General features: G+C 39.0%; 112 protein-coding genes, 4 tRNA genes and 5 pseudogenes (1 of these 121 running past the window's edge). 56 read left to right on the forward strand and 65 right to left on the reverse strand.

From position 1 onward, the window contains the following. Nucleotides 1-106: 106 nt before the first annotated feature. From GSF09_RS12240 to GSF09_RS12250, 3 genes and pseudogenes are all read left to right on the forward strand, one after another. Nucleotides 107-189 (forward strand) — tRNA-Leu (locus GSF09_RS12240). A gap of 354 nt (nt 190-543) precedes the next feature. Beyond that, a pseudogene (locus GSF09_RS12245) lies at nt 544-1,071 on the forward strand (TraM recognition domain-containing protein); the annotation flags it as partial. A 76-nt stretch (nt 1,072-1,147) separates the two neighbouring features. Further along, entirely contained in the window at nt 1,148-1,654 is a 507-nt protein-coding gene (locus GSF09_RS12250) for a nucleoside deaminase (RefSeq protein ID WP_159801847.1), read from the forward strand. A gap of 32 nt (nt 1,655-1,686) precedes the next feature. Here GSF09_RS12250 and GSF09_RS12255 read toward each other — a convergent pair whose 3' ends face one another. Further along, nucleotides 1,687-3,108: a PLP-dependent aminotransferase family protein gene (locus GSF09_RS12255; RefSeq protein ID WP_159801850.1), complete on the reverse strand. Its 1,422-nt coding sequence runs from the start codon at nt 3,106-3,108 to the stop codon at nt 1,687-1,689. A 99-nt stretch (nt 3,109-3,207) separates the two neighbouring features. Between GSF09_RS12255 and GSF09_RS12260 the strand changes: the two genes are divergently transcribed. The 6 genes from GSF09_RS12260 to GSF09_RS12285 all read left to right on the forward strand — a co-directional run bounded on the left by GSF09_RS12260 (nt 3,208) and on the right by GSF09_RS12285 (nt 6,984). After that, nucleotides 3,208-3,708 carry a cupin domain-containing protein gene (locus GSF09_RS12260; protein WP_159801853.1) on the forward strand — a complete coding sequence of 167 codons (501 nt, stop codon included), beginning with the start codon at nt 3,208-3,210 and terminating at the stop codon, nt 3,706-3,708. Between the two features lie 21 nt (nt 3,709-3,729). Next, nucleotides 3,730-4,629 carry a dihydrodipicolinate synthase family protein gene (locus tag GSF09_RS12265; RefSeq protein WP_159801855.1) on the forward strand — a complete coding sequence of 300 codons (900 nt, stop codon included), beginning with the start codon at nt 3,730-3,732 and terminating at the stop codon, nt 4,627-4,629. Nucleotides 4,630-4,649: 20 nt separating this feature from the next. After that, a complete protein-coding gene (locus tag GSF09_RS12270) occupies nt 4,650-4,880 on the forward strand; it encodes a thioredoxin family protein (protein ID WP_159801858.1) in 231 nt (76 codons plus the stop codon). Between the two features lie 77 nt (nt 4,881-4,957). After that, entirely contained in the window at nt 4,958-5,404 is a 447-nt protein-coding gene (locus GSF09_RS12275) for a GNAT family N-acetyltransferase (RefSeq protein WP_159801861.1), read from the forward strand. 138 nt (nt 5,405-5,542) lie between these two features. Continuing rightward, complete coding sequence (locus GSF09_RS12280; RefSeq protein WP_159801864.1) at nt 5,543-6,283, forward strand: YggS family pyridoxal phosphate-dependent enzyme; 741 nt, start codon at nt 5,543-5,545, stop codon at nt 6,281-6,283. Next, the gene (locus GSF09_RS12285; protein ID WP_159801867.1) at nt 6,280-6,984 is read left to right on the forward strand and encodes a type 1 glutamine amidotransferase; all 705 of its coding nucleotides are present in this window, start codon (nt 6,280-6,282) and stop codon (nt 6,982-6,984) included. Before GSF09_RS12280 ends, GSF09_RS12285 begins: the two co-directional genes overlap by 4 nt. On the opposite strand, the gene GSF09_RS12290 is transcribed toward GSF09_RS12285, so the two are convergent. After that, nucleotides 6,981-8,390, reverse strand: a complete 1,410-nt coding sequence (locus GSF09_RS12290) for a PLP-dependent aminotransferase family protein (protein WP_159801870.1) — start codon at nt 8,388-8,390, stop codon at nt 6,981-6,983. The genes GSF09_RS12285 and GSF09_RS12290 overlap by 4 nt on opposite strands. A 93-nt stretch (nt 8,391-8,483) precedes the next feature. Between GSF09_RS12290 and GSF09_RS12295 the strand changes: the two genes are divergently transcribed. The 8 genes and pseudogenes from GSF09_RS12295 to GSF09_RS12330 all read left to right on the forward strand — a co-directional run bounded on the left by GSF09_RS12295 (nt 8,484) and on the right by GSF09_RS12330 (nt 13,738). Further along, complete coding sequence (locus GSF09_RS12295; RefSeq protein ID WP_159801873.1) at nt 8,484-9,392, forward strand: EamA family transporter; 909 nt, start codon at nt 8,484-8,486, stop codon at nt 9,390-9,392. Then, nucleotides 9,389-10,894 carry a YfiT family bacillithiol transferase gene (locus GSF09_RS12300; protein WP_159801876.1) on the forward strand — a complete coding sequence of 502 codons (1,506 nt, stop codon included), beginning with the start codon at nt 9,389-9,391 and terminating at the stop codon, nt 10,892-10,894. The genes GSF09_RS12295 and GSF09_RS12300 overlap by 4 nt, the downstream gene beginning before the upstream one ends. Continuing rightward, complete coding sequence (locus GSF09_RS12305) at nt 10,885-11,325, forward strand: GNAT family N-acetyltransferase (protein ID WP_159801879.1); 441 nt, start codon at nt 10,885-10,887, stop codon at nt 11,323-11,325. Before GSF09_RS12300 ends, GSF09_RS12305 begins: the two co-directional genes overlap by 10 nt. Before the next feature lie 242 nt (nt 11,326-11,567). Next, nucleotides 11,568-11,669, forward strand: a pseudogene (locus GSF09_RS13855) (PaaI family thioesterase); the annotation flags it as partial. A gap of 113 nt (nt 11,670-11,782) precedes the next feature. Beyond that, nucleotides 11,783-12,286: a DinB family protein gene (locus GSF09_RS12315; RefSeq protein WP_159801883.1), complete on the forward strand. Its 504-nt coding sequence runs from the start codon at nt 11,783-11,785 to the stop codon at nt 12,284-12,286. Between the two features lie 6 nt (nt 12,287-12,292). Further along, complete coding sequence (locus GSF09_RS12320; protein ID WP_159801886.1) at nt 12,293-12,643, forward strand: nuclear transport factor 2 family protein; 351 nt, start codon at nt 12,293-12,295, stop codon at nt 12,641-12,643. Then, nucleotides 12,643-13,182 (forward strand): AAA family ATPase, encoded by a 540-nt coding sequence (locus tag GSF09_RS12325; protein WP_159801889.1) that lies wholly within the window; start codon nt 12,643-12,645, stop codon nt 13,180-13,182. Before GSF09_RS12320 ends, GSF09_RS12325 begins: the two co-directional genes overlap by 1 nt. 4 nt (nt 13,183-13,186) lie before the next feature. Continuing rightward, a pseudogene (locus GSF09_RS12330) lies at nt 13,187-13,738 on the forward strand (DUF1572 family protein). Here the strand turns inward: GSF09_RS12330 and GSF09_RS12335 are convergent. The 4 genes and pseudogenes from GSF09_RS12335 to GSF09_RS12350 all read right to left on the reverse strand — a co-directional run bounded on the left by GSF09_RS12335 (nt 13,720) and on the right by GSF09_RS12350 (nt 15,447). Then, the gene (locus GSF09_RS12335; RefSeq protein ID WP_236564885.1) at nt 13,720-14,031 is read right to left on the reverse strand and encodes a DNA-binding protein; all 312 of its coding nucleotides are present in this window, start codon (nt 14,029-14,031) and stop codon (nt 13,720-13,722) included. The pseudogene GSF09_RS12330 and the gene GSF09_RS12335 sit on opposite strands and share 19 nt — an antisense overlap. 12 nt (nt 14,032-14,043) lie before the next feature. Further along, nucleotides 14,044-14,396, reverse strand: a pseudogene (locus tag GSF09_RS12340) (helix-turn-helix domain-containing protein). Between the two features lie 240 nt (nt 14,397-14,636). Continuing rightward, nucleotides 14,637-15,042, reverse strand: a pseudogene (locus GSF09_RS12345) (RteC domain-containing protein). A gap of 141 nt (nt 15,043-15,183) precedes the next feature. Then, a complete protein-coding gene (locus GSF09_RS12350) occupies nt 15,184-15,447 on the reverse strand; it encodes a hypothetical protein (protein WP_159801892.1) in 264 nt (87 codons plus the stop codon). A gap of 168 nt (nt 15,448-15,615) precedes the next feature. On the opposite strand from GSF09_RS12350, the gene GSF09_RS12355 reads away from it, so the two are divergent. Together GSF09_RS12355 and GSF09_RS12360 are read left to right on the forward strand one after the other, a co-directional pair. After that, nucleotides 15,616-16,794, forward strand: a complete 1,179-nt coding sequence (locus GSF09_RS12355; RefSeq protein WP_159801895.1) for an AIR synthase related protein — start codon at nt 15,616-15,618, stop codon at nt 16,792-16,794. Between the two features lie 45 nt (nt 16,795-16,839). Next, nucleotides 16,840-17,679, forward strand: a complete 840-nt coding sequence (locus tag GSF09_RS12360) for a sulfurtransferase (protein ID WP_236564886.1) — start codon at nt 16,840-16,842, stop codon at nt 17,677-17,679. A gap of 218 nt (nt 17,680-17,897) precedes the next feature. Here GSF09_RS12360 and rpsT read toward each other — a convergent pair whose 3' ends face one another. The 4 genes from rpsT to proS all read right to left on the reverse strand — a co-directional run bounded on the left by rpsT (nt 17,898) and on the right by proS (nt 19,902). Beyond that, the gene (gene rpsT / locus GSF09_RS12365) at nt 17,898-18,149 is read right to left on the reverse strand and encodes a 30S ribosomal protein S20 (RefSeq protein ID WP_159801898.1); all 252 of its coding nucleotides are present in this window, start codon (nt 18,147-18,149) and stop codon (nt 17,898-17,900) included. Nucleotides 18,150-18,179: 30 nt separating this feature from the next. Further along, nucleotides 18,180-18,251 (reverse strand) — tRNA-Glu (locus tag GSF09_RS12370). 22 nt (nt 18,252-18,273) lie between these two features. Next, nucleotides 18,274-18,345: transfer RNA gene (locus tag GSF09_RS12375), tRNA-Glu, on the reverse strand. A gap of 81 nt (nt 18,346-18,426) precedes the next feature. Next, nucleotides 18,427-19,902 carry a proline--tRNA ligase gene (gene proS, locus GSF09_RS12380; RefSeq protein ID WP_159801901.1) on the reverse strand — a complete coding sequence of 492 codons (1,476 nt, stop codon included), beginning with the start codon at nt 19,900-19,902 and terminating at the stop codon, nt 18,427-18,429. Nucleotides 19,903-20,000: 98 nt separating this feature from the next. On the opposite strand from proS, the gene GSF09_RS12385 reads away from it, so the two are divergent. The 4 genes from GSF09_RS12385 to GSF09_RS12400 all read left to right on the forward strand — a co-directional run bounded on the left by GSF09_RS12385 (nt 20,001) and on the right by GSF09_RS12400 (nt 24,529). Continuing rightward, the gene (locus tag GSF09_RS12385; RefSeq protein ID WP_159801904.1) at nt 20,001-21,032 is read left to right on the forward strand and encodes a hypothetical protein; all 1,032 of its coding nucleotides are present in this window, start codon (nt 20,001-20,003) and stop codon (nt 21,030-21,032) included. Nucleotides 21,033-21,099: 67 nt separating this feature from the next. Beyond that, nucleotides 21,100-22,614, forward strand: a complete 1,515-nt coding sequence (locus GSF09_RS12390) for an outer membrane protein transport protein (RefSeq protein WP_159801907.1) — start codon at nt 21,100-21,102, stop codon at nt 22,612-22,614. Nucleotides 22,615-22,759: 145 nt separating this feature from the next. Continuing rightward, the gene (gene rimO, locus GSF09_RS12395) at nt 22,760-24,079 is read left to right on the forward strand and encodes a 30S ribosomal protein S12 methylthiotransferase RimO (RefSeq protein ID WP_159801910.1); all 1,320 of its coding nucleotides are present in this window, start codon (nt 22,760-22,762) and stop codon (nt 24,077-24,079) included. A gap of 60 nt (nt 24,080-24,139) precedes the next feature. Further along, nucleotides 24,140-24,529, forward strand: coding sequence for a hypothetical protein (locus GSF09_RS12400; RefSeq protein WP_159801913.1), 390 nt, complete (start codon nt 24,140-24,142; stop codon nt 24,527-24,529). On the opposite strand, the gene GSF09_RS12405 is transcribed toward GSF09_RS12400, so the two are convergent. Further along, complete coding sequence (locus GSF09_RS12405) at nt 24,524-26,722, reverse strand: radical SAM protein (protein ID WP_159801916.1); 2,199 nt, start codon at nt 26,720-26,722, stop codon at nt 24,524-24,526. The genes GSF09_RS12400 and GSF09_RS12405 overlap by 6 nt on opposite strands. Nucleotides 26,723-26,790: 68 nt before the next feature. On the opposite strand from GSF09_RS12405, the gene GSF09_RS12410 reads away from it, so the two are divergent. From GSF09_RS12410 to GSF09_RS12420, 3 genes are all read left to right on the forward strand, one after another. After that, nucleotides 26,791-27,321 carry a hypothetical protein gene (locus GSF09_RS12410; RefSeq protein WP_159801919.1) on the forward strand — a complete coding sequence of 177 codons (531 nt, stop codon included), beginning with the start codon at nt 26,791-26,793 and terminating at the stop codon, nt 27,319-27,321. A gap of 50 nt (nt 27,322-27,371) precedes the next feature. Then, nucleotides 27,372-28,961, forward strand: a complete 1,590-nt coding sequence (gene bshC / locus GSF09_RS12415) for a bacillithiol biosynthesis cysteine-adding enzyme BshC (RefSeq protein ID WP_159801923.1) — start codon at nt 27,372-27,374, stop codon at nt 28,959-28,961. 75 nt (nt 28,962-29,036) lie between these two features. Then, nucleotides 29,037-29,456, forward strand: coding sequence for a nucleoside-diphosphate kinase (locus GSF09_RS12420; RefSeq protein ID WP_159801926.1), 420 nt, complete (start codon nt 29,037-29,039; stop codon nt 29,454-29,456). A 50-nt stretch (nt 29,457-29,506) separates the two neighbouring features. Here GSF09_RS12420 and GSF09_RS12425 read toward each other — a convergent pair whose 3' ends face one another. The 14 genes from GSF09_RS12425 to GSF09_RS12490 all read right to left on the reverse strand — a co-directional run bounded on the left by GSF09_RS12425 (nt 29,507) and on the right by GSF09_RS12490 (nt 38,857). Beyond that, a complete protein-coding gene (locus GSF09_RS12425) occupies nt 29,507-29,803 on the reverse strand; it encodes a DUF721 domain-containing protein (RefSeq protein ID WP_159801929.1) in 297 nt (98 codons plus the stop codon). Beyond that, complete coding sequence (locus tag GSF09_RS12430) at nt 29,803-30,216, reverse strand: hypothetical protein (protein ID WP_159801932.1); 414 nt, start codon at nt 30,214-30,216, stop codon at nt 29,803-29,805. The genes GSF09_RS12425 and GSF09_RS12430 overlap by 1 nt, the downstream gene beginning before the upstream one ends. Nucleotides 30,217-30,223: 7 nt before the next feature. Continuing rightward, on the reverse strand, nt 30,224-31,177 hold the full coding sequence (gene ftsY / locus GSF09_RS12435; protein WP_159801935.1) for a signal recognition particle-docking protein FtsY: 954 nt from the start codon (nt 31,175-31,177) through the stop codon (nt 30,224-30,226). A gap of 99 nt (nt 31,178-31,276) precedes the next feature. Next, the gene (locus GSF09_RS12440) at nt 31,277-31,429 is read right to left on the reverse strand and encodes a DUF4295 domain-containing protein (RefSeq protein WP_159801937.1); all 153 of its coding nucleotides are present in this window, start codon (nt 31,427-31,429) and stop codon (nt 31,277-31,279) included. 11 nt (nt 31,430-31,440) lie between these two features. Further along, the gene (gene rpmG / locus GSF09_RS12445) at nt 31,441-31,623 is read right to left on the reverse strand and encodes a 50S ribosomal protein L33 (RefSeq protein ID WP_159801940.1); all 183 of its coding nucleotides are present in this window, start codon (nt 31,621-31,623) and stop codon (nt 31,441-31,443) included. 29 nt (nt 31,624-31,652) lie between these two features. Then, nucleotides 31,653-31,889, reverse strand: a complete 237-nt coding sequence (rpmB, locus tag GSF09_RS12450) for a 50S ribosomal protein L28 (protein WP_135218024.1) — start codon at nt 31,887-31,889, stop codon at nt 31,653-31,655. A gap of 83 nt (nt 31,890-31,972) precedes the next feature. Continuing rightward, nucleotides 31,973-33,220, reverse strand: coding sequence for a competence/damage-inducible protein A (locus GSF09_RS12455; protein ID WP_159801943.1), 1,248 nt, complete (start codon nt 33,218-33,220; stop codon nt 31,973-31,975). Nucleotides 33,221-33,225: 5 nt separating this feature from the next. Next, nucleotides 33,226-33,570 carry an Hpt domain-containing protein gene (locus tag GSF09_RS12460; protein ID WP_159801946.1) on the reverse strand — a complete coding sequence of 115 codons (345 nt, stop codon included), beginning with the start codon at nt 33,568-33,570 and terminating at the stop codon, nt 33,226-33,228. After that, nucleotides 33,570-34,181, reverse strand: coding sequence for a fumarylacetoacetate hydrolase family protein (locus GSF09_RS12465; RefSeq protein WP_159801949.1), 612 nt, complete (start codon nt 34,179-34,181; stop codon nt 33,570-33,572). Before GSF09_RS12465 ends, GSF09_RS12460 begins: the two co-directional genes overlap by 1 nt. An 8-nt stretch (nt 34,182-34,189) precedes the next feature. Beyond that, entirely contained in the window at nt 34,190-34,966 is a 777-nt protein-coding gene (locus GSF09_RS12470) for a 3'-5' exonuclease (protein ID WP_159801951.1), read from the reverse strand. Nucleotides 34,967-35,057: 91 nt separating this feature from the next. Further along, a complete protein-coding gene (locus tag GSF09_RS12475; RefSeq protein WP_159801954.1) occupies nt 35,058-35,699 on the reverse strand; it encodes a M15 family metallopeptidase in 642 nt (213 codons plus the stop codon). A gap of 64 nt (nt 35,700-35,763) precedes the next feature. After that, nucleotides 35,764-37,077 carry a dihydrolipoamide acetyltransferase family protein gene (locus tag GSF09_RS12480; RefSeq protein ID WP_159801957.1) on the reverse strand — a complete coding sequence of 438 codons (1,314 nt, stop codon included), beginning with the start codon at nt 37,075-37,077 and terminating at the stop codon, nt 35,764-35,766. Nucleotides 37,078-37,181: 104 nt separating this feature from the next. Beyond that, nucleotides 37,182-38,336 (reverse strand): glycosyltransferase family 2 protein, encoded by a 1,155-nt coding sequence (locus GSF09_RS12485; RefSeq protein ID WP_159801960.1) that lies wholly within the window; start codon nt 38,334-38,336, stop codon nt 37,182-37,184. An 83-nt stretch (nt 38,337-38,419) separates the two neighbouring features. Next, entirely contained in the window at nt 38,420-38,857 is a 438-nt protein-coding gene (locus GSF09_RS12490; protein WP_159801962.1) for an Hsp20/alpha crystallin family protein, read from the reverse strand. Between the two features lie 181 nt (nt 38,858-39,038). Here GSF09_RS12490 and GSF09_RS12495 point away from each other — a divergent pair, with 181 nt between their 5' ends. After that, a complete protein-coding gene (locus tag GSF09_RS12495) occupies nt 39,039-40,904 on the forward strand; it encodes an ABC-F family ATP-binding cassette domain-containing protein (RefSeq protein ID WP_159801965.1) in 1,866 nt (621 codons plus the stop codon). Then, entirely contained in the window at nt 40,904-41,536 is a 633-nt protein-coding gene (locus tag GSF09_RS12500) for a hypothetical protein (RefSeq protein WP_159801968.1), read from the forward strand. The genes GSF09_RS12495 and GSF09_RS12500 overlap by 1 nt, the downstream gene beginning before the upstream one ends. Here the strand turns inward: GSF09_RS12500 and GSF09_RS12505 are convergent. The 3 genes from GSF09_RS12505 to GSF09_RS12515 form a co-directional block, all read right to left on the reverse strand. Next, nucleotides 41,533-41,787 carry a Rho termination factor gene (locus GSF09_RS12505; RefSeq protein WP_159801971.1) on the reverse strand — a complete coding sequence of 85 codons (255 nt, stop codon included), beginning with the start codon at nt 41,785-41,787 and terminating at the stop codon, nt 41,533-41,535. The genes GSF09_RS12500 and GSF09_RS12505 overlap by 4 nt on opposite strands. A gap of 144 nt (nt 41,788-41,931) precedes the next feature. Beyond that, nucleotides 41,932-42,600 carry a hypothetical protein gene (locus GSF09_RS12510; protein WP_159801973.1) on the reverse strand — a complete coding sequence of 223 codons (669 nt, stop codon included), beginning with the start codon at nt 42,598-42,600 and terminating at the stop codon, nt 41,932-41,934. 150 nt (nt 42,601-42,750) lie between these two features. Continuing rightward, entirely contained in the window at nt 42,751-43,266 is a 516-nt protein-coding gene (locus tag GSF09_RS12515; RefSeq protein WP_159801976.1) for a DUF4833 domain-containing protein, read from the reverse strand. A gap of 137 nt (nt 43,267-43,403) precedes the next feature. Between GSF09_RS12515 and GSF09_RS12520 the strand changes: the two genes are divergently transcribed. From GSF09_RS12520 to GSF09_RS12550, 7 genes are all read left to right on the forward strand, one after another. Next, on the forward strand, nt 43,404-44,105 hold the full coding sequence (locus GSF09_RS12520; RefSeq protein WP_159801979.1) for an ABC transporter ATP-binding protein: 702 nt from the start codon (nt 43,404-43,406) through the stop codon (nt 44,103-44,105). A gap of 35 nt (nt 44,106-44,140) precedes the next feature. Then, the gene (locus GSF09_RS12525) at nt 44,141-44,713 is read left to right on the forward strand and encodes a cob(I)yrinic acid a,c-diamide adenosyltransferase (protein WP_159801982.1); all 573 of its coding nucleotides are present in this window, start codon (nt 44,141-44,143) and stop codon (nt 44,711-44,713) included. A 104-nt stretch (nt 44,714-44,817) separates the two neighbouring features. After that, entirely contained in the window at nt 44,818-45,039 is a 222-nt protein-coding gene (locus tag GSF09_RS12530; protein ID WP_002986941.1) for a DUF2795 domain-containing protein, read from the forward strand. A gap of 101 nt (nt 45,040-45,140) precedes the next feature. Further along, nucleotides 45,141-48,494, forward strand: coding sequence for a preprotein translocase subunit SecA (gene secA / locus GSF09_RS12535; protein ID WP_159801985.1), 3,354 nt, complete (start codon nt 45,141-45,143; stop codon nt 48,492-48,494). A gap of 126 nt (nt 48,495-48,620) precedes the next feature. Beyond that, a complete protein-coding gene (locus tag GSF09_RS12540) occupies nt 48,621-50,039 on the forward strand; it encodes an alkaline phosphatase (protein WP_159801988.1) in 1,419 nt (472 codons plus the stop codon). Between the two features lie 74 nt (nt 50,040-50,113). Continuing rightward, on the forward strand, nt 50,114-51,118 hold the full coding sequence (locus tag GSF09_RS12545; RefSeq protein ID WP_159801990.1) for a DUF2268 domain-containing putative Zn-dependent protease: 1,005 nt from the start codon (nt 50,114-50,116) through the stop codon (nt 51,116-51,118). Continuing rightward, complete coding sequence (locus GSF09_RS12550) at nt 51,093-51,707, forward strand: YiiX family permuted papain-like enzyme (RefSeq protein WP_201309359.1); 615 nt, start codon at nt 51,093-51,095, stop codon at nt 51,705-51,707. Before GSF09_RS12545 ends, GSF09_RS12550 begins: the two co-directional genes overlap by 26 nt. On the opposite strand, the gene GSF09_RS12555 is transcribed toward GSF09_RS12550, so the two are convergent. From GSF09_RS12555 to GSF09_RS12565, 3 genes are read right to left on the reverse strand one after another with little or no spacing between them, the layout of a single operon-like run. Continuing rightward, nucleotides 51,704-52,654 (reverse strand): nitronate monooxygenase family protein, encoded by a 951-nt coding sequence (locus GSF09_RS12555; protein ID WP_159801993.1) that lies wholly within the window; start codon nt 52,652-52,654, stop codon nt 51,704-51,706. The genes GSF09_RS12550 and GSF09_RS12555 overlap by 4 nt on opposite strands. A 10-nt stretch (nt 52,655-52,664) precedes the next feature. Further along, nucleotides 52,665-54,275 carry a S8 family serine peptidase gene (locus GSF09_RS12560; protein WP_159801995.1) on the reverse strand — a complete coding sequence of 537 codons (1,611 nt, stop codon included), beginning with the start codon at nt 54,273-54,275 and terminating at the stop codon, nt 52,665-52,667. Continuing rightward, nucleotides 54,276-54,632: a VOC family protein gene (locus GSF09_RS12565; protein WP_201309360.1), complete on the reverse strand. Its 357-nt coding sequence runs from the start codon at nt 54,630-54,632 to the stop codon at nt 54,276-54,278. It lies immediately after the preceding gene. Between the two features lie 96 nt (nt 54,633-54,728). Here GSF09_RS12565 and GSF09_RS12570 point away from each other — a divergent pair, with 96 nt between their 5' ends. The 5 genes from GSF09_RS12570 (at nt 54,729) to GSF09_RS12590 (ending at nt 59,576) form a co-directional block, all read left to right on the forward strand. After that, nucleotides 54,729-55,583 (forward strand): DMT family transporter, encoded by an 855-nt coding sequence (locus tag GSF09_RS12570; protein WP_159801997.1) that lies wholly within the window; start codon nt 54,729-54,731, stop codon nt 55,581-55,583. 76 nt (nt 55,584-55,659) lie between these two features. Then, nucleotides 55,660-56,880 carry an MFS transporter gene (locus GSF09_RS12575; RefSeq protein ID WP_159801999.1) on the forward strand — a complete coding sequence of 407 codons (1,221 nt, stop codon included), beginning with the start codon at nt 55,660-55,662 and terminating at the stop codon, nt 56,878-56,880. A gap of 77 nt (nt 56,881-56,957) precedes the next feature. After that, nucleotides 56,958-57,317 (forward strand): BlaI/MecI/CopY family transcriptional regulator, encoded by a 360-nt coding sequence (locus GSF09_RS12580; RefSeq protein ID WP_159802001.1) that lies wholly within the window; start codon nt 56,958-56,960, stop codon nt 57,315-57,317. A 1-nt stretch (nt 57,318) separates the two neighbouring features. Continuing rightward, nucleotides 57,319-59,334 carry a M56 family metallopeptidase gene (locus GSF09_RS12585; RefSeq protein ID WP_159802003.1) on the forward strand — a complete coding sequence of 672 codons (2,016 nt, stop codon included), beginning with the start codon at nt 57,319-57,321 and terminating at the stop codon, nt 59,332-59,334. Between the two features lie 101 nt (nt 59,335-59,435). Beyond that, nucleotides 59,436-59,576: an SsrA-binding protein gene (locus tag GSF09_RS12590; protein WP_159802006.1), complete on the forward strand. Its 141-nt coding sequence runs from the start codon at nt 59,436-59,438 to the stop codon at nt 59,574-59,576. On the opposite strand, the gene GSF09_RS12595 is transcribed toward GSF09_RS12590, so the two are convergent. Continuing rightward, the gene (locus GSF09_RS12595) at nt 59,573-60,085 is read right to left on the reverse strand and encodes an adenine phosphoribosyltransferase (protein ID WP_159802009.1); all 513 of its coding nucleotides are present in this window, start codon (nt 60,083-60,085) and stop codon (nt 59,573-59,575) included. The genes GSF09_RS12590 and GSF09_RS12595 overlap by 4 nt on opposite strands. A gap of 109 nt (nt 60,086-60,194) precedes the next feature. Here GSF09_RS12595 and GSF09_RS12600 point away from each other — a divergent pair. After that, a tRNA-Arg gene (locus tag GSF09_RS12600) sits at nt 60,195-60,268 on the forward strand. A 103-nt stretch (nt 60,269-60,371) separates the two neighbouring features. Here the strand turns inward: GSF09_RS12600 and GSF09_RS12605 are convergent. The 7 genes from GSF09_RS12605 to GSF09_RS12635 all read right to left on the reverse strand — a co-directional run bounded on the left by GSF09_RS12605 (nt 60,372) and on the right by GSF09_RS12635 (nt 66,497). Next, nucleotides 60,372-61,253: a cation diffusion facilitator family transporter gene (locus tag GSF09_RS12605; protein ID WP_159802012.1), complete on the reverse strand. Its 882-nt coding sequence runs from the start codon at nt 61,251-61,253 to the stop codon at nt 60,372-60,374. 65 nt (nt 61,254-61,318) lie between these two features. After that, complete coding sequence (locus GSF09_RS12610; RefSeq protein WP_236564887.1) at nt 61,319-62,761, reverse strand: sodium:solute symporter; 1,443 nt, start codon at nt 62,759-62,761, stop codon at nt 61,319-61,321. 383 nt (nt 62,762-63,144) lie between these two features. Further along, nucleotides 63,145-63,579: a hypothetical protein gene (locus GSF09_RS12615; RefSeq protein ID WP_159802015.1), complete on the reverse strand. Its 435-nt coding sequence runs from the start codon at nt 63,577-63,579 to the stop codon at nt 63,145-63,147. 100 nt (nt 63,580-63,679) lie between these two features. After that, nucleotides 63,680-64,075 carry a hypothetical protein gene (locus tag GSF09_RS12620; protein WP_159802018.1) on the reverse strand — a complete coding sequence of 132 codons (396 nt, stop codon included), beginning with the start codon at nt 64,073-64,075 and terminating at the stop codon, nt 63,680-63,682. A gap of 61 nt (nt 64,076-64,136) precedes the next feature. Continuing rightward, nucleotides 64,137-64,991 (reverse strand): aldose 1-epimerase family protein, encoded by an 855-nt coding sequence (locus GSF09_RS12625; RefSeq protein WP_159802021.1) that lies wholly within the window; start codon nt 64,989-64,991, stop codon nt 64,137-64,139. A 2-nt stretch (nt 64,992-64,993) separates the two neighbouring features. Then, the gene (locus GSF09_RS12630; RefSeq protein WP_159802024.1) at nt 64,994-65,431 is read right to left on the reverse strand and encodes an SRPBCC domain-containing protein; all 438 of its coding nucleotides are present in this window, start codon (nt 65,429-65,431) and stop codon (nt 64,994-64,996) included. Nucleotides 65,432-65,555: 124 nt separating this feature from the next. Further along, nucleotides 65,556-66,497, reverse strand: a complete 942-nt coding sequence (locus GSF09_RS12635) for a hypothetical protein (protein ID WP_159802027.1) — start codon at nt 66,495-66,497, stop codon at nt 65,556-65,558. 187 nt (nt 66,498-66,684) lie between these two features. On the opposite strand from GSF09_RS12635, the gene GSF09_RS12640 reads away from it, so the two are divergent. Then, nucleotides 66,685-66,927 carry a hypothetical protein gene (locus GSF09_RS12640; RefSeq protein WP_159802030.1) on the forward strand — a complete coding sequence of 81 codons (243 nt, stop codon included), beginning with the start codon at nt 66,685-66,687 and terminating at the stop codon, nt 66,925-66,927. Between the two features lie 45 nt (nt 66,928-66,972). Here GSF09_RS12640 and clpB read toward each other — a convergent pair whose 3' ends face one another. After that, complete coding sequence (gene clpB, locus GSF09_RS12645; protein WP_159802033.1) at nt 66,973-69,582, reverse strand: ATP-dependent chaperone ClpB; 2,610 nt, start codon at nt 69,580-69,582, stop codon at nt 66,973-66,975. Nucleotides 69,583-69,711: 129 nt separating this feature from the next. Between clpB and ytxJ the strand changes: the two genes are divergently transcribed. Then, the gene (ytxJ, locus tag GSF09_RS12650; RefSeq protein ID WP_159802036.1) at nt 69,712-70,104 is read left to right on the forward strand and encodes a bacillithiol system redox-active protein YtxJ; all 393 of its coding nucleotides are present in this window, start codon (nt 69,712-69,714) and stop codon (nt 70,102-70,104) included. A gap of 279 nt (nt 70,105-70,383) precedes the next feature. Here the strand turns inward: ytxJ and GSF09_RS12655 are convergent, their stop codons facing one another. The 3 genes from GSF09_RS12655 to fahA form a co-directional block, all read right to left on the reverse strand. After that, complete coding sequence (locus GSF09_RS12655; protein WP_159802039.1) at nt 70,384-70,821, reverse strand: hypothetical protein; 438 nt, start codon at nt 70,819-70,821, stop codon at nt 70,384-70,386. Then, the gene (locus tag GSF09_RS12660; protein WP_159802042.1) at nt 70,802-71,155 is read right to left on the reverse strand and encodes a PadR family transcriptional regulator; all 354 of its coding nucleotides are present in this window, start codon (nt 71,153-71,155) and stop codon (nt 70,802-70,804) included. Before GSF09_RS12660 ends, GSF09_RS12655 begins: the two co-directional genes overlap by 20 nt. A gap of 109 nt (nt 71,156-71,264) precedes the next feature. Next, nucleotides 71,265-72,548 (reverse strand): fumarylacetoacetase, encoded by a 1,284-nt coding sequence (gene fahA, locus GSF09_RS12665; RefSeq protein WP_159802044.1) that lies wholly within the window; start codon nt 72,546-72,548, stop codon nt 71,265-71,267. 108 nt (nt 72,549-72,656) lie between these two features. On the opposite strand from fahA, the gene glyA reads away from it, so the two are divergent. Both glyA and smpB read left to right on the forward strand, forming a co-directional pair. Then, nucleotides 72,657-73,931 carry a serine hydroxymethyltransferase gene (gene glyA / locus GSF09_RS12670; RefSeq protein ID WP_159802047.1) on the forward strand — a complete coding sequence of 425 codons (1,275 nt, stop codon included), beginning with the start codon at nt 72,657-72,659 and terminating at the stop codon, nt 73,929-73,931. Nucleotides 73,932-74,044: 113 nt separating this feature from the next. Then, the gene (gene smpB, locus GSF09_RS12675; RefSeq protein WP_159802050.1) at nt 74,045-74,500 is read left to right on the forward strand and encodes an SsrA-binding protein SmpB; all 456 of its coding nucleotides are present in this window, start codon (nt 74,045-74,047) and stop codon (nt 74,498-74,500) included. A gap of 8 nt (nt 74,501-74,508) precedes the next feature. On the opposite strand, the gene GSF09_RS12680 is transcribed toward smpB, so the two are convergent. Then, the gene (locus GSF09_RS12680; protein ID WP_159802366.1) at nt 74,509-75,156 is read right to left on the reverse strand and encodes a protein-L-isoaspartate(D-aspartate) O-methyltransferase; all 648 of its coding nucleotides are present in this window, start codon (nt 75,154-75,156) and stop codon (nt 74,509-74,511) included. A gap of 168 nt (nt 75,157-75,324) precedes the next feature. On the opposite strand from GSF09_RS12680, the gene GSF09_RS12685 reads away from it, so the two are divergent. The 8 genes from GSF09_RS12685 to GSF09_RS12720 all read left to right on the forward strand — a co-directional run bounded on the left by GSF09_RS12685 (nt 75,325) and on the right by GSF09_RS12720 (nt 83,160). Further along, nucleotides 75,325-76,290: a Gfo/Idh/MocA family protein gene (locus GSF09_RS12685; RefSeq protein WP_159802053.1), complete on the forward strand. Its 966-nt coding sequence runs from the start codon at nt 75,325-75,327 to the stop codon at nt 76,288-76,290. Nucleotides 76,291-76,315: 25 nt separating this feature from the next. Further along, nucleotides 76,316-77,200 carry a 3-hydroxyacyl-CoA dehydrogenase family protein gene (locus GSF09_RS12690; RefSeq protein WP_159802055.1) on the forward strand — a complete coding sequence of 295 codons (885 nt, stop codon included), beginning with the start codon at nt 76,316-76,318 and terminating at the stop codon, nt 77,198-77,200. Nucleotides 77,201-77,263: 63 nt separating this feature from the next. Further along, the gene (locus GSF09_RS12695) at nt 77,264-78,478 is read left to right on the forward strand and encodes a DUF1015 domain-containing protein (RefSeq protein ID WP_159802057.1); all 1,215 of its coding nucleotides are present in this window, start codon (nt 77,264-77,266) and stop codon (nt 78,476-78,478) included. Between the two features lie 56 nt (nt 78,479-78,534). After that, the gene (locus GSF09_RS12700; protein WP_159802059.1) at nt 78,535-79,194 is read left to right on the forward strand and encodes a YggS family pyridoxal phosphate-dependent enzyme; all 660 of its coding nucleotides are present in this window, start codon (nt 78,535-78,537) and stop codon (nt 79,192-79,194) included. A gap of 90 nt (nt 79,195-79,284) precedes the next feature. Continuing rightward, the gene (locus GSF09_RS12705) at nt 79,285-80,649 is read left to right on the forward strand and encodes an exonuclease domain-containing protein (protein WP_159802061.1); all 1,365 of its coding nucleotides are present in this window, start codon (nt 79,285-79,287) and stop codon (nt 80,647-80,649) included. A 45-nt stretch (nt 80,650-80,694) separates the two neighbouring features. Further along, the gene (locus GSF09_RS12710) at nt 80,695-81,504 is read left to right on the forward strand and encodes an ion transporter (RefSeq protein WP_159802063.1); all 810 of its coding nucleotides are present in this window, start codon (nt 80,695-80,697) and stop codon (nt 81,502-81,504) included. A gap of 1 nt (nt 81,505) precedes the next feature. Next, the gene (gene miaA, locus GSF09_RS12715) at nt 81,506-82,420 is read left to right on the forward strand and encodes a tRNA (adenosine(37)-N6)-dimethylallyltransferase MiaA (protein WP_159802065.1); all 915 of its coding nucleotides are present in this window, start codon (nt 81,506-81,508) and stop codon (nt 82,418-82,420) included. Continuing rightward, nucleotides 82,420-83,160, forward strand: coding sequence for an acyl-[acyl-carrier-protein] thioesterase (locus GSF09_RS12720; protein ID WP_159802067.1), 741 nt, complete (start codon nt 82,420-82,422; stop codon nt 83,158-83,160). Before miaA ends, GSF09_RS12720 begins: the two co-directional genes overlap by 1 nt. Before the next feature lie 84 nt (nt 83,161-83,244). On the opposite strand, the gene GSF09_RS12725 is transcribed toward GSF09_RS12720, so the two are convergent. The 15 genes from GSF09_RS12725 to GSF09_RS12795 all read right to left on the reverse strand — a co-directional run bounded on the left by GSF09_RS12725 (nt 83,245) and on the right by GSF09_RS12795 (nt 108,491). Beyond that, nucleotides 83,245-83,970 carry a response regulator transcription factor gene (locus GSF09_RS12725; protein ID WP_159802069.1) on the reverse strand — a complete coding sequence of 242 codons (726 nt, stop codon included), beginning with the start codon at nt 83,968-83,970 and terminating at the stop codon, nt 83,245-83,247. Nucleotides 83,971-83,974: 4 nt separating this feature from the next. Then, entirely contained in the window at nt 83,975-85,513 is a 1,539-nt protein-coding gene (locus GSF09_RS12730; RefSeq protein WP_159802368.1) for a sensor histidine kinase KdpD, read from the reverse strand. A 71-nt stretch (nt 85,514-85,584) separates the two neighbouring features. Further along, nucleotides 85,585-86,172 carry a dephospho-CoA kinase gene (coaE, locus tag GSF09_RS12735; RefSeq protein ID WP_159802071.1) on the reverse strand — a complete coding sequence of 196 codons (588 nt, stop codon included), beginning with the start codon at nt 86,170-86,172 and terminating at the stop codon, nt 85,585-85,587. After that, nucleotides 86,169-87,167 carry a glycosyltransferase family 2 protein gene (locus GSF09_RS12740; RefSeq protein WP_159802073.1) on the reverse strand — a complete coding sequence of 333 codons (999 nt, stop codon included), beginning with the start codon at nt 87,165-87,167 and terminating at the stop codon, nt 86,169-86,171. Before GSF09_RS12740 ends, coaE begins: the two co-directional genes overlap by 4 nt. Before the next feature lie 113 nt (nt 87,168-87,280). Beyond that, nucleotides 87,281-92,821, reverse strand: a complete 5,541-nt coding sequence (locus tag GSF09_RS12745) for a fibronectin type III domain-containing protein (protein ID WP_159802075.1) — start codon at nt 92,819-92,821, stop codon at nt 87,281-87,283. A gap of 215 nt (nt 92,822-93,036) precedes the next feature. After that, nucleotides 93,037-100,353 (reverse strand): fibronectin type III domain-containing protein, encoded by a 7,317-nt coding sequence (locus GSF09_RS12750; RefSeq protein ID WP_159802077.1) that lies wholly within the window; start codon nt 100,351-100,353, stop codon nt 93,037-93,039. 268 nt (nt 100,354-100,621) lie between these two features. Next, nucleotides 100,622-101,434, reverse strand: a complete 813-nt coding sequence (locus tag GSF09_RS12755) for an enoyl-ACP reductase (RefSeq protein WP_159802079.1) — start codon at nt 101,432-101,434, stop codon at nt 100,622-100,624. A 67-nt stretch (nt 101,435-101,501) separates the two neighbouring features. Further along, nucleotides 101,502-103,154 (reverse strand): DNA repair protein RecN, encoded by a 1,653-nt coding sequence (gene recN / locus GSF09_RS12760; protein WP_159802081.1) that lies wholly within the window; start codon nt 103,152-103,154, stop codon nt 101,502-101,504. A 36-nt stretch (nt 103,155-103,190) separates the two neighbouring features. Beyond that, nucleotides 103,191-104,075 (reverse strand): DUF4835 family protein, encoded by an 885-nt coding sequence (locus tag GSF09_RS12765; protein ID WP_159802083.1) that lies wholly within the window; start codon nt 104,073-104,075, stop codon nt 103,191-103,193. Next, a complete protein-coding gene (gene coaBC / locus GSF09_RS12770) occupies nt 104,068-105,279 on the reverse strand; it encodes a bifunctional phosphopantothenoylcysteine decarboxylase/phosphopantothenate--cysteine ligase CoaBC (RefSeq protein ID WP_159802085.1) in 1,212 nt (403 codons plus the stop codon). The genes GSF09_RS12765 and coaBC overlap by 8 nt, the downstream gene beginning before the upstream one ends. A gap of 8 nt (nt 105,280-105,287) precedes the next feature. Further along, nucleotides 105,288-105,605 carry a DNA-directed RNA polymerase subunit omega gene (locus GSF09_RS12775; RefSeq protein ID WP_159802087.1) on the reverse strand — a complete coding sequence of 106 codons (318 nt, stop codon included), beginning with the start codon at nt 105,603-105,605 and terminating at the stop codon, nt 105,288-105,290. A gap of 7 nt (nt 105,606-105,612) precedes the next feature. After that, nucleotides 105,613-106,407, reverse strand: a complete 795-nt coding sequence (locus GSF09_RS12780; RefSeq protein WP_159802089.1) for an outer membrane protein assembly factor BamD — start codon at nt 106,405-106,407, stop codon at nt 105,613-105,615. 149 nt (nt 106,408-106,556) lie between these two features. Continuing rightward, the gene (locus tag GSF09_RS12785; RefSeq protein ID WP_159802091.1) at nt 106,557-107,069 is read right to left on the reverse strand and encodes a ferritin; all 513 of its coding nucleotides are present in this window, start codon (nt 107,067-107,069) and stop codon (nt 106,557-106,559) included. Nucleotides 107,070-107,097: 28 nt separating this feature from the next. Continuing rightward, nucleotides 107,098-107,976 (reverse strand): 4-hydroxy-tetrahydrodipicolinate synthase, encoded by an 879-nt coding sequence (gene dapA, locus GSF09_RS12790; RefSeq protein WP_159802093.1) that lies wholly within the window; start codon nt 107,974-107,976, stop codon nt 107,098-107,100. A 2-nt stretch (nt 107,977-107,978) separates the two neighbouring features. Beyond that, nucleotides 107,979-108,491: a hypothetical protein gene (locus tag GSF09_RS12795; RefSeq protein ID WP_159802095.1), complete on the reverse strand. Its 513-nt coding sequence runs from the start codon at nt 108,489-108,491 to the stop codon at nt 107,979-107,981. A gap of 55 nt (nt 108,492-108,546) precedes the next feature. Between GSF09_RS12795 and GSF09_RS12800 the strand changes: the two genes are divergently transcribed. Both GSF09_RS12800 and GSF09_RS12805 read left to right on the forward strand, forming a co-directional pair. Beyond that, nucleotides 108,547-109,332, forward strand: a complete 786-nt coding sequence (locus tag GSF09_RS12800) for a 5'-nucleotidase C-terminal domain-containing protein (protein ID WP_159802097.1) — start codon at nt 108,547-108,549, stop codon at nt 109,330-109,332. 2 nt (nt 109,333-109,334) lie between these two features. Further along, entirely contained in the window at nt 109,335-110,243 is a 909-nt protein-coding gene (locus GSF09_RS12805) for a bifunctional UDP-sugar hydrolase/5'-nucleotidase (protein ID WP_159802099.1), read from the forward strand. Between the two features lie 48 nt (nt 110,244-110,291). Here the strand turns inward: GSF09_RS12805 and ligA are convergent, their stop codons facing one another. The 5 genes from ligA to rpsF all read right to left on the reverse strand — a co-directional run bounded on the left by ligA (nt 110,292) and on the right by rpsF (nt 113,983). Continuing rightward, nucleotides 110,292-112,286 (reverse strand): NAD-dependent DNA ligase LigA, encoded by a 1,995-nt coding sequence (gene ligA / locus GSF09_RS12810; protein WP_159802101.1) that lies wholly within the window; start codon nt 112,284-112,286, stop codon nt 110,292-110,294. Nucleotides 112,287-112,357: 71 nt separating this feature from the next. Next, nucleotides 112,358-112,825 carry a DUF6495 family protein gene (locus GSF09_RS12815; RefSeq protein WP_159802103.1) on the reverse strand — a complete coding sequence of 156 codons (468 nt, stop codon included), beginning with the start codon at nt 112,823-112,825 and terminating at the stop codon, nt 112,358-112,360. A 60-nt stretch (nt 112,826-112,885) separates the two neighbouring features. Then, a complete protein-coding gene (rplI, locus tag GSF09_RS12820) occupies nt 112,886-113,329 on the reverse strand; it encodes a 50S ribosomal protein L9 (protein ID WP_159802105.1) in 444 nt (147 codons plus the stop codon). A 13-nt stretch (nt 113,330-113,342) separates the two neighbouring features. Further along, complete coding sequence (gene rpsR, locus GSF09_RS12825) at nt 113,343-113,639, reverse strand: 30S ribosomal protein S18 (protein ID WP_159802107.1); 297 nt, start codon at nt 113,637-113,639, stop codon at nt 113,343-113,345. A 2-nt stretch (nt 113,640-113,641) separates the two neighbouring features. Continuing rightward, entirely contained in the window at nt 113,642-113,983 is a 342-nt protein-coding gene (gene rpsF, locus GSF09_RS12830; protein ID WP_159802109.1) for a 30S ribosomal protein S6, read from the reverse strand. Nucleotides 113,984-114,158: 175 nt separating this feature from the next. Here rpsF and GSF09_RS12835 point away from each other — a divergent pair, with 175 nt between their 5' ends. Continuing rightward, nucleotides 114,159-114,857 carry a LytTR family DNA-binding domain-containing protein gene (locus tag GSF09_RS12835; RefSeq protein WP_159802111.1) on the forward strand — a complete coding sequence of 233 codons (699 nt, stop codon included), beginning with the start codon at nt 114,159-114,161 and terminating at the stop codon, nt 114,855-114,857. Here GSF09_RS12835 and priA read toward each other — a convergent pair. Next, nucleotides 114,851-115,343, reverse strand: partial view of a primosomal protein N' gene (gene priA / locus GSF09_RS12840; protein WP_159802113.1) — the final stretch only. It continues 1,955 nt past the right edge of the window; the window shows 493 of its 2,448 coding nt (coding positions 1,956-2,448); the start codon falls outside the window, past its right edge; it ends in the stop codon at nt 114,851-114,853. The two genes, GSF09_RS12835 and priA, sit on opposite strands and share 7 nt — an antisense overlap.

Here is a 115,343-nt window from a genome sequence, read left to right on the forward strand (position 1 = left end):
TCAGTTGGTAGAGCACAACACTTTTAATGTTGGGGTCCTGGGTTCGAGCCCCAGTCGGGTCACAAAAAGTTAAGCCGCTTATGCACGCTTAACTTTTTTTATTTGCGGCCACGTGGAGGAATTGGTAGACTCGCCATCTTGAGGGGGTGGTGCCCACAAGGCGTAAGGGTTCGACTCCCTTCGTGGTCACATATTTAATAATAAATAGTATTAAAAAACATGAAAAGCTCAGTATTTGAGCTTTTCATGTTTTTTCCGCATAGTATCATCATGCCATTTCATACCGAAAAAGTAACCCCTATTTTAACCCCTATGTATTTTTTAGCATAAATCTAACCCCTATTGTAACCCCTTTTTTGTAACTCTAAAACTGGCCGCTAATCAAATAATGAAAGTTCGTGACTTGGTCATTAAGGTTGGGCCAAAAAGAAAAAACAGCGGATAGGAATCAACTCGTGATATGTTTTTATTTAGTTGTTATACAGCCCTTAGATTTGGGGATGCAATGCAACTTACAAAAAAGCAAATCATTAGGGTTTTTAGGATTTTTCGCAATTGATAAGGGACTATGGAGACAAGGAGGCAAAGGTTATCCAAAATACTGTAGGTAATATCTTTAGTGGTCAGGTGGTTGGCGAAACGGCAAAAAGCCTTTCGGAACGCTTTGGTAAAGTGTTGCAGAAACGCCAAAGTTTGACCATTAACCGCAATGATAAATCTACGTCTATCTCTACACAGTTAGACAGCCTTATTCCGGCTTCCAAAATCTCAACATTGACACAGGGTATGTTCGTCGGTTCTGTATCAGATAATTTTGATGAACGCATCGAACAGAAGATTTCCAACGCTGAAATCGTAGTAGATAACGAAAAGGTAGCAGCTCAAACCAAAGCCTATCAGCAGATACCGCAAATCCTATCTTTTGTAAATGATCAGGGCGAGGATAAGATGAAACAGGAAATTGTGGGTAACTACAAACAGATAAAATCAGATATACTGAACATTGGCAAAAATGAATTAGAGCGTATCAAAAACGATCCTGATTTACAGCATTTGATACCGCAAGGATAGTTTTAAATGATAATAGCGTTGATAAGTATATAGATTAACCGAATATTGAATAAATTTGCCATTCAATGATGAAACAATGGAGGAAACGATCGCCCCAGACTACAACCCTAAATTTATGTTGAAAGCAATTGAGCTTTCAGAAATTGCATACGAAAGTGGTAAAGGGCTTCCTATTGGTTGCGTGATTGTTAGAAATGGCAAAATTATCGGAGAGGGACATAATGAAATATTTGAGCGGGTCAATCCTACATCACACGGCGAAATGGTTGCTATTGAAAGGGCTTGCAGGAACATCAATAATCTTCAATTGTCTGAATGTCAAATGTACACTACGCTAGAGCCCTGCCCTATGTGTTTAGGTGCTATTTATTGGGCAAAAATCAATAAAGTGTATTACGCAAATACAAATGCGGATGCTTCTAAAGTTGGATTTGATGACACATTTATATTTGATGAATTGCGAAAAAATGCCAACGAACGTAAGATTAATTTCTTATACGTTCCCGATAAAAGTGCAATGACCGTTTTGGAAGAATGGAAATCCAAAGACTTAACATCTGCCCAGCCTTGGAATGATAAGTAATCGTAATCAATCTTGATAATCCAATCTGAAGATCATAGCAGTTTTGCTAATGCCATAATCCCTTCTTCCAAATCCTTTTCAGAAAGCGAGCCATAACCCAATCTAATACCGTTTATACACTCATCAAAGCTATATGTGTCGGGCGTAATGATTTTAATGCCCTTATTTTCTAGTTTCTTGGAAATCTGTAACCAATCCATTTTCTTATTAGGAACGACCCAAAATGCCAAACCGCCTTCCGGAATGGTATATGTAGCTTTGTCTTTAAGGTGTTTTTTTAGCAGGTTAGTTGCCAAATATCTTTTGGCTCTATAGTAATTTGTTGCTTTTTTGATATGTCTTTTAATTATGCCGTCTTTAATCAGTTGCAAAACAGCCTGTTCCATGATGCTGTCGCCCTGTACATCAATAATTTTTCGTAAACTGCCTACCTTTTCAATCAAAGTGATGTCGTTGCTTGCCAAATAGCCGATACGTAGAGCAGGTGCAACCACTTTGCTCATTGTTCCAATGTAAACGTAGTTTTTTAGTTCTGTAAAGCTCGACAAAGGCAATACCGGGCGATACCCGAAATGAAACTCATTATCGTAATCATCTTCAATAATCGTGAAACCATATTTGTTAGAAAGTTTTATCAGTTCCAGTCTTCTTTTTAGGCTCAATGTTACTGTAGTTGGATATTGATGATGAGGTGTAACATAAATTGCCTTTATTTTTTTACCGGATTTTAGATAAGTTATCACATCGTCGATCAGCAATCCGTCCTTGTCCACACTTACAGGTAACAGTTTTGCCCCTGCATATTCAAATGCTTTCCATGCGGGTTTGTATCCCGGGTTCTCTATCATCACATAATCCCCTTTGGTAAACAGACATTGAGCGGTCAGATACATGGCCATTTGACTCCCCCGAGTGATACAGATATTTTGATCGTTTACCTGCATCCCTCTTTGATGATTGAGCATTTGAACAATGGCTTTTCGAAATTCGAAATCACCAAATTCATTGCCATAACCCATCATCTGCCATTTTGCTTTTTGGTTGAAAATTTGACGGTAAGCCCTTGCCAGTTCCGTAATAGGTGCAATTTTACTGTCTGGATGCCCGTCGTCAAACTGTAAATAATAATGCTTACTCTTTATACTATCTGAGCTCGCAGGTATGTGCTGGTTATATTGCACTTCTTTAAAACCGGGTAATGTATCGGCAACAAACGTACCCCGCCTTTCTGTGGAAACCAGCCAGCCTTCAATCAGCAAGACATTAAGGGCTTCTACAACCGTGTTCCGATTGACTTTTAAAAGTTGGGCAAGATTTCTGCTCCCTGGTAAAGCGTCGCCGGTCTTTAGCCTACCCGAGTGGATATCTTTTATAAGGGCATCGGCAATTTGCAGATAAATGGCTTTATCTGATTTTTCATCTAACTGTATTTCAAACTTCCAATCTCGTAACATCTGGACTATCTGTTTTTATAAAAACTGTATCACTATGACAGTCCAAAGATACGATACTTTTGTAGTGCAATAATGCAACAGAACTATAAAAAATCAGTTATGTCAAAATTAGAAACAGCAGAAGCCGTAAAGAAATCAATCCACGTTGAGCAAAAGCAATTTAGCTCAAAAGATTTTCATCAGACCTTTGCCAGGCCAACCTACGTAAAGCCTTCTCACGTTATTCACAAGAACGTTGAAAATGCAGGTGTACACAACCAGTTTTCGGAGGAAAGAAAACACCCGGTGTTCTTCGTTGACCTGCCGAGTAAAAATGTAAGTATGACCATTGGTGGTTTATTGCCCGGACAAAAAACACACCTGCACCGCCACACCTATGAAACTGTTTTGTATGTACTCGAAGGTAAGGGCTGGACAAAAGTAGAAGATGAAATCGTAGAATGGGAAGCGGGTGATGCAGTTTATATTCCGTCCTGGGCATGGCATCAGCACCAGAATTTGAGCGACAGCGAACCGGCCAAATACATCGCTTGCGAAAATGCTCCGCAGCTTCAAAACCTTGGCGTAGCGTTACGTGAGGAAGAGGGCAGAGATTTTTAACCTTTAAAATAAGATTACAAAATGAATAACGTACCATTTAAAGGTGTGATTGCCTATCCGATTACACCCTTTGACGACAATGAGCAGATAGATATTCCCTTATTCAAAAAACAAGTGGAACGATTGGTCGCCACCGGTGCCCACGGTATTGCCCCGCTTGGAAGTACAGGTGTAATGCCTTACCTGAATGATACCGAAAAAGAGGCCATCACCGAGGCAACGATGCAACAGGTGGCAGGAAGAGTACCGACATTGGTAGGCGTTTCAAACCTTACAACCGAGCGAACCGTTTATCACGCAAAATTTGCTGAAAAAGCAGGTGCTACAGCCGTAATGATCATCCCGATGAGTTATTGGAAACTAACCGATGATGAAATTGTGAAACACTATGATACAGTAGCCTCCAAAATTGCTATTCCTATTATGGCTTACAACAATCCGGCTACAGGTGGTGTGGATATGTCACCTGCATTGATGAAGCGTTTACTGGAAATCCCGAACGTAACGATGATAAAGGAAAGTACAGGCGATATCCAGCGAATGCACTACCTGAGAAAGGAATTGGGCGAAGAGGTCGCATTTTTCAACGGCTCCAATCCGCTGGCATTAGCCGCATTTTCTGCCGGAGCAAGAGGCTGGTGTACAGCTGCTCCCAATCTGATACCCGAGCTGAATTTGGCACTCTATGATGCCATACAGGAAAATGATCTGAAGAAAGCGAGAACCGTATTCTACAAACAAGTTGATCTGTTGAAATTCATTGTAGCCAAAGGGTTGCCACGTTCCATTAAAGCAGGTCTGGATTTGTTGGGTGTAGGCGGTGGAGACTTTAAAAGTCCCATTCAACCACTTAATCAAAATGAAATAGCGGAATTGGATCGCATCCTTTCCACCATAGAAAACGAAGTTTATCAAAGTTAAATCGCTAAAAACAAAGCAAAATGACAAAAGCAATTTTTTATCACGCAGGTTGCCCTGTATGTGTAAGTGCAGAACAGGATATTTTAAGTTTCATTCCAGAGAACCAGGTAGAAGTAATTCATTTGGGAGAAGATAAAGTTAAAGTAAAGGATGCAGAAGTGGCAGGTGTACAATCCGTTCCGGCATTGGTACTATCTAACGGAAATGTATTACACATCAACTTTGGAGCTTCTATCGAAGATTTAAAGTAAAAAAGATTAAGTCTGAAGGAAAATCTTTCAGGCTAATCTTGATTCAAGTCAATTAATTTCTTATATACAAATTATAAATGAATTACGAAATCAAAAAAGCCAATCTTGAAGACTTGGACACAGCATCGGAGCTGTTCAACCTTTATCGCATTTTTTATCGCCAAGCAGACGATTTAGAAAAATGTAAACAATTTATCAAAGAACGATTAGACAACGACCAATCGAATATTTTTGTCGTGTACGCAGACGGCAAAGCGGTGGGGTTTGTCCAGTTGTACAAACTCTATCATTACATTAAATTACAAAAACAGTGGTTGTTGAGCGATTTGTTTGTGCATCCTGGTTACAGGGGACACGGGCTTTCGGTAGCATTAATAGACAGAGCAAAGCAATGGTGTGATGAAACAGGAGCCTGCGGATTGATGCTTGAAACCGAAAAGACAAACGACATCGGTAACAAACTCTATCCTCGCTGCGGTTTTGAGTATGACGGCAACCACAATTATTACTATTGGTGGAAGTAACGGACAAGGTGGACTAAATTGGTTCGCCTTGTTATAAAAATGGTCAGGTGGTCGAGTGGTTAGACAAGGGTATGCTACACCTTTCAAAGTAGTTCAAATCCATTCCCGACCTCAAATATTCCAAGAACACATCCACATATGAAAGAAGAAATCTTGCGAAATATGGCAGTTATACAGGAACGGATAAACAAAGCCTGTATAAACAGCAACAGAAGTCCTGATGAAGTAAAATTGCTATTGGCAACCAAAACCGTATCTGCTGAACGTATAAAGGTTGCATTAAAAGCAGGACAAACGCTTATAGCTGAAAACAAAGTTCAGGAATTGAAAGAAAAATACGAAGTCCTAAAAGAAATTCCACATACCAATCATTTCATCGGGCATTTGCAAACCAATAAAATCAAAGATATTCTAAAGTACGGTGTCTCCTGCATCCAGTCGCTTGATCGCTTGGAGTTAGCAGAAAAACTGCACCAACGCTTAGGGTTTGAAAGCAAGACATTAGAAGTTTTGATACAGGTAAATACGTCTTTTGAAGAAAGTAAATTTGGAGTTAGCCCCGATGATGCCATTGAATTGGTTCAGCAGGTTGCCCAATTGAACAGACTAAAAATAAAAGGATTAATGACCATTGGTTTATTTAGTGCCGAAACCGAGAAAGTAAGGCTATGTTTTAAATTATTAAAAAGTATTCAACAGAAAATTATTGCTTTAAATATTCCCGAAGTAGAAATGAAAGAATTATCTATGGGAATGAGCGGAGATTTGGAAACAGCCATAGAAGAGGGAGCAACGATTATAAGAGTAGGTACGGCTATTTTCGGGAAGCGGATTTATCCGGACAGTTATTATTGGAATGAACAAAAATATAAACAATGAATGTACATTATTTTCAACACGTACCATTTGAAGGCTTAGGATATATTGAAACTTGGTTAAAAGAGCATCGTTATAACATTTCAGCTACAAAATTTTTTGAAGCAGATTTTCTATTGCCTGAGATTTCAGAGATAGATGCATTGATTGTAATGGGTGGTCCGATGAGCGTGTATGATGAAATACTATTTCCTTGGTTGAGACACGAAAAAGCATTTATAAAATTGTGTATCCAATCAGGTAAAAAGGTCTTAGGAATTTGTTTAGGTGCTCAATTGATTGCTGAGTGTTTGGAAGCAAAAGTGGTTTTGGCAAAAAACAAAGAAATCGGTTGGTTTCCTGTTATTCCTACGGAAGAATGTAAGAAAATTGCTTGGCTCTATAGACTGTTCAAATATAATCCTGTCGTATTCCATTGGCACGGAGACCAATTTGAAATTCCTCAAAACAGCTGTTTAAATTTACTGTATTCAGAGGCAAATGTTAACCAAGCATTTTACTACAATCAAAATATTATCGGTTTACAATTTCATTTGGAAGTAACCGTAGAAAACTTGATACTAATGATTGAAAACGGGAAAGAAGAACTTTTTCATAACTCTCCTTATATACAAAGTAAAAATGAATTATTGACCAACAACAATCATATTCTCCAATGTAATGGATTGATGGACAAAATTCTTTCAAATTGGCTAATAGCTTAAATCAACCCTTTAGCAATTCTCCCCAACTGTTTCAGTTTGTTATCTATCTGTTCCGACCAGCGTTGTCCGTAGCTCATCCGCATACAGTTAGTAAACTGGTTTTGCAATGAAAACATCCTGCCCGGAGCAATACTTATTTTTTGACGGATAGCCAGATCATACAATTCCGTAGTATCAATTCTTTTGTCCAGTTCCACCCAAAGCATAAATCCACCTTGCGGTTGGCTTATTTTGCTTCCTTCTGGAAAATACTCGGCAACTGCTCTGGCAAATTGCAGGCTATTGGCGTGCAACTCACTTCTTAATTTCCGAAGATGATGTTCATACCTGCCTTTTTCAAGGAAATTAGCTATAGTTTCCTGTGTTATAGTGGTAGAGGAAACAGTATGAATGAGCTTCTGATGAACGATTTTATCTTTAAACTTTCCCGGAGCTAACCAGCCCACACGATACCCCGGAGCTAATGTTTTGGATACAGAACCACTCCAAAGAACCAAACCTTCCTCATCAAATACTTTACAAGGTTTAGGGCGGCTGTTCCCGTAATATACATCGCCATACAAGTCATCTTCTATGAGCGGAATACCTCGTTCCGAAAGCATTTTCACCACTTCCATTTTATTCTCATCGGGCATACAGCTTCCCAACGGATTGTTGAAATTAGAAACCAGAATACATACTTTTATTTTGGACAGGACTTTTTTTAGAGCATCAGGCTCAATTCCGGTAACAGGATGAGTTGGTAATTCAAGAACTTTTAATCCCAAACTTTTTGCCAGTTGCAATATGCCGAAATAAACAGGACTTTCAACAGCAATCGTATCGCCTTTTTGTGTAAGTGCCATCAACCCGAATGAAATGGCATTCATCGCTCCGGCAGTTGTAACAATGTCGTCTTCATTCAAATTTCCATTCCAGGTATAAGTCAATCTGGCAATGTCCCTGCGTAATTTTCGGTTTCCCTGAATTTCTTCGTATTCCGTACCACTTCCTTGAAGGTTACGCATAGCATTGACCAACTCTTTGTTGAGTTTGGCGATAGGCAATAATTCGTTTTCGGGAACGCCAAGAGAAAATCTGGTAACATCTTTATTGCTTAACGTTGAATATACTTTGGAAATCAGTGTTTCTACGCCTATTGGTGCAGTTCCCCCGGAAGGTTTACTGACTGAAGGAACCGATAAATAAGCAGGTTGGTAACTGACATAGTAGCCGGACTGTGGCCGGGAAATAATCAGTCCTTTTGCTTCCAGTTCAAGATAAGCCTGTACAGCCGTTGTCATACTCACACCATATTCACGGTGCAACATACGCAGTGAGGGTACCTTATCTCCTGTTTTCAGTGTGCCGTTTCTTATTTTTTCTTCTAACGCACAAGCGATTTTTTGGTATAGGCTTTCTTTCATCTTTTTTAACTGTACTCTGCAAATTTACTAAAATTGTATCTGTACTTGTATCTTTTTTATGCGTTATTTTGCTTTGTAATTTATCAGTTTACTATGGGCAATCATAAAAATTGGCTGGCATTTGCTGCTCTGGCTGTCGTTTGTTTAGTTTGGGGAACCACTTATTTTGCTATTCGCATTGGGGTAGAAACCTTTCCGCCCTTTTTGTTTGCAGCGGTAAGACAAGTCATTGCCGGAGGTATATTATTGCTGGTGCTTCAACTCACTGGCAACCTGAAACTAAGCAAAAGGGATTTTGTGCAACAGTCCGTTCCTGGCGTTTTAATGGTAGCTTTAGGAAACGGTGTTATCGGCTGGTGCGAACGTTATATTTCGAGCGGACTGGCAGCATTGATTTTGTCGCTCATTCCGGTTTTTGTGGTAGTAATCAGTTATTTGTTCGGGTTTGACAGAAGAAAACCTCATTGGCTAATCGTTACAGGCTTGGTATTAGGTTGTTTAGGAATAACGTTTATTTTCAAGGATAACCTGAAAGATCTTGCCAATCCTGAATATTTTATGGGGATGCTGATAGCTTTCGGGGCTTGTTTGGCCTGGGCTTCGGGGAGCGTATATGCTAAATACAAAATCCCCAACAGCAAGAATGTATTGCAAAATGCAGCTTTACAACTTTTTTCCGGAGGTATTGCCCTCTTTGCCTTCAGCGCTTTTTTAGATGATTATATCGAATTGAAAACCGTTACATCGTCCAGTATCTGGGCATTGGTTTACCTGATTATAGTAGGTTCCATCATTGCGTATTCCTCTTTTGTGTACGCCCTGAAACATTTGCCGATAGGCATTTCATCCCTGTATGCTTATATCAATCCGTTCATTGCGATTATGCTCGGATTTCTCTTCCTGAATGAAAAACTAACCGGTATCACCTTATGGGCATTGGTCGCTACTTTGGGCGGAGTGTATTGTGTCAATATAGGTTATCAGAAAATGGCTAAGAAATGAGAATAGAGCGAACCATCATAGCAGATATTCTGACTGTAGAAATGATATATAGCGAAGCAAGAGCCTATCAATTTCAGCAAACCGGATACGGTTGGCCGGTTTTCAGTAAGTCATTTATTGAAAAGGAAATTATAGAAAAAAGACACTTTAAAGTCTTAGATGAGGATGATGAAATGGCAGGTGTATTTTCCATAGTAAAAGCCGAGCCTATTATTTGGAATGACAAAGACGGAAAGCAAGCCATTTATTTACACCGTATGGCAATACGCAACCAGTACAGAGGGAACAATATTGCAAAAGAGGTAGTGAACTGGGCGATGACCGAAGCGTGGAAACACAAGAAAAAATTTATACGAGTTGATACCTGGGCAAACAATGATGCATTGACCGACTATTACCGAAAATTAGGATTGGAATGGGTAGGTAAAAAACAGTTACCACCGACAAGCGATTTACCGGAACACTATAACAATATAGAGGTCAATTTATTCGAAGATAAGATTATGAAAGCGATAAACATTGAAAGTTACCGTCTCGAATGGAAATCCTATTTTGAGCAATTCAACCGGGCGTGGATTGAAAAATATTTTGTGTTGGAAGATATTGACAAATATGTTCTTTCCAATCCCGAAGAAGCTATTTTAAAAGGTGGTGGGAAAATCTTGTTCGCTGTTTATGACGGTAAAGTGATCGGAACTGTCGCTTTGAAAAAAACGGATGATGAAACAATGGAACTGACCAAAATGGCGGTGAATGAAAATTATCAGGGCATCGGAGCAGGAAAAATGCTGTGTCAAGCTGCTATTGATAAAGCAAAAGATTTGAGCGTAAAAAGACTGGTACTATACACCCAAACCGTATTGAAACCAGCATTGGGTATTTATAAAAAATTAGGCTTTATCGAAGTTCCTATTGAACTGGGAAAATACAAACGAGCAGACACTAAAATGGAAATGATTTTAAACGATAATCTTCAAAACAACCAATATCCGACTGGAAAATACAAAGAGCCGGAAGTAATCACCGAAGAAATATGTATATCATTCATTGATATGATTGCTTCATTCCCTGCAAATCTAAAATCAACACTAATGAGTTTGAACGATAAAAAATTAGATACACCCTACAGGAATGGAAGTTGGACTGTCAGGCAGGTTGTTCATCATTTAGCGGACAGTAATATCAATTGTTTTGCCCGCATCAAATTTGCATTGACGGAAGATAATCCGATTATCAAACCGTTTGCAGAAGAAAAATGGGCGGAGTTACCGGACGCGAAACATATATCCATTTTGCCGTCATTAAACATTTTGGAAGGTATTCACGAACGTTCGGCAATACTTTTAAAAGGTTTAGGGAAAAAAGATTGGAACAGAACTTTCTTTCATCCGGATTTGAATAAAAGTCAAACAGTTGCTGAGGCTATAGCAAAATACAGTTGGCATTGCAATCACCATTTGGTACAAATCAAAAATCTGAAAAAACAAATGCAATGGAAATAAGCAATCAGGTAATTGAAATAAAAACGGGCTTTGAAAATATGGATATTAATGCCGTCCATCAGTTTTTGAGTAAGGAAAGTTATTGGGCAAAAGGTATTCCAATGGAAACGGTAAGTGTTGCATTGAAAAATTCGTTTTGCATAGGATTATTTAAGGATAAAAAACAGATTGGTTTTGCCCGTTTGGTAACGGATTACACCATTTTTGGTTACATGGCAGGTGTTTATATTTTGAAAGAGTACAGAGGGGAAGGATTGTCTAAAATGATGATGAAATACATTATGGAATTGGATTTTGTGCAAGGGCTAAGAAGGACATTACTGGCAACATTCGATGCCCATTCCCTTTACCATCAGTTTGGATTTAAATCTCCTGAAAACCCGGAGCGATTGATGGAAATAAAAAGAAATAATCTTTATAAATACGCTTAGACTATGAACGATGAAAGAAAGCACAACTATTGGAAAGTTTCGGACGTTCCAAAATAATGCAATTATTCGGTGCGGAAGTAACAGGCTTATCAGTCGGATATTTTGAAATCACAGTTCCCAAACAGGATTTTATGGCTCGTCCTGCAGGAATGTTCAATGGTAGTACCATTGCTTCATTGGTAGATGTATCTTCGGGCTATGCCGGAGCATCAGCAAAACCTTAAGACAGTTATTTTACAACGGTTGAGCTAAAAGTAAATTACCTGAGTCCTGCCATTGGTGAACAACTTGTGGCTAAAGCTCAGGTTATCAAAAACGGAAAAGTATTGACGGTAGTTCGTTCAGACGTATTTGCGGTTAGTGCCGAAGGAAAAGAACTCATTGCAGCCACATCATTGGTTACATTAATGCAGTTATCCAAAAAAATCACCCGACAAACAAATAGATTAAATCGGATATGGAAATCACTAATATTAAATCTTTTTTGGAATATTACGAAAAAATCAGGCAACGTACCAACCGCCTTATTGTCGTTATTCCACCGGAATATATGGATTGGGCATACAAGCCCGGAAAGTTTACCATTGCTGACCAAATACGACACATTGCAGCTATTGAGCGGAATATGTTTGCCGAAACCATTTCAGGAAATCCCTGTACTTACAATGGGTGTGGGAAAGAACTCGCAGACGGGTACGATAATGTAATCCATTATTTTAACGAGAAACACGAAGAAGCGTTAGCGATTTTCAAAAGTCTGAGCAATAAAGATTTGCAACGTAAATGCCTGACACCCGGTAATGCTCCAATTACAGTCTGGAAGTGGCTTCGGGCAATGACCGAACACGAAATTCACCACAGGGCACAGCTTTATATTTACCTGAACTTGTTGGACGTAAAAACACCGCCCATGTTTGGGTTGAGTTCAGAAGAAGTTATTCAAAACAGCCAATCAAAATAAACGGATATGAATATAGACTTTGCAAAAGAATGGCTCAACGCCTGGAACAGCCACGATTTAGATAAGATAATGAAGCATTACAGCGAAAATATAGATTTTGTTTCTCCACTTATTCAACAAATGGGAATAAATACAGCAGGCACAATTTCTAACAAAACTGATTTAAAGGAATACTTTTCCAAAGCCCTGCAAAAATATCCCGACCTGCATTTTGAATTATATCACGAACTCAAAGGAGCCCATTCAATCGTTTTGTTCTACCGAAGTGTCAATAATTCTTTTTCGGCAGAATATATGGAATTGAACAATGAAGGAAAAGTAAGTAAAGTCAGGGCACATTATAAGTTTGAAAAATAATGAAAAAATTATTCGTTATTACCGGTGGCCCCGGAGTAGGAAAAACAACTTTGTTGAATGCTCTGTCAGCAAATGGATATAAAACTATTCCGGAAGCTGCCAGAGGCATTATTCGTGAAGAAACAAAAACAAATGGAGATGCGTTGCCGTGGAAAAACAAACAGTTTTATACGGATAAAATGATAGCAGCTTCCATTTTAGATTACAACAGAGCAACAGCAAGCCAGTCAAATGAAGTTTGCTTTTTCGACCGAGGTATTTTGGATGCCGTTTGTTATGCGGATATGATTGGCTATGTACTTTCAACGGAAACTATGGAAAAAGTGTTGAATTGCCCATATAATAGTAAGGTATTTATCCTGCCACCCTGGAAAGAAATTTATCAAACAGATAATGAACGAAAACAGGATTGGCAGGAGGCAGAACACACTTATTTCCAAATGAAAAGTACTTATGAAAAGTACGGTTATGAAGTCATAAACGTGCCGATAGGTAATATCAATGAAAGAAAAGAATTTGTATTAACCCATATAAAATAGAGAAATGGACAGCTATTTAGGAAGTATCAAAAAGCAATTCCTGTATTACAAAATGCTTGGAGAAAAAGCAATGGAACAATTACAGGAAGAAAAATTATTCTGGCAGTATAGCGAGGAAAGCAACAGTATTGCCATTCTTGTCAATCATATTGCAGGAAATATGTTATCACGATTTACGGATTTCCTGACCACAGACGGGTAAAAGCCCTGGCAAAACCGTGATGCGGAGTTTACCAACCCGTTTCAGAATAAAGCTGAATTAATGGCGCATTGGAATAAAGGTTGGGACTGCCTGATAAATGCTTTAAACCAACTTACGGAGGCAGATTTAGAGAAAATAATTTATATCCGAAATGACGGTCATACGGTTACCGAAGCGATTAACAGGCAATTGGCTCATTATCCTTATCATATCGGACAAATGGTTTTTATAGCCAAAATGCTGAAAAATGAAGACTGGCATACTTTATCCATTGCCCGTAACAAATCGGCAGATTATAATAACCAAAAATTTTCGCAAGAGAAAGACAGACGACACTATACCGATGATTTATAAAGAACTCCATTATGATTATAAGTAAACAAAATAGCACTCATTATCAATGGGGCAACCATGTAATACAGTTTTCCGCTTATGGTGTAATAAGACAGCTTTCCGATGGAACGATACCGCTGCAAGGATTGATTGCTTATTTTTAGCATTTGGAGTAGGTCCTGATTGTCCAATAATTCTTCCCCATCAATACTGTTACGCTTCTTTTGCAAATCATTTATATGGTCACTAAGGATATTGAAACGCTCCATGATACGTTCCATCCACGCCACAAATTCAATTTTGTCGATATTCATAATGGTACGCTTTTAATTATTGTCTGATTTCAGCTTTCTACCTTTCTTGATATAGCTTTTGCCTTTTTCCATCAGCTCCTGTACAAATCCGTCACAGCTTTGAATAGCATTGGCGTTCAACATATTTTTGATTGTTCCTATGGTGTAGAAATACTGTCCGTAGATTTTCGAATATGTTATTTCACCTTTGGTACGCATACGCCATAAGGTTTTCTCGCTAATGTGCAGGTATTGACATACCTCATGGTTATTAAGCCATAGATCGTCATAGTTTTTGTCTTCTTGTTTTTGAGATAGTCGGCAATGGCATTTATACGGCTGTTGAGCTGTTGCCAGGCCTCTTCTTCGATAGTTATTATTTTCATTGCACAGCTTTTAAATGTTCACTATGCAAAATTGTAAAAGCTGGTAGAGTTTGTCTGCCAAGCCTTGCCAATTGGTTTGGCAGTTTTTTGAAATTTTTAATATACACGTAAAACGGTTAGTTAATAAAGTTTTGCAGAGATTAGGGAAGTTTAGATTGGAATTTTGCCAATTGGTAGATATGGGCAAAAAAAATAGCAGTACGGTTCAGGTACTGCTTTTAATTATTCTTCATAAATAATCTAAACGTCTTTGTCCATATATTCTTCGAGCGATACTCTAAGCTGATCTAAAAATACAGTACGGGAACCTGCCCTTGTTTTCATACGATGAAATGAATGGTGGAGGTCGTTTAATGATACATTAAAAACTACCTGAGCAATCATGCTTAGTTTCCTTATTCCTATTTTTCCATGTGAAACTGCCCTTGATGCATACACCGCATATATAAGTTCTATAAGTGCATTTTTACTACTTGTCCAAAAGATGTCTTTCGTTGTTTTTTTTATCTTTAAAAATAGCATCCTCAATCGATTCGATTTTAAGATGCAAATAATTTAGGAGTAGATCGTTGGCTATTATACGTGCAACTTTATAATCGTAATAAGTTGAAAAGTGGAGGTCAATTTCAAAAACAAAACTGTTCATTGAAAGTGAGTGAAGTTAGCACCATTACCAAATCGTTACCTACAGTGATGCGCCCTAACGTAATCTACTCTATATGAACTTGCTTAGAGTTTTCTGATGTTTTTTTAAAAAAAAGACTGATCTCTCTTTCTGTTAACTTGCTCAAACCATTTGTGAACCTATATGTACTGATACAGTAATTACATCATCATTAATAAAACTTGATTTAATATTAATTGAATCAGTTTTATAGTAGCTTTCAAAGTTTATAAAATCAGGGTATAAAGTTTCTAATTCGCTTTTATTCTCTAATTTTAGAGCCTCAAAAAAACGTTTTGTAAATAGTTCAGATTCCTCTTCATTTTTAGAATTTTGGCAAGATATAAACACTAAACTTACTACTAAATACATCACACTTTTTTTCATGATAATAATTTTTTAGTTCATTTTTTTTATTAAAAATATTAATTTTTAATAAAAAAATAACTTTTAAATATAAATAAAAACTATTTAATTATTAAACTCAAGCCATTGAATATTAAGATGTCTTAATTATATCATATCTTTGCCCTGAAACAACACAAATACAACTTCATGAGTTCTGATACCAGCAAACGCTATAGCCTTAGGGGTGTTTCTGCCGCTAAGGAAGATGTGCACAATGCCATTAAAAATATAGACAAGGGGCTGTTCCCTAAAGCATTCTGTAAAATTGTACCCGATTACCTTACAGGCGATAATGACTACTGCCTGATTATGCATGCCGACGGTGCAGGCACAAAATCATCATTAGCTTATATGTACTGGAAAGAAACGGGCGATATATCGGTATGGAAAGGTATAGCACAGGACGCTCTGATTATGAATATAGATGACCTGCTATGTGTGGGCGCCACAGATAACATAATGCTTTCCAGCACTATAGGGAGAAACAAAAACCTTGTGCCGGGCGAAGTTATTTCTGCTATAATTAACGGTACGGAAGAACTGATTGAAGAGTTGAAAGGATTTGGCGTTACCATACATTCCACAGGGGGCGAAACTGCCGATGTGGGCGACCTGGTGCGCACCATAATAGTAGATTCCACCGTTACAGCGCGGATGAAGCGCACAGATGTAATTGACAATGCCAATATCAGCCCCGGCGATGTAATTGTAGGGCTGGCTTCCTTTGGGCAGGCTACTTATGAAAAAGAGTATAATGGCGGTATGGGCAGTAACGGTTTAACCTCGGCACGGCATGATGTATTCAGCAACTACCTTGCGCAACAATACCCTGAAAGTTTTGATGCCTCGGTGCCTGCCGGACTGGTTTATTCAGGAAATATAAAACTGACCGATACCGTAGAGGGCAGCCCTTTAGATGCCGGAAAACTTGTACTCTCCCCTACCCGAACCTATGCACCCGTAATTAAAAAAATACTTGAAAAATATACGGCAAAAGATATTCACGGCATGGTGCATTGCAGTGGTGGGGCACAAACTAAAGTACTTCACTTTGTAGAGGATGTACACGTTATAAAAGACAATCTTTTCCCGGTTCCCCCGCTGTTTAAATTAATACAGGAGCAAAGCGGCACCGACTGGAAAGAAATGTATCAGGTTTTTAACTGCGGCCACAGGATGGAGCTATATGTTCCCGAAAATATCGCCCAGGATATTATTACCATATCAAAATCATTCGATATTGATGCCCGGATTGTTGGGCGTGTTGAGCCTTCAGATAGTAAAAAACTTACCATTACAAGCCAGTACGGTACTTTTGAATATTAATAAAATCCGCTTTTAGCGGATTTTTTATTTTACCATAAATATATTATGCCGATTATACAACCCGATGAATTGCGAAACCTTTATAAGCAGGAAGCAGATTTTATAATTATACATGCCGGAAACGGAGAAAAGGCCAGGGCGAATTATAAACATCAACACCTTGATAAAGCCTTTTATATGGATTTGGAAACCCAGCTCGCCGCACCCAAAATAAACCCAGCAAATGGCGGCAGGCATCCGTTACCTGCCACAGAGGATTTTTCTAAACTCTTAACCCAATATGGGGTTCAAAAAAACAGCCATGTAATACTTTATGATGAGCATAATGGCGCAAATGCTGCGGCAAGGCTATGGTGGATGCTAAAAGCGGCAGGGATAGTGAATGTACAGGTAGTAAACGGTGGTTTTCAGCAAGCCGTAAAGCATGGTGTGCCTGTTAATAATATAATTGTAAATCCTGAAGAAGCCAATCAGTTTATATTTAATGACTGGGCATTGCCTATAGCCGATATGCAGGAAGTGGAAATAGCTGTAAAAAGCAATGAGCAGCTTATAATTGACGTTAGGGACAGTGAACGTTTTCTGGGCCTGAAAGAACCACTGGATTTAGTTGCGGGGCACATTCCAAACGCCATCAACATTCCTTTTAAAAGCAACCTTGATTTAGATGGTAATTTTTTACCCGATAAGGAATTAAAGAAAAAATATGAAGAAGCGATAAAAAATATAAAACCGGAAAATTGTATAGTTCATTGCGGGTCGGGTGTTACTGCCTGCCATACTTTGCTGGCTATGGCCAGTGCCGGTATGCCTCTTCCAAAATTATATACAGGTTCCTGGAGCGAATGGTCAAGAAATAATAAGCCTATTATAACCAAAATGTGAGTTCATGAAAAATCCCCTATAATAAGGGGATTTTACTTTATTGGCATTTTTGGGGGCAAAAGCCAAATAAAAAGCATTAATAAACTTACTTTTACAAAAGTATAACATTTATTTTATTAATTGTTATAATACAGACACTTTATCCTTATAAAATTTAACATAAATAAAAAAGCTCCCTTAAGGGAGCTTTAATGCAATATAAAATAGTTAACTGCTATTTATATAGCAGCAACATGCTTAGTTAATTTCGATTTAAGGTTTGAAGCCTTATTAGCATGGATTATATTTTTCTTTGCTAATTTATCAATCATAGAGATAACTGAAGATAATTTCTCTGAAGCGTCATTTTTATCAGTTGACATACGTATAGCTTTAATAGCGTTACGTGTAGTTTTATGCTGATACTTGTTCAACACTCTCTTCTTTTCGTTACTCCTTATCCTTTTTAATGCTGACTTGTGATTTGCCATTGTTTTAAAATATCTTATTACTTAAAATTGTAGTCCATAGGGGAATCGAACCCCTGTTACCAGAATGAAAATCTGGCGTCCTAACCCCTAGACGAATGGACCATTATGTCAAAAAAAACTTTCGTAGCCCGTAAGGGAATCGAACCCTTCTTACCAGAATGAAAATCTGGCGTCCTAACCGATAGACGAACGGGCCGTCTTGCTTCTGTAATGCGGATGCAAAAATACAACTATTTTTTATTCGCACAATAGCAGAAACAAAATTTTTCAACTTTTTTTAGTATGCCTTTGCAAACAGTACCCTGCCTTTAGACGGAGCACCTGTAAGCACACAGTTTCCTGCCTCCTCTGCCCTGTTTAAAGGTATGCAGCGTATGGTGGCTTTTGTAAGTTCCTTAATTTTTTCTTCTGTTTCAGGTGTACCGTCCCAGTGGGCTGAAACAAAGCCGGTTTTGTTTTCAAGCACATCTTTAAACTCCTCAAAACTATTTACCTCTGTTATATGGCTGTCCCTGTACTGTAAAGCTTTTTCAAAAAGTGATTTTTGCATTTCTTCCAATACATCCTGTATGTAAGTAACTACATCAGCAGCTATAATCGTCTGCTTGGTAAGGTTATCCCTCCTTGCCACTTCAAAAGTGCCGTTAGCAAGGTCGTTAGGCCCTATGGCCACGCGAACAGGAACACCTTTAAGCTCATATTCATTAAATTTCCAGCCGGGCTTATGGGTAGTCCTGTCGTCAAACTTAACCGAAATACCAAGTTTCCTGAGCCTGCCCATTAACTGCTTCGCTTCCTCGGAAATTGCGGCAAGCTGTTCATCCCCTTTGTAAATAGGTACAATTACAACCTGTATAGGTGCCAGGTTAGGCGGCAGTACCAACCCATTATCATCGCTATGCGTCATAACCAGGGCACCCATTAATCGTGTGGATACTCCCCAAGATGTTGCCCATACATAGTCCTGCTTTCCTTCCTGGTTGGCAAACTTAACATCAAAAGCCTTTGCAAAGTTCTGCCCTAAAAAATGAGACGTACCTGCCTGCAAGGCTTTACCGTCCTGCATAAGCGCTTCAATACAATAAGTTTCCTCAGCACCTGCAAAACGTTCATTCGCAGTTTTTACACCTTTTATTACGGGTATAGCCATAAAGTTCTCGGCAAAATCGGCATATACATCCATCATTTGCTCTGCTTCCGCTACCGCTTCTTCTTTGGTGGCGTGGGCAGTGTGCCCTTCCTGCCATAAAAACTCCGCAGTCCTTAAAAACAGCCTTGTTCTCATTTCCCAGCGCACTACGTTTGCCCACTGGTTAACAAGAATAGGCAAATCACGGTAGGACTGAATCCATTTCCTGTAAGTATCCCATATAATAGTTTCTGATGTTGGGCGCACAATTAGTTCTTCCTCAAGTTTTGCATCCGGATCTACCTCTATGCTTTTGCCGTCCTCACCTGTTTTTAGCCTGTAGTGGGTAACCACTGCACATTCTTTGGCAAAGCCATCCACGTGGCTGGCTTCCTTGCTAAAATATGATTTGGGTATAAATAGCGGGAAATAGGCATTTTGATGGCCTGTTTCCTTAAACATCCTGTCCAGTTCGGCCTGCATTTTTTCCCATATTGCATAGCCATAAGGTTTTATTACCATACAGCCCCTTACGCCTGAATTCTCGGCAAGGTCTGCTTTTACAACCAGTTCATTATACCATTTTGAATAATCTTCGGCCCGTGTGGTTAAATTCTTGCTCATTTTATTTAGATTGGCACAAATATTGTTTTATTTTATAAGAAATAGTTTGGCAAAACTAACTATTTTCAACAGTTCAACAATAAAAAAAATGCAGAGATATGAAAACTGATTACTTCAACCTACGGCAAATTTCCCTTTATACAATTTTAGGGATGCTTGGCCTTACTATAACGTCATGCAGCTCATACCGCAATACCTCATCATATGATACAGATGGCATTTATGGCTCGGTACCACATGATAATAATGGCGAACCGGTATATACTTATAACGATGGACAGGTTCAGCAATACAGGGATGGCGAAGTGTCCGGCCAGAATATGAATTACAAAGCTTATTTCAATTCTCTGCAAAACCAATATCCGGCAACTGCCTTTACCGATGTTGAAGAATACAGTTCCTACGATAATGATACAATAGCAAATGAAGGCCAAAGCTATAGTGTGTATAATTCCTATCCTGCATGGGGCCAGGAATCTGATAATGTAACCGTAAACCTTTATGGCAACTATGGGTACGGCGGCTGGAACAACTGGTACAATCCTTACTGGGGTTGGGGTTGGAATAACTGGTACAGCCCGGGATGGAGCATCGGATGGTATGGCGGCGGCTGGGGATGGGGCCTTGGCTGGAACAATTGGTACAACCCGTATTGGGGTTGGGGATGGAACAACTGGTACCATCCATACCACTCCAATTATTATAACAGGTATAATTATAATTACGGGTCAAGATCTACAGCTTACTATAACGGAACCCGGGATTCTTACTACAATGGCAGGAGGTCATCAAACTCGGCACGCTACAACAGCGGCAGGGCAGTAACTAACGGCAGGAGGTTTAACAACACCTCTAACACCGTAAGGACAAGGGGAAATGTGCAGTATAATAATGGCACACGCAACAGCAGCAGCAATTCCCGCGACATCTATAATAATTCTTCAAGAAACAATAACAATAGTTCCCGCAGTATATACAATAACTCATCCAGAAGCAGGAGCACCCCAACCCGTAGCAGCGGTACTGTAAGCCCTTCACGCAGCAGTGGCGGCTTTGGCGGCGGAAGGTCCGGCGGAGGTTCACGCGGTGGCGGTGGCTCAAGAGGCGGTGGCGGTGGCCGCAGGGGTTAAAACATACTAAGTCCCATGTTTTTAAAAAACAGGCATGGGATTTTATTTTATAAAATAAAAAGCAGTTATGAAAAAATATTTATTGTTTGCCTTTTTTATTCTCTCAGCGGTTTCTTTGTATGCGCAAAGAGATGAAAATACTGCCGCCGATGCAGTGCGCTATGCTATTGACAACATGAATGGTACAGCACGGTTCCGTTCTATGAGCGGGGCGTTTGGTGCTGTTGGTGGAGATGTTTCCTCTATGACGGTTAACCCGGCAGGATCAGCAATTTACAATTTCAACTCCGGCACAGGTTCCTTAACCAGCTATAATATCAGCAACAATTCTAATTATTTTGGTACTAAATCAAAAGAAAATGACAATGCTTTTGAGCTAAACCAACTGGGTGCGGTTTTCGTTTTTAACAACACCAATCCCGATTCGTTTATGCAAAAGTTTACACTTGGTTTTAATTACGACAATACCAATAATTTTGACAACAGTATATTTTCTAAAGGCGTTAACCCTACAAACTCCATTAATAACTACTTTTTAAGTTATGCCAATGGTTTTGACGGTGTGCAGGCTCCGAGTGTAAGTACCTTGGAAAATTCCTATTTTGAAGATTTACCTTTTGGTTACCAGCAGGCATACTTAGGTTATTATGGATTTGTTATTAACCCTAATACCGACCCTGCAGGGCTTCCGTATGTTGCCAATGGGCCCAATGGCGGGAATTATTACCAGGAAAATTATCTTCAAACCTCAGGCTATAATGGTAAGGTCGCATTAAGCTTTGCCACCCAGCTAAAACAACGCCTGTATTTAGGTGCCAATATTAATGTGCATTTTACAGATTATATACAAACAACAAGCATTTTTGAAGATACCAATAATCCAAATGTAACAGGACTGCAGTCAATAAGGTTCAATACCGAAAAATATACGTATGGTGGCGGCGTTTCATTTAACCTTGGGGCAATATATAAAGTAACCGAGCAGTTTCGTGCCGGCGTGGCTTATGAGTCGCCAACCTGGCTTACCCTGCAAAATGAGGTTACCCAGAGCTTAAGGTCATACTGCCCGGAATGCAGCACCAACAATGATACTTTTATTGTTAACCCGCAGGTAACAATGGTATCTGATGATTATACTATTAAAACCCCATCTAAATGGACAGGAAGCCTTGCCTATATTTTTGGCAGGAGCGGCCTTTTGAGCGTTGATGCATCTATTAAGGATTACAGTAAAACAGAATACAAAAGTTCACGCTATAACGGACTTAATGACCAACTGTCTGATCAATTGGGTTATGCCGCCGAAGTGCGTGTAGGTGGCGAAGTACGCATAAAAAATGTAAGCCTAAGGGGCGGTTACCGCTTTGAGCAAAGCCCTTATGAAAACGGCCGTACCATGGGCGACCTTTGGGGCCTTTCGGGTGGGCTTGGTTTTTCTTTCGGGGGCTCAAGGCTGGATCTGGCCTATTCCTATTTTCAACGTAAAATGGAAGTACCTGTTGTATCCGCCGGCTTTACAGATGCAGCAAGGGTAAAGAGTGATAACAATAATGTTACCCTTTCCTATACTTTAGACCTGTAATTTTTTCATCTTACTTATATATCCGGTAAAACCATTTCTTTTAAGGAAGTGGCTTTACCTTTTTACATGCCCCTAAATTTTAACGGGTATATACCCATGCCTGTAAATAAAAAGCGTAATTTTGCACTCCAATTTTTTCAGTTATATGAGAACCAAGTCGTTAAAGAAGAATAAAATCAATGTTATAACCCTGGGCTGTTCTAAAAACGTGTATGACAGCGAAGTGCTTATGGGGCAGCTAAAAGCCAGCGGCAAAGATGTGGCACACGAAGCACCCGCCCATGAGGAAGGGAATATTATAGTAATAAACACCTGCGGTTTTATTGATAATGCAAAGGAAGAATCGGTTAACATGATACTGAATTATGTTGATAAAAAGGAACAGGGAATTGTAGATAAGGTTTTTGTAACTGGCTGCCTTTCTGAAAGGTACAAGCCTGACCTGCAAAAAGAAATACCCAATGTTGACCAGTATTTCGGTACAACCGAACTGCCATTGCTTTTAAAAGCCCTGGGTGCTGATTACAGGCACGAACTTTTGGGTGAACGCCTTACTACTACCCCAAAAAATTATGCTTACCTTAAAATTGCCGAAGGTTGCGACAGGCCCTGCAGCTTTTGCGCCATACCGCTTATGCGTGGCAAGCATGTGAGCCAGCCTATTGAAAAGCTGGTTAAAGAGGCCGAAGGGCTTGCTAAAAACGGAGTTAAGGAATTAATTTTAATTGCCCAGGACCTTACCTATTACGGCCTTGACTTATACAAAAAACGCAATCTTGCTGAATTACTGGAAAATCTTGTAAAGGTTGAAGGCATTGAGTGGATTCGCCTGCATTATGCATTTCCTTCCGGTTTCCCTATGGATGTACTGGAATTAATGGAACGTGAGCCTAAAATTTGTAACTATATAGATATACCGTTGCAGCACATTTCGGACAACATACTTAAATCAATGCGCCGTGGTACAACGTATGAAAAAACTACCAATTTGTTAAAGCAGTTCCGTAAGGCAGTGCCCGGAATGGCCATAAGGACTACACTGATAGTAGGTTACCCCGGCGAAACCGAGGAAGATTTCCAGATACTTAAAAACTGGGTGGAGGAAATGCGATTTGAGCGTTTAGGCTGCTTTACCTATTCGCATGAGGAAAACACACATGCCTACCTTCTTGAAGATGACGTGCCAGCCGAAGTGAAACAACAGCGTGCTAATGAAATCATGGAAATCCAGTCGCAAATTTCATGGGAGCTTAACCAGGAAAAAATCGGCCAGGTATTCCGTTGTATAATAGACCGTAAAGAAGGTAATTATTTTGTTGGCCGGACAGAGTTTGACAGCCCCGATGTTGATAATGAGGTTTTAATTGATGCCTCTGTAACTTACTTAAAAACAGGTGATTTTGCAGCCATAAAAATAACAGATGCCACAGAGTTTGACCTTTACGGCATTCCGGCAAACGCTTAACAAAACGATTTTGCTTTTCATTTAAAAAAGCCATAAGTTTGGTATATTAATATGCGTCACATGAAAAAAAGTTTTTTATATATAGCAGTAGCTTTGTTTGCACTTGCATTTTCAATACCTGCGGTAGCGCAGGTTAGCAGGTCAATCGGCAGGGAACAATACAAACGCTCCAAAAGCAAAAATGAAAAGGTTGATTTTGTAGAGCAAACCGTTTTATATTTAAAAAAGGAATTAACCCTTGATGATTTCCAGTTTGCAGCCGTTAGGGAAATCATAGAAGAACAAAGGAGTGCTTTTACTGCATTAGGCGAGGCAAAAGATATGCACCCGAACGAGAAGCGCGATAAGGCAAGGGAAATTTATGATAAAATAGACCAGCGCATACTTCCCATACTTTCAAGGCAACAGACTGAAAAGTATCTGGAAATGAAAGAAAAACGTAAGTTATAGTACCAAAAGCGCATGCTGCCTTAAAACAGTAATGGGCTTACTGAACCAAAAAAGCTCGAAGTCCTCAAATTGGTTTTCAAAATCCTGCTTTGCCTTTGCATAAGTAATTATATTTTCATTACCCACATAAGCTAAATCCAGAAAGCCACTTAGCCAATTTGCTTTTTCTTTATCAAGTTGAATACTGTAAGTTTCTTTCCTGTCATGAAATGTAAATGATGCCATTTCAAAACTGCGCCCTTTTTTGCTTTTGATATAATATTCGGTAATTGGCTTTCCGCCTGTCCATACAAGTTTAGCCGAAGGTTTTATGGCAAAGCCTGCATCTTCCTGCAATATATTATAAATATAGTCGTGGTGTATTTTGGTTTTAGGCACTTTAAAATCAAACCAGTCCTGCAGGGGATAATCAAAGCAGATGCCGTGCATGTAATTAAACAGTGACTTTTTTAAGCCATAACTGAACTTATCGTGATTTGCTCCTGTACTATCGGTAAAAAGTATGTCGTTATTTGCAAATGTTCCTGCAATATCACTGTCTTTAACCACCCCGAATTTTTCCGGTTGCATCCCAACAGGGCTATGTGCTGTCATGGCAAACTGGTGCCAGAAGCCCGATTGCAATATACCCAGTTCAAACATTTGCCGCACCATTTCCAGTGAGTCTATAGTTTCCTGAATGGTTTGTGTAGGATAACCATACATTAAGTAGGCATGTACCATAATCCCGGCATCGGTAAAATTGCGGGTTACACGCGCTACCTGTGCCACTGTTACACCTTTTTGTATCAGTTCCAGCAATCTGTCTGATGCTACCTCCAGCCCGCCCGAAACCGCCACACAGCCCGATGCTTTTAAAAGCCTGCATAAATCGGCTGTAAAGCTTTTTTCAAAACGTATGTTTGTCCACCATGTTACCGCAAGGCCACGCCTCAAAATTTCGAGGGCAAGCTCGCGCATAAGTGCCGGTGGTGCTGCCTCATCTACAAAATGGAATCCCGTTTGCCCCGTTTGTACCATAAGCTGCTCCATACGGTCAGCCAGCAGTTTTGCAGCAACAGGCTCGTATATTTTAATATAGTCTAATGAAATGTCGCAAAAGGTGCATTTGCCCCAATAACAGCCATGCGCCATTGTAAGCTTATTCCATCGCCCGTCGCTCCACATACGGTGCATAGGGTTTACAACCTCAATAACAGATATATAATTATTTAAGGGTAGCCCTGTATAATCAGGCGTACCTGTTTCTGACTGCTTGTAATCCCAGCATCCTGAATTATCTATATATTTCAGGGTGCCATCTATCAGTGTAAAAGTGCGCTTAAGCGTATCGGCTCCTCTCCTGCCTTCAATATGTTCAACAAGGCACTCTATCGGTGCCTCGCCGTCATCAAGGGTAATAAAATCAAAAAATTCCATTACCCGCGCATCGGCAAGGGAACGCAGCTCAGTATTTGGGAAACCACCGCCCATGGCAGTTTTAACCCCCGAGAAGTTTTGCTTTATGTATTGCGCACTGCGGAAAGCGGAATATAAGTTACCCGGAAAAGGCACAGAAAAACAAACCAATGCGGGCTGCTCCTTTTCCACATAATCATGCAGCAGCCTTAAAAGCAATTCATCTATATATGTGCAGGGTTGCTGAAGTGCTGCATACAACTCATCAAAACTGTTGGCAGAACGGCCCAGCCTTTCGGCATAGCGGCTAAAGCCAAAATGAGGGTCTATACACTCTACTATAAAATCTGATATATCTTCCAGGTATAGTGTTGCCAAATGCTTGGCTTTATCCTGTGTACCCATAGAGCCGAAAGCCCAGTCCAGTTCATCAAGCTGCTCAAAGCGCGATGCTTCCGGCAGGAAATCTTCCTGACATATAAGATGTGAAAGCGTTGGATTGTTTCCCTGAAGGAATAAAATAACCGCATCAATTGTTTTTATGTACTCGTTTTTAAGAGAATATATGCGCTTTGCATTAGCTGACATTTGTTTTTCAGCAGATGCGTCAATTATCCCAAACATATCTGTTAAGCCCTGTTTTGAAAACAGCTTTAAAATAACCTCAATACCCAAATCAGCCTGAACGGCCGATATACCTTTGGTGTTTAAAAAACCTTTTAAATAAGCCGTTGCCGGGTAAGGGGTATTAAGCTGTGTAAAAGGCGGGGTTATTAAAAATAGTTTGGCTTTCAAATCAATGGGTTTAAGTGTGCAAAAGTAGCTGATATTTAGCTATATTTATAATACATATAAAGCCTACAATGAAAAAAGTTGTTTTATTATTTATTATACTCTCCACTTATATTGGATTTGCACAGAAAACCAGCAATATGTTTTTTGAACTTAGTTTTGTTATGGAAACGGCACAATTTAAAAAAGCAGAGATTTACCTTTTATGCAGTAAAGGCGCAGTCAGCGTCTGGGAATGTAATTACAGTTCCGAAAAAATATCACCCATACATACAAAGGTAAAATTGCAGGGCAACTATAAATATATTGTTGGCCCTCCCGGGTTTTTAGCCACTATATGCATAACAAAACCCCATAAAAATAGCTTCGGGCTAGAAATAACTGAAAATTATTTTATACGGCTGGATGATACCATAGAAATAAACAATAACTCTGTTACTGCCGATTTAGGCACAATAGAACTTAATTACAGCTATCCGTTTATTTACGTGCAAAATTTAAACGGTAAATTAGTGCCAAAGCGAAATTTATCTCCAAAAAGCTGGGACAGGAACCTGCTCAGTGAAATGCTAAAATGGACGCGTGTGAAGAAGGCCGAATAACCTTTACATTTTAAAGCTATTTCGCTAACTTTACAGGAAAATATAACGCAATGCCATCAGACTGTATCAGCTATCAAAACTCAGGATATTTTACACCCTTAATTGTTGATTACCTTAATCAAAAAGAGAACCTGAAAGAGCTGTATAACCGTTTCCCTTCTATAGAAAACTTTAAAGAGCAGATAAAAGAGAAGCAGCAAAATTATAACTCTGGTTTCCGTAGTATACTTTCAGGCGTATTACAGGAACAATATAAAAACACTGACACCTCTGCCCTTACACAAAAAAACATTAGTCTTTTAAAGGATGAAAATACTTTTACCATAACCACCGGGCACCAGCTTAACCTTTTTACAGGGCCTTTATATTTTTTATACAAAATTGTTTCCACTATCAATTTAACGGAGCAGCTAAAAATTCAATACCCTGATTATAATTTTGTACCTGTTTACTGGATGGCTACGGAAGACCATGACTTTGAGGAAATAAATTATTTTAATTTCAGGGATAAAAAAATAAAATGGGCAAAGGAAAGCTCCGGGCCTGTAGGCAGGCTCAACACAAATGGGCTGGATGCCGTGCTTACTGCTTTTACTAAAGAAATGGGCGCAGGCGACAATGCGAAAACGCTTACTGCCCTTTTTGAAAAAGCCTATATAGAACATACAAATCTTGCTGATGCCACCCGTTATCTCGCGAATGCACTTTTTAGCGAAAAAGGGCTGGTAATTATTGATGCTGACAATAAAGAACTTAAAAAACTTTTTTTACCGCATATAAAAGAAGAGTTGCTGCACCAAACATCACATACCAAAGTAGCGGAAACGGCATCTTTACTAAAAGAATATAATATACAGGTTAACCCAAGGGAAATAAACCTTTTTTATATTGAAGACAATCTCAGGGAACGTATTATTTTACAGGATGGTACTTATTATGTAAACAATACACAACTCCAATTTACCCAGGAGGAAATACTGGATTTGGCAGAAAGCAATCCTGAACGATTTAGCCCTAATGTAATAATGAGGCCGCTGTACCAGGAAGTAATATTATCCAACCTTTGCTATATTGGTGGGGGCGGAGAAATAGCTTACTGGCTGGAACTAAAATCCTACTTTGATGCAGCCAAAGTTACATTTCCTATATTATTATTACGTAATTCTGTTTTACTGGCTACAAAAAAGCAGGCCGAAAAACTGGATAAACTGAATTTAACCTGGAATGATATTTTCAGCAGGCAACAGGAATTGCTAAACCAAAAAATCAAGGAATATTCCAAATTTGAACTTGATTTTTCGGAACAGAAAGACTTTTTAAAAAATCAATTTGAAAAGTTAGCCGCAACTGCACAAGAAACCGATGCTTCCTTTTACGGTGCCGTTATGGCACAGCAGACAAAACAGCTTAAAGGACTTGACAATCTTGAAAAGAAGTTAACCCGTGCAGAAAAACGTATACATGCCGATAAACTGGCCCGTATAGCCGAATTGCAAAACCAACTTTTCCCGGGGCAGGGGCTACAGGAGCGAAAGGTAAATTTTTCTGAATTTTATCTGGAATTTGATGGTGCATTGCTGGAAAGGCTATTTACAGAACTTAAACCGCTTCAACAGGAATTTAATGTAATAGTACTTTAATGCGCAAAACAGTAATAATTATTTAAAATTATTAATTTAAAAACCCCTACTTTTGCACCAAATTTAAAAACGACTATGGCAACAAACAGGACATTTACAATGATTAAGCCGGATGCTGTTGAAAAAGGGCACATTGGCGGTATTTTATCAATGATTACCGAAGCCGGTTTCAGGGTAGTATCATTAAAGTTAACACAACTTACAGTAGCAGATGCCCAGGCATTTTATGCTGTGCATAAAGAAAGGCCTTTCTTTGGTGAACTTGTTGAATTTATGACAAGAGGCCCAATAGTAGCTGCTATACTTGAAAAGGAAAATGCAGTTGAGGATTTCAGGAAATTAATAGGAGCTACAAATCCTGCCGATGCTGCCGAAGGTACAATCCGTAAAAAATATGCTACATCTGTAGGAGAAAATGCTGTTCACGGTTCTGACAGTGATGAAAATGCCGCTATTGAAGGTGCTTTCCACTTTGCAGGCAGGGAGCAGTTTTAATAAAATCTCGCAAGTATAAAAAAAGAGCCGCTTAAAAAGCGGCTCTTTTTTTATCGTAATATTACATCTTTAACTACTTCCCTGCCTAATTCTTCATTAATCATTTTTATTATCTTTTCCCTTCCATAGCTTAACTCTTCCCGCAATACGGCCGAAGTAAGCTCTACATATAAAATATCATTTTTAAGCAGTATTTCGCGTGTGTAATTATTTACTCCATTACCCATTAGGTTTTTCCACGCTTCACGCACATCAATTTTATCCATGCCCTTTTGCAGGTTATTTACCTGTATAAACTCTTTAAGCACATCGCTGATTGACGTATTATCGTTTAAACGCTTTGCCATTACTTTATACTGAAAGGTTGCGGTTTTTTATAATGATATTCAATATCCTGCTCATTCCTTAACACAAGCTGCTCTTTATCAAGCTTTACTATTTGCTCTTTCCACTTTGCATAATCTGTAGTATAGCTTATATAAGTTTTATCATCCTGCTGGAGTATAACTATATTTTCAGAAAGCCCATTTACTTTATAAGAACCATCAAACTGAGGCATTACCTTCTTTCTGATTCCCTTTTTATCTTTAAGCTCAAAATAATCAATCACAGGGTTTACTTTATACTCTTTTTCTGAGCCATCAGGCATTACAGCCTCTTCAATTTCCCAATAACCATTTAAATAATCGAGATTTTTTTCGTCAATCTTATGGCTGCATGAAATGCAGACTAAAGCTATGAATACTGCAACAACTCTCATCAAATTACTATTTAAAAAAAGAATCTACAAACTCATATTTATTAAAAACTTGTAAATCTTCTATACCCTCACCAACACCAATATATTTTACAGGAATTTGAAACTGGTCTGAAATGCCTATAACAACGCCGCCTTTTGCAGTACCGTCAAGCTTTGTAACCGCTAATGAAGTAACTTCTGTAGCTGCAGTAAAGTGCTTGGCCTGCTCAAATGCATTTTGCCCTGTAGAGCCGTCCAAAACCAATAAAACATCATGAGGCGCATCACCCACCACTTTTTGCATTACCCTTTTTACTTTAGTAAGCTCATTCATCAGGTTTACTTTGTTATGCAATCTTCCTGCGGTATCAATAATAACAATATCTGCATCCTGCTTAACTGCCGACTGTAATGTATCAAAAGCCACCGATGCAGGGTCACTACCCATTTGCTGCTTTACTATGGGCACATTAACCCTGTCAGCCCAAATCTGTAACTGGTCTATAGCTGCTGCCCTAAAGGTATCTGCTGCACCAAGCACCACTTTATGCCCGGCTTTTTTAAACTGGTGCGCAAGCTTGCCTATGGTTGTGGTTTTACCTACACCGTTAACGCCAACCACCATTATTACATACGGTTTTTTATTGGCCGGAACCTCAAAATCTGTTGCTTCACCAATATTGGTTTCAGAAAGCAGCCCGGCTATTTCCTCCCTTAAAATCTGGTTAAGCTCATCGGTGCCTAAGTACTTATCTTTGGCTACACGCTCTTCAATCCTTTCAATAATTTTAAGCGTTGTATTAACCCCCACATCAGATGAAACAAGTACTTCTTCAAGGTTATCAAGCACCTCATCATCAACCTTTGATTTTCCTGCAACAGCTTTAGATAGTTTAGAAAAAAAGGAGGTTTTTGTTTTTTCAAGGCCCTTATCCAGGGTTTCTTTCTTTTCGGAAGAAAATATCTTTTTAAAAAAATTCATAGATGTAATAAGTCGTTTTTTCCGATGGTAAATATAGAAAATAAAAAAGCTACTTTCTGTACAAGAAAGCAGCTTTTCTATATATTATGTAACTGGATGTTATTTCTTTTTAAGAAAATTATCCACATCTTCAGGAGGCATAACGCTCTCAACAAAAGTATAGGCACCTGTTTTAGGAGACTTTACCATCTTGATAGCTTTAGTTAACCTTTTTGAAGATGTTTGTAACGTTGCTACGGTTTTCTTTGCCATGACTCAATAAATTATTTAATTTCTTTATGAACAGTCACTCTCTTCAAAATCGGATTAAACTTTTTAATCTCTAATCTGTCCGGAGTATTTTTTTTGTTTTTTGTAGTGATATACCTTGAAGTTCCCGGTAATCCGGTAGCTTTGTGTTCGGTACATTCTAAAATTACCTGGATTCTGTTACCTTTCTTTGCCATCTTAATTATATATTACTTTAAGGAAAGGATTATTTTATAAACCCTTTTGCTTTAGCTTCTTTCAAAACTGCAGCAATTCCGTTTTTGTTAATTGTCTTGATAGTAGAAGCGGCTACCCTAAGAGTTATCCACCTGTCTTCTTCAGGAAGATAAAAACGCTTCTTCACTAAGTTTACACTAAACTTTCTTTTAGTCTTGTTCATTGCGTGGGAAACGTTATTTCCAACCATCGCTTTCTTACCTGTAAGGGCACAAACTCTTGACATTATTTCTCGCTTTTTATATCGTTATTTCAAAAAATCAGGGTGCAAAGTAACAAAAAATAAATCTATTACACAAACACATACAATCAGTTTTTTACAATTTCCTGATAAATTTTTTCCAATGCCTTGTTTGCTGCCCTATCGATAACTTTTTCACGAGGCTGCCCAAAATTAAATTCCTCACTACTAACTCCTTTTGGGGTTGCAATAGCTATAAAAACAGTCCCCACCCCGGCATCGGAATCGCCTTTTGCAGGCCCTGCATTGCCTGTGGTTGCTACCGCATAATCCGCTTTAAAAATTTTTCTTGCATTTTGCGCCATAGCCTCGGCAACCTCAGCACTTACAACACTATATTTTTTTATGATATCTTCAGGCACATCAAGCACTTCGCTTTTAGACTTTGTGGCATAAGTTACCATACCGCCATTAAAGTATACAGATGAGCCCGGAATACTTGTTATTAACTGCGCTATTTTACCTCCCGTACAGCTCTCTGCAACAGCTATAGTATTATTACGTTTGGCCAGTTCCCTGCCTATAACTACTTCAATCGTTTCATCTTCATCGTAGCCTACAATTATGTCAGCAATAAGTAATTTTAGCTTTTCGATTTCTGCATTAATGCTGCTTTTTAAAAAATCCTCATCTATCCCTCTTGCCGTTAAACGGAGCCTCACCCTGCCCGGGCTGGGCAGGTAGGCCAGTCTTATAAATTCCGGCAGGTTATCTTCCCATTCTTCAATACGCTCTGCCACAACACTCTCTCCCTGCCCATAAGTAAGCAATGTCTTATGTACAATATACGGCCTTTTAAATTTCGATATAAGGCGCAGCAGCACTTCTTTTTCCATTATATCCTTCATCTCATAAGGCACGCCGGGAAGCGATATAAAAACTGTATTTTCCTTTTCCATCCACATTCCCGGGGCAGTACCCACACGGTTAAAAAGCACTGTACATTTTGAAGGAACAAGTGCCTGGTCCTTATTCATTTGTGAAACGGGGCGCTGCAATACTTTTTCAATAAGCTGGGTTACGTGTTCAAGCACCTCATTATCTACAATTAACTCATCCTCAAAGTAATCGCAAAAGGTTTTCTTGGTAATATCGTCTTTAGTAGGCCCAAGCCCTCCGGTAATCACAACAACGTCCACCCGGTTCTGCAAAGCCGCCAGCGTATTGCTGATATGTTCCCTGTCGTCGCTTATGGAAAGCATTTCATGTACTCCAATACCAATTTTATCAAGTGATTTTGCAATATAAGATGAATTGGTATCAACTATCTGGCCGATAAGTATCTCATCGCCAACGGTAACTATAGCAGCCTTCATAACAACTATAAATTAAAATCTTTTTTTAGTTCCTTTACCGTAAGGTTAATATATCCCTTAAGGCTTTTCACCACATCCTTAATTTCCTTTTTCTTTCCTTCGGCCCTTGTCCAGTTTTCAATGGTTACTACATCTTCATAAGCCATATCCATTCCCATAAGGTCCAGCGTTGGTTTTATTTTATGGGCTGCATGGTACACCCTGCTGTAATCCTTTTCCTTAAGCCCCTCTTTAATATTATGCATTTCTGCAGGTACTTCTTCTGTAAAAAGCACCACTATCTGCTTTGCAAATTCTGCATCATTATCAGAAATTGCATATACTTTGGATAAATTATAATTTATAGCCATTACTTTACCTGTATCCTGAATAATTTTTTGTTTTGTATAAAGCCTTCAAGCACATCTCCGGAATTAACTTTTGCTACCCCTTTAGGCGTTCCTGTAAACAATATATCTCCAGTCCTTAATGTAAAATATTTTGAAGCATACGCTATCAGCTCATCTATTTTCCAAAGCATATGGGCCGTATTGCCTTGCTGTACTACATTCTCATTATTGGTAAGGTGAAAATCAATAGCATCAAGTGATTCAAATTCTGACTTTGATATAAAGTCACCCACAACAGCAGAACCGTCAAAAGCCTTGGCTTTTTCCCAGGGTAAGCCTTTAGCCTTTAATTGTGATTGCAGGTCGCGCGCAGTAAAATCAATACCAAGCCCAATTTCATCATAGTATTTATGGGCAAACCTGGCATCAATATACTTACCAACTTTATTGATTTTTACCAGTACCTCAACCTCATGGTGCACATCATTGCTAAACTCAGGAATGACAAAAGGAAACTGTTTTTGCAGTAAAGCCGTATCCGGTTTCATAAAAATTACCGGTTCTTCCGGCCTTTCATTTTGCAGTTCATTTATATGGTCGGCATAATTCCTGCCTATACAAATAATTTTCATAACTAACTTTAAACCAGTTTGTTGTTCAGTTTTCTTAGCTTAATTGCTGTAAGCACCTTTTTTGTGTACAGCGGGAAATCTGCATTTTGCATCCATCCATAGTAACCCGGTTCCTGCTCCAGCACCTTTTCCACCTTGGCATTTTTAAATTTACCAAAGGTAAAAACCTCCTCGCCGTCCTCATCAAGCGCAATAAAACCTGCAAAATCAACTGCTTTTTTACGTGTGGTATATTCCGAAAGGAATTTTACATCATTTTGCAGGTCATCGTAACGGTCAAGCTGCGATTTTAATATCTCATAAGTTGCATTGGTATCTGCTTCTGCACTGTGGGCGTTATTAAGAACCTGCCCGCAGTAAAATTTATAAGCTGCACTAAGTGTGCGTTCCTCTTTTTTATGGAATATAGTCTGCACATCTACCGAAACCCTGTTTTTCATATCAAAATCAAGCCCCGCGCGCAACATTTCTTCTGCAAGTAAAGGAATATCAAACCTGTCAGAATTATAGCCCGCCAAATCAGAATCCTTTATCATGTTATATATCTGGTGGGAAAGTTCTTTAAAAGTAGGCTCATTTGCCACTTTTTCATCAGTTATACCATGAAAGGCAGTGGTTTGGGGTGGTATTGGCCTTTCCGGGTTTACCAGCCATGTCCTGCCCTCTTTATTCCCGTTTGGGTAAACTTTTAATATTGATATTTCTACTATCCTGTCTTTGCAAATATCAGTCCCCGTAGTCTCAAGGTCAAAAAAGCATATGGGCCTGTTAAGTTTTAATTCCATCTTGTATTATGTATATACCACAAATATAGCCTATGGATATTTTAAAAAGAAAAAGTAAACCTATTATTTACCTTTTTAAAATTGGCTATTTTTATTCACACTTCCATATAAATCCTGAAACAGGATATATATTTTGCTTATAATCAAAATGCCACCATTCATTATCATAGGGTTTAAATCCTGCTTTTACCATAATGCTGCGCAATATTTTCCTGTTCTTTTTTGCTTCAGTTGTAATACCATCGGCTGTATAATGTGATAATTCCGAAAAATCATCAAAGGCATTGCCCATATCAAGCAGTTGCCCGTTTTCATCGGCAAGCGCAAGGTCTACCGCAGCACCCCTGTTATGGTTGGAGCCCTTTCCGGGTTTGGCCACATAGCGTGGGTTATTCACTATATCATACATTTTTTTCTGAAAGCCGTAAGGGCGGTAACAATCATAAATGACAAGCCTTAATTTTTTAGTTTGTGCAAGGCTGTTTGCCTTTTCCAGAGCCAAAGCAACTTCCGGCCTTAAAAAACAACGTGCGCACGGGTATATTTTTACATGCATGAAATTGGCAGTATCCGCATAAGCCATACTGTTAATCATGCCCGAAGTTTTAAAGTTAATTTCTGTCCATAAAGAATCATTATATTCTATAGGAATATCGCGGTTAAAACGTTTATTTCCCTTTTCGGAAACAAAAACAGAAACCAGAATAATCAGTAATGCAGAAATAAATTTCATAAGATATTTTATACTTTAAAGATACAAAATAAAAAGAGCCCCTACACGGAGCTCTTTTTTGAAATTATATGTCCCTGTTACTATCCCAGGCTTCAAGGTAATCGGCTACCCGTTTTACAAACGAGCCTCCCAGCGCACCATCTACCACACGGTGGTCATAACTGTGCGACAGGAACATTTTTTGGCGTATACCTATAAAATCTCCTTCCGGCGTTTCAATAACAGCAGGTACTTTACGTATGGCACCCAAAGCAAGTATACCTACCTGTGGCTGGTTTATAATTGGCGTACCAAACACACTGCCAAAAGTACCTACATTGGTAACGGTATAAGTGCCACCCTGTGTATCATCCGGCTTTAGTTTGCCCATCTTGGCACGATTACCCAAATCATTAACTGCCTTAGCCATACCTACAAGGTTAAGCTGGTCGGCATTTTTAATTACCGGCACTATAAGGTTACCATTAGGCAATGCCGCTGCCATACCAAGATTTATGTTCTTTTTCTTTACAATATATTCCCCTTCTACCGATATATTCATTAATGGGAAATCTTTCAGAGCCTTGGCTACAGCCTCCATAAATATTGGGGTAAAAGTAAGTTTTTCACCTTCACGTTTTTCAAACATGTTTTTTACCTTATCCCTCCATTTTACTATATTGGTTACATCAACCTCTATGAACGACTGAACGTGTGCCGATGTCTGAACCGATTCCACCATATACTTTGAAATCAGTTTACGCATACGATCCATTTCCACTATTTCATCCTGCCCGTTTACAGATACAGGAGCAGCTTTTGGTGCCTCCTGCTGCGGTGCACGTTGCGGCTGAACAGCCTGTGGCTGCGCCGGAGCTTCAGGTTGTGGCTGGCTTCCACGGTTTTTAATATAATCCAGTATATCGTTTTTAGTTACCCTGCCATCTTTTCCTGTACCGGTTATGCTTTCCAGTTCTGAAAGCGAAATACCTTCCTCCTTCGCTATATTTTTAACAAGTGGCGAATAAAACCTGTCCGAATCAGAAAAATCAACACTTGCTGGCGTAGCTGTTTCTTTAGCCGTATCAACCGTTTTTTCAACAGCCTGCACATTGGCTGCAGTAGTTTCTTCTTTAGGCGCATCAACAGCAGCACCGCCTTCGGTTTCAATATAAGCAATAGTCTGGCCCACCTGTACAACATCATTAACCTGAAAAAGTATTTCGGTTAAAACCCCCGAAACTTCCGAAGGCACTTCTGAATCTACTTTGTCTGTAGCAATTTCAAGTACGGCTTCATCTGCCTCAATAGTATCGCCAACATTTTTAAGCCAGTTTGTAATGGTTGCCTCTGCAACACTTTCACCCATCTTGGGTAATTTAAGTTCAAATTTTGCCATATTGTTAACCTAAAGGTAAAATTAGTATTTATGCTTGCGAAATTAATAAAAAAATCGACTTATAAATTTTTCATTCTTAATTATTCAAACGTTTGCAATGCTTTTTACAATAAAATAACTTCTCCCCTGTCGTTACTATTATTGCTGCCTATTATATAATTACAGCCTCCGGGCTTTATTTTAAATGTATATCCGTCATTGGCGTGCTGTTCCATAATAGCGATTATATCGCAGTAATCAAGAAGGGCACTGTCAAAAACCACTTCAATTTTTGGACTGCCGGCTTCTTTATGTGAAAATAACATATTTTGGCGGTATTCACCAAGCCGTATAACTTTCTTTTGAGAAATTTCTTCAAGCTTTTCCTTCAGCATTTCATCTGCAGAAAAAAGCAGGTACTCATCCGGTACTATCCCGGGCACTTTTTTATTTTTCTTTACCAGGGCAAAAAAAAGAGCCCCTGATTTCATGAAAACATCAAAAAAAGGAGAACTACGAAAATGCTTTTTATAAAAAAACTGCATAGCCTGCCGGAAACGTGACATATATTCCCCATCCCTTACAGTACTCTCCCCTTTGTAATGAATTATGGAACTGCCTGAAAAGTAATAATTATCGCGCCCTTCCTTTAAAACAGTATAGGATAAATCAATATCATCGCTGTACATAAAGCATCCTTCATCAAAACCGCCTACCGAAAGATATAAATCCCTTTCCATAAACATAAACGCACCCGCAAGAATATCCACTTTGCCTGAATTGTTTTTTTTAAGGTGGCAGGCATAATATTTATTAAAAAATTGCGACTGGGAAAACATTTTACCCAGCCCGGCTATCTTTGTAAAAGCCACCCATGGTGTAGGCACTCCCCTTTTGCTTTCAGGCAGGAAATGACCTCCGCCATCAATCATTTTTATACCTGTAATACCCGGGGTTTGCTGTTGCCCGGCAAATTCCATTACTTTAGCAAAGGTATCTTCTGCAATAACAGTATCAGGATTAAGTATGCATATATATTTTCCCTTTGCAGCCTGTACACCTATATTGTTACCTTTGGGGAATCCTGCATTATAGTTGTTTTCTATTAAGGTAACACCGGGAAAATTTTCCCTTACCATAGCACAGCTATCATCAGCCGAATTATTGTCAACCACAATAATTTCCCCGTCAATTCCCTGTAAGGCTTTTTGTACGCTACGCAGGCACTGTTCTAAAAAATAGCGCACATTATAATTAAGTATTATTACCGATAGCTGCATACGGCAAAGATAAACCAATTGCAGATAGTGAAAAACAAAAAAGCGCCATCAGGCGCTTTTTCGAACTAACTAACTCAAATCAATTATGAAATATCTATTAACCTCTTTGGTTTTGGTAATGCTTCCTCTTTTTTAGGAAGGGTTATTTTTAAAATCCCATCCTGGTAGGCAGCATTAATCTCGTCTTCATTTACAGTTTCAGGAAGCGTGAACGACCTTTTAAATGATGAATAGCTAAATTCCCTTCTTGTAAATTTGCCCTCTTCCTCATTCTTTTCTGTTTTAATTTCCGAGGAAATAGTTAGCAGGTCGTTATCAACTTCAATATTAAAATCTTCTTTCTTCATTCCGGGAGCCATAAGCTCAACGGTAAAAAACTGGTCTGTTTCTTTAATGTTTACCGGTGGCACTACCCTGCTGTTGGAAAGTGCTGAACCGCCCATCCAGTCTTTAAACAATTCATCCATTACTGACGGAAATAAAGAGTTAGGGTTTGTTTGGTTTCTTTTTACTAAGTTCATAATGCTTTATAATTTAAGTTAAACTTGAGATATTGTTTTTATTCTACGCTTTAGACAAGACAAAACTCATTCCAATACAACGAATAAGACAATTTGGCACTTTTAACTGACTTTTTGTCGTTATAAACATAAATTTTTAGTTAGACGGAATAGAATTACTTTTGCATAAAATCAAAAACCTGTGAATTACCTTTCAGTAGAAAACATATCAAAATCTTTCGGTGAGCGCACACTGTTTGAAAACATATCCTTTGGCATCAATAAAGACCAGAAAATAGCCTTTGTTGCCAAAAACGGAACCGGTAAAACAAGTATCCTGAAAATACTGACCGGCGAAGACCAGCCTGACACGGGACAGGTGGTTATACGTAAAGAAATTAAAATGGCGTTCCTGCCGCAGGAACCCAACTTACAGCCTGAACTTACCGTTGAGGAGAGCATTTTTGCTTCAGACAACGAAATACTAAAAGTAATAGAGCAGTATGAAAAGGCACTGGAAAATCCTGAAGAGGAGGAGGCTTACCAGAAAGCGTTTGAGCGTATGGAACTGCATAATGCATGGGATTTTGAAACCCAGTATAAACAGATATTATTCCGTTTAAAGCTTGATGACCTTAAACTGAAAGTAAAAAATCTTTCCGGTGGGCAAAAAAAACGCCTTGCACTGGCTATTATACTTATCAATAAGCCCGACCTGTTGATTCTTGATGAGCCCACTAACCATCTTGACCTTGAAATGATTGAATGGCTGGAAAATTATTTTGCAAAAGAGAACATGACGCTCTTTATGGTAACACACGACAGGTATTTCCTGGAAAGGGTTTGCAATGAGATAATTGAGCTTGACAATGGCAGGCTTTACCAGTATAAAGGAAATTACTCCTACTACCTTACCAAAAAAGAGGAGCGCATAGCGGCTGAAAATGCAAGTGTGGAAAAAGCAAAAAACCTATATGTAAAAGAGCTTGACTGGATGCGCCGCCAGCCCAAAGCCCGTACTACAAAATCAAAATCAAGGCAGGACGATTTTTATGTAATAAAAGAAAAAGCCCACAGCCGCCGAAAAGAGCACCAGGTAGAACTTGAAATAAACATGGAACGGATGGGCAGTAAAATTGTTGAACTGCATAATGTTTCCAAAAGGTTTAGTGACAAAGTTATACTAAACAACTTCAATTATAACTTTAAAAAAGGTGAGCGTGTTGGTATTATCGGTAAAAACGGTACGGGTAAAACAACTTTCCTAAATATACTGACACAGTCAATAGCACCTGATAACGGCAAGGTAATAATAGGCGACACCATAAAACTGGGTTATTATACCCAAAGCGGCATTAACCCCAAACCCGAACAAAAGGTTATTGATATTATAAAGGAATATGGCGAATACATCCCACTGGCAAAAGGGCGCACAATATCTGCTTCGCAATTGCTTGAACGCTTTTTGTTTGACCGGAAAAAACAATATGATTTTGTAGAAAAATTAAGCGGCGGTGAATTGAAACGCCTGTACCTGTGTACTGTTTTAATACAAAACCCCAATTTTCTTATCCTGGATGAGCCTACCAATGACCTTGATATTGTAACGCTTAACGTGCTTGAAAACTTCCTGCTGGATTATCCGGGCTGCCTACTCGTGGTATCGCACGACAGGTATTTTATGGATAAAATTACCGACCACCTTTTTGTTTTCAGGGGCGAGGGCGAGGTGGAGGATTTTCCCGGAAATTACAGCGATTTCAGGTCTTATGAAGACAGTGCTGAACCTGTTAAGGAAGAACCGAAGGCAGCTACCGACAAAAAATCATGGAGGCAGGGCAACGCTAAAGCAGGGCTAACCTTTAATGAGCAGAAAGAATACCAGAAACTTGAAAAGGAAATACAGGAACTTGAAAAACAAAAGCTGGCTATTGAACAACTTTTTTCTGAAGGCAGTGTAAGTGAAGATGAAATAAATACAAAAGCCGGGGAATTGCAGGAAATACTGAACCGTATAGACGAGAAAACAGAACGCTGGTTTGAACTGAGTGCCAAAATAGAAGAATAATGAAAAAGCAAAGCTACATAAACTACCTGTGGAACTCTGTAAACGAGCATAGCATCCACTCCCCTTTTATGTTTGGCTTTGCCAACAAGGCATTTTATTCCCCTGCGCCTTCATTTAGCAGACGGGAATATAAAGACCTTAATATAAACGTGAGTTACCGGCAGGCAGAATTACTATATAAAATTACCTGCCGTTTAAGGCCTGCCAAACTACTTGTACTAGGTAATGAGGCAGAAAGCGTAACAAAACTTTTGCGCTATGCCGCTGAAAAGAATAATATACAATTATGGTTCTTTTCCACGCTTGCGCCTGTACCGGGAGGTATAGACATGGCTTATATTTCCGTTGAAGATGAAAAAGATACTACTGCACTGCTGGAACAGGTAATAAAAGAAAAAAACAATACTACATTTTGTATTGCCGGCAATATACATGCGTCAGGGAAAACAGAAAAAACCTGGAAAGCAATTAAAAACCATAAACAGGTAACTGTAACGGCTGATGCTTACTTTGCAGGCTTTGTCTTTTTCAGGCCGGGACAGGCAAAACAGCATTTTATGATACGGAGCAAACGCTCATTTTTTTTAGATGCCATTTTAGGCCTTCGCAACCTGTATGGCCTTTTGGGCTAATTGTTACGTAATGCTTTGGCAAGTTCTGCCTTAGTCATTTTAGAGCGTCCTTCAATCCCCACCTTTTTAGCTTCCTCATACAAATCCTGTTTGGTGCGGTCTTCATATTTTTTTGCTTTACCTCCCCTGTGTTCGGCGTTTTTACTGTTGGCTATCCTTGCAGATTTTTCTTTGCTGTAGCCTTTGTCTCTAAGGGCTTCATACTGGTCTTTATCTTTAACCTGCGGCCCCGGGCTTTTTCTTCTTGGCATAATAATTAGTTATTAAGTTACATTTAAAGTTACCAAACTATTAATTACCATACAGTTAAGCATCAGTTAAAAAAGAAAAGTGTGCCTAATGGCACACTTTTCAGGAAATTGCAAATTAACCTTTATTTAATTTATTAATATTATTTATTCCGCAGCTTCTTTAGCTTCTTCATTTTCATTTCCTTTAGCTGTCATACGCTCCCATTTAAATTTAGGTGCAAATTCAAGTTTAAGGGCTGCAATCTTCCTGTTGTCCTCAGCACTTAATCCTTCTTTTTCAACAGTATTTTTCCTTGCGTCAAGAGCTTCATAATAAGCTTTTATCTTATCGAAATCCTCACGGGAGTAGTTATCTTTATTAGCATTAAAAGTATCTACAAACCTTTGGTAAACACTAAGGATGTTATCCTTGTTAACCCATGTAAAATCCATATCGTTGCCAACTCCGTTTCCTTCGCCAAAATAAGCTACCCATAATGTACTGTCATTATTGTTAGCATTTGCCATGCTTTCAGAAGTTTCATTTTTCACTTCATCATATTTGGCTTTTTTGTCGTCTATCCTTTTTTGTGCATTCTCCCTGTCCTTAACATTATCAAGCGCAGCCTGGGCTTCGTTAAGCCTTGTTTCATACTGTGCCTCAATAGCAGCCCAGTTAGCAGATTTTTCTGCATCATCAAGACGGTCTACAGAGTCAACAAAAGACTCATAACGGTCAACACTTTTTTCTGCAGCCATTTCGGCCTCATTTTTACATGATGTAAAACTTACCGCAACTAATGCTGCACCTAATACTAAATTGATTCTTTTCATGGTTGTTTTGTATTTTATGTTACTTTTCATAAGCTAAAATTACACCACCTTTCACCACATATCAAAGTTTAACTTAAATTATTAAGAATAATTTAGTATAGTTATAGATTTTATTAAGAATTTTAAGAAATCCTTAACTAAGAGATAGTGTTATTTGCTGATAAAAAAGCGCTCTTTTACATCTTTATGGGAAGCGTCTGTACCATAAAAATCAATATGGGAAACTTTAGTGCCCAGCTTGTTGCAGTATAAAAACATTTTACGAAGTACTATAGGTTTTCCGTTTACGGTTACACTTACATAAGGTTTGCCATTACTGTGCAGTTTAAGCAATAATGTTTTTTCAGGATAGGCTGCAAGGGAAAATTCAAAAACATTTTGCCCCTTATTTTTAAAGTTGATGCCATATGCCATTTTACGCTGAATGGAAGTTAAAGGTTCTTTTACCCCACCATCTTCATAATTTATGCGGTAAATAGTTACAGGCTCATTAGCATCAAGTTTTTTATAGCCTGAAAAATTAGCATCATATACAAAAGTGTTATGGTTATTGCTATGCTGAATATAAAACAGCCGTCCATCGGCATTGGGTGGAACCGGGTAGCCTTCCTGCCCTGCAGCAGCCTGAACGCCCAATGCAACAATAAAAAGAATAAACATTTTCATATACAGTAAGTTGGAATTATATAAATGTATATAAAAAAATTATTGCCTTGTGTAAATTGCAGGGTATTATTTGATGAAAGGCTTAGTATTTCCTTTAACTAAAAAAAATATGTACTTTTAAGCCTCAAATTACTATAATGGCACAGGCAATAATTAATATTAAAGGCATAACAAGGGATTTCCCCCTCGGCGAAGAAACCATAAAAGTACTTAAAGGTATAGACCTTATTATAAATAAAGGCGAATATGTAGCCCTTATGGGGCCTTCGGGTTCAGGTAAAAGTACACTTATGAATATACTTGGCTGCCTTGATACCCCTACTTCAGGTTCTTATATATTAAACAACAAGGATGTAAGCCAAATGACCGATGATGAGCTTGCTGAAATACGCAACAGGGAAATAGGCTTTGTGTTCCAGACCTTTAACCTGCTGCCCCGCACTACGGCACTTGATAATGTTGCACTACCCATGGTATATGCAGGGTATAAAAAACCCGAAAGGGAAAGCCGTGCTACAGAGGTTTTAAACCAGGTAGGGCTGGCCGACAGGATGGACCACAAGCCAAACCAGCTATCAGGAGGGCAGCGCCAAAGGGTAGCGGTAGCGCGCGCACTGGTTAACCACCCGTCAATAATACTTGCAGATGAGCCTACGGGTAACCTTGACAGTAAAACATCGGTTGAAATAATGAATCTTTTTAACCAGATACATGCTGCGGGAAATACCGTTATACTTGTTACGCACGAAGAGGACATTGCTGCCCATGCCCACCGCATAATAAGGCTTCGGGATGGTATAATAGAGAGTGACAATTCAAACCGCGATATACATAATTAATTATATCAGGATATAGTACTGCATTACACTAACAAATGAAAGTATATACAAAAACAGGGGATAAAGGAACAACCGCACTTTTTGGAGGCACACGCGTGCCAAAGCACCATATACGCATTGAAAGCTATGGTACAATAGACGAACTGAACAGCCACATAGGGCTGGTAAGGGACCAGGAAATAAACCCGATGTATAAAAAAGTACTGGAGCGCATACAGGACCGTTTGTTTACAGCAGGTGCCATATTGGCAACAGACCCTGAAAAATCGGTTTTAAAAAATGGGAAAGAACGTTTAAACATACCTAAAATTTCAGTACAGGATATAGAACTGCTTGAAAATGAAATTGACAGGATGGATGAAGCATTGCCACCCATGACGCATTTTGTGCTACCGGGAGGCCACACTACCGTGTCATACTGTCATATAACACGTTGCGTTTGCCGCCGCGCAGAGCGTTTAGCTGTGCATTTGCACGAAATTGAACCTACAGATGAAATGGTTTTAACCTACCTTAACCGCCTTTCTGACTACCTTTTTGTACTGGCACGAAAGTTGTCGCATGACCTGCAGGCCGATGAGGTGAAGTGGATTCCTGAAAAGTATTAACGTCAGCCTGAAGCGTTCTTTTAAATTTTTATAAAATAAAGAAAGTTTTACTTGACTTTTTCAGTAGAAAATTTATTTTTGCATAAAATTAAATCGTTTAACAGATGTATTGGACATTAGAACTGGCATCCTATTTAAGTGATGCTCCGTGGCCGGCTACTAAAGATGAGTTGATTGACTATGCCATCAGGACCGGTGCTCCTCTTGAGGTGGTAGAAAATCTTCAATCCATAGAGGACGAAGGTGAGATTTACGAATCGATGGAAGAAATATGGCCTGATTATCCTACAGACGAAGATTACCTTTGGAATGAGGATGAATACTAGGTAAAAAATAAATAATCAATTGAAAAGTCTCTTTCACGAGGCTTTTTTTTTGGTTAAATTTGTAACCTATTTCAAATAAATACAAGTAATTATATATAATAATGAGTTTATTAAACAGTATTTTAAAGGCCTTTGTGGGTGATAAGTCGCAAAAGGATATAAAGGCCATACAGCCTATAATAAATAAAATCAAAACGTATGAAGATGCGCTTGCATCTTTATCGCATGATGAATTAAGGGCTAAAACAATATACTTCAAGGATAAAATCCGTGAAGCAAGGGCAGAAAAGGATGCTAAAATAGCATCATACCTTCAGGAAGTGGAAACCATTCAGGATATTGATGCGCGTGAAGATATTTATGCCTCTATAGATGCCCTTGAGAAAGAGGCCTATGAAATTTCTGAAAAAGTATTGATGGATATATTGCCTGAAGCATTTGCTGTGGTTAAGGAAACTGCACGCCGCTTTAAGGAAAATACATCTATTGCGGTTACTGCAACCCCTAAGGACAGGGAGTTTTCGGCTACCAAGCCTTATGTAGTGCTGGAAGGCGATAATGCTGTGTGGGCCAATTCATGGAATGCTGCCGGTAAGGAAATAACCTGGGACATGATACATTATGATGTTCAGTTAATTGGTGGTGTGGTACTACATCAGGGTAAAATTGCCGAGATGCAGACGGGTGAGGGTAAAACACTTGTGGCCACCCTGCCATTGTATCTTAATGCACTTACAGGAAACGGGGTTCACCTTGTAACGGTTAACGACTACCTTGCCAGAAGGGACAGCACATGGAAAGCACCTTTATTTGAATTCCATGGGCTAACAGTTGACTGTATAGACAACCACCAGCCAAACTCTGAAGGCAGGCGAAAAGCTTATGCAGCAGATATTACTTATGGTACCAATAATGAGTTTGGTTTTGATTACCTTAGGGATAACATGGCACACTCCCCTGATGATTTGGTACAGCGCAGGCATAATTTTGCCATAGTGGATGAGGTTGACTCAGTACTTATTGATGATGCCCGTACACCACTTATTATTTCAGGCCCCGTGCCGCAGGGCGACCGCCATGAATTTAACGAGCTTAAACCAAAGGTAGATAACCTTGTAAACCTGCAAAGGACATTGCTTAACGGTGTTTTGGCAGAAGCCAAAAAACTTATTAAGGAAGGCAATACCAAAGATGGGGGCTTCCTTTTATTAAGGGTGCACCGCGGGTTGCCAAAAAACAAGGCACTTATCAAATTCCTTAGTGAAGAAGGTGTTAAGCAACTGCTTCAAAAAACCGAAAACCATTACATGCAGGACAACAACCGTGAAATGCATAAGGTTGACGAAGCTTTATATTTTGTGATTGAAGAAAAGAACAACCAGGTAGAGCTTACCGATAATGGTATTAAATTCCTTTCAAAAGATACTGATAACGACTTTTTTGTATTACCCGATATAGGTACAGAAATTGCAAATATTGAAAGGCAAAACCTGGAAAAAGAAGAAGAAGCTGAACGCAAGGAAGAGCTTTTCAGGGATTTTTCTGTAAAAAGCGAACGCATACATACCCTTACCCAGCTTTTAAAGGCCTATACCCTGTTTGAAAAGGATGTTGAGTATGTTATCATGGATAACAAAATCATGATAGTTGATGAGCAGACAGGCCGTATTATGGACGGAAGGCGTTATTCTGACGGGCTTCACCAGGCTATTGAGGCTAAGGAAAATGTAAAGATTGAAGCAGCAACACAAACATTTGCCACCATTACCCTGCAAAACTATTTCAGGATGTACAGGAAGCTTGCCGGTATGACAGGTACTGCCGTTACCGAAGCAGGCGAGTTTTGGGAAATATACAAACTTGATGTTGTAGAGATACCTACCAACAAGCCAATTGCCAGAAAGGACAAAGAAGACCTTATATACAGGACAATGCGCGAAAAATTCAATGCAGTTATTGAAGATGTTTCGCAGCTTTCGGCAGCCGGCAGGCCGGTACTTATCGGTACTACTTCGGTAGAGATATCTGAACTTTTAAGCCGTATGCTTAAAATGAGGAATGTGCCACATAATGTACTGAATGCAAAACTTCACAAAAAAGAAGCGGAAATTGTAGCCGAGGCGGGAAAACCGGGAGTTGTTACCATAGCAACCAACATGGCGGGCCGTGGTACCGATATTAAGCTTACTCCGGAAGTTAAAGCCGCCGGCGGACTTGCCATTGTAGGTACAGAACGCCATGACTCAAGGCGTGTTGACCGCCAGCTTCGTGGCCGTGCAGGGCGCCAGGGAGATCCGGGAAGCTCGCAGTTTTATGTATCACTGGAAGATAACCTTATGAGGCTTTTCGGCTCTGACAGGGTAGCAAAAATAATGGACCGCATGGGGCTTAAAGAGGGTGAGGTTATCCAGCATTCCATGATGACGAAATCTATAGAGCGTGCCCAGAAAAAAGTTGAGGAAAATAACTTTGGTGTGCGTAAAAGGCTGCTGGAATATGATGATGTAATGAACTCCCAGCGCGAGGTAGTTTACAAACGCAGGAAGCACGCACTACATGGCGAACGCCTTAAAGTGGATATTGCCAACATGATGTATGACACATCTGAAGTTATAGTAGAAACAAACAAAGCGGCTAACGATTACAAAAACTTTGAGTTTGAGCTTATACGTTATTTCTCTATCAGTTCACCGGTAAGCGAAAGTGATTTTAATAAACTTACCGAAAGGGAACTTACAGGTAAAGTATATAAAGCTGTGCTTGAAGCCTATCAGGCCAAAAATGAGCGTGATGCCAATGAGGCTTTCCCGGTAATTAAAAACGTGTATGAAAACAATAACGGGCAGTATGAACGTATTGTGGTTCCGTTTACCGATGGGGTTAAATCGCTTAATGTGGTAACTAACCTTGAAAAGGCTTATGAAACACAAGGTAAATCGCTTGTAGCGGATTTTGAGAAAAATATCACGCTTGCCATTATTGACGAAACATGGAAAAAACACCTTCGCAAAATGGATGAACTGAAGCAATCTGTACAGCTTGCGGTGCATGAGCAAAAAGACCCGCTTTTAATTTATAAGTTTGAAGCATTTAACCTGTTCAAGAAAACAGTTGACAGCATTAATAAGGAGGTTATCTCCTTCCTGTTTAAAGGCGACCTGCCATCGCACAATCCTAATAACATACAGGAAGCAAGGCAGCAGCAACAGGAAAGTTATACTGAGAGCAAGGAAGAAGTTTTAAATACTGATGAAATGGCAGCAAAAGCCAGGGAGGTATCACAAAACCAAAGCCGCCCGCAGGTTACGGAAACTATTGTAAGGGAAACGCCAAAAATCAACCGTAATGATACGGTTACCATTAAACACGTTATGAGCGGCAAAACCGAAACAATGAAATTTAAAAAAGCAGAAAGCCTTTTAGCCACGGGAGAATGGATTATCTCTAACGACTAAATGCTTTAACAATATGCCCCGGAAACCCGGGGCTTTTTTATAATTGATAACTCACAAATAACACAGGCCCGCATCTTCAATAAAGTATAGTTTAGTAACTTTGACGCAACCGCTATTTTTCTTATTATGGACAGGAGAAAATTTTTCAGGAACGGCTCCCTATTTACATTAGGGGCTACTGTACTAAATCCTTTTAAAACTACAGCAGGGGTAATTGAGGTTAATGACTCCCTTAAAAATAAAAAAGCAAAAAACATCATATTCCTTGTAAGCGACGGTATGAGTTCAGGCACATTAAATATGACCGACCTTTACCTTAACCGTAAAACAGGGAAAGGCTCCAACTGGCTGCAACTTTACCAGGATCAGCGCATAAGCCGTGCTTTGATGGATACCGCTTCGGCAAGCTCTATAGTTACCGACTCTTCTGCAGCAAGTTCTTCATGGGGCGGCGGGGTACGTGTAAAAAACGGTGTTTTAAACATTGGGCCAAATGGTGAGAAACACTTGCCAATATGGCAAAAATTTAAGCGTGCAGGCAAAATGGCCGGCTGCGTTACTACTGTACCCATAACCCATGCCACTCCTGCCGGTTTTTGTGTAAATAACGACAGCCGCAATGCCATGGCTGAAATTGCAGAAGATTACTTAAAACTTGGTTTTGATATTATGATGGGCGGTGGTAATAATTATTTTGCTGCCGATAAACGCAAAGACAAAAAAGATATATATGCCGCATATAAAGCCAAAGGCTGGGAAGTGGTAAGGAACCGTAAGGAAATGCTTTCAGCAGGAGCTGATAAAAAAGTGCTTGGTGTTTTTGCAGACGAAGGCATGCCTTACAGTATTGACAGAAAAAGCAGTAAAGAGTTGACAGATAATACCCCTACCCTTGCAGAAATGGCACAAAAAGCCATTAACCACATGAAAGACAGCAAAAATGGTTTTGTATTGCAGGTGGAAGCAGGAAAAGTGGACTGGGGCGCACATGCCAATGATATAGCTGCCCTGTTATATGACCAGATTGCATTTGACGAGGCTGTGAAAGTTGCCATTGATTTTGCCGAAAAAGATGGTGAGACCCTAGTTATTATTACAACCGACCATGGTAATGCAAATCCCGGAGTAATATACGGCAAGCGTGCCAACGAAAACTTTGACAGCATACAGAATTATACCCAAACAAATGAGTGGATACTGAATGAAATAAAACCAAGCTCAACCGTTGGGCAGGTGCGCGATATAATAAATTATGCCAATGCGCGTACTATATCAGATGATGAGGCTAAACACCTACTTACCTATTACACCGGAGATATGGAGAAAGAAGGCGGGTTATATAATTATAAAAAGCTGCCCTTTAAAGCTTTTGCCGAAATGCAGCAAAAATATAATTCCGTTGGCTGGATTAGTATGGACCACTCTGCCGATTACGTTGAACTGGCAATGTTTGGCCCTGGCAGCACACTGTTAAAGCCTTTTGTAAAAAACACCGACCTGCATTATTTAATGCTTCAGGCGGCAGAGGTTGAGAATAAATTTTAAATATTTTAATATGTTTAAAGCAAGAGCCTGAATATGTTTCAGGCTTTTTTTATATTGTAGCAAATTTATTACAAATGAGAAAAGTAGTACTAATACTTGTTTTACTGCTTGTAGTTTCCTGCAACAAAAAAAGCAAAGAAACAAAGGCTTTAAGTTTCGAAGAACAACTGGAGCAATTGCCTGATAGTATAAAGGTGGAGAATATTATTGTATATAATTCCTTTAAATACCAGATACTTGCCCACAAAAACGGGAAGTATGACAGTACCGCGATTATAAATAAAGTATATAAACCACACCGGGAACTTTGGGATAACTGTTATGCCATGATATTTGGCGAAGAAAATGCCTCAAAATTTAATACCGGTGTAGGTATGGCCGACTGGAATAAAACACTTTATCCCGAACAAAAACAGGAATTTGAGAAAAGGGCAAAAGTAATGCTGTCTTTAAATTTGGATTCACTTTTTATAGTAAACCTGAAACGCTTCAACCAAATGGTTCCCCATAATCCATCTGCAAAAATCAGTATAGCTTTTGTGCCTTTTTATGGAATTGGTTTTGGAGGCTGTTCTGCGAATGAGTTTGTGTATGAGCTTAACAACCCTGAATTTGATATTAAATATACGATAGAAAAAGGTATTCCGCACGAACTGAACCACCTTGCCTATGAACCCTATCGCGAAGCTGACCCGGCTGCGGGGACCTCATTAGCACAGGTAATTGATGAGGGGTTTGCCTGCTATTTTACTTATATTTTCTTTAAGGGCCAAATTACAAAATGGGAAGCGGTGGAAAACATGACCAAGGCGGACTGGAACTGGTACCTGCAGCATGAAAAAGAAATTTTTAATAAAGTTAAAGGATATTTTACTGAAAGCGGAATGAACCCGCTTACTTCCTATAAACAGGATTTATTCCCCGATGCACCCCGTTCCTTAAATTACTGGCTGGGCTACAGGATTATTGAAAGATACGTGCAAAAACACGGCAAAGATTCCTGGAAAGATATTTATACTACTCCTATTAAACAAGTTTATCAAAAAAGCGGTTATGAAGAATATATTAATAGCATTTAGTATTTTTTGCTTAATTGGCTGTAAAAAAGATATACCCATTGAAGGCGATTTAATTCATAACGGCGATATTATCTTTCAAACTTCTATTTCATCGCAAAGCAAAGCAATACAATTAGCAACCCATTCTAAATATTCACACTGTGGTATCATTTATAAGATAAATGGGAGTTGGTTTGTATATGAAGCAATACAGCCGGTACAAACAACACCTTTAAAAGAATGGATAGCCAGGGGTAAAAATAATGAGTATGTAATTAAGCGATTAAAAAATACAAGCTTACTAACTCCTGATGTTTTAAACAAAATGAAAAAATCAGGAGAAGAGTTTAACAGAAAAGATTACGACATTTATTTTGAATGGAATAATGACCGCATATACTGTTCAGAACTTGTATGGAAAATTTATAAAGAAGGTGCTAATATAGAAATTGGCAAATTACAGCATTTAAAAGATTTTGATTTATCTCACCCAGTAGTTAAACAAAAAATGACTGAACGCTACGGCAATAAGCTCCCACTAAACGAAAAAGTAATTTCACCTTCCTCTATTTATGATAGTGATTTATTATATACTGTATTAAAAAATTAAAAGCAAAAATTATTAGTCATAACCTCCTTCTTTGCTAGTTCAAAATCGTTTACTATTTCATGGAGTATTTCTGCTGCTGGCTTAATGCTGTGTATCAGCCCTGCTATTTGGCCTATTTCCAGTTCCCCTTCCTCAAGGTCGCCTTCAAACATCCCTTTTTTAGCCCGGGCACGGCCTAACAGGGATTTTAAATCTTCAACTGTTGGGCTTTTCGCATAAAGCGCAGTTACATCCTGAAAAAATTTATTTTTAATAAGCCTTACAGGCGCAAGCTCCTTTAAGGTAACATAGGTATCACCATCCTGTGCAGCCACAATAGCCTGCTTAAATTTGTCATGTGAGGATGACTCAAAAGAAGCTGCAAAACGGCTGCCTACCTGTACACCGTCTGCACCCAGCACCATTGCTGCCAGCATACCCCTGCCTGTGGCAATGCCCCCTGCAGCTATCAGCGGAACCGACAGCTTTTCCCTCACCATGGGTATCAGTGTAAATGTAGTGGTTTCCTCCCTGCCATTATGCCCTCCGGCCTCAAAACCCTCGGCTACTACAGCATCTACTCCAGCCTCCTGGGCCTTAAGCGCAAACTTTACACTGCTTACTACATGCACTACGGTAATACCTCTTTCCTTAAGCCATGATGTCCATGTTTTGGGGTTTCCGGCAGAGGTAAAAACAATTTTCACGCCCTCCTCCGCTATTATATTCATTATCTCCTCAATATTAGGGTAAAGCATCGGCACGTTAACACCAAAAGGCTTATCGGTAGCTTTCTTGCATTTTTGTATATGTTCCCGCAGTACTTCAGGATACATAGAACCCGCACCCAAAAGCCCAAGCCCGCCGGCATTGCTTACTGCACTTGCCAGTTTATAGCCACTTGCCCAAATCATTCCCGCCTGTATTACAGGATATTTTATATTGAAGAGTTGTGTAATTTTGTTCATTCTGTTAAATCTATTTTTTTATTAACCTCCCTGCCCTGCTAACAGAGCCTGAATTTATTTTATAAAAATATGCCCCGGCAGGTAATCCTTCAATCGAAAAACTATTCTTTTCTTTATAAACTACCTGTTGTATTACCAACTGGCCTATATTATTAAAAATAGATACAGTTGCTTTTTCAGTAGCGGGTAAAAATATATTTATCTCACTGTAGGCAGGGTTGGGATAAAGCGCAAATTCTGTTTTAGATTGTTTTTCTATACCCAGGGCATTTTGTAAAGCCAATGAAAAATCGGGGATACCATAGCCGTACTGTATGTTAGGACTGGAGTACCTGTCCGCAGATTCTTTTATAATCTGTAGTATTTCAGCATTGGTTTTACCGGGAAGTGCCTGCCAAAGGCACGCCACAAGGCCTGCTGTTATGGGGCTTGAAAATGATGTACCGTTTGATGTGCTTATATTACCGGTTGTGCCAGATATTATTGCTGAAACTCCCTGCGCCATTACATCGGGCTTTACACGCCCGTCAAAAGAAGGGCCTATAGAACTGAAAGCGGCATAAGTTTCTGAACTGTTTACTGCCCCAACGGTAAGTGTATTAAAAGCATCGGCAGGCACACCAATGTGCGGGTTGGCAGAAGTTGCCGTATTACCTGCAGAAGTCACACAAATCATACCCCTTGTAAAAGCAATATTGGCGCCACGTGTTATAAAAGCAGTTAGCCCGTCAATATCATTATAGGTATAGCTGTAAGAAGGATTGTCATACGTAAAATATCCTAATGAGGTATTAATGACATCCACACCAAGGCTGTCCGCCATTTCAGCGGCTTCTACCCAATAGGATTCTTCCACCGGGTTTTCGCTACCGGCATCTTCGGTACGGAAAAGGTAGTAAAAAGCATCGGGGGCTGTGCCTGTCAGCTCGCCCTCCACATAGCCCGCCATAGTAGAAAGTACCATTGTGCCATGGCTATGGTCATCATAAACATTAAATGACACGTCCACAAAATCATAGGTGCCCAGTATAAGATTATTTTGTACAAGCCTTTGAAATGGCAGTGCAGTGTTTACACCCGGAAAGCCAGAATCTAATATGGCAATTGTAATACCTGTACCTGTATAATCCTGCTGGTGCAGTAAATGCCCGTTGAGCATTTGTATTTGTGAAGCTGAGTTGCCATAACTGAATTCAGCCATAGTTTCAAACTTACTCACTGTACTTTTACTGCTTTCTGCTTTCGCAGCCCTTCCCTGCATGTTAAGCGATTTATCTGCAAACTCTACCGACTGCACGAAAGATAATGACAGCAATGCATTTATATCGTTACTGTTTCCTCTTATATGCAGGCTGTTTAACCATTTTGATTTAGCCATTACTGTTATTCCTGTTACCGAAGCGACAATATTTATATAATCTTCATGAACAGGAACATCCTTTTCATCCAGGCTTATACCCTGGGCTGCCCTCCTGTCCAAAGATTTTTGGGAAAGCATTTGCAGCGGGTTGGCCAAATAATAAGCTGCATCAGGCTTATCAGTAAAATATACCCATGCATCTTCCTGCGCGCAAACGGGAAAGGCTATAAAAAATACCAGTAGGACTATCAGCTTTTTCATTTATACCTTTATTTTTTCACCAAATTTTAAAAGATTACCGCTTGGGTCGGTTATATAAAATTCCCTCATTCCCCAAGGCCTGTCACTTATCTTAATTTTTCCATATAACTTTTTCTGGTAATGCTCAAAAAGTAAATCTATTGTATTTACGCGAATGTAGCAACTTGAGTTTTCAGGAATAGTTTTGTCATTGCATTTCCAAAGATGAATTTCCAGCCCATCCCATAAAAAAATAAGAAGGTCGTCATATTCACCCATAAGGGTACAACCCAAGGTTTCAATATAAAACTGTTTTGATTTGGTAAAATCAAGTACCGGCAATTGTGCAATAATATTCTTGATTTTCGGTTTTTCCACAATAGGGCAATATTTTTTATCAAATATACAAAACTGGGGCAAGCAAAGCAGCGCAGATAAGGGTAAAACTTATATTTTTGCAAAAAAATTAAGAAAATGCTTTACCTGATATTCAGCATTATATGCAGTGTTACCGTAGGAGTAATCTTTAAAATTGTAAAACGCTATCCGGTACATATAACCCAGATAATTTTTTGGAACTATGCCTGTGCCATAATGCTGTGTTACCTGGTATTTGCACCTGATTTAAGTACAGTTGATTCTTCAGCACCGTGGCATATATACCTGCCACTGGCAATTATGCTGCCCTCGGTATTTTTATTCCTGGCAGCTTCAATAAAATATATGGGTATTGTAAAAACCGATGCAGCACAAAGACTGTCGTTAATCATTCCCATACTGGCATCCTACTTTATCTTTGCAGAAAATTTTAATATCCTTAAAATAATAGGCCTATTGATAGGTTTCCCTGCCATACTGCTTATCCTTTCCAAAAAAGATTCCATGCAGGGCAACCGCTGGGTATTTCCCGTTGTGGTCCTTTTAGGCTTTGGTATTATAGATGTACTTTTTAAACAAATAGCAATAGCTGCTGTACTCCCGTTTACCACATCTTTATTAATTATTTTTTGTGGGGCTTTAATTATTTCCCTTCTCGTGCTTGTTAAGGAACTGGTATTAAACAGTAAAAAATTAAAGGCTGTAAATTTTCTTTTCGGTTTGCTTGTCGGGGCTTTTAATTTTGGAAACATATTATTTTACCTGCAGGCACATAAAGCCTATGCCAGTAACCCTTCCACTGTATTTGCCTCTATGAATATAGGTGTTATAGTAGTAGGCTCATTAGCGGGTATTTTATTGTTTAAAGAAAAAATGAGCATATTAAATTATGCAGGGCTGATACTTGCAGTAGCGGCAATATTATTTATTACACTATCGCAAGTTTATTAATTTTAGGTTGCGGATGTAAATTTTATTGAGGTTTGCCCTGTTTTATTTTTTATTTTTGAAGCTAAATATTACTTCAATGCTAAGGCGGGCTTTTACACGCTATATAAGTAACTTCAAAGGATTTTCCCGCGAAATTTGGATACTTGCCGTTATAACCTTTATTAACCGGGCAGGCACAATGGTGCTGCCGTTCCTTTCCAAATATTTAAAGGAAGACCTGCATTTTACCTACAACCAGGTAGGCTGGGTTATGGTGTGCTTTGGGCTTGGCTCTATGATAGGCTCTTGGCTTGGCGGTAAACTTTCCGATAAAATAGGTTTTTACAGGATAATGATATTCAGCCTTTTTACAAGTGGGCTATTACTTTTCTTTATACAATATATAACCACATTTAAAGGATTGTGCCTGGCCATGTTCGGCATCATGGTTATAGCCGATATGTTCCGCCCGGCAATGTTTGTATCATTGGGCGCATATGCCAAACCTGAAAACCGCACACGTGCGCTTACACTGGTAAGGCTGGCGGTTAACCTGGGCTTTGCAGCAGGCCCTGCCATGGCAGGGCTTATAATTATGGGTATAGGCTATAAGGGGCTGTTTTGGGTTGACGGCACTTCGTGCATTACAGCTATACTTATATTCTGGCTGCTGGTGAAGGAAAAGAAAAAAACTGTTGCTCCCGATACACATTTGGAAAATACTGAAGGGAAAGCAAAAAGTGTTATGAACGATGGCCCTTACTGGGTATTTTTATTCTGCACGTTTGTTACTACCATGATTTTTTTCCAGTTGTTTACCACACTGCCGCTTTACCATAAAGAATGGTATGGGCTTACTGAGTTTCATACAGGACTGCTAATGTCTTTAAACGGCTTGCTGGTATTTTTCCTTGAAATGCCGCTTGTAGGCTATTTTGAAAAAAATAATGTCCCCAAACTTAAAATAGTTATATGGGGCGCTGTTTTATTGTCACTTAACTTTTTTGCACTCCTGTTTAATGTATGGGCAGGTGTACTCGTAATAAGTATTTTATTTATAACATTTGGGGAAATGCTTAATTTCCCTTTTTCCAATTCATTTGCCATTAGTCGCGCACCCCGCGGCCACGAAGGACGCTACATGGCCTTATATACCATGAGCTTTAGTGTGGCTCATATAGCAAGTTCTAAAACGGGTATGGAAATAATTGCAAGGTGGGGTTATAATGCCAACTGGGTTTTTATGGGATGCCTTGGCTTAGTGTCTTCAGTAATACTTATAGTCCTGAATAACAAACTAATAAATTCAAAAAACTAATATTTTAGTTGATTAACTAAAAAAATAGTTGCGTAACTAATTTTTTAGTTTTAGCTTTGTTTGTATAATTAGCAGCTATGCAAAAATTAACAAACAAGGAAGAAGAAGTTATGCACATACTATGGAAGCTGGAAAAAGCTTTTGTAAAAGATGTGCTTTTGGAAATAAAGGATGACAAACCACATTACAACACCCTTTCCACCATTATAAGAAATCTTGAAGATAAAGGCTATGTTGGGCACACAGCCTATGGTAACACACACCAGTACTACCCTGTAATAACAAAAGAGGACTACAGGAAAGGCTTTATGAATAATGCCATTGAAAATTATTTTAATAATTCCTATAAAAGCATGGTTTCCTTTTTTGCCAAAGAGGAAAAAATAAGTGCGGATGAGTTGCGTGAAATTCTGGATATGATAGAAAAAAATAAATAATATGGAAAACCTTATTATATACCTTGCAAAAGCATCGGGGCTTGTAGCACTATTTTATATTGCATACCAGGCACTGCTGCGCAAAGAAACCTTTTTTAATACCAACAGGAAATTTTTGGTTATAGGGCTGGTAAGCGCTGTAATTTTGCCCCTGATGGTGTTAACCAGGACGGTTTGGGTTGAAGCTGCTCCAAAAGTTGACACACAACCCATTTCTGCTGAGCAACTGGCTATACTACAGCAATATGCTTCAACTCAAAATAATGAAGTGGCACAAACAAATTGGTATGACGTGGGCGCAGGTATATACCTGGCGGGAGTGTTATTTTTTGCGGTAAGGTTTATAATAGATATATTATCACTAAGGAATATTATTAAAGGGCAGGCAGTTATAAAGCAAAATAGCTACAGGCTTATAGATTCTGACAAAGTACAGGCCCCTTTTTCATTTTTCAATTATATTGTATTTAACTCTAAGATATTAAGCGAGCAGGAACTTGAAAGTATAATAGCACATGAAAAGGTGCACAGCTCGCAAAAGCATTCCATTGACATGATTTTAAGCCAGCTGTTTTGCATTGCCTTTTGGTTTAACCCTATAGTGTGGATGTACCGCAAATCAATATCGCAAAACCTTGAATTTATAGCCGATGCTGAAGCTACAAAACAAATAGCTGATAAAACAGCCTACCAAAAAACTTTACTCAAAATCACGGCGCGGCCGGAGTGTATAGCAATCACCAATCATTTTTATCAATCATTAATCAAAAAACGAATCGTTATGTTAAACAAAAAGCAATCAAGAAGGATGAACTCCTGGAAGTATGCCACAGTGCTGCCTGCACTACTTGCCTTTATGTTTTTTTTCCAGTTAAAAGTTACAGCACAGGAAAAAGAAACAGAAATTACCTCAAACTACACAGAAAAAGTAAAAGTAGCACTGGAGGTAAACAAAGACTCTAAGAATAAAGAACTAGAGTCGGAAAAAGAATTCTTTAAAAAAGAATTTGATACCGATGTTAAGTTTGAAAATATAAACCGTAATGCTAAAGGTGAGATAACAGCCATAAAAGTTACCCTTAAAGATAAAACCCAAAACAGTGTTTATGAAGTATCGGGGACAGAACCTATAGCGCCTTTTACAGTTGAAATAGAAAGAAACAGCAGTTCTGCAAAAAACTCATTTAGTTTTGGATCTCCTAAAAAAGGCTACACCATCAATAATTTTCCTAACACACCAACCGATACTACAGGTACTAAAACTTATATGTTTGTAAACGGTAATATACCTGTACCCCCGGCCCCGCCTGTACCTCCTGCCGGAACTGCTCCGCAGGCACCGCCAGCACCTGCAGTAATTGCTCCGGTAAAAAGGCACTGGTCTGTAAGTAGTTGGAAATATGGAGATGAGGACGCGCTTATTATTATAAACGGTGTAAAGCAAAAAAAGGGGGAGCCGCTTAAATTACCGCTAAATGAAGAAATAAAAGAGGCTACTATTTTAACTAAAAAAGAAGGCCGTAAAAAATATGGCAAAGACGGAAAAAATGGTGCTGTAGAGATAATTACCAGCAGGGTAGCTGCCGTATATGGTACAGGTAACATAAACTATGGTATTGCCATACCGCAAATGGATCCTTACAAAAGGATGGCAGAATTAAAAAGCTACCAGGCAGATTATCCGAGGCTTGAGAAGCTATTAAATTCTGACTATCAAATAGCTATGTCATCTTTTAATTCTGATGACATAAAAGAACTGCTTGCCAATACCGAAGAAACCCTGAACAGGTTAAAAATCAGCCCGGAAATCTATATGCTGGAGGTTATGGATGAAGCTGAGCTTCAAAAAGCCCGTGAAGAAATAGCTAAAATGAAAGAAAATATGGCAGCAAGAAAAAGCCAGTTAATTGCAGAAAGGGAAAAGATACGTGCTGAAAGAGAAAAAATGATGGAGGAGCGAAAAAAACAAATGGAAGAAAGAAAAAAGGAATTTGAAAAGAATAAGGGAAACCAGTAGTAAATATTTGAGGTAGTTAGTATAATAAATAACAATTTATTAGGAAAAAAGGCAGTTTTTACAAACTGCCTTTTTTGTAACTTTATATAAAAATAGTAATCATGTTTAAATTACTTGCCAAATTAAATAAATGGTTATTGCCCAACTACACCAAAGAGCAACTGGACTTAACCAAGGCAACAAAACTGCAGAAAGCAATAATTGCCTGGAAGTACTATGTTACCTCGCGTGCAATAGATTAATATATTAATGGCGCATATACATTATAGCCGTTTATTTTTTCCCTGCCATGCAGGAATGACAACTCCATGAGGAAGTTGCATTGCACAATTTCCCCGCCCAGCCTTTCTACAAGTTCACATACAGCCTTTGCTGTACCGCCTGTTGCCAGGACATCATCGTGAATAAGTATTTTTTCTCCTTTTTTTATTGCATCTGTATGTATCTCAAGTGTGTCCAGCCCATATTCCAGTTCGTAGGATGAAGCAATAGTTTCAAACGGCAGTTTATTGGGTTTACGCACAGGAATAAACCCTGCTTCAAGTTCATAAGCCAGCAGCGTTGCAAAAATGAAGCCGCGGCTCTCCACCCCAACTACCTTATCAATCTTTTGCTCTTTTAAATTATTAATAAGCAATGCCATACATTGTTTTACAGCCTGCGGATTGGCCAAAAGTGGCGTTATGTCCTTAAATACAACCCCGGGTTTCGGAAAATCCTGTATATCACGTATGTACTGATTTAATGTCATTTTTTTAAATTTAAAAGATGTGTATAATTTGCAAGTTAAGCATTATTGCTTATATTTGCACCCGCAAACAAGCTATCACACATCTGTAAAACAGATTTAGCTTGAAAAAGGCGCCGTGGCGCAACTGAATAGCGCATCTGATTACGGCTCAGAAGGTTACAGGTTTGAATCCTGTCGGCGTCACTACCAGAGGCAAAAGATAAGAATTTATCTTTTGCCTTTTTTATTGATTATTTATTATCTGCACAATAAAGTATCTATTAATAAAATTCAATGAGTATATATCTTAATGGTAGTCGTTCGGCTCTATATGTATAAGAACATTACCTAATCCGGGAATGTTATCCCTCAGAAACTTTTCCAGCCGGTGTGCAAGCTCATGCCCTTTCCTTACACTTAAGTTTCCATCTACAACAGCATGAAGGTCTATATGGTAAACCATCCCTGCTTTACGCACAAAACATTTTTCCGTATAAATTATACCGGGCACTTTTACCGCTTCATTCCGTATTATTTCAACCACATCATCATATAGGTGCTCATCCATTATTTCTCCGAGGGCAGGCCTGAAAATTAAATAGCTGTTATATAATATAAATCCTGAAGCAAAAAGTGCCGCCCAGTCGTCAGCCGATTCATAACCCGGCCCGCATAATAAGGCAAGGCTTATTCCTATAAATGCAGCTACAGATGTTATGGCATCACTACGGTGGTGCCAGGCATCAGCTTTAAGTGATGAACTATTTGTTTCCCTGCTTTTACGCATTACAAGCCTGAACGATATTTCTTTCCACAGAATGATACTCCCCAGTACAATTAATGTCCAAGGTTTTGGCAGTTCATGGGGTGTGCGTATATTAACTATACTTTCGTAAGCAATAACAGTGGCAGATGTAATTAAAAAACCTACAACCAAAAATGTGATTAATGCCTCTGCACGCCCGTGTCCGTACGGATGATTCTCATCAGCCGGCCTGCTGGAATATTTAATACCAAACAATACCAGGAATGAAGAAAATATATCTGCAGTAGATTCTATTGCGTCGGCTATAAGCGCGTAGGAGTTGCCAAAATATCCGGCAACCCCCTTTGCAATCGCAAGGGCGGTATTGCTAAGCAGGCTAAAGTAAGTAGCTTTAACTGCCTTATCTGCATTAGTTACTTCCATATAATTTTAAAGGAGTATATTCAGTGTAAGCATGATATTTGTTGGTACAAGATACAGAATTGTAATCAGATGCCTGCCCTTCTCAATCTATTATTTTCATATGAACTAATAGCTGCAAAAGCAAGTAAAGATATGGTTATCCCAAAGAAATTGGCGTCCAGGCCAAACGGTAATTCTATTTGCATAAGTATCAGCCCCAATGTGGTTACCCCGCCTGAAATCATTGCTGCCATAGCGGCTCCTGCTGAAGGCTTTTTTAAAAAAAGTGTTGCCAAAACAGGTATAAGCAGTCCTGATACCATAAATGCATAGGAATAAAGCATAAGTTCAAGTACATTCTGCATATGGGTAGCCAGTAAAATTGATAACCCTCCAATTAATAATGTTATAAACTGGGTGTTTTTAACACTATGTTCTTTTTTGTAAAAATATCCCAGTATATCAGTAGTAAAGTTTCCCGAAGCCGCCATAAGGCAGCTATCGGCAGTAGACATAATAGCTGAGAAATAAGCGGAGAGCATCAGCCCCATTAATCCCACAGGTAGTATTGTACGCAAAAACAAAGGCAGCCCAAGTTCTGGGTCTAATTCTGTTCCGGGTGCATAACCTATAGCTGCAAACATCCCCTGCTCATACCCTACACGCGCAAACAATCCTAAAGCAATACCCATAAATGCCATAACCGGCCATTCAAACAGTCCCGCTAAATACCACGCCTTTTTAGCTGTTTTTTCATCTTTACAGGCATATATACGCTGATAAAGTGTCATCCCTATAAACCAAATAGGTACTATTGTAATGAACCAGTTAAAAAAAGTGGAAAATGAAACCTGAGAAAGTGAAAGGAAACTACCGGGTAATACCTCAGAAATTGCCTTCCAGCCCCCAATATGGTAATACCCTAAAGGGATACCTATACCTATAAGCCCAGCCATTAAAATTATCCACTGTACTGTGTCTGTATATATCACTGCTTTTATGCCTCCTATTGCAGTATATATAACTGCAATAACCCCCATAATTAAAATAGCACTTGTTATTGATATGGAAGGGAAGGTTGCTGATGCCAGTTTTGCCCCTGCCAGAATTTGGGAACTTGTAAAACCAATATAGCCTATAAGCGAAATAATACCTGCCGTAAAAGCCACTTTTTTACCATAATGGAACGCAAGCGACTGCGGGAAAGTTAAGAACTTGTGCTGTATAGCCAAAGGGTAAACCCGGGGTATAAGTATAACCGCACTTAGCCATGCACCCACCAGCCCCGTAAAAAGCATCCAACTGCCGGAAAGCCCCATTAAAAAACCAAGCCCTCCCAAACCTATTGAAAAACCACCACCTACGTCCGTAGCTACTACAGACAAGCCAATATGCCCTGCCGACATATTCCTGCCACCTACATAATAATCTTCTTTAGACTTGTTCCGCTTCATAAAGTAAAAGCCGATGCCAAGCATAATTATGAGGTAAATAACAAATATTAAGAGGTCGATAATATGTATATCCATTTCTATTTTAGTTTTACATAGTTCATTATCCCCAACATGGGGTATGTGTCCTAAGCGCGAAACTTTCACACTAAAATAAATGCTTATTGCTGCGGAATGTGCAACAGGATATCAGGCTGAAAGCTATGCTTGCCTGAAAAGGCGGAATGCCGTAAAAACATTTTGAACTGTGCAAAGATAAAAAAGATAATTCCTACGGCTTACTATAGTTATAAAAAAATCCCCGCTGAACTTAGCGGGGGATTTCCTTACTATCTGAATTAACGTTTTTAAGGGGGCTAAAAACATCCACTAAAAATTACTTTACAAAGTTGGCATTTTTAAATATATAAGTCAATACGAAAAAATACCTGATTTTAATTTAGCGGAAATTACCTATTCCCTTAATTTAGCTTATACGCATTAAGCACGTTTACCTCATAACTGTTTTTACCTAAAAATAAATGCAGGGTTGAGCCGTCCGGAGAATACCATGCAAGGTTTATACGCGATTTGCCATCCTGAATTGATTTATGCAAACGCTCCGGGTTTTTCTCATCAATGTCGGCTTCCACACTTTTATATATATCAGGCCTTGTAATTAATAATTCATTTTTTACAAGCATCCGCTGCACTTCCTGCACAGCATCATTAAGGCCCTGTGGTGTTTGCGGAAACTTCATGGTAACATCCCTTCCATTTAACTTTAGCCATTGCTGATAAACAGGCTTGGTTGAAGCAAAATTTCCGGTTACTTTAAGCCCGGACGCACCAAAGGCCTGCGCACTCATAAATGTTGATGTAAATACAAATAAAATACTGAATACAAATCTTTTCATCTTTATATTTTTTTGATTTATATAAAGTTAAAAAATTCAATTCGAACAGATTATAAATAAATCATAAATAAAAACTCTCCTTATCAGGAGAGTTTTTTATTTAATTTACAGTAACTTTTTTGGTTATAAACTGATTGGCTCCGCTTAAAAATTTAAATTCAAGTTCACCTGTTTGTGTCGGCGTAAATTTATACTCTCTCACCAATGTTGTTTCTACGTCATCACACTCACAGCCCGCATAAGCTACCCTGGCAGCTACTTCTTTTGGAAACAACTGTGACGTATCAAACCGTAAAAAACTTCCGCAATCATTTTCAATATTAAAGGTTACATTAAACACTATAGGTTCATTAACGTCAACTTCTGCAGGGCCAGTTACAGCAGTAATAGCAGTATATCCTTCTGAATAGCAGTTTCTGTTATCTTCTCCATCAATATCGCATGCGGTGAAAATCGATAGGATAAAAATAAATAAAGTAAGTTTAAAATATTTCATAGTTAATCGTTTTTATTAAGATGCACATACACCAATATGGTTGCGCTAAAAATAATAAGGTTTATGACAAAATTTCTATGTTGAAAATAAAATTTTGAACAGCACCGGATGCCAGGTTTATAATACCCTCTTTATCAGGTAAATCAACTTTACTATCAAGCCTGTCAGAATATCCGTGCCAGGGCTCAATACATATAAAAGGTGCATTAACTTTTGTCCATATACCTAAATGCGGAAAATCTTTATAGTTAACTTTTATAAATGGAATACCCATTTTATTTATTGTTATACTTTTAGATTGAAGTGTTTTAAAAATCAGTGCATCGTTTTTAAACAAATCATAGGATAATGATACTACAGCATTTTGTCTTGGCACTTTCACTTCCCTGTCAGAAAGCAGGTCGTTTTCCAGCGGAGTACTTACCAGTTCTTCATCCTTTTCAAATTCAAGGCTGTAATCTTCAAAGCTGCCCGGAAGCGCAAACGCCGGATGTGCACCTATTGAAAACGGCATTATCTGCTCCCCATGATTAATAATTGTATAGGATACAGATAATTCAGCCGAATTTATCTTATAAGTAATATGCAATTCAAAATCAAAAGGGTAAACTTTTAGCGTTTCATCATTTGCCTTTAGTCCAAACGTTACACTATTATCGTTCTTTTCTACTACAGTAAATTTATTATCCCTTGCAAAGCCGTGCCTGCTCATTGTATAGTTTTTGCCCTTATAGCTATAACTATTATTTTTAAGCGTGCCTACAATAGGGAATAATACAGGCGAATGCTTACCCCAAAATTCAGGATTCCCTTCCCACATATATTCCCTGCCCTTACTATCCTGTAAAGAAAAAAGTTCGGCACCCATTGTATTTATGGATGCCGTTAATTTATCATTCGATATTTTTATATTCATACTCAAAGTACAATTGGCTTTTTCTCTGCCAGCTCCTTTATTTTTTGTGAAGCGGTTTCGCCAAAGGTAATACTTTCATTAAAATATTTGTCGCCTTCAGTCAGTATTGCAAAATCACCTACTTCAATACTTAGCCACGTATAGCCATTATCATCAACAGAAAGACTGTAGGTATATCCTATATTCGTTATACTCTCATCATTCCAGGAAGGCACATACAGTGAATAACGTAATTTTTTATTGAGTTCAAATTCCACTACTTTCATCCTGGAATATCCCGTCCATTCTATAATTGTAGCAGGGTGTATTTCATAATCACCAAAATCTTCGGGAAGGTCATCCCACTGCCTTATATATTCCGGCCTGGTTAAAATTTCCCAAACCCGTGTTACAGGTGCCTCAATACGTATATTATTTTCTACAATAAGTGATTTGCTCATAATACTTTAATTTAATTACATTAAAGTTAGCTATACACATTTTTATACAAAAAGCTTTTAACGTCACTTTATAAAACTATAAAAGCAGCCGATTTGGCTGCTTTATAATATTATGAAATAGTAGTTACGGGTTAATTTCCTTTTTAACCCATGCTGTTTTGTTGCCATTAGCACAAACACCCCTAACATAAAAATCATAATCAAACCATACACTTACAGTATAGGTGGCAGAATTTGTAATATTGCCGTTTGAAAGTGTAGCCTGATTAATATCTTCTCCTTTTTTTACCAAAGCATATTGAAACTGCAGTTCCCCATTACCCTGCCATGAAAAATATACAAAGCGCGTCTGGCTGTCTACATAGGTGTAATGTGGCTGAATATCAGAAGGCTCAAAACACATGTTTTGTGTATATTCCGCATAATAAGTAAAGGGGCCTTCCCAATCGCCAAAGCCAATATTATTGGAGCAAAAAGCCCTTACATAAAAATCATATAGCTGCCCTCCAACCATAGCTGCATCAGTGTAATATAATTCATTAGGGGCGGCATTTACAGTTGCAACAGTACCATTTCCTAAGGCAAAACCCTGCTGCCCATATTGTACCTGGAAATTTGAAGCCTGTTCACCATAATAATACCAGCTTACTGTTCCACCTGCAACCTGTAGGTTAGTAGGTGTTGCACAAAACTCAGTTATAGTAACATATTTAGGCCCAAACCAACGGCTTTTGTTGGTATCTGAACATGCTGACCTGGCATATAACAAATATTCACCGGGTGCTATATTTCCATATAAATTAATTGAACCCTGCGCCGATGCGAAAGTAAAGAATATCCCTACATCAGGAGAGCTGGCACCAGCATTTACCGGAACCATGGAAATATCAAAATAAACAGCGTCAACTGCCGAGATGTTAATGTTCAGTTTAGAATTAACCTGTTCAGCTTCAAGCGAGGTAATTTTCGCACATGAATCAACCGGATCAGAATCCCCGCTGTTGCACCCATAACTCAAGGCAAGCAAACCGATAAACAGCATTAAATGATGTAATTTTTTAAGCATAAAAGATTTTTTAATTTTTAGCAATTATACTAAAAATAATTATCAATAGGCTTTCGAAAATCAAAATAAAATTGAAAGATTTTAGTTACAAATTATAACTTAACCAAAAGTTATTTATTCATAAATAGTTATTAGGCAATCAATTAAATTATGAAATTTACAAGTGTAATTTATAAAACTTACTATTATGAAACTATTATACTTTTTTATCGTGTTGAGTTTTTTACTTTTTGGCAGCTACCTTGTAATGAACGACTTTAATTTTGATAATGCCACTTTCAGCAATTACCTTATTAAAGCACTATTTATAATCCTACTGTTATTTCTTGCCATACTGGGCGGGGGATTTTTAATGACTATGAAAAAGAAGAAGAACTATAAAGGCATAATGACTATTCGCCAATATTATCAATATAAAAGTGCCCGATAAAAAAAGCCGCTTAAAGCGGCTTTTTTTATCTATTCATTTATTTAATTATTCTCCTTCTGTTAAACTACCCTCGTTGCGGAACACCAAATGTCCGTCAAAACTATCAAGTAATATAATGCTGTCTGTAGTTATTTTTCCGGCAAGTATCTGCTTGCTAAGCTCGTTCATAACCTCTTTCTGAATTACCCTTTTTACAGGCCTTGCCCCAAAATCAGGATCATATCCTCGTTTTGAAAGATAATCAATCGCTTCAGGTGTGGCATCAAGTGTTATGTTTTGCTGTGCAAGTAGTTTAGTAACCGATTTTAGCTGCAAGCCTACTATCTCCTTAATATTTTCAGAAGAAAGCGGGGTAAACATTACAATATCATCAATACGGTTTATAAACTCCGGCCTCACAGTTTGTTTTAATAATCCAAGCACCTCGTTTTTGGCAGCCTCAGTAGCAGCTTCAATATTCCCTTTCAGGTTATCAAACTTTTCCTGAATAATACTGCTGCCCATATTGGAAGTCATGATGATGATAGTATTTTTAAAATCTGCCAGGCGTCCTTTATTATCGGTCAGCCTGCCTTCATCAAGAACCTGCAACAGTATATTGAAGGTATCAGGATGCGCCTTTTCAATTTCATCCAGCAATACTACCGAATAAGGTTTTCTCCTTACCGCTTCGGTTAACTGTCCGCCTTCGTCATACCCCACATATCCCGGAGGCGCACCCACAAGTCGGCTCACGCTGTGCCTTTCCTGATATTCGCTCATGTCAATTCGTGTCATGGCATTTTCATCGTCAAACAAATAGCTTGCTAGGGCTTTTGCCAACTCGGTTTTACCCACACCGGTTGTACCCAGGAAAAGAAAAGAGCCTATAGGTTTTTTCTGGTCCTGTAGGCCGGCGCGGCTACGCCTCACGGCATCGCTCACAGCCTGTATGGCTTCCTCCTGCCCTACTACACGCTTATGCAGCTCTTCTTCAAGGTTCAAAAGTTTTTCACGCTCGCTTTGCAGCATTTTGGTTACAGGTATTCCTGTCCATTTAGCCACAACCTCTGCAATATCCTCACTGGTTACTTCTTCCTTAATAAGGCTTTCCCCTTTTTGGCTTTCCTGTAGCTGCTTTTGCATTTCATCAAGCTTTTCCTGGGCTTCCTTAATTTTTCCGTAGCGCAGTTCAGCTACCTTACCATAATCACCTTCACGTTCGGCACGTTCAGCTTCCAGTTTATAATTCTCAATTTCGGTTTTAAATGTTTGGATATTATCTACAATATCCTTTTCGCTTTTCCACCGTGCATATATTTCATTTCTTTCCTCCTTAAGATTAGCAAGTTCTAAACCGAGTGATTTAAGCTTCACCTCATCATTTTCACGCTTAATGGCCTCAATTTCAATTTCAAGCTGCATTATCTTCCTGTCCAGCACATCCAGTTCCTCCGGTTTGGAGTTTATTTCCATACGTAGTTTACTGGCAGCCTCGTCCATAAGGTCTATTGCCTTATCCGGCAGGAACCTGTTGGTAATATAGCGTTGTGAAAGCTCAACAGCGGCAATAATGGCATCATCTTTAATGCGAACCTGGTGGTGCGTTTCATATTTTTCCTTGATACCCCGAAGTATGGAAATAGCGCTTTCGGTATCCGGTTCATCTACCATTACTTTCTGAAAACGCCTTTCCAGTGCTTTATCCTTTTCAAAATACTTTTGATATTCATCAAGGGTTGTGGCACCTATGGCACGAAGTTCACCACGGGCAAGTGCAGGCTTTAATATATTAGCTGCGTCCATTGCGCCTTCACCGCCACCGGCACCCACAAGGGTATGTATCTCGTCTATAAACAATACTATATCGCCCTCTGCCGAGGTTACTTCCTTAACAACTGATTTTAAACGTTCCTCAAATTCACCTTTGTATTTGGCACCTGCAATAAGCGCCCCCATATCAAGCGAATACACAATTTTATTTTTCAGGTTTTCAGGAACGTCACCCTGAATAATGCGGTGCGCTAAACCTTCGGCTATAGCTGTTTTACCCACACCGGGCTCACCTACCAGCATAGGGTTGTTTTTTGTACGGCGGGAAAGTATTTGCAATACCCTCCTTATTTCCTCATCACGTCCTATAACAGGATCCAGTTTCCCGTCATTGGCAAGCTGGTTAAGGTTCTTGGCATATTTATTCAGGGAATTATAGGTTTCCTCGGCACTGGCACTGGTTACCCTTTCCCCTTTACGAAGCTCTTCAATAGCTGATTTCAAGCCTTTTTCGGTAACGCCCTGGTCTTTTAATATTTGGGCAACCTTGCTTTTTGACGCAAAAATAGCAAGCAGTAAATGTTCAATAGAAACAAACTCATCGTTCATTTTACGGGCAATGTTGGAAGCCTCGTTTAGCGAAGCCCCTGCCTCACGGGATAAGGTCATATCTCCTCCTGAAACTTTAGGAAAGCTTTGCAGTGTACTGTCCAGTACCTGCTGAAAAAGGCCCACATTTACATTCAGTTTTTTCAACAGGAATGGTGTTACATTTTCATCTACCTCCAGTATTGCTTTTACAATATGTTCGTTTTCTATTTGCTGATGGCCATAGCTTTGGGCTATTTGCTGTGCCCTTTGTATGGCTTCCTGAGATTTTATAGTAAAATTGGCAAAATTCATAATCTTATTTATTTAAATTTGATAAGGATATTTCAATTTATATTCCACTAAGTAAAATCCGACAAAATGACCGCTATATTGTTTATTTCTAAATTAATAGCAGCCATTTTGTCTTCTTAAAATAACAATATGGGCTTTTTAGATAAAATGTTCGGAAACAATGACAGTAAAGTTAGCCATTCAGCTACAATAAAATGGAACGCTTTAACAGAAATGCAACAACTTGAAACAATAGAAAATGAGTCGGAGCAATTACCGGTACTTATTTTTAAGCACAGCACACGCTGCGGGATAAGCAATATGGTATTGCGGAATTTTGAAAAAGAATATGCTATTGAGGAAAATAGTGTTAAGCCTTATTTTTTAGACCTTTTGGAGCATAGGGACATCTCTAATGCGATAGCCGAAAGATTCGGAGTTACACACCAATCTCCCCAAGTACTGCTAATTAAAAACGGTAAAGCGGTTTATGATGCTTCACACAGCGATATTGAGGCGGAAAAATTAAGTGATAAATTATAGCTTGAATATAATTATTTTGATAAAAAAAAGCCTGTTACTAACTGTAACAGGCTTTCTTAAATAACTCAAATTACAACGTTAACTTTTTGCAGCCTTATATTTATCATAAAAATACATAGGTAAAAAACCAATGTCTAATAATATAAAACCAGTCAGCATCATAACACTGGCTCCCGGCCAATGCATTAATTTAAAAATAAAGCCAGTGCTAAGTGTAAAGGTGGCAAGAAAACCAATTAAATAAATTGCTCGTTTCATGATTGAATGATTATTAAGTGATTAATGATTACTATATTGTTTTTCCATTGAATTTTTATACCAGTGATAAAAAAACAAAGGCAAAAAGGTAAAGTTAAATGTTATAAAACCTAATACTATAAGTATACTTGCTACAGGCCAGTGCATAATTTTAAATATACTGCCTGTACTGATAAAAAAACCTGTAAGATATCCTGTTATATAAAGTACTCTTTTACGTTTAAGCTTGCTTTGCAAGCTAACCATTATAAATGTTTGATGTTGTATCCGACCAATAGCATACTGCCCCCCAAATTTTTGCACAGCCTCCTGGTAAGCTGACTCAAAACTATTAAAATTATCATTTTCTATATAAGTACATATATGGTCTAAAAGGTCTTCCTTGAGTTCGGGCTCAATAATGCCATAAAAATCCAGGTTATTGGATATATATTCAATATTATCTTCCGTCAGTTGCATAGGCTAATTCTTTCTGTTTAAAAATTATTGAAAGTGTTTCGATAAAATCCTGTAACTCTTCAGTAACCTTTTGGGCTGCTTTTTTTCCCTGTCCCGTTACTTTATAATATTTACGCACCCGCTTTCCTATATATACCTTTTCCGTTTCCAATATATTCTCTGCCTCCATTTTATGCAAAATTGGGTATAGTGCACCTTCCGATATATCAATTTTCCCTTTTGTTAATTCTTTTACTTTCTGCGTTATTTCATAACCATACATTTTATCGCTGTCACTAAGCAGCTTTAAAATAATTGGCTGTAAGGTTCCCTTTGTGAGTTCTTTATTATACATATTACAAATATACATTTTATTTAAATGTATACAAATAAAATGTTTAATTTATTTTACAGTCATAAAAAAACCCTCCGTAAGTGGAGGGTTTTTTTAATATTTAAATGCATTATTTCTTACTAAAGGGAGGTAAGAGCCTACTGCTCACATCACCAAAGCCGATGCGTACACCATCTTTTTCGCAATGGCCGCGCATAATAACACAGTCGCCGTCATTTATAAACTTACGTTCGGTACCATCGCTTAGTTTAATAGGATTTTTTCCACCCCAGGTTAGTTCCAGCATAGAGCCAAAGCTATCGGGCGTAGGGCCGGAAATGGTTCCGCTGCCCATAAGGTCGCCACTGTTTACACGGCAGCCGTTTACAGTATGGTGCGCCAGCTGCTGCGCCATACTCCAGTACATATATTTAAAGTTGGAGTTGCATATTATATTTTCCTCTCCACCTTCCGGCTGTATAGCAACCTGCAGGTTTATATCAAAAGCATGTTCGCCATCCTGTTTAAGGTATTCCATAGGCTGCGGGTTTTGCTCAGGCCCTTTTGTACGGAAAGGCTCCAGTGCATCCAGCGTTACTATCCATGGCGACATGGATGATGCAAAATTTTTGGCAAGGAATGGCCCAAGTGGCACATATTCCCATTTTTGTATATCGCGTGCACTCCAGTCATTAAACAATACCAGACCAAAAATATGCTCCTCTGCCTCTTCCACAGGTATAGGTTCGCCCATTATATTGGCATCAGTGGTAATAAAAGCCATTTCAAGCTCAAAATCCACAAGCCTTGATGGCCCGAAAACAGGCTGTGTTTCACCATTCGGCAAGGTTTGCCCTTTTGGCCTCTGTACCGGTATGCCCGATGGCACTATGGTAGACGACCTGCCGTGGTACCCCACAGGAAGGTGAAGCCAGTTTGGCAGTAATGCATTTTCCGGGTCGCGGAACATTTTTCCTACATTGGTGGCATGTTCTTTACTTGAGTAAAAATCTGTATAATCACCAATAAGCACCGGAAGCTGCATTTCAACCTCATCCATATTAAAAATTACTATTTCCCTGTGTTTGGCATTATCCCTTAGCTTTGGGTTATCGGCATCAAAAATATCAGCAATGCGGTTGCGCACCAGCCTCCATGTTTTTTTACCGTCAGATATAAAGTCATTAAGCGTATCCTGCATAAACATATCATCGGTAAGCTCAATACCTTCAAAATAATTAAGCTGCTGCAGTGCGCCCAGGTCAATAGCATAATCGCCTATGCGTGTACCTATGGTTACCACATCATCTTTTGTTATAAAAACTCCAAAGGGTATATTTTGTATCGGGAAATCGCTGTTAGCGGGTACTTCCAGCCATGATTTCCTGGAAGGGTCGTTTGCTGTTAATGGCATAATTTTTTGTGTGTTTTTGCTTTATTCGATTTATCAAATATACTTTTACAAATGGTTTTACCAAACCTTTTTTATATTTTTGACAGCAAATTAACGAAAAATTATAAAATGCAACGCGACGAACAGATTTTTGACCTTATCCTTGAAGAACAGGACAGGCAAATACACGGCCTTGAACTTATAGCATCTGAAAATTTTGTGAGCGACCAGGTTATGGAAGCGGCAGGTTCTGTACTCACAAATAAATATGCTGAGGGCTACCCCGGGAAAAGATATTACGGCGGTTGTGAAGTTGTAGATGTTATTGAGCAGATTGCCATTGACAGGGCAAAAGCACTGTTTGGTGCCGAGTATGCCAATGTGCAGCCACATTCAGGCTCTCAGGCAAATGCTTCGGTTTACCATGCCTGCCTTAAGCCCGGCGATAAAATACTTGGTTTTGACCTTTCGCACGGGGGGCACCTTACGCACGGCTCGCCGGTAAACTTTTCAGGAAGGTTATATGAAACTGTTTTTTATGGCGTAGAGAAAGAAACCGGAAGGCTTAATTATGATAAAATTGAGGAAATAGCCAAAGCTGAAAAGCCTAAAATGATTATAGCGGGAGCTTCTGCCTATTCCCGCGATATGGATTTTAAGCGTTTCCGTGAAATTGCCGACAGCGTAGGCGCGCTTCTGCTTGCCGATATATCGCACCCGGCAGGGCTTATAGCCAAAGGGCTTTTAAATGACCCTGTACCGCACTGCCATATAATTACCACCACAACCCACAAAACCCTGCGCGGGCCTAGGGGTGGCATGATATTAATGGGGAAAGATTTTGAAAACCCATTCGGCATTAAAACACCAAAAGGCGAAATAAGGATGATGTCATCATTACTGGATGCTGCCGTATTTCCGGGCAACCAGGGTGGGCCTTTGGAGCATATTATTGCAGCCAAGGCTGTTGCTTTTGGCGAAGCCTTACAGGATGAGTTTTTCCGTTATGCGCTGCAGGTACAAAAAAATGCCAAGGCCATGGCCGAAGCTTTTGTAAAGCGAGGTTATGACATTATAAGCGGCGGCACTGACAACCACATGATGCTTATTGACCTTAGGAACAAGAACATATCAGGGAAAGAAGCTGAAAATGCACTTGTTAAAGCAGAAATTACCGTAAATAAAAATATGGTTCCTTTTGATGATAAATCACCTTTTGTAACTTCGGGCATCCGTGTGGGTACGGCAGCAATAACCACAAGGGGATTGATGGAAAAAGATATGGAAACCATTGTAAGCCTTATTGACAGAGTAATTGAAAACCACACAGATGAAACTGTTATTGAGGAAGTAGCCAATGAGGTTAATGACATGATGAGTGAGAGGCCCATTTTTGTGTTCTAAAAATTATAAAACTGAATAAAAAAATCCCTCTAAATGAGGGTTTTTTTATTGCTTATTGCAGCCGGCTAAATAATTTGCTGTATTAAAGTATTGTAATTACCTTTGCTTTCCTTATGCAAAAAACGGTTAACATACTTAATAAAAGGGCTAAGTTTGATTATGAAGTCCTTGAAAAATACACTGCTGGTATAGTGCTGGCCGGCTCTGAAATTAAATCCATCAGGCAGGGTAAGGCATCTATTGCCGAAAGTTTTTGTGAGTTTAGTAACCATGAACTTTTTGTAATAAACAGCACTATTGAGGAATATGCCTTTAGCAACAACTTTGGGCACAAACCTAAAAGCGAGAGGAAACTGCTGCTTAACCGCAAAGAATTAAAAAGCCTTGAAAAAAGCGTGCAGAACAAAGGTTTAACTATTATACCGTTAAAGCTTTTTACCAACGAAAAAGGGCTTGCTAAACTTGATATTGGGTTGTGCCGCGGTAAGAAAAACTACGATAAGCGTGAAACCATCAAAGACCGCGATGTAAAACGTGATCTTGACAGGATTAAAAAGATTTATAAATAGCTTTCTTCCTAATTCTTATTTTCGAGTAAAGGCACAAAACGGAATTCGCCCAATTCGTGCTTTTCAAACCTTGTTTCATCCCTGCGTATAAGCAGTGTCATTATCTGGCTGCGGCTCTCCTCACCCACAGGAATTACAAGCCTTCCACCTATTTTTAATTGTGCCATCAATGGCTTTGGTATTAAAGGTGCTCCTGCTGTTACTATTATACCATCATAAGGAGCATAATTAGGCAGTCCCTTATATCCATCACCAAATGATAAATGCTTGGGCCTGATACCAAGCTTAGGCAGTAATAATGAGGTAGACTTAAATAATTCGTTTTGCCTTTCAATGCTATATACTTTGGCACCCATTGCATACAGTACAGCAGTCTGGTAGCCTGAACCTGTACCTACTTCCAGTATCTTACTTTCTTTTTTAACCTCAAGTAATTGCGACTGGAAAGCTACAGTATAAGGCTGGGAAATAGTTTGCCCTGCACCTATGGGAAAAGGCTTATCCTGGTAAGCATAATCTTCAAAACCCGAGTTAAGGAAAAGGTGTCTGGGTATTTTTCGTATAGCCTCAAGCACATTTTTATCGGTAATGCCTTTTTGTTCCAGCAGTGTTACCAACTGATTACGAAGTCCCTGATGTTTGGCTGTATCTTTCAATGCCTGTAATTGTATTTTTGGTAAAAATAAAAACATTTTTATTAAAGCCAAGCCTTAAATTAACCTGTAATGCCTATTAAAAATAATACATTGAACAGGGCATTTTTAAAACAGCTTCTTGCATTTTCAGGCTAAATAATGTTACTTTTGTTTAAAATATATATCATTATGCTTAAAGTTGGCGTACTGGGAGCAGGGCATCTGGGCAAAATACATTTGCGCTTGCTTAACCAGTCACAAAAGTATGAACTGGCAGGTTTTTATGACCCCGACAACAATAATGCTGAAAAAGTATCCCGTGAATTTGGCTACCGTAAATTTGATACAATAAGCGAGTTGATTAATGCGGTTGATGTAGTGGATATTGTTACACCTACCCTTTCCCATTACGAATGTGCCAAAGAAGCTATAAAGGCCGGCAAGCATGTGTTTTTGGAAAAGCCTATTTCCAATACGGTACAGGAAGCAGAAGAAATAATAGCACTAGCCAAACAATATAATGTAAAAGGCCAGGTGGGGCACGTGGAAAGGTTTAACCCGGCTTTTATAGCCACACGCGACAAAATAAACAACCCTATGTTTATTGAAACACACAGGCTGGCAGAATTTAACCCCCGCGGTACTGATGTGCCGGTTGTGCTGGATTTAATGATACATGACATTGATGTCATACTAAGCGTAGTAAAATCTAAAGTTAAAAATATAAATGCAAGCGGTGTATCGGTAATAAGCGAAACACCCGATATTGCCAATGCACGCATCGAGTTTGAAAATGGCTGTGTGGCCAACCTTACCTCAAGCCGTATTTCGCTAAAAAATATGCGTAAAACACGTTTTTTCCAAAAAGATGCCTATATATCGGTTGACTTCCTGGATAAAGCTTGCGAAGTGGTTAAAATGAAGGATGCGCCCGAAATTCCGGGAGATTTTGATATGATACTACAAAATGCTGAAGGGCTGAAAAAGCAGATTTATTTTGAAAATCCGGAGGTTACAGCAAACAATGCCATTCTTGATGAGCTGGAAACTTTTGCAGACGCCATTAATAATAATACTACACCTATTGTAACACTGGAAGACGGCACCGAAGCTTTGCGTATAGCCTACAGTGTTATAGATTGCTTTAAAAAATAAAACAAACAACAAACAGACATACTAAATGAAAAACATAGCAGTAATTGGCGCAGGAACTATGGGCAACGGTATAGCCCATACTTTTGCACAAAACGGTTTTAATGTAAAGCTTATTGATATTTCCGAAAAATCGCTTGAAAAGGGTATGGCCACCATAGCGGCAAATCTTGACCGTATGGTTGCAAAAGGCACAATAGCCGAAGAGGAAAAGCACAAAACAATAAGTAATATTATTACTTATACCGATATTAAGGACGGCGTTGTAAATACTGACCTTGTGGTTGAAGCCGCGACAGAAAATGTTGAACTCAAACTTAAAATATTCAGGGATCTTGATTCATTTTGCGAGGCCGGAACTATACTGGCAACCAATACCTCATCAATATCTATTACACAAATTGCAGCAGTAACATCAAGGCAGGATAAAGTAATAGGTATGCACTTTATGAACCCTGTGCCTATAATGAAGCTTGTGGAAATAATAAGGGGCTACAACACATCTGATGAGGTTACGAATACTATTATGGAGCTTTCCGAAAAGCTTGGTAAAGTACCTGTTGAGGTTAATGATTACCCGGGCTTTGTAGCTAACCGCATATTAATGCCCATGATTAATGAGGCCATTGAAACATTATATAACGGCGTTGCAGGTGTTTATGAAATTGATACTGTTATGAAACTGGGCATGGCACACCCTATGGGGCCTTTACAACTTGCTGACTTTATAGGGCTTGATGTTTGCCTTTCTATCTTAAACGTAATGTATGACGGGTTTAAAAACCCTAAATATGCCCCATGCCCTTTATTGGTAAATATGGTTATGGCCGGCAAGCTTGGCGTAAAATCAGGTGAAGGCTTTTATGATTATTCTGAAAGCAAAAAAGCTGAAAAAGTAGCTTACAAAAAATAATCTTCTTTATCCTGTAGTAAGGATAATTTAATACAAACCCCGCCCTGCGGCGGGGCTTATACTATGGCAAAGATAGTTCCCTTTAAAGCGGTGCGCCCTGCGCGCGATAAGGTAAGCCTTGTTACATCCCGTTCGTATGATGAATATAGTGCGGCTGAGCTTGCCTCGCAACTGGATTACAACCCCTTTTCATTCCTTCATGTGCTTAACCCGGCTTATGTTAACCTGCAAAAAATAGCCACAGCAACAAGGCTTAAATCGGTGCAGATAAAATACAATGAATTTAAAGAGGAACTTATATTAAAACACGAAAACGAGCCCGTTTTTTACCTGTATGAAATTCAGGGTAAAAACCATACTTTCAGCGGTATCATAGCCGGAACATCTATAGCTGACTATAGGAGCAATGTTATAAAAAAACACGAAGATACACTACCCTACAGGGTTGAGTATTTTAAAGATTACCTGCACACCACAGGATTTAACACCGAGCCCGTTTTAATAACCTATCCTGAAAATGATGAATTGCAGGAATGGATATCTGCAAAAAAAAATAAAAGGCCCCTGTACCATTTTTCAACACCCAACAGGGAGAAACACACTTTGTGGCGTATAAAAAACCAAAAGGATATTGCGTGGCTGCAAAACCATTTTGAAAATACCGAAAGCCTTTACATAGCTGACGGCCACCACCGCTCAGCTTCTGCTAATATGCTGTATGAGCAGGACAAGGCATCGGGTAACAAGAACCTGAACTATTTTATGAGTTTCCTTATTTGCGAAAGCAATCTGAAAATTTATGAATACAACAGGATAATACATGACCTTAACGGACTTACAAAGCAGGATTTTCTCACAGCGCTTGAAAAGGATTTTACTATTGAAAACAAAAAGCAGGAATTGTGGAAACCTCAAAATAAATTCAGCTTTGGGATGTATCTTGACGGTGAATTTTATGCCCTGCACCTAAAAGAAACTGATTATAAAAATGTGCTGGATTCGTTAGATGCACAAATATTATATAAAAAAGTGCTTCATCCGCTACTGGGCATTGGCGACCTGCGTAATGATGAGCGTATTGAATACATACCCGGCAACAAACCTGTTACCGCAATTAAGCAAATGGTTGATGAGGGGGAGTTTGAGGTCGGCTTTATGCTATATCCTGCCAGTATAAATGAAATTAAAGAACTGGCCGATAACAACCTCATAATGCCGCCTAAAAGCACCTATATTACTCCAAAATTCAGGAGCGGACTTGTAATTTATGAATTGTAATTCCTAATCTGTTAAGCGCGTATTAGTATATTTGAAAAGCAATAATTTTTAAATTAATGTCAATAGCAAATAACCTCCAAAATATAAAAACTTCCCTCCCGCCCCATGTTACACTGGTTGCGGTAAGTAAAACCAAACCTGTAGCCGACCTTATGGAAGCCTATAATGCAGGGCAGCGCACTTTTGGCGAGAATAAAATACAGGAAATGGCAGAAAAATGGGAACAGATGCCAAAAGACGCTGAATGGCACATGATTGGGCATGTGCAAACCAATAAGGTAAAATACATGGCTCCTTTTGTAAGCCTTGTACACGGTGTGGACAGCCTGAAACTTTTAAAAGAGATAAACAAACAGGCCAAAAAAAATAACAGGGTTATTAACTGCCTCCTGCAAATGCATATAGCTGAAGAAGAAACAAAATTCGGGATGGATGAAAAGGAACTGGAAGAACTGCTGGCATCAGAAGAATTTGCACAAATGGAAAATATAAAAGTAAAGGGGCTGATGGGTATGGCTACTTTTACCGATAATGAACAGCAGATAGCTAAAGAATTTACGCAGCTTAAAGCAATTTTTGATAATTTAAAAAATTATCCTGTACCTAACAGTGAAATTTCCGTTTTATCTATGGGTATGAGCGGCGATTATAAAATTGCTATTGAATGCGGCAGTACCATGGTGCGCATAGGCAGCAGTATCTTTGGTATGCGTTAAAATAATTTTTGCCCTTTCGGCAATAGCTGTAAAGTTCATATTTTTTCCGACCTTTGTAAACTTTACACAGTATAATTTTAAATCCCCTTTTTGTACGCAATACTTGACATAGAAACTACCGGCGGGCAATTTAACGAGGAAGGAATTACCGAAATTGCCATATACAGGTATAATGGCCATGAGGTTGAGGACCAGTTTATAAGCCTTTTAAATCCTGAAAAGCCCATACAGCCCTTCGTGGTTAAGCTAACCGGCATTAGTAATGCAATGCTGCGGAGTGCCCCCAAATTTTATGAAGTGGCAAAACGTATAATTGAAATTACTGAAGGCTGCATACTGGTAGCCCATAATGCGCTATTTGATTACAGGGTTTTAAAAACAGAATTTAAAAACCTTGGATATGATTTTGAAAAGCAGACGCTTTGCACAGTAGAACTATCGCAAAAGCTGCTGCCCAACCAAAAATCCTACAGCCTTGGCAAACTTGTGCGCTCGCTTGGCATACCCATAAGCGACAGGCACCGTGCCACAGGCGACGCGCTTGCAACCGTTCAGCTTTTTAAATTATTATTGTCTAAGGACATTGAAAAAGAAATTGTAAAAAGCCTTGTAAAAACCGAACGTAAAAAAGGCATACACCCCAAGCTGTTCGACCTGCTTGAAAGCATCCCGCCAATATTGGGTTTATACTACATCTACAAAGAAAATGGCGACCTTATTTATATTGGCAAAAGCAATAATATTAAAAAAAGGCTCAACCAGCATTTTACAGGTACGTCAAGAAAATCTAAAAAAATTCAGCGCGATGCCTTTACAGTAAATTATGAGGAAACGGGGAGCGAGCTTATTGCCCTTTTAAAAGAATGCCAGGAAATTAAAACCAATAAGCCGATATACAACCGTGCCCAAAAGAAAAGCGTTTACCCCTGGTCATTATACGCTGAAAAAAATGCTGGCGGCTATATCTGCCTAAGCATACAGAAAACAGATGGCAGGAAAAAGGAAATTATTTCTTTCCCCGGGTTGACAGAAGCAAAAAGCGCTTTATTTAAAATTACCGAAAAATATAATCTTTGTCAAAAATTGACGGGGCTGGACAGCAATGCCAAAGCCCACTGCTTCCCTTATGAACTCAACACCTGCAATGGTGCATGCATTGGCAATGAAAGCCCACAGGACTACAATCTGCGTGTTACCGAGTTTATTAATAATAACAGTTTTAACCACCAAAGCATGATAATTATTGATAAAGGCAGGACTATTGAAGAACGTAGCGCGGTTCTTATTGAAAAGGGAATATATAAGGGCTATGCCTTTTTTAACCTTAATTACCAGGTAAATAAAACAGATATACTGAAAAACATCCTTATCCCGATGGAGCATAATAAAGATGTAAAGCACATAATACAAAGTTACATCCGTAAAAAGAAAGCCCTTAAAATAATAACCCTCTGAGAGTTTTAGTATCTTTGGGTAATTAACCCACTGTAATTATCCCTTATGCCGAAAGGTTTCCGCAACAAGCTGCACGAAATTATATATGAGGCTGACACGCCCGAAGGCAAACTGTTTGATGTTATACTGCTTATACTGATACTTATAAGTATTGTAGCAGTAATGCTGGAAAGCGTAGCAAGCATTAAAATTGTATATGGGGAACAGCTTGATATTATAGAGTGGGTTATTACTGCCTTTTTTACATTAGAATATATAGCGCGGATTGTTTCGGTTAAAAAGCCTGCCAGTTATATTTTCAGTTTTTATGGGATAATAGATTTCCTGGCCATGCTGCCAAAATATATTGACCTTTTATTCCCCGGGCTTGGCTTCCTCATTTCAATACGGGCACTACGCCTGCTACGGGTGTTCCGCATCCTTAAAATGATGAATTTTGTGTGGGCCTCAAACCAGTTATTACTCTCACTTAAGCGCAGCCGTATTAAAATAGCCGTATTCCTTTTTGGTGTAATAATATTATGTGTTATAATGGGCACGCTTATGTATATAGTAGAAGGCCCGCAAAGCGGCTTTAATAACATACCTATAAGTGTTTACTGGACTATTGTAACACTCACCACTGTTGGCTTTGGCGATTTAACACCGCTTACTCCGCTGGGGCAGTTTATATCCATGATAATTATGATAATGGGTTATGGTATTATTGTTGTACCTACAGGACTGGTTACAGCACAGTTTATACAGGATAAAAAAGCTTATTCCAACACACAGGTATGCCATGTGTGCAATGCAGGCAACCATAGGGATGATGCTAAATTTTGCTATAACTGCGGCTTTTCCCTAAATAAATAAAATGAATACTCCTCAAAAAAAATACCTGATAACCATAATAGGGCCAACCGCTATTGGCAAAACTGCTTTAGCAATTAAAATTGCCAATTATTTTAATTGCCCTGTGCTTTCGGCAGACAGCAGGCAGTTTTTCAAGGAAATGGCTATAGGAACAGCAGTGCCTTCGGCTGAAGAACTTGAAGCGGCACAACACTATTTTATACAGAACATAAGTATTCATGATACGTACACTGTTGGCGATTTTGAACGTGATGCCGTTAACCTGCTTAACGATATATACAAAAGCAGTGATTATGCGGTTATGGTGGGCGGTTCAGGGTTGTATATAGATGCGGTACTTAAAGGCTTTGATGATTTTCCGGATATTGCACCGGAAGTGCGTGAAGGCATTATTACCGGTTATAAGGAAGGCGGAATTGAATATCTTCAGCAGGAACTGCAAAAGCTTGATCCTGTTCATTATAAAAACGTGGCAAAAGAAAATCCGCAGCGTTTAATGCGTGCCCTGGAAGTTTGTATAGGCACGGGCAAGCCCTATTCTTCCTTTTTAAACATAAAGAAGAACAGCCGGAATTTTGTACCAATTATAATAGGCCTTGAAGCTGAAAGGGAACAAATGTACAGCCGCATAAATAAACGTGTTGATATTATGGTTAATGAGGGCCTAATAGCCGAAGCGAAGGCATTATACCCCCATAAAGATTTAAATGCACTGCAAACTGTAGGCTATAGGGAACTGTTCAGTTATTTTGATGGCGATATAACACTGGAAACAGCCCTTGAAGAAATTAAAAAAAATACACGCCGTTTTGCCAAAAGGCAAATGACATGGTTCCGGCGCAATGAGGAGGTTAAATGGTTTGATTATACTACTCCTGCTTCAACTATTATTGAATACATTAAAAACAAATTATAATGCCCATAGCTGAAAATTTCACATCTGTATACTCACAGGATTGGGAAATTAATTTCCTGCAATGCCACCCTAATGGCTATTTAAGGCAAACTGAACTTTGCAACCTCTTGCAGTTAACAGCAGGGGCGCACGCCGAACTGGGCGGCATGAGCTTTACCGATATGCAGGTTCATGACCAGGCATGGGTACTAAGCCGTATGCGGGTTGAAATTGAAGAAATGCCGAAGTGGCGTGATGTGGTAACTATTAAAACATGGATTTTAGATTTACAGGGCTCACGTTCCATACGGGCACTGGAAATGTATATAGGAAATAGGAAAGTTGCAGGCTCATTAACTTACTGGGCAGTAATTAATACCAAACTGCGTAAAGCTGAATCGCTGGCTTTGCCGCATGAACACTTTACAAAATATCCCGAAAAAATGCCTGCTGAGCAGTCTTTTAAACGGATTGATGTTGCAAGGGAAGCTTCAGTAATTGCAGAAAGAAAAGTTGTGCTTTCTGACCTTGATATTGTTTTTCATGCCAATAATGTAAAATACCTGGAATGGTGCCTTGACACTATTGATTACCGCCCTTTGCTAAAACAGCAGCTTAAAAGTTTTGACATGAATTACCTGCGGGAGCTTAAGCTGGATGATGCTGTAGAAATAAATAAGGGAAAAGAAGATAACCTGGAATATTTTACGGTTAATAAAAATGGGCAACCCTGTTTTGTGCTGGAACTGAACTGGAAATAAAAAATCCTCTTATTACTTGAAATAACCAGCCCGCACAGGTTGTTATTACAAGCAACAGAGGATAAATTATTTTCTGTCGGGTTACTATTTATTGTCTTCCGACACTTTGTTTTTAACTACAAGCCTGAAGCCTTCGCCATGAATGTTTAGTATTTCCACATCTTCATCCGGCTTAAGGTATTTCCTTAACTTGGCAATGTAAACGTCCATACTCCTTGAGGTAAAGTAATTGTCGTCCCTCCATATTTTGGTAAGGGCAAGCTCTCTCGGCATAAGGTCGTTTTCATGAAGAGCAAGCATTTTAAGCAATTCATTCTCTTTTGGAGAAAGCTTAATCGGTTCTTCTTTTTCAAAAGTAAGGAAACGTAATTTTGAGTTAAGGTGGAATTTACCAATCTGGAACTCAAATTTAGAGTTATCCGTTTTAGTTTCAGATGCTTTCCTCTGTATTATGGCTTTAATCTTCATTAAAAGCACTTCAGAGTCAAAAGGCTTGTTAAGGTAATCATCCGCACCTACTTTATAGCCTTTTAAAACATCTTCTTTCATTGATTTTGCCGTTAGGAAAATAATAGGCACTTCTTTATTTTTTTCCCTTATCTCCCTTGCAAGTGTATATCCGTCTTTATACGGCATCATAACATCAAGTATGCAAAGGTCATAATTATCTTTTTTAAATTTTTCAAACCCTTCCATACCGTTTTTGGCGAGTGTTACGTCAAAATCGTTAATCAGCAGATAATCTTTTAATACTGCTCCGAAGTTAGGATCATCTTCTACTAAAAGAATCTTTTTGTTCGCTTCTTCCATATTTTTAATTTATTAGTGGCATTTTTATTATAAAGGTACTGCCTTTCCCTTTTTCACTTTCTACATAAATGTGGCAATTATGGTCGTCAATAATCCTTTTTACATAGGCCAGGCCAAGCCCGTGCCCTTTTACATTATGGATATCGCCGGTATGCTCACGGTAAAACTTTTCAAATATACGTTTTTGTGTATTTTTAGACATGCCCAGACCTTTATCTTCAATCTTAATCAGGATAAAATCCTTTACATTTTCAGTGTAGATATCAATAACAGGCTCCTCGGGTGAATATTTAATGGCATTGTCAAGTATATTAACCAACACATTGGTAAAATGCACATCATTTAGCAATGCTGTTGTACGCTGTGCTTCAAAGTGCCGTGTCAAGGTACCATTCCTTGCCTCAATAATTAAATGAACGTGTTCTATTGCATCCTCAATAACATCATGTATATCAGCCTGGTCTTTGGTAATATCAAGTTCTTTCTTATCCAGTTTTGATATTTGCAGTACATTTTCAACCTGCGAATGCATCCTTTTATTTTCATCCCTTATCATTTGCAGGTAACGTTGTACCTTATCGGGATGCTCAAATATTTTCGGGTTTTTTATAGCATCCAGTGCCAGGTTAATAGTGGCAATGGGCGTTTTAAACTCATGCGTCATATTATTGATAAAATCAGTCTTTATTTCAGAAATCTGCTTTTGTTTTATCAACTGGTTAATGGCACTTAAATAGGCTATAATAATTATAAGCGTAAAAACTATTGAAAGCAGTGTTATGCCCAATAAAGAATTAAACAGGTAAACCTTTTTTTGAGGAAAGCTTACCAACAGCCTGTATTTTGAATAGCCTTCGTTGTCCTCATAAATAGAGTGCTGATAGGTGGCATCGGGATCCCATTTAAAATTGTCTGACCTGATTTTGGTTGCAAGCCCGTCATTATAAATACCGAATTCAAAAGGTGTGTTAACCCCGTTTTGCTTAAGCTCATTTTGCAGGAGTTTTTCAACCCACTGCTCAGATATGCGCACCTCAAGCGGGTTATTCTCCCTGTAATCTTTAAGGTAAAGCGCAAACTGGTAACGCTGCCAGGTGTCAATATCACTATTTTCATCGCTTGCAGGATTACTCTTGCCATCCTCAATTATGCTATAATTCCTCTTTAATGAGTCATTAATTTTCTTTGCAGAATTCCTGTCTTTTTCAAAGAACAAACTATAATCTTTTTGGTTTATGTTATCCGAATAAATAACACTTTCCCTTTTGCCTGGTTTTGAATTATAATAAAAGGGAAGCATTTCCTCCCTGGATGGCGGCCTGCCGGTACTGTCCTGAAATTTTGTAAACAGCTTAGACAGGTTATATTCCTCAAACTCCTGCAGTTTTCCGGCAACTTTACCTAAAATTTGCTGCACATGGAATTTAAACTGCTCGTCATTATTTTTTAATGACGAATTAACCCAGTAAAGCTGTACCAGTATAATCCCGATAAGGGATAAACTCATAAAAAATACCAGTAAGCGGAACCTAGTTTTATTCATCATCACAAAATTAACATTTTAACATTTAAAGCTTGAAAATATTAACCAAATATTAACAACAGAATGTATTTTTACCAGTCTTTCAATAATTTAAATATTTCGTCAGCTTTTTTCTTTGCATCATTAAGGTTTATATTGTTGATTATATAAGAACTTAATGCTGCTTTTTTTTGGTCGTCCCATTGGTTGTCCATACGGCTTAAAACCTCTTCCCTGGTAACATTATCGCGCTGCATAACCCGTTGTACCCTTATATCCTGCGGGGCTGTAACCAATATAATATCGTCACATTCTTTATAACTGCCGCTTTCAAATAAAATAGCAGCTTCTTTAATTACGAATTTCTCATTACTATGGTTGTCAACCCATTTTCTAAAATCCTCCCTTACTTTAGGATGAATTATACTGTTTAAAACAGAAAGCTTCTCGGGAGAATTAAATACAACTGCCGCAAGTTTTTTTCTGTCGGGCAAACCGTTAACCATAACCTCATCACCAAAAACTTCTGCAATTTCTTTTACTGTTTGCGGTTCAAGTAATATTTTTTTGGCTTCATCATCGGCAATATATACAGGAACTCCCAACGAGGCAAAATACTTTGCCATTGTAGATTTTCCGCTGCCAATTCCTCCTGTAAGGCCTATTACTCTGGTTTTCATTTTTTAAAAAATAATTTTGGAAATGCCTTTTGTGGTTTCTGCCTTAAAATGTGCACTTTAAAAAACGATTCCATATACCCTGTTCCATAGCCGTAAAACTGTATAAGTGCTGCAATAACCGAATAAAAGCCTATTACAATACTCCTGTTGCTAATAGCAGATACGCATAACAATAAAAGCAGGTACAAAGTATAAATATATATAGGAAAAGTAATATTAATTAACAATACAATAAGAGAAAACACAAGCCCAATTATAAATAACGAAGGAAATAAAAAAGTAACCTTTTTATATTCAGGATGCCATAAATCCAATATGGGCCTTGCCTTGCCAAATTTATTAACCTGCTGAAAAAACCTGTTCCAGTTTATCCTGCGTTTATGGTAAACAAAAGAATTTGGGAAAAGCCTTGTTTTAAAACCCATTTTCCATAACCTTATAGAAAGGTCAGGGTCTTCACCTGGATGAATATTGCCAAAACCTCCCGAAAGCCTGAAAGCTTCTGCCGAAAGCCCCATGTTAAAGCTTCTTGGCTGGAACTTTTCAATTTTTTCAGATTTTCCCCTTACACCTCCTGTAGTTAAGAACGAGGTCATTGTAAAATTTATAGCTTTTTGTATATCGCTAAAGCTCTTTAGGGCTGCATCCGGCCCGCCAAAACAATCTGTATAAGCTGCATTAAGGTTATCTTCTACACTTTGCAGGTAGCCGGGCGGTAAAATACAATCGGAATCCAGTATAATAAAATAATTGCCTTTTGCCTGCTGCATACCAAAATTACGTGAGTCTCCCGGGCCTGAATTTTCTTTAAAATAATAGGATACCAAAAGTTTTGCCTTATATTTTTCTGCAATATGGCTACAGGTAGTTGTTGAACCATCTTCAATAATTACAACCTCAAACTCCTTTTTATAAGTTTGTACCGACAGGCTTTCCAAAAGTTCATCAACCTCATCCGGCCTGTTATAAACAGGAACAATTACCGAGAAATACATACAGCTTATTTTTTAACAAAATTAGTTTTTTATAACACAAAAGCCACCAAAATTGGTGGCTTTTAAAAAATTATAAAACCAGTGGCTATGCCACTGGTTTTACTTAAGTTAAATTATTGTTTTTTAATAACTTTTACTGATTTAACCGCATCTCCCGCTGTAACATTGATTACATATGGCCCATCTGCAAGGGCTGACATATCAACTTTAGCTTCGGCTGCGTTTATTTTCTGATTCATTACCTGCTGGCCAAGTAAATTATATACTGCAACAGATGTAATATCAGAAGAATATGTAAGAGTTAATACATTTTTAACCGGGTTAGGATAGTAAGAGAATGAAGCAAGATCAAACTCTCCATTACCCAATACCACTTCAACAGTTACTGCAAAAGGCACTTCGCTTACACATCCGTTTAGGGTTTGTAAAGCATAGTATGTTGTACCGTTTACCAATTGGGTAAATGGATCCAAAGCACCGGTATTGCCTAAAGCATCAGCTTCAGAAGCATACCATATTACAGTAGCACCATTATCAAGAGTTACCACAAGGTCTTGTAAAGTAGCATCTTCAGCAGCACTTACAGTTACTATCTGATTAGCATTACCTGAAACCTCACCAAGGTCGATTACTGATAACGTTACCTGTGCATCTATAGAACATGAAGCACTGTTTGTAACTGTAGCTGTATAAATCCCGTCGGATGTTGGCCTTACATAAACACTTGCCATGTCTTCACCATTATAAGGTACAGTACCCGCAGCATCAGTATAAAGGTTTGTCATTGGCGACCAAACTACTTCCTGAACCAAATCGTAGCTGAACACGATATTTGGCCTTATGTCAGAGTAATCAAGATAGCCTTCATCATCCAGGTAAGCTTCATCAAGGGCATCAAGAGTGGCTACGCCCGCAGGTGTTTCGCCATCTATAGCCGCAAAGCGCACACTGGTATAGCTGGTTTGGGTAGCCCTTGTAGTTGTACCTGAACCATTTCCACTATTACCTTGGTTATGTATAACTTCAACAATAATGTTTCCGCCATTCCATGTAAAAGGAGTATCAAGTGTGAAAGAAACCAAGCCTGTAGTCCCATCAGGAGTATAGCTTTGATTGTAAACTGTAGTAAACGTAGAGTTATCAACAAATGAGCTTTCCATATCTTCTACAGTTGTTTGGCCAATCCTAATGTGCATATCATTTAATGCATTTGCTACCGAAGCATCAAAATCAAATGACAGTGCACTTATAACCGAGCCTGAAACCATTCCCTGTGCAGTAAGCTCATCAGCCTTATAAAGCATCTGGGTTTTTAAACCTCCGTAATAAGCACTGAACGGATTAGGGAATGAAGTTGTTCCCGGCACTTCTGTACCGTTACCTATAGCAGCATCTCCAGATACACTTGCTCCTGTAGCAGTAAGCATTTGTACTTCGCCCGCACATACCTGAGGGTTATTAGGAGTGATTGTAACAGCTCCCGGAAGGTCATTAACCGTAACCTGAACTTCAGTTTCTACCACACAGCCTGATACAGAGTTGGTTGCTGTTAAAGTATAAATAGTTGAAGTGGTAGGATTAAACGTCCATCCGATAGTATCATCTCCTGAAACGCCAAGTGAAGGCGACCAGCTGAAAGTATCGTAATCAGAAGCACCTGATGCAATAGCTATCGGGTCTGAAATGCTTCCATTGCACACATTAACATCAATATTGCTTAAAGTAAATTCAGCAGGCTGTGTTACTGTAAATGTCTCGGTTGTAGTTACAGTACCTCCCGTTGTAGTAACAGTTACAGTACCTGAAACTCCTGCAGGCACAACTGCAACTATTTCAGTGGCAGTATTACTTACAATCTCTTCAATTTCAGTACCACCGATGCTCAGTTCCGCATTTAGCAGTTCGGTACCTGTAATGGTAATTTCACCAGAAGCCGCGCAATAAGTATCAGGAGTAAATGATGTTATAACCGGAGTACCTGCTATAAATACTGATAAAGTATAATCTTCAAAAGACCCGTAAGTATCAGAATAACATGGCGAATCAGGTCCGTCATCATTATCTGTACCACCAATCCTTAAGCGGTAGTCTCCGGCAGGAGCATTGGCAGGAATCATAAAGCTTCCTGAAAGTACAGTAGGCTCATCGCTTTCTGAAAGTTCATCAAATACAATTTCGCTTTCTTCCAATACAAGGTTCTGGTTCCAGTCTACCCATATTTTTGTACCGTAAGTATAGCCTGTATTATAAGTTATGGCAAAATTAACGGTTGAACCGGCTGCAGCTGCTGTTGAAAGGCTTGAATAATCAGCGTAGTTACCATCTTCAGCATCAGTGGCATTGTCAATACTGCCCATAGCTACATTTATTATACCATCTCCGTCAACACTTGTTGGAGCAGGGGTACAATAACCTGTAAAGAAATCAACCGGGCCTAACCATTCACTGCTATCAGAACTGCTGCATACGCTTCTTACCCACACGTAATAGGCCGTATCCGGAGTTAAACCTGAAATATCTGCTGTTGTTACACCTGCGCCGACTGTACCCGAAGGTGTTGCCATTGCATCCGGTGTTGTCATATCCTCACTGTAGTAATACTCATACCCTTCTGCCGGTGCACTTGCAGATGCTGACCAAGATAATGTACCTTCTTCCTGCGATGACAACATCATTTCCAGATTTGAAGGTGTTAAGCAGGTTGGCACATTTCTCACTTTTACATTGTCTAACAATATATCATTGTAAAAAGCATTTCCTGTTGAGGCTGCAGTTTTATCTACAATAAACCTAATCATTACAGAACCGTTATATCCGGCTAAAGATACCTCAATAGTTCTCCAGCTATCATCGCTGGTATTATTGGTATAAACATTATTCCATGTAGTCCCGTCATAAACCTCAACGTTAAATATGTTATTTGGATATGTGCCTTCATTATTGCTAAACATATCAAATACAAGCTGAGGATCAGTTAATGTGCTTATATCTATTAATGGAGAAGTAAGTGTTACGTCACTAATATTAGAAGGATCAGAACCATCTACCCAGGCAAAAGTTCCATTTGGCCTTATGTTGCCTTCAGCATAGTCAACACTTCCATCAAATTTCCATAAGCCAGTACCTGTTGGATTTGAAGATGTGTTACTCCAGCAATCAGGCAGGGCTGCACTACTAAACTCTTCAAGGAATGGGCTAGTATAGGCAAAGCAAGGTGTCCTGAAAGTACGTACTTCAGTCCAAGCGCTATAGTCGCCGTTTCCACAGTTACTTCTTACCCATACGTAGTAAGTTGCATTGTCTGATAACATTTCCATATTGTAACTTGTTCCTGTTGGAACAGCATTACCTACAACAAATTCATCTGGTGCTGCATTATTTTGAGAATAATATACCTCATAACCTTCTGTAGGGGCTGATGCCGAAGCATTCCAAACAAGTTGTGCTGAATCAGGCATTATGTTTTGTACCATTACATTTGTAGGCTCTACACATGTAGGGGCTTCGTCTACTGATATATTATCCAATAATATATCATTATAGTAAGAGTTACCATCGCCGGCAGGTGTTTTATCTACAACAAACCTTATTTGTACCGTTTGGCCTACATAGTCGCCAAGTACTACTTTTACAGTCCTCCAGTCTGCACCATCTGCATTGTTTGTATAAACATTTGCCCACGTAGTACCATCATATACATCAACCTTAAATATATTATTGGCATAAGTACCTTGATTATCACTATAAAAATCAAATGTAAGCTGTGGAATAGTTAAAGTACTTAAATCAATCAGCGGAGTAACAAGTGATACATCATTTATAGTTGGTGTAGAACCGTCAACCCACGCGAATGTACCATCAGGACGCGTATTGCCCGGTGCATATTCAACACTGCCTGTAAACTTCCATAAACCATTTCCTGTAGGATTTGATGACGTGTTTACCCAGCACAAAGGTATAGTACCTGCATCAAGTGCTTCCGAGAACGGCGCAGGGAATGCAAGGCATTTTGTAGTAAATGAAGCTGTGTTTGTCCAAACGCTGTAATCGCCATTACCGCAATTACTCCTCACCCATACATAATAAGCAGTATTATCAAATAACTCATCTATAGTAACAGAAGTTCCGGAAGTAACAGGCACACCTGTAATAAACTCATCCGGTGTGGCATCGTTCATAGAAATATAATATTCATATCCTTCTGCCGGGGCAGGATCCGGTGCTGTCCAGCTTACAGTAACATCAGTTGCAGTTATACCACTTAGTGTTACATCTAAAGGCTTAAAGCAAGACGGCGACACATCAATAATTATATCATCAATTATAAGGACATTTTGGTTTGCATCTGAATAAGCGTTAAAACCAAAATAATAAACACCTGTTGTTTGCGGTGTAAAATCAACAAAATCCTCATGTACATCCTCATCATCTATATTGTCATAATCAGCAAGTACATTTACCATGGCTCCGGCATCAGGCTGTGTACCATAGGCAATTTTAAGTTTTTCAGTATATCCTGCAGAAACGTACTTATATTCAACCCTGTAAGATATGCCTGCCGTTAAATTAAGGCCCCTTGTATAAAACCAGGTATTTGCATCATAGTCTGAATCATAAACATAAATCAAAGCCTGTGTTTCAAAACCATAAGCATCAGGTATATCTACAATCCAGTCGTTAGCCTGGCCAAGGTTTTGACTTGTAGTACAGTTAGGCAATCCAGGAATTGTTGCTGTTTCAAAATTCATTACATAGGGTAAAGATTCGGGCACACAAGGTGTTGAAAATCTAAATGCAGGAGTCCATGCGCTAACATCATTACTACCGCAATTACTCCTTAACCATAAATAATAAGTTGTATTGGAAAACAGCGATTCCAGGCTTAAGGTTGTGCCTGAAGCTATAACATCTGTAGGCATAGTCATAGCAGTAGGTGCTGTGCTGTCTTCTGATAGGTAATACTCATATCCTGATGCAGGAATAGTACTTGGCGCCATCCAGCTTATCTCTGCTGAGTCAATAGCTAAAGATGTTGCCTGAACATTCTCCGGCCTAAAGCAGGTTGGCGGGGCTCCCTGTGTAATATTTATATCATCAAAATAATAATATATATCGCTAAAACCCTGAGCTACCGCAGCAAATCTTAAATAAAAACTTGTAGTAACAGGCGGGAAAAAGGAAACAGACATAGGAGTACAGCTGGCTGACTCAGTATAATTACTATCATCTATAGTTTGAAGTGTAGTCCACGGCCCCGAAGCAGATGAGGCCCATTGAACTTCAATAGTAATAGCAGAAGGAAAAGCAGGTTCTGCCAAATCATAATAATCAACAGCTTTGTAACTGTAATTAACAGTTAATTCGCCTCCATTAGAAGCTCCCATATCGGGTGATACAATGTTATCACCTAAACCATAATACAGGTTGGCCCTTATTGCGCCATTCCCTGAGCAAGGCTGTGCTGTTGTATTTGAAAAATATTCATCTTCAGAAACCCAGCCTCCCATACCTGCGACATCCCAGCCCTGGGAATAATTAATTTGTGCATTAGCAACATGCCCTATCAAAAAAATAAAGAGACATGAAAAATAGCAACACCATCGCGTGACTTTTTCGGTATTGAAAAAGCCATTAAACTTTGTAGTTTTTTTCATTGAAAATATGTTTAGAATTAGTAGTTAATAAATTTATAAAAAAAACCACATTTAATATAGTTTTTAAGTTAAAAAAAACTTAAAACAATATTTTTATTAATTATTCATGCATAATAAATGAAGATTAAAGCCTGATTTTACTATTAATATTAAATATCGACATAAAAAAAACCGCCCTTTTAAAGGGCGGTTTTAAAACAATATTTAAAAACAGACTACTGCTTTTTAATAACTTTTACGGTTTTAACTGCATTTCCTGCAGCAACCTTAACAAGGTAAGCACCATCAGCAAGAGAAGACATATCTACTTTTACATCTGTTGCATTTACCTTTTGTGTCATTACTTCCTGACCTAACAGGTTGTAAACTGAAACTGAAGAAATATCAGAAGAGTAAGTTAAGTTCAAAATATTCTGAACAGGGTTTGGATAGTAGCTGAATGCTGCTATATCAAATCCTTTGCTTCCTAATACTACTGTTACAGTTACAGGAACCGGGTTATCATTAGTACAGTTGCCTACTGTTTGCATTGCATAGTAAGTATTTCCGCTGATAAGCTGTGTACCGGCATCAAGTGCGCCAGTTCCGCCGTTAGCATCTTCTTCACTAGCATACCACGCTACAGTTCCTGTTGCAGTAATTTCTATATCCTCAATTGTAGCATCATCAGCAGAATCAACATTAATTGTTTGGATAGCATTCGCTACAGGATCAGCAACAACATTAATAGTTACTATAAAGCTGTTATCTACTGAACAAGTACCAGACGCTGCATATACATAAATTGTCTGTGTAGTTGTAATTTCATCACCGGCTTCAAGCATTGTTCCATTTCCTCCGGCTTCAGTATAATAACTACCGGCTGTTAAAGCAGGTAATGTATAAACATTACAAGCAGAAACATCAGCAGGGTTATCAGCAGTTACTGTAATTATATCAACAAGAACCGGAGTCCTGTCTATACTTTCGCATCCATCAACTGTTTGAGAAGCAAAGTAAGTTATACCGTCAACAAGAGCGGCAGCTCCATCAAGCGCAACGCCTCCTGTAGCATTAGCATACCATGCTATGTTGCTTCCTGTAGCTTCAAGGTCGGCCACAGTTGAACCTGCACAAAGCTCCTGGTTAGAAGCAGTTGGAGCTGCAATAGCATTTACAGTAAGCACTCCGTTTACATTTGTAGTACCATCCCAGGCACCACCATTAAAGCCACCATAGTAATAATCACCATTTAGGTATTGGAAACGGCTTGCATAGTAATAAGTACCTGCATCAAGTCCTGAAATTGAATATGTGTACTCATCATTATTACCTACCTGAACATTGAAGGTTGCTAATTGCCAGTCTGACTCATCCCATGTTGAAGGGTCTGTATCAGCATCAGAAACACCAATCCATGCAGTTATAGCTTCGCCAGCACCGGCATCTTCTGTAACACCAGCTTTATATACCTGGGCATAAACATCTAAATCTTCACAGGTAGTGATTGTTCCTGTAGCAGGGAACTGAAGATTAGCCCAGCCAATATTACAATCAACAAAGTTAACCTCAACAGTTTCTGTAACCAAACAACCTGCATCGCTTGTTGCTGTTACAGTGTAGGTTGAACTTGCAGCTGAATCCGACTTAACATAAACAACAGCGGAATTTTCCCCTGCATAAGGCACAGTAGCAGCTTCATCAGAATACAAACCAGCAACCGGAGACCAAACAACATCAGCAGGCGCCAATCCTGTACCTATAAGTTTAATGTTAAACCTTTTATTAGAGGTTGATCCTGTAGTGGCTGCAAGGTCGCTGCGGTTGTACAAAACAGTATTACCACTTGTTTCTGTATAATAAGTTTCAGAGTTATTAGTAGAATTAGCACCTGTCATCCTTACAGCTACAACGATGTTAGAAACACCATCCCACTCAAACGGAGTAGTAAATTGTACTGTATTCCATCCAATAGCATGATTGTAAGTTACAGGCCCATATACAGTTGTAAATGAACTTTCATCTAAATAAGTAGTGCCAGTAAAGGTATCATTAGATGTTGTTCCTATTTTAATAGTATAGGCACCCACGTTAGTTCCACTTCCTAAAGAGGTTATATTATAAGCTATAGAAGTTATGTCACCGGCTGATAATCCGGCAGCAGTAAGTTCTGCAGCAGTATATATAGTCTGGCTCTTAAGGCTCGACCACCTATTATTAAATGCTGTAAGCACTTCTGTAAGCCCTGTTTTGGTTGTAGCATCACCTATGGTTACTTCCTGACCCGCTACAGGTACTTCGCCTCCAGAAACGGTAAGGCTTTCCACAGCATTTATACATACATCACCTTCTGCTGAATTTGTAATAACTATAGCAGTAGGCAGCGGATTAATAGTAACATTAACCGTTACAGGATCAGCATCACACATTGCTCCTGCTGATTGCGAAGCATTAAGTGTATATACAGTTGATACAGTTGGGTTAAATGTCCATCCGTTAGCTGCATCACCACTAACGCCTTCGCTTGGCGACCAAACAAAAGTATCGTAATCAGATGCGCCTGTTGCAATAGTAACAGCTGTTGTTGTTTCACCTTCACACACCGCAGCAGGATCTGCGCTTAAAGTAAGTTCCGGTGCATCACTAATTGTTGCTGTAACAGGAATCCTTAAACTTGTACATGCTTCAGTTATACTCCAGTTATAGAAATAGTAGTATGAACCTGATGTACCTAATATATATCCACTTGTAATGGTACCTGCTGAACCTATAGGGTAAGGATATGAAGCACTGTATTGGCGTATCATGCTAGGACCAGACATTGCAGCTATTCTATAATTAGTTCCTGCAGGAATTTGCCAGCCTAGCTGTATGGTATGCAGTACAGGTGCAGAAGTGGTTCCACCAGCAGGCAACGCTATATCAGCCGATTGCAACTCTGCTCCGGCATTGTTGAATAACTTTACTACCAATGTTCCCGCAGTACCACTGTTTAAATATACATCAACTGTGTTAAGTGTAAATTCACTGGTTACATCAAACAATAAACCATAATTACTTGGTGTAGTACCTCCGTCTGTAGTTGGAGCATCAATCCTCGCGGCACCTGTAGTTACTGATTCATTACCAGATGCCATAACATAATATGTAGTGGTTTCCGATATTTCAGGTGTTGTAAATGTTTCACCAGTTGCTAATGGAAGCCCTCCTGTTTGAGCAGCAAACCATTTCAGGGTACCACCATCGTTAGAAGTAGCACTTAATTCCACTGTACCGGGACCACATTTTTCACCATCAACAGCTGATACCTCAGGAGCGTCACATCTTGTACTTACAGTAACCGGGCCAGTCCATGCACTATTTAAACCAGAACCGCAATTAGCCCTAACCCAGATGAAATACTCTGTACTTGGGAATAAATCCTCAACTGTAGCGTTTAAAACTCCGGCAAGAACGGTACCCTGCCCTGCTGTTCCTACAGTTGGAGGAGTACTATCTGTACTTGCATAATATTCATAACCATCTGCTGGTGCAGATAATGAAGCATCCCATGAAATTTCAGCAGTATCTTCACCTATAGTACCTGCAACCAGGTTAGTTGGCTCAATACATGCAGGTGTTTCCCTTACACGGAAATTATCAATATAAAATCTTAAATCAGGAGTATTTGATGCACTGTGTGCATAAAACCCGATTTTAACAACCCCAGTATAACCTGTTAGCGGCACTATTTCGCTAACGCCACCTGCAGGAATATTGCTGTTGTCATAAGTTTTTATAACATTAGCAGGTCCCCATGTAGCACCACCATCTGTAGAAACTACAACTTTTACAAACTTTTCGTTCATATCAGCAACAGTTGTGCTTCCAGACCATGGAATAACTGAAGCTGAATACTCAAGCTGATAGTCTGTACCGGCAGTTAACTCCATAGCAGGTGAAACAATCCACTGGTCTTTATTACCATAAAGTTCAATTCGCACAGCCTTACCATTATCTCCCGCTGCATTATTATAGTTTTCACTTACCCAGCTTGATGTACCAATAGTTAGGTTAATAGGGTTATTTTGCATTACGCCATTAGCTTCCCTCCAGCATATTGAACCGGCATCAGGCATAGCGCCTGCAAAGTCAGTAAAATCATTAGTATATTCTGGCATGTAAGGAATTTCACAGTCAGTCCTTAATGAACCTCCGCTTACCCATACACTGCTTTCATTACCACAATTACTGCGTATCCAGTAATAATAAACACTGTCTTCATTTAATCCGGGTACTACAGCAGAGTTACCAGATGCAACATTACCTGTAGGTATTGTAAATGCATCAGGGGCAGTATTATCAGGAGCTACATAAAAATCATATCCATCTGACGGAACGTTATTTGGCTCAGTCCAATGAATAGTAGTATTGCCAGGAGTAGCTACAACATATGGGCTTGTTGGTGCAATACAGTTAACTACAGTAATATTTACATTATCTATAGCACCGGCAGGCTGAACACCTCCGCCACCATCATTTCTCCATTCAAAAACCAAACGTATGGTTTGCCCTGCATAAGCTGCAGCTGGAGCAATAATATCTGATGTTACAAAACCTGTTGAAAGGTTAAAGTTACCATTAGCTATGGTTGCTGTTCCTAGCTGAACGCCGCCATTAGAGTTAGCGGCAGTTAATTGCGTACCCGGTGTAGGGACAAAATCAGATGGTACAGCCCATACACGTATATAGTCATATGTGCTTTCTCCACCTGCCTGCCAGTCAAATGTTATTTTAGCTTCTTCAATGTTTGTAGGAAGCTCAACATCCCTGTAAGCAAAAGTTACTGAATTTGTACCTCTTGTATATTCGTTATTAGAACCATCTGCAGTGTTTGATATGTAAATAGCATTAAAGCCTCCATTATTAACCGTTGGCCCTATAAACCATTTATTTGGCTGGCTACCGTTAACAAATGTCCAGTTAAGGCCACCCTCAAAATCATCTGAGTATGGAAGTGTAGCAGGTACTTGCTTTGTAGTAAATACTGCCGGAACTGAATTCCATAAACTAACATCGCCGGCACCACAGTTAGCCCTTACCCATACACGGTAGGTTGTGTTAGGGAACAGAGAAGATAAACTTACCGAAGTTCCAGATACATTATCAGTAGGTGTAGTAAACTCATTCGGAGCTATATTATCTTCGGCAACATAATAATCATATCCTCCGGAAGGGTTACTAGTTGAAGCTGTCCAAGAAATATCTGCAGCCTCGCTTGTAACATTAGCAACAGTTAAAGCTCCTTCAACCTCTAAACATGTAGGTGCCTCATTAACATTAACGTTATCCAGTAATATATCATTATAAAAAGCATTGCCTGAAGGCGCAGCTGTTTTATCTACAACAAATCTTACACGTATGGTTTCACCAATATAATCAGGCAGTGTTATCTTAATAGTACGCCATTGGGTACTGCTGGTATTATTTGTGTAAACATTTGTCCAAGTTCCTCCAACAGCCTGTACATCAACCTTAAAAATATTATTCGGATAAGTACCTGTATTATTACTATACATATCAAATGTTAAGTATGGAAGGGTAAGTTCACTTACATCAATCATTGGTGAAATTAATGTAACATCACTAATATTTGACGGGTCTGAACCGTCAACCCATGCATAAGTACCTGCGCTTCTTGTATTACCTACAGCATATCCAGCCTCGCCGGTAAACTTCCATAAACCATTTGCCACAGTATTAGAGGAAGTATTTGTCCAGCAAGCTGACGGTATAGCACCGCTATCAAGGCTTTCTGTAAAAGGCGCATCAAATGCAGTACATGGTGTTGTAAAAGTTAATGGTCCAACCCATTCACTGGTTTCTCCTGAACCACAATTCGCCCTCACCCATACATAGTATGTAGTGTTTGAAAAAATTGAAGTAAGGTCTAAGGTTGTACCTGTTGGTACATTATCGGTTGGAGATGAAAAATCATCCGGCTCAGTATTATCTTCTGAAATGATATAATCATATCCTGAGGCAGGGTTGCTGGTTGAAGCTGTCCATTGAACAGTAGCAGAATCTGCCATAAGGTTTGAAACTGATAACGCCGAAGGCTCAAGGCACGATGGCGATTCATCAAGAGAAATATCATCAACATAAAGCGAGCCCCTGTCAGCAATTGAATAAGCATTAAAGCCTATGTAATAAATACCGGTGGTTGCCGGTGTAAAATCAACTACGCTTTCAATAGGGGCAGTACTATTTGTAATATTAGGATGGTCTGCTAAAACCTGAGTCATTGCAGTAGCAAGCCTCTCAGTGCCTACGGCTACTTTAAGCCTTTCAACATAAGTTGTACCTCCACTGTTTCCATATTTGTATTTTAACCTGTAAGTAACTCCACCGGTCAAACTTACACCCTGTGTATAAAACCAGGCATTAGCAGCATTACTGGAATTATATAAATATCTTAGTACAGTGCTATTAAATCCATTAGTTGTTGTATTAGTAGCCCAGTTGTTTCCCGAACCGGCATTTTGTATTGCAGTACAGGCAGGAATAGCCGGTGTGGTTACACTTTGAAAATCTTCTTCATAAGGCACAGTTGTTGGATCACATTGCGTTGTATATGATAATGGCCCGGCCCATGAACTTGAATCTGAAGCACCACATTTACCTCTTACCCAAAAATAATATTGAGTATTAGACATAAGTGAACCCACGGTAACAGATGTGCCTGAAGCAACATTGCCTGTAGGCGTTGTACCTGCTGTGGGAGGTGTATTAGTATCTGACTGATAATAATCGTATCCGTTAGCAGGAGCACTTGGAGATGCAGTCCAACTAATTGTAGCATTACTTGTTGTTAATGCCGTTGTTTGCAATGCACTTGGCGGCAGGCATGATGCTACTGCCCCTTCAAACCTCAATCTTGCTAAAGTAGATGTTCTTGTGCCTGAAGGTGGTGAAGCAGGATCTGCATTCGTACCATCACTATAGGTATACAGCCCTGTGTTAGTTGCACCTGTATATGAGCCAAAGTTAAACAAGCTTGTAAAATTCGGGGCGTTTTCATCAACTGCCACCACGAGGTTGTCTACACCATTATAATTAAAAGGTGTAGTAAACGTAATTTCCATCCACGAATCTGATACAAAGTTAACGGTGCCGGTAAAAACCTGCGTTAAATCTCCGACAGCAACCCAATCTGAAGTTGATGAAAAGCTTGTTTTGGTAGTATGCCCCAAATAAACTGTCCAGTTATTTATTAAGGCAACATTAGTAGTAGCCGGCATAGTACCAACATAATAGCTTATTTTAGTAATGTTACCAGCTACACCACCAGAGGCAGCATAACTTGATGCGGATACCAATTGCTGGGAATAGGTATAACCAAAATTTGACCTTATAGGTATATTGTTGGAAGAAACCGTAGAGCCGCTCCCAATACCTATAGTACCAACCTGAGCAAAAGAAGATTGCCCAATAAGCAAGAAAAGCAAACAACCCGTGACATAAAGCCAGCGTTGCCAGACCTCCCGTACTTTTAGTAAAGTAGATTTTTTCATAAAAACAATAATTTGATTAAAAGTTAATAAAACTATAAATTTTTTACGACATACAGAGGGAGATATCAAATTTTAATAATAAATAAAATTACAACTTAAACAGAATAAAAAATTCATTAATTATTCAATTCATATTTTAAATAATCAATATAAATGCAAAAAAAATAAATATACCTCTTTAAGTACTGAAATTTAATATGTTAAATTTATCGCATAAAACAGCAAAAGCTCCTTACGGAGCTTTAAAAAATAAATATTTATCTAAATATTATTCTGCTGATAATCTTTCCATTATTTCAGAACTTACCCCGGTAGAGGAATATCCACCATCATGGAAAAGGTTTTGCATGGTAACCATTCTGGTAAGGTCGGAAAATAATGTAATACAGTAATCTGCACATGATTCTGCATCTGCATTACCCAGCGGGGCAATGGAATCGGCATAATCATAAAAATCTCCAAATCCTTTAATACCTGTACCGGCAGTAGTTTTAGTTGGCGATTGCGATACCGTATTTATCCTTACTTTTTTCTCTACACCATAATGGTAACCAAAACTCCTGGCTATAGATTCCAGCATGGCTTTAATATCTGCCATATCGGTATAAAAAGGATAAGTCCTTTGGGCTGCCATATAAGTTAGCGCCACCACGCTTCCACCTTCATTAATAGCATCCATTTTTTTGGCAACACTAAGCATTTTATGTAGTGAAAGTGCAGATACATCTATACCTTTCATAAAATAATCATAGTTGGATTCCGTATAAGGTATATTTTTTCTGATATTAACACTCATACCAATAGAATGCAGCACAAAGTCTATTTTGCCGCCAAGTATTTCCTGTGCTTTTTCATAAAGATTGGCAAGGTCATCAACATTGGTTGCATCGGCAGGGATTATCTGTGAGCCTGTCTTTTCAGCCAGTGCATTTATTTCACCCATCCTCATGGCAATAGGTGCATTGGTAAGCACAAATGTTGCCCCCTGTTCATGTGCCTTTTCTGCTACCTTCCAGGCTATTGAATTTTGGTCAAGCGCACCGGTTATAATACCGCGCTTTCCTTTAAGTAAGTTATGCATAATCGTTATTTTTATTCGTCGATTTAGTTAGCTTGATATGTTATACGGACAAATATATAGTATTTTTTCAGTTCAGCAACGCCCTTGCATGATTAAGCGCAGAATCTGAAATATCCTTTCCGGAAAGCATCTCAGCAATTTCCCTTACACGCTCTTCACTATCAAGAAGCTTTAACTCTGAAACTGTAGTTTCGTCCTGTATTTTTTTAAATACTTTATAATGATGCCTGCCTTTTGAAGCTATCTGGGGCAGATGCGTTATAGCAAATACCTGCATACTGCTGCTCATGGCTTTCATTATCTCGCCCATTTTATTGGCTATCTCGCCTGAAACACCTGTATCTATTTCATCAAATATAATAGTAGGGAGTTTTGAATATTCTGCCAGCGTTGCTTTTACTGCCAGCATTATCCTGGACATCTCCCCGCCTGATGCCACCTTTTTAAGTAACCCGTAATCTGTACCCTTGTTGCCGGAAAAAAGCAACTCCATTACATCTTTGCCTTTTGCATGATAACTATCCGTATGCTTCAGGTCAAATTTAAAGCGAGCATTCGGCATACCCAACTGGGCAAGCATGGCAGTTATTTTATCATTTACTACAGGTATTGCATTTTCCCTGTTTTTAAATATGGAAAGGGAAGTACTGTTCAGTAAAGATTCAGCCTGTTGTATATTAGCGCTTAAAGCCGCTATCTTTTCATCTGCCTCCCCAGCCATAATTACTTTACTATCCAGCTGTGCCTGTATGGCAATAAGTTCCTCTACCGTTGTAACCTGATGCTTTTTCTGAAGGGTAAATATAAGCTGCAGTTTTTGGTTAACGGCTTCCAGCCTTTCCGGGTCGTCCCACAGCATTTCTGCATTTTGTGAAAGCCCCGCGGCGATATCTTCAAACTCTATCAAAACGCTTGAAACACGTTCATAAAACTGGTTATACTCTACAGATATTGTACTGATTTTTTGAAGCGCTGCCTTAATTTCCTTCAGGTTTTGTATAGCACCCAATTGTTCTTCATTTGCTATGGCTAATGATTTCGCCAGGGCTTCTTTTATAAACTCAACGTTACTCAGCTTTTCCAGTTCGCTTTCCAGTTCCTCCTGCTCTCCTGCCTTTAAATTAGCGGCATTTAATTCTTCCAGCAAAAAAGTATTATAATCCTGCTCTTTTGATAGTGCTTCTTTCTGCTCAGCCAGCTTCTTTAATTCAGCCTTCAGGTTTTTATAATCAGAAAGCTGCTTTCCATATTCTGCTAACAGGTTACCATTACCGGCTACCGCATCAAGTATATATAACTGGTATTGCTCATCCGAGAGTTCATGGGTTTGGTGCTGCGAATGGATATCAATAAGATAATCCCCCAGTTCCTGAAGTTCCTGAAGGTTTACAGGGCTGTCATTTATAAATGCCCGTGATTTACCGGATGGAAGTATTTCCCTCCTTATTATGGTTACATCTTCATAATCCAGGTCATTTTGGCCGAAAAAATCTTTAAGCCCGTAGTCGTTGATTTTAAAATGGGCTTCTATCACGCACTTTTGCTCCTTGTCCTTTAAAGAAGTAAGGTCGGCACGCCTGCCAAGTACAAGCCCAAGCGCACCCAACAGTATTGACTTACCCGCCCCGGTTTCCCCTGTTATAATGGAAAGTCCGTTTGAAAAGTCAATATCGAGATGCTCTATGAGCGCAAAATTTTTAATAGATAATGATTGCAGCATAATAGTATAACCTGCCTGAATGGCAACACAAATATACTATTTAATATTACTCCATTTAGAAGAATTAAGCGGCGAAATCCTGTTTAGGGTATTTAAAAGGTCGCCGGTAGAAACTATAGGCCCTCCGGAAAAAATAGCCACAAGCTCATCTGCCTTGGCATCAAAAAAGGTGCGGGTTAAATAAGCATTGGGCCTTACATTGTTTACTTTAGACAATGTTTTTATAGCCGCCATAATATTTTCCTTTGCCTCTTTTTGGTTATCACTCATTTTATCAAGCCCAAGAAAATGGTATTCATATAACGCTTCACGGAAAGGCATATAAGTATTGGAAAGGATATCATTCACTAAAAAATAGCGGGTTTGGTTTCCATCCTGCTGGTTCCAGCCTTTGTACCCACCACTTTGGGCAACATTTGCAATACTAAGTGCTGTCTGGTAATAGGGTGTGCCCCCCTCCTTTTCAAAAGTATCGGCATCCAGCCCGATTATCATATTGGCATAAAAAGAAATGACTGAAACAAGATTAGAATCAAAACTGTTTGGATTGTACACAAGGTTTTCTGATTCGTTATACCTAAAAGTAAAATCCTTGTCATTTACATTCAGTACAGGCGATGAATAAGTGGATCCATATACAGGGCGCGAAGACTGCACCTGTATGGTGGCCGAAAACTGACCGGAATTATAGGCCGATATATTAATAAACATTGAGCAGTCTATCCTTTCATTACCGGCAAAATTCCTTGAAGTAAAACGTGTGTTGTTAATAAAATCGTTCAGCGACCTTTCAAGTGTTTTAAATATCTGTGGGTTTGCATCAGTTATGCGGTCAAAACCCACGCTTAAATTACAGTTCAGTTCCTGCCCGTTTACAGAAAAAGAAAATAATACCAGTAAAAGCCCAAACCATCTATACATTATACCTTATTTTTATTTTATTAACTATATCTGCCGCTACCTCTTCTTTTGTTTTTAAATCCATCGGCTCTGCTACAAAGCTGCTGTCAATAAAAGTAACTTTATTGGTAGCTTTGCCAAAACCGGCACCTTCATCATTAAGGGAATTTAAAACAATCAAATCTAAGTTTTTTTTCCTTATTTTCAGTTTGGCGTTTTCAATTTCATTTTCAGTTTCCAGCGCAAACCCCACTAAAAACTGCTTTGTTTTCCTTTCGCCTAAAGAAGATAATATATCTTTTGTTTTCTCAAGCGCTATAGCAAACTCAGTATCCGACTTTTTTATTTTTTGTTCCGCCACAACTTTTGGCTTATAATCGGCAACAGCCGCAGCAGCAACCACTACATCCATATCATCAAAACAGGCATTGCAGGCATTGTACATTTCCTCCGCCGAAGTAACCCTGATTATATTTACAAGCTCATGTTCCAGCTTTAAATGTGTAGGGCCGCTTACCAGTGTAACCTCCGCCCCCTGTACAGCCGCAGCAAGTGCAATATCATAACCCATTTTTCCCGAAGAATGGTTACCTATAAAACGTACAGGGTCTATCGCTTCGTATGTGGGGCCTGCAGTAACTAGTATTTTTTTACCTTTTAAAGGCAATTTAGCCAAAAGGTCCTGCTCAATGAAAGCAACTATATTTTCCGGTTCTGCCATCCTGCCCTCACCTGAAAGCCCGCTGGCAAGCTCACCGCTCTCGGCAGGTATCATAATGTTGCCAAAGCTTTGGAGCTTTTTAAAATTATCGAGGGTGGAAGTGTGCTTATACATATCCAAATCCATAGCCGGGGCAAAATATACCTGGCATTTGGCAGAAAGATAAGTGGCAAGCAAAAGGTTATCTGCATTACCCGAAACCATTTTAGACATAGTGTTTGCAGTAGCAGGCGCAATAATAAAAATATCGGCCCAAAGTGCGAGTTCTACATGGTTGTTCCAAACTGCATTTTTATCTTCCTCATCAAAAAAAGACGAATGAACAGGGTTTTTGGAAAGTGTGGATAATGTGAGGGGGGTAATAAAATCTTTAGAGGCAGGCGTCATGATTACTTTAACCTGAGCACCTGCCTTTATAAAAAGCCTTACCAATGAAGCTGTTTTATATGCGGCTATCCCCCCGGAAATTCCAAGTAGTATTTTTTTACCGCGCAAAACAGACATGGTGTATATTATTTATTTGGTTCCTTATAGGAAATTTTTTCTTCCAGCCATTCCTGTACTGCAAGTGCATGTGGCTTAGGAAGCTTTTCATAAAACTTGGAAACCTCTATTTGCTCCTTGTTTTCAAAAATTTCCTCAAGGCTGTCATTGTAAGTAGCAAATTCCTCAAGCTTTTCAATCAGTTCCTTTTTAATTTCGGTATTGATTTGGTTAGCCCTTTTTGCTATAATGGTAATTGCCTCGTAGATGTTACCTGTCGGTTCTTCTATCTTGCTCTTGTTGTAGGTAACCGTGTTTACGGGAGCAGTTGTTTTTTTTAAGTCCATTGCCATATTAATTAGAAAATCTTTGTAGTTCGGTATTAATCCTTGCCAGCATTTCGTCGGCTTGTTTTTTATATTTTGTTTCGCTGTTAAATTTCATTAGCGCGGCATAATTCGCTTTAGCCAGGTTAAGGCGCTCTTCCATTTTATTAGCCACACTGTTTATGGCAAGCTGATAAGATGAATCATATTTGTAAAACAAAGCATCCTCCTTATAAGGTGTACCGGGATAATCTATAATAAAATTATCAAGTGCTTTTACCGCAGCCTTATAGTCCATAATAGTATTATACTGCTTTGCTATTTCATAAGCCTTCTTTTCCAGCTTCTCCCTAAGTTCTTTTACCAGCTTGTTAGCTTCAGGCAGGTATTCAGAGTTTGGGTATTTATCAATAAACAACTGTAGCTTGTCTATCGCTTTGTAGGTATCTACCTGGTCAAGCGAATAAACCGGCGACAAAAAATAGTAGCTTTTTGCCCCTAAAAAAGAAGCCTCCTCCAGCTTTTCACTCCTTGGGTAGCCGGCAGCAAAACTTTCAAACTGGTAGCCTGCCGTATAATACTGCTCTGTTTTATACAGCGACTGTGCATACATATAAAACATTTTTTCGGCCTGTGGCTTACCCCTGTATGCCTGCGCTATCTGCTCAAACAGCCTTATGGCTTTTGCATACTTCCCGTTTTCATATAGTTTTTCCGCTACCTCATATTTCATTTTTACATCATCAGTCTTAAGTGCTTTTTGAAACTCACTGCATGAAGTCAGTAATAATGATAACAGAAGTATGTAAAAATATCTTGCCATGTTTTATATAGATAATGCTTTTAGCACGCTGCTTTAAAAGCAACTGCAAATTTAGTTAATAATTACAGAATACAAAATCTTTTTTCGCAGGCGTATAACCATAAAAAAAGATGCCCTCAGGCATCCTTTTAAACTCTTTATTTATTTTTTTATTGCACAATATTGTGCCCTGATGATGTAAAATTTTTCATGTCGTTATCAAACATATACAATCCGCCTTTATCATCACCTATCAAATCAATTTTATCAAGGATAACTTTTGCGGTTGCCTCTTCTTCTATCTGCTCTGAAACATACCATTGAAGGAAATTATGCGTGGCATAATCTTTTTCAGAAAGTGATATGTCAACCAGGACATTTATGCATTCAGAAACCTTTACTTCATGCTCATAGAGCTGGCGGAATAATGTCCTGAATGAAGTATAATCCAGCTTGGGTTCTTCCAGTGCAGATACTTTGGCATGTCCGCCACGCTGGTTTACAAATTTTATGAGTTTAAGCATGTGCGCCCTTTCCTCATCCGACTGTTTAAACATAAAAGTGGCAATTCCTTCAAACCCCTTTACTTCGGCCCATGAGGCCATGGCAAGGTAAATTTGTGAAGATTCGGCCTCTACCTTTATTTGTTCGTTTAATGCGGCAAGTATAACATCTGAAACCATAATCTTTAATTTTAACGCTTATAACAAATTAACGGATTTTATTTACAAACTCTGCCAGTCGCCCTGCTAAATCTTCGTTAACATTTACCAGTGGCAGCCTTAAAGTGTCTTCGCAAAGCCCAAGCGCTTTAAATACCGATTTTATACCCGCAGGATTGCCCTGTTCAAAAATCATGTCGATGGCATCTGCAAGTAAATAATGCAGTTTGTAAGCCTCATCCACTTTACGCTGCAATCCTAAACGTACCATATCGGAAAACTGCCGTGGGAAGCCTTCTGCTATTACAGATATAACCCCCGCCCCGCCGGCCAGTACCATAGGCAAAGTAATCATATCGTCACCCGATATTACAAGGAAATTTTCAGGTTTATGCTGTATCAGTTTCATGGCCTGTACTATATCGCCGGCAGCTTCCTTAATACCAACAATATTGTCAAAATCTTTTGCCAGCCGAATTACGGTAGCAGGTAGCATGTTGCTGGCTGTCCGTCCCGGAACATTATATAAAATTACAGGAACAGGCGAAGCCTGTGCAACTGCTTTAAAATGCTGGTATATACCTTCCTGCGTAGGTTTATTATAATAGGGTGATACCGAAAGCACAGCAGCAAAAGCCGAAAGGTCGCGGGTTTTAAGTTCGTTTACAACTTCAGCAGTATTGTTGCCGCCTACGCCAAGCACCATTGGCAGCCTGCCATTATTGGCTTCTGCCACTGTTTTTATTACGAGTTCCTTTTCCTCTTTTGTTAAAGTAGCCGACTCGGCAGTTGTGCCTAAAACCACCAGGTATTCAATACCTCCGTCAATCTGGTATTGCACAATGCGCTTTAACGCTTCTGTATCAACTGAAAAATCTTTTTTAAAAGGGGTTACAAGTGCTACCCCGGTTCCCATTAATGACTTCATGGTTATATTTTTTTTAATATTTTTAAATACTTAAACAATTCCGCAATAAAATCGGAATACTTTTCTGCCTGCATGCTTATCATAAAATCATTCAGGCGGTTATCCACTGTGGCAAAGCCAACCCTTAGCCGGGCTTCAGATGATAATGTGGCCAGCATAAGCGGAGGGCTGTCAACATCATAATAATTAATCAGCATATCAAAAGGAGTATTTAAAAACTGTACCACATCCTCTTTTGTAAAACTGCCGTTTAAGGCAATATCCCTGCGGGTATAATAACAGCAGTCCATAACTTCCTTTTTACCCAATCGCTCTTTAAAACTAAGCGTTTGTATATTTTTTTCCTGTATACCTTTTTTTACAAGTTCCTTTACAAGAAGCTCTTTTTCCTTAAAGTAGGTTTCATTTATTATAATCCCTACTGTGTTAATAACCCCGGGCACCTGCACGGGTTTATAATTGGCTAATCTTTTCCTAACGATTTTTTTTAAGCCAATATCCTTTATATACCTCAAAAACATTGTACTTTTACTTCTTCAACAAAATTAACTCAAATTAGTGTCATCGCAAATGATAAATATAAAAAAGAACGGTGCCGGTATTTTTCTACTTGTACTGTTTTTAACCTGCGGGGTATTTGTTTCCTGCGGGCCTAAAAAATATTACAACAGCAGTGTTGAGGGCAAAAAAATTCCCATAACCGAAGAGTTTACACCTGTTGCCGAAATAGAAAACTTTATTGCACCCTACCGCGAACACATTGATAGAGACCTTGACAGCGTGCTGGCTTACAGCCCCGAAACGCTGGATAAAAGCAAGCCGATAAAAAAATGGCAGACTACAATAGGCAACCTTATGGCAGATGTTACTTTTAACAAAGCCGACAAATTGTTTTTTGCGCGCGAAAAAAAACATGTGGATATATGCCTGCTTAACCATGGGGGCATACGTTCTGTAATATCAAAGGGCAACGTTACGGCACGCACCGCATACGAAATAATGCCTTTTGAAAACAGCCTTATTATAGCTGCCCTGAAAGGCACACAGGTAAAAGAGATAGCTGAGTATATTGCCAAAGAAAAAAAACCGCATCCGCTTTCGGGTATGAGAATAATTCTTGATGCAAATGGTATGGTAAAAAGCCTGACTGTACAGGATAAAGCGGTTGAGGATAACAGTATTTACTATGTGGCTTCTTCTGATTACCTTACCAATGGCGGCGATAAAATGGATTTTTTTAAAAAAGCCGTTGCCACCTATGATATGGATTACAAATTAAGAAACCTGTTTATAGATTATTTTAAGGAAACAGATACCCTGCCTGTTATTAAAACAGAACGTATTATAGTGGAATAAAAATGAAAAGAAGAGATTTTATACAAAAAACGGCAGCAGGTTCGGCACTGGTTTTAGGAGGAATGTCTTTAAGCAGTTTTGGCCCTGAAGAGCAGCCTAAAAAAATAACCATACTGCACACTAATGATGTGCACAGCCATATAGACCCTTTCCCTGCTGATGACCCTAAATATCCCAATTTAGGAGGCGTGGCACGAAGGGCTGCGCTGGTGGAAAGCATCAGGCAGGAAAACCCGAATACCCTGTTGCTGGATGCAGGCGATATATTCCAGGGCACTCCCTATTTTAATTATTATGGCGGCGAGATTGAATTTAAGCTGATGAGCATGCTTAAGTATGACCTTGCCACTATGGGGAACCATGATTTTGATAACGGCATTGACGGTTTTTATACACAGCTTCCACATGCCAAATTTGATTTTGTTTCTGCCAATTATGATTTTAAAAATACTATTTTAAACGGCATAGTTAAGCCTTACAAAACATTTGAAAGAAACGGTATTAAAATAGGGATTTTTGGGCTTGGCATTGAACTCAACGGGCTTGTGGATAAAAAACTGTATAAAGAAACAGTTTACCTAAACCCCATTGAAACAGCACAGGAAATGAGCCGTATTTTAAAGTATAACGAAAAATGCGACCTTGTTATCTGCCTTTCGCATTTAGGGTTTATTTATGATGACAGGGAAAAAATATCTGACCTTGTACTGGCAAGGACTACTAAAAATATTGACCTTATTATTGGCGGGCACACCCATACTTTCCTTAAAAAACCTTACATAGCCCAAAACCTTGACGGTGAGGATGTACTGGTAAACCAGGTAGGCTGTTACGGCCTCAATTTAGGGCGTATAGATTTTACCTTTGAATACGGAAGAAAAAGCAGTAAAGGCAGGACAATATCTGTGTAAGGTTTGTAAAGTTAAAAGCCATAAAGTTTAAATATAACCTCTGCTACTTTAACCAATCATCTCTATAAAATCGTCTTCGCTGATAATAGCTATGCCAAGCTGGTTCGCTTTTTCCAGTTTTGCCGGCCCCATATTATCGCCTGCTACTACATAATCGGTTTTAGATGATATGGAACTGCCAACTTTACCACCGTTAGCCTCTATGGCTTTTTTAAGCTCATCCCTGGAAAATTTAGAGAACACGCCTGAAACCACAAAAGTTTTACCGGACAGCCTATCACTTACCGTAGTATTAGTCTCCTCTCCCATTTCAAGTTGTACCCCATAGCCTTTTAACCGTTCAATCAAAATGAGGTTTTCTTCGTTGGCAAAAAAATCAACAACGCTTTGGGCTATTTTTTCACCAATCTCATCAACAAGTATTAAGTCCATTAACGAGGCTTTGGCAAGGCTGTCGATATTCCTGTAATGGCGCGCCAGTTTTTTTGCAACTGTTTCGCCCACATAGCGTATGCCCAAAGCATACAGCACGCGCTCAAAAGGCACCTGCTTGGATTTTTTAATACCGTTTACAAGGTTTTCCGCCGATTTATCAGCCATGCGTTCCAATGGTATTACCTGTTCCTTTTTCAAGTCGTACAGGTCGGCATAATTATGTATCAATCCTGAATTATACAGCAAAGCCACAGTTTCACCCCCCAGCCCTTCGATATCCATCGCCTTGCGGGAAATATAATGCTGAACCCTGCCTATAATCTGCGGCGGGCATCCATAAAAATTAGGGCAATAGTGCTGGGCTTCGCCTTCCTTACGCACTAATTCGGTAAGGCATTCCGGGCATTTATGTATGTATTCCGTAGGCATGCTATCGGGATTGCGTTTGGTAAAATCAACCGCAATAATTTTAGGAATAATTTCCCCTCCCTTTTCCACAAACACTTCATCCCCCACACGCACATCCAGTTTTTCAATCTGGTCGGCATTATGCAGTGAGGCGCGCTTTACAGTAGTACCTGCAAGCTGCACTGGCTCAAGGTTGGCAACCGGTGTTATAGCACCTGTCCTGCCTACCTGGTAGCTTATGAAGTTTAATTTTGTAACAACACGTTCGGCCTTAAACTTATAAGCTATGGCCCATCGTGGTGATTTGGCAGTATAGCCCAGTTCTTCCTGCTGGTGTATATCGTTAACCTTTACCACCACACCATCAGTTTCATAAGGCAGGTCATGGCGGTGGGTATCCCAATACTCTATAAAAGCAATAACCTCATCCATATTTTTGGCAAGCCTGGCTTCCTTTGGCACTTTAAAGCCCCATTGCCTTGCCTTTTCAAGCCCTTCAAACTGTGTTTTTATTGGTAAATTCCCTACAAGAGAATATAACAGGCAGTCCAGCGGGCGTTTAGCCACTTCGGCACTGTCCTGAAGTTTAAGGCTGCCTGAAGCCGTATTACGCGGATTGGCATAAGGTGTTTCGCCTATCTCAATCAGTTCCTGGTTCATTTTAGCAAAGCCTTCCAATGGCAATATAATTTCGCCGCGTATTTCAAATTTATCCGGATATTCGCCTTTTAATGTTAAGGGTACAGAACGTATTGTACGGATGTTTGTAGTTACCTCGTCCCCCTGAAAGCCATCACCCCGGGTAACAGCCTTGCTAAGTTTTCCACCCTCATAAGTAATACTAATGGATGCCCCATCATATTTTAGTTCGCAGGTATATTCTACTTTATCTGTACCCAAACCTTTCTGCACACGCTTTTCCCATTCCAAAAGTTCTTCTTTTGAATAGGAATTATCCAGCGAGTACATGCGGTATTCATGTACAACGGTATTAAAGTTTTTTGTAATTGCACCACCCACGCGCTGTGTAGGTGAATCAACATCAAAATATTCAGGATGCTTTTCCTCTAAAGCCTGAAGTTCCTTTAGTTTCATATCAAACTCAAGGTCGCTTATAACAGGAGCATCAAGTACGTAATAATTATAATTATGAAGGGTAAGCTCTTCGCGAAGCGCTTTAATTTTATCAAGGGTATCCATTGGTAACTGTTTGCCCTGCTAATTTAGGCAAGTTTTACCGATAATAAAACAACTTGCTAATGTGTTGTACATTAAAACATATCTTCCATCTGCCTGTACAGCTCACCATCGCTTAATGTTGCTCCTTGTTGTATTAGGCTGAATATTTCAGCATTACGGTCTTCGCCAAAAGGTTTAGTGCCACGGGTTACCTGTACCTCATCGCTGAATATGTTTTCATTTAGCCACTGGAGGCCGCTTTGCGTCAGCAGGTCGGCATGTTTGGCATGGGCATGTATAATAATGCTTTCCATTTTTTCTGCACCCATTTTAAACAAAAAGATATGATTTGGGGAATAATGCTCCAGCCACTTGGCTTTTTCCAGTACCGAATCCCAAATGAGGTCGCTAAAAACATCCAGTTCCTGCTCTGCTACTTCAGGCTTTTCTTCCTTTAGTTTATCCCATTCGTTTTTATCTATTTGCTGCGAAGCTAAAAACCTGATAAATTCAGGATGCAGTTCTTCTAATTGCTCTTTGGTGAGGCGTGTATATTTCATGGATATGCTTTTAAATAAAAAAAGCCTCCTTAACGGAGGCTTTCAGTATGCTACAATAAATTATTGCTGCTCTGCTACAATTTCGTAAGGAAGCTCAACAATAACATCACGATGAAGCCTTACATTGGCAGTATATTTACCAGTACGCTTAACAATACCGCTTGTAATGTATTTTTTCTCGATAGACTGTCCGTTTTTCTCTAAAGCCTCAGCTATATCAGCATTGGTTACAGAACCGAATAATTTATCGCCACCTGCCTTAGCAGTAATTTTAATTTCAAGTGCTTTAAGAGCTTCAGCAGTTTTCCTAGCATCATCTACTAATTTCTGCTCTTTAAAAGCCCTTTGCTTAAGGTTTTCAGCCAAAACTTTTTTAGCTGAAGGAGTTGCAACAACTGCAAAACCCTGAGGGATTAAATAGTTACGGCCATATCCGGCTTTTACTGTAACAACATCATCTTTAAACCCTAAATTCTGTACGTCTTGTTTAAGTATAAGTTCCATAATTGCCTCTTTATTATTTTAGTAAATCAGCCACATATGGCATTAACGCTAAGTGACGTGCCCTTTTTACAGCTACAGATACTTTTCTTTGGTATTTTAAAGAAGTACCGGTAAGGCGGCGAGGAAGTATTTTACCTTGCTCGTTAACAAACTTTAATAAAAAGTCAGGGTCTTTGTAATCTACATATTTAATACCTGCTTTTTTAAAGCGGCAGTATTTTTTTTGCTTATTAGTCTCTATGTTTAAAGGCGTAAGATACCTGATATCCCCGTCTTTTTTTCCTTTAGCTGACTGTTCTATACTTGACATAATTAGTTTGCTTTAGTTTTTAGTTTCTCTCTTCTTCTCTCTGCCCATGATATAGCGTGTTTATCAAGAGTTACCGTAAGGAAACGCATAACCCTTTCATCACGGCGGAATTCAGTTTCAAGGCCGATTAGTATCTCGCCTTCCACTTTAAATTCCATTAAATGATAAAATCCGCTTTTCTTGTTCTGGATTTCATAGGCCAGTTTTTTAAGGCCCCAGTCTTCTTTTGCTACAATCTCTGCCCCTTTTGAAGTAAGATAATCTTCAAACTTACTTACTGTTTCCTTTACCTGGGTTTCAGATAAAACGGGATTCAAGATGAAAACAGTTTCATAATTTTTCATAAATAAACCTTTTTACGTGTTATAAAAGTGGGTGCAAATTTAGGTATTTATATTTAACCTGCAAACCTTATTTTTGTTTTTTATGTGAATACAAAAGTCAAAAAAAACTTTATATTTGTAAACATCCCACGCTAAAAACTAAAAACATTGCTAAACACTACAAACTTTTTAAAACATGAAACTTAACTGTGTTGTTGTTGATGATAGCACAATACACCGCATTACAATTGCCAAGCTTGTTAAAGAACACCCGCAGCTAAGCCTTGTGGGCGATTTTTCCAACGCTTCGGAAACGCGCAACTGCATCCTGAACAAAACTGTTGACCTTTTGTTCCTGGATATAGAAATGCCGGTGCAAAGTGGTTTCGATTTACTGGACGGCCTTAAAACCCGCCCGCAGATTATTTTTATTTCCTCCAAATCTGATTATGCCCTAAAAGCCTTTGATTATTCTGCTATTGATTATCTGCACAAGCCCATAACCAAAGACAGGTTTAACCTTGCAGTGCAAAAAGCAATAGACATTCAATCATTAAAAAAAGACGGGCCCGAGGAAGAGGGCGATTTTATTTTTGTGAAAAGCAACCTGAAAAACTTTAAGGTATATATAGCAAAAATAAAGTGGGTAGAAGCCTTTGGCGACTACATTAAAATTAATACTGAAGATGAAAACCACCTTGTGCACTCTACCATGAAATCTTTTGAGAGCGAACTGCCGGAAGAAAAATTCATGAGGGTGCACAAGTCGTTTATTATCAACGTTGATAAGGTTGAAAAATTCAACAGCAAGTTTGCTGAAATAGGCACAACAAAAATTCCTTTAAGCAGGAATAAAAAAGAAGAACTTGCAAAAGCAATAAACAGGATTCAATAAGGATCTATGTTTACGGTTATCCTTACCGGCCTGTACTGTGGTACCGCTTCAAAACTGGTTAATATCCTGCTAATTGCTTTTTTAGTTGCTACAAGTTTATTTCCCTGCGGAATTTTTACCATTACAGCCCTTATATACTCATTCCTTATCCTGCTTACGGGTGGCTCTTCGGGGCCTAAAACAGGCACATTAAGGTTTTGTGACAATACATTAACAAGCCAAAGGGAAGCATTTTTGAGTTTTTCAAAATCGCGGTGGCGCAGCGTTATCCGTACCAGCCTGTAAAACGGCGGGTATTTAAAGTTTTGCCGCTCATAAAGCTGCTCCTTAAACATGGCTTCATAATCACTATCGGTAACCTGCCTTATTATATTATGCAGCGGGTTATAGGTTTGTATCATAACCCTGCCACGAATTTCCTTGCGCCCTGCCCTGCCGGCTACCTGTACCATCATTTGGTATGCCCTTTCAAATGCCCTGAAGTCA

The sequence above is a fragment of the Flavobacterium sp. MK4S-17 genome, from assembly GCF_009848495.1.
Classification (GTDB): Bacteria; Bacteroidota; Bacteroidia; order Flavobacteriales; family Flavobacteriaceae; genus Flavobacterium.

Excerpts from the sequence above, each read along its gene's own strand:
- GSF09_RS12545 (WP_159801990.1), top strand. The coding sequence starts at position 50,114 with ATGAGAAAAGTAGTACTAATACTTGTTTTACTGCTTGTAGTTTCCTGC.
- glyA (WP_159802047.1), top strand. The coding sequence starts at position 72,657 with ATGCAACGCGACGAACAGATTTTTGACCTTATCCTTGAAGAACAGGAC.
- GSF09_RS12360 (WP_236564886.1), top strand. The coding sequence starts at position 16,840 with ATGCCGATTATACAACCCGATGAATTGCGAAACCTTTATAAGCAGGAA.
- GSF09_RS12700 (WP_159802059.1), top strand. The coding sequence starts at position 78,535 with ATGTCAATAGCAAATAACCTCCAAAATATAAAAACTTCCCTCCCGCCC.
- GSF09_RS12470 (WP_159801951.1), bottom strand. The coding sequence starts at position 34,966 with ATGGAATTAAAACTTAACAGGCCCATATGCTTTTTTGACCTTGAGACT.
- rpmG (WP_159801940.1), bottom strand. The coding sequence starts at position 31,623 with ATGGCAAAGAAAGGTAACAGAATCCAGGTAATTTTAGAATGTACCGAA.
- GSF09_RS12295 (WP_159801873.1), top strand. The coding sequence starts at position 8,484 with ATGGGCAATCATAAAAATTGGCTGGCATTTGCTGCTCTGGCTGTCGTT.
- GSF09_RS12780 (WP_159802089.1), bottom strand. The coding sequence starts at position 106,407 with ATGGCAAGATATTTTTACATACTTCTGTTATCATTATTACTGACTTCA.
- GSF09_RS12250 (WP_159801847.1), top strand. The coding sequence starts at position 1,148 with ATGGAGGAAACGATCGCCCCAGACTACAACCCTAAATTTATGTTGAAA.
- GSF09_RS12755 (WP_159802079.1), bottom strand. The coding sequence starts at position 101,434 with ATGCATAACTTACTTAAAGGAAAGCGCGGTATTATAACCGGTGCGCTT.
- GSF09_RS12805 (WP_159802099.1), top strand. The coding sequence starts at position 109,335 with ATGAAAAGAAGAGATTTTATACAAAAAACGGCAGCAGGTTCGGCACTG.
- GSF09_RS12520 (WP_159801979.1), top strand. The coding sequence starts at position 43,404 with ATGGCACAGGCAATAATTAATATTAAAGGCATAACAAGGGATTTCCCC.
- proS (WP_159801901.1), bottom strand. The coding sequence starts at position 19,902 with ATGAGCAAGAATTTAACCACACGGGCCGAAGATTATTCAAAATGGTAT.
- GSF09_RS12410 (WP_159801919.1), top strand. The coding sequence starts at position 26,791 with ATGAAAAAAGTTGTTTTATTATTTATTATACTCTCCACTTATATTGGA.
- GSF09_RS12725 (WP_159802069.1), bottom strand. The coding sequence starts at position 83,970 with ATGGAAGAAGCGAACAAAAAGATTCTTTTAGTAGAAGATGATCCTAAC.
- rpsR (WP_159802107.1), bottom strand. The coding sequence starts at position 113,639 with ATGTCAAGTATAGAACAGTCAGCTAAAGGAAAAAAAGACGGGGATATC.
- GSF09_RS12615 (WP_159802015.1), bottom strand. The coding sequence starts at position 63,579 with ATGAAAAGATTTGTATTCAGTATTTTATTTGTATTTACATCAACATTT.
- rplI (WP_159802105.1), bottom strand. The coding sequence starts at position 113,329 with ATGGAACTTATACTTAAACAAGACGTACAGAATTTAGGGTTTAAAGAT.
- ligA (WP_159802101.1), bottom strand. The coding sequence starts at position 112,286 with ATGGATACCCTTGATAAAATTAAAGCGCTTCGCGAAGAGCTTACCCTT.
- rpsF (WP_159802109.1), bottom strand. The coding sequence starts at position 113,983 with ATGAAAAATTATGAAACTGTTTTCATCTTGAATCCCGTTTTATCTGAA.
- clpB (WP_159802033.1), bottom strand. The coding sequence starts at position 69,582 with ATGAATTTTGCCAATTTTACTATAAAATCTCAGGAAGCCATACAAAGG.
- GSF09_RS12515 (WP_159801976.1), bottom strand. The coding sequence starts at position 43,266 with ATGAAAATGTTTATTCTTTTTATTGTTGCATTGGGCGTTCAGGCTGCT.
- GSF09_RS12465 (WP_159801949.1), bottom strand. The coding sequence starts at position 34,181 with ATGAAAATTATTTGTATAGGCAGGAATTATGCCGACCATATAAATGAA.
- GSF09_RS12620 (WP_159802018.1), bottom strand. The coding sequence starts at position 64,075 with ATGAAATATTTTAAACTTACTTTATTTATTTTTATCCTATCGATTTTC.
- GSF09_RS12315 (WP_159801883.1), top strand. The coding sequence starts at position 11,783 with ATGGAAATCACTAATATTAAATCTTTTTTGGAATATTACGAAAAAATC.
- GSF09_RS12290 (WP_159801870.1), bottom strand. The coding sequence starts at position 8,390 with ATGAAAGAAAGCCTATACCAAAAAATCGCTTGTGCGTTAGAAGAAAAA.
- GSF09_RS12425 (WP_159801929.1), bottom strand. The coding sequence starts at position 29,803 with ATGGCAAAGCGTTTAAACGATAATACGTCAATCAGCGATGTGCTTAAA.
- GSF09_RS12550 (WP_201309359.1), top strand. The coding sequence starts at position 51,093 with ATGAAGAATATATTAATAGCATTTAGTATTTTTTGCTTAATTGGCTGT.
- GSF09_RS12280 (WP_159801864.1), top strand. The coding sequence starts at position 5,543 with ATGAAAGAAGAAATCTTGCGAAATATGGCAGTTATACAGGAACGGATA.
- GSF09_RS12420 (WP_159801926.1), top strand. The coding sequence starts at position 29,037 with ATGGCAACAAACAGGACATTTACAATGATTAAGCCGGATGCTGTTGAA.
- GSF09_RS12630 (WP_159802024.1), bottom strand. The coding sequence starts at position 65,431 with ATGAGCAAATCACTTATTGTAGAAAATAATATACGTATTGAGGCACCT.
- GSF09_RS12575 (WP_159801999.1), top strand. The coding sequence starts at position 55,660 with ATGCTAAGGCGGGCTTTTACACGCTATATAAGTAACTTCAAAGGATTT.
- GSF09_RS12605 (WP_159802012.1), bottom strand. The coding sequence starts at position 61,253 with ATGGAAGTAACTAATGCAGATAAGGCAGTTAAAGCTACTTACTTTAGC.
- GSF09_RS12390 (WP_159801907.1), top strand. The coding sequence starts at position 21,100 with ATGAAAAAATATTTATTGTTTGCCTTTTTTATTCTCTCAGCGGTTTCT.
- GSF09_RS12660 (WP_159802042.1), bottom strand. The coding sequence starts at position 71,155 with ATGTATAATAAAGAACTCACAAAGGGAACCTTACAGCCAATTATTTTA.
- GSF09_RS12335 (WP_236564885.1), bottom strand. The coding sequence starts at position 14,031 with ATGAATATCGACAAAATTGAATTTGTGGCGTGGATGGAACGTATCATG.
- GSF09_RS12285 (WP_159801867.1), top strand. The coding sequence starts at position 6,280 with ATGAATGTACATTATTTTCAACACGTACCATTTGAAGGCTTAGGATAT.
- GSF09_RS12510 (WP_159801973.1), bottom strand. The coding sequence starts at position 42,600 with ATGAAAAGAATCAATTTAGTATTAGGTGCAGCATTAGTTGCGGTAAGT.
- GSF09_RS12785 (WP_159802091.1), bottom strand. The coding sequence starts at position 107,069 with ATGGTTTCAGATGTTATACTTGCCGCATTAAACGAACAAATAAAGGTA.
- rimO (WP_159801910.1), top strand. The coding sequence starts at position 22,760 with ATGAGAACCAAGTCGTTAAAGAAGAATAAAATCAATGTTATAACCCTG.
- GSF09_RS12570 (WP_159801997.1), top strand. The coding sequence starts at position 54,729 with ATGCTTTACCTGATATTCAGCATTATATGCAGTGTTACCGTAGGAGTA.
- GSF09_RS12385 (WP_159801904.1), top strand. The coding sequence starts at position 20,001 with ATGAAAACTGATTACTTCAACCTACGGCAAATTTCCCTTTATACAATT.
- GSF09_RS12320 (WP_159801886.1), top strand. The coding sequence starts at position 12,293 with ATGAATATAGACTTTGCAAAAGAATGGCTCAACGCCTGGAACAGCCAC.
- GSF09_RS12300 (WP_159801876.1), top strand. The coding sequence starts at position 9,389 with ATGAGAATAGAGCGAACCATCATAGCAGATATTCTGACTGTAGAAATG.
- GSF09_RS12750 (WP_159802077.1), bottom strand. The coding sequence starts at position 100,353 with ATGAAAAAATCTACTTTACTAAAAGTACGGGAGGTCTGGCAACGCTGG.
- GSF09_RS12265 (WP_159801855.1), top strand. The coding sequence starts at position 3,730 with ATGAATAACGTACCATTTAAAGGTGTGATTGCCTATCCGATTACACCC.
- GSF09_RS12305 (WP_159801879.1), top strand. The coding sequence starts at position 10,885 with ATGGAAATAAGCAATCAGGTAATTGAAATAAAAACGGGCTTTGAAAAT.
- GSF09_RS12505 (WP_159801971.1), bottom strand. The coding sequence starts at position 41,787 with ATGCCAAGAAGAAAAAGCCCGGGGCCGCAGGTTAAAGATAAAGACCAG.
- ftsY (WP_159801935.1), bottom strand. The coding sequence starts at position 31,177 with ATGAATTTTTTTAAAAAGATATTTTCTTCCGAAAAGAAAGAAACCCTG.
- GSF09_RS12540 (WP_159801988.1), top strand. The coding sequence starts at position 48,621 with ATGGACAGGAGAAAATTTTTCAGGAACGGCTCCCTATTTACATTAGGG.
- GSF09_RS12585 (WP_159802003.1), top strand. The coding sequence starts at position 57,319 with ATGGAAAACCTTATTATATACCTTGCAAAAGCATCGGGGCTTGTAGCA.
- GSF09_RS12480 (WP_159801957.1), bottom strand. The coding sequence starts at position 37,077 with ATGGCAAAATTTGAACTTAAATTACCCAAGATGGGTGAAAGTGTTGCA.
- GSF09_RS12460 (WP_159801946.1), bottom strand. The coding sequence starts at position 33,570 with ATGGCTATAAATTATAATTTATCCAAAGTATATGCAATTTCTGATAAT.
- GSF09_RS12765 (WP_159802083.1), bottom strand. The coding sequence starts at position 104,075 with ATGTATAGATGGTTTGGGCTTTTACTGGTATTATTTTCTTTTTCTGTA.
- GSF09_RS12730 (WP_159802368.1), bottom strand. The coding sequence starts at position 85,513 with ATGAATAAAACTAGGTTCCGCTTACTGGTATTTTTTATGAGTTTATCC.
- ytxJ (WP_159802036.1), top strand. The coding sequence starts at position 69,712 with ATGGGCTTTTTAGATAAAATGTTCGGAAACAATGACAGTAAAGTTAGC.
- GSF09_RS12455 (WP_159801943.1), bottom strand. The coding sequence starts at position 33,220 with ATGAAGGCTGCTATAGTTACCGTTGGCGATGAGATACTTATCGGCCAG.
- miaA (WP_159802065.1), top strand. The coding sequence starts at position 81,506 with ATGAATACTCCTCAAAAAAAATACCTGATAACCATAATAGGGCCAACC.
- recN (WP_159802081.1), bottom strand. The coding sequence starts at position 103,154 with ATGCTGCAATCATTATCTATTAAAAATTTTGCGCTCATAGAGCATCTC.
- GSF09_RS12485 (WP_159801960.1), bottom strand. The coding sequence starts at position 38,336 with ATGCAGCTATCGGTAATAATACTTAATTATAATGTGCGCTATTTTTTA.
- dapA (WP_159802093.1), bottom strand. The coding sequence starts at position 107,976 with ATGAAGTCATTAATGGGAACCGGGGTAGCACTTGTAACCCCTTTTAAA.
- GSF09_RS12720 (WP_159802067.1), top strand. The coding sequence starts at position 82,420 with ATGCCCATAGCTGAAAATTTCACATCTGTATACTCACAGGATTGGGAA.
- bshC (WP_159801923.1), top strand. The coding sequence starts at position 27,372 with ATGCCATCAGACTGTATCAGCTATCAAAACTCAGGATATTTTACACCC.
- GSF09_RS12635 (WP_159802027.1), bottom strand. The coding sequence starts at position 66,497 with ATGCTTAAAAAATTACATCATTTAATGCTGTTTATCGGTTTGCTTGCC.
- GSF09_RS12275 (WP_159801861.1), top strand. The coding sequence starts at position 4,958 with ATGAATTACGAAATCAAAAAAGCCAATCTTGAAGACTTGGACACAGCA.
- GSF09_RS12625 (WP_159802021.1), bottom strand. The coding sequence starts at position 64,991 with ATGAATATAAAAATATCGAATGATAAATTAACGGCATCCATAAATACA.
- GSF09_RS12440 (WP_159801937.1), bottom strand. The coding sequence starts at position 31,429 with ATGGCAAAGAAAACCGTAGCAACGTTACAAACATCTTCAAAAAGGTTA.
- GSF09_RS12490 (WP_159801962.1), bottom strand. The coding sequence starts at position 38,857 with ATGAACTTAGTAAAAAGAAACCAAACAAACCCTAACTCTTTATTTCCG.
- GSF09_RS12325 (WP_159801889.1), top strand. The coding sequence starts at position 12,643 with ATGAAAAAATTATTCGTTATTACCGGTGGCCCCGGAGTAGGAAAAACA.
- GSF09_RS12525 (WP_159801982.1), top strand. The coding sequence starts at position 44,141 with ATGAAAGTATATACAAAAACAGGGGATAAAGGAACAACCGCACTTTTT.
- GSF09_RS12745 (WP_159802075.1), bottom strand. The coding sequence starts at position 92,821 with ATGAAAAAAACTACAAAGTTTAATGGCTTTTTCAATACCGAAAAAGTC.
- GSF09_RS12640 (WP_159802030.1), top strand. The coding sequence starts at position 66,685 with ATGAAACTATTATACTTTTTTATCGTGTTGAGTTTTTTACTTTTTGGC.
- GSF09_RS12580 (WP_159802001.1), top strand. The coding sequence starts at position 56,958 with ATGCAAAAATTAACAAACAAGGAAGAAGAAGTTATGCACATACTATGG.
- GSF09_RS12710 (WP_159802063.1), top strand. The coding sequence starts at position 80,695 with ATGCCGAAAGGTTTCCGCAACAAGCTGCACGAAATTATATATGAGGCT.
- rpsT (WP_159801898.1), bottom strand. The coding sequence starts at position 18,149 with ATGGCAAATCACAAGTCAGCATTAAAAAGGATAAGGAGTAACGAAAAG.
- GSF09_RS12260 (WP_159801853.1), top strand. The coding sequence starts at position 3,208 with ATGTCAAAATTAGAAACAGCAGAAGCCGTAAAGAAATCAATCCACGTT.
- GSF09_RS12350 (WP_159801892.1), bottom strand. The coding sequence starts at position 15,447 with ATGAAAAAAAGTGTGATGTATTTAGTAGTAAGTTTAGTGTTTATATCT.
- GSF09_RS12560 (WP_159801995.1), bottom strand. The coding sequence starts at position 54,275 with ATGAAAAAGCTGATAGTCCTACTGGTATTTTTTATAGCCTTTCCCGTT.
- GSF09_RS12500 (WP_159801968.1), top strand. The coding sequence starts at position 40,904 with ATGAAAAAGCAAAGCTACATAAACTACCTGTGGAACTCTGTAAACGAG.
- fahA (WP_159802044.1), bottom strand. The coding sequence starts at position 72,548 with ATGCCATTAACAGCAAACGACCCTTCCAGGAAATCATGGCTGGAAGTA.
- GSF09_RS12835 (WP_159802111.1), top strand. The coding sequence starts at position 114,159 with ATGAAACTTAACTGTGTTGTTGTTGATGATAGCACAATACACCGCATT.
- GSF09_RS12815 (WP_159802103.1), bottom strand. The coding sequence starts at position 112,825 with ATGAAATATACACGCCTCACCAAAGAGCAATTAGAAGAACTGCATCCT.
- coaE (WP_159802071.1), bottom strand. The coding sequence starts at position 86,172 with ATGAAAACCAGAGTAATAGGCCTTACAGGAGGAATTGGCAGCGGAAAA.
- GSF09_RS12530 (WP_002986941.1), top strand. The coding sequence starts at position 44,818 with ATGTATTGGACATTAGAACTGGCATCCTATTTAAGTGATGCTCCGTGG.
- GSF09_RS12800 (WP_159802097.1), top strand. The coding sequence starts at position 108,547 with ATGATAAATATAAAAAAGAACGGTGCCGGTATTTTTCTACTTGTACTG.
- GSF09_RS12740 (WP_159802073.1), bottom strand. The coding sequence starts at position 87,167 with ATGTATTTCTCGGTAATTGTTCCTGTTTATAACAGGCCGGATGAGGTT.
- smpB (WP_159802050.1), top strand. The coding sequence starts at position 74,045 with ATGCAAAAAACGGTTAACATACTTAATAAAAGGGCTAAGTTTGATTAT.
- coaBC (WP_159802085.1), bottom strand. The coding sequence starts at position 105,279 with ATGTCTGTTTTGCGCGGTAAAAAAATACTACTTGGAATTTCCGGGGGG.
- GSF09_RS12400 (WP_159801913.1), top strand. The coding sequence starts at position 24,140 with ATGAAAAAAAGTTTTTTATATATAGCAGTAGCTTTGTTTGCACTTGCA.
- GSF09_RS12270 (WP_159801858.1), top strand. The coding sequence starts at position 4,650 with ATGACAAAAGCAATTTTTTATCACGCAGGTTGCCCTGTATGTGTAAGT.
- GSF09_RS12610 (WP_236564887.1), bottom strand. The coding sequence starts at position 62,761 with ATGGATATACATATTATCGACCTCTTAATATTTGTTATTTACCTCATA.
- rpmB (WP_135218024.1), bottom strand. The coding sequence starts at position 31,889 with ATGTCAAGAGTTTGTGCCCTTACAGGTAAGAAAGCGATGGTTGGAAAT.
- GSF09_RS12355 (WP_159801895.1), top strand. The coding sequence starts at position 15,616 with ATGAGTTCTGATACCAGCAAACGCTATAGCCTTAGGGGTGTTTCTGCC.
- secA (WP_159801985.1), top strand. The coding sequence starts at position 45,141 with ATGAGTTTATTAAACAGTATTTTAAAGGCCTTTGTGGGTGATAAGTCG.
- GSF09_RS12655 (WP_159802039.1), bottom strand. The coding sequence starts at position 70,821 with ATGCAACTGACGGAAGATAATATTGAATATATATCCAATAACCTGGAT.
- GSF09_RS12255 (WP_159801850.1), bottom strand. The coding sequence starts at position 3,108 with ATGTTACGAGATTGGAAGTTTGAAATACAGTTAGATGAAAAATCAGAT.
- GSF09_RS12595 (WP_159802009.1), bottom strand. The coding sequence starts at position 60,085 with ATGACATTAAATCAGTACATACGTGATATACAGGATTTTCCGAAACCC.
- GSF09_RS12430 (WP_159801932.1), bottom strand. The coding sequence starts at position 30,216 with ATGAGAGTTGTTGCAGTATTCATAGCTTTAGTCTGCATTTCATGCAGC.
- GSF09_RS12685 (WP_159802053.1), top strand. The coding sequence starts at position 75,325 with ATGCTTAAAGTTGGCGTACTGGGAGCAGGGCATCTGGGCAAAATACAT.
- GSF09_RS12590 (WP_159802006.1), top strand. The coding sequence starts at position 59,436 with ATGTTTAAATTACTTGCCAAATTAAATAAATGGTTATTGCCCAACTAC.
- GSF09_RS12690 (WP_159802055.1), top strand. The coding sequence starts at position 76,316 with ATGAAAAACATAGCAGTAATTGGCGCAGGAACTATGGGCAACGGTATA.
- GSF09_RS12555 (WP_159801993.1), bottom strand. The coding sequence starts at position 52,654 with ATGAACAAAATTACACAACTCTTCAATATAAAATATCCTGTAATACAG.
- GSF09_RS12775 (WP_159802087.1), bottom strand. The coding sequence starts at position 105,605 with ATGGACTTAAAAAAAACAACTGCTCCCGTAAACACGGTTACCTACAAC.
- GSF09_RS12475 (WP_159801954.1), bottom strand. The coding sequence starts at position 35,699 with ATGAAATTTATTTCTGCATTACTGATTATTCTGGTTTCTGTTTTTGTT.
- GSF09_RS12695 (WP_159802057.1), top strand. The coding sequence starts at position 77,264 with ATGGCAAAGATAGTTCCCTTTAAAGCGGTGCGCCCTGCGCGCGATAAG.